The following is a 113,424-nucleotide window of genomic DNA, read 5'->3' as shown; positions in this document are numbered from 1 at the left end:
GTGCAGAACCCCCGCGGTGCGCTGGACCCGCTGCGGAGCATCGGTCGCCAGATCGCCCAGACCAACCGACGTCACCGCGGCGTCTCGCGCTCGACCGCGCGGCGCAATGCCGTGCAGGCACTGCGCGACGTCGGGATCCCCGATGCCGCGCGACGCTCCAAGTCCTATGCGCACCAGCTCAGCGGAGGCATGGCGCAACGCGTGCTGATCGCCCTCGCGATGATCAACGAGCCGCGCCTCATCATCGCTGACGAGCCGACGACGGGCCTTGACCTCACCGTGCAGGCCCAGATCCTCGACCTCGTGCGCGCCCGGGTCGACGAGACCGGGTCCGCGGTGCTGCTGATCACCCACGACCTCGGCGTAGTGGCCCACTACTGCGATCGCGTCGCCGTGATGTTCGCTGGCCGCATCGTCGAGGAAGGCACCGTCGCACAGGTCTTCGGTGATCCTCGGCATCCCTACACCCGTGCACTCGTGGCGGCCAGCAGCGAGTCCCTGGACGAGCAGCTGACCGAGGAGGAGGACAGGTCCGACCCGCCGAACCTGGTGGATCTCCCGGACGGATGCCACTACCGGCCACGGTGCCCCTTCGCCGAGGAGAGCTGCGCCGCACCGGTGCCGAACGTGCCGCTGGGCGAGGGGCACCTCGCGCTGTGCCACTTCCCGTCCGCCCTGACCGCGATCGAGCGCGGGACGCACGACGACCAGGCCGGTCCGCGTGCGGAGCCTGTCGGAGAGGTGTCGCGATGACTGCCCACGTGGAGGCGAGAGGCCTGGTCAAGACCTTCCCGGTGCGGGGTTCCAGGTCACCGGTCCGCGCGGTCAACGGGGTCGACATCGTGATCCCCCGTGGCCGGACCCTGGGTCTGGTCGGAGAGAGCGGCTCGGGCAAGAGCACCGTGGGGCGCTGCCTGCTGCGGCTGCTCGAGCCCACCGAGGGCACCGTCCGCCACGGGGACCACGACGTGCTCGCGATGCGGGCAGACCAGCTCCGCCGCCACCGCGCCCGCTCCGCGATGGTCTTCCAGGACCCCTACGAGTCCCTCAACCCCCGGATGCGGATCCGCTCCATCGTCGAGGAGCCGCTGATGTTGCACACCGACCTCGACGGCCGGGGACGGCGCCAGCGCGCGGCCGAGCTGATGCGGATGGTGCGCCTGGAGGAGGTGCATCTCGAACGGTTCCCGCACGAGCTCAGCGGTGGTCAGCTGCAGCGCATCGGGATCGCCCGCGCTCTGGCGACCGACCCGGACTTCCTGGTGCTCGACGAGCCGACGTCGTCGCTGGACCTCTCGGTCCGGGCCGGTGTGCTGCGGCTGCTCAAGCGCCTGCAACGAGAGCTCGACATCACGTTCCTGTTCATCTCCCACGACCTGACGACGGTCGCCGCGATGTCGGACGACGTCGCGGTCATGTACCTGGGCACGGTGGTCGAGCAGGGCCCGGCCTCCGAGGTGCTGGAGAACCCCCAGCACCCGTACTCCCAGGCCCTGCTGTCGGCCGCGCTCCCCGTGACGACCGGCGCGCGGCCGGTGCGGCACGTCCTGGAGGGCGAGACCCCCAGCCCGGTGGACCTGCCGCCCGGTTGCCCCTTCGCCCCCCGGTGCCCACTGCGTCGCGACGACTGCGTCACGGGCATGCCCGCGCCGCACGCGGTCACCGAGCAGCACCTGGCGCACTGCGTCCGTGTGCCCGAGGGCACCCACATCCTCCCGGCGAGGGCGCCGGGTGACCACGTCCCCGCAATCTCAGGAGCCACCACCCGATGACGCACCCCTACGGTCACCTGTTCGAGCCGATCACGATCGGGCCCAAGGAGGCGAAGAACCGGATCTGGATGACGGCGCACAGCACGCAGCTGGTGAAGGATCACAACTTCACCGACCGCCACGTGGCCTACTACGCCGAGCGGGCCAAGGGTGGCGTCGGCGTCATCACGATGGAGGCGATGGCGACCCACCCGACCACGCAGCCCTACGAGGGCAAGATCTTCGCATTCGACCGGGCTGTGGTCCCGAACTACCAGAAGCTGAGCGCGGCCGTCCACGAGCACGGGGCCCTGCTCCTGGCGCAGCCGTGGCACCGCGGACGCGAGACCAACGGCGTCGTGAACCGCCTGCCGGTGTGGGCACCTTCGAGCATCCCCTGCACGGTCTACCGCGAGATGCCGCACGTGATGGACGAGTCAAACATCGCCGAGATCGTCGAGGGCTACACGTTGGCGGCGCGGTACGCCGCCGAGGGCGGCCTCGACGGTGTGGAGGTGCACGGTCTGGCCCACGGCTACCTGCTGGGCCAGTTCCTCTCTCCCGCGACGAACCACCGCACCGACCAGTACGGGGGATCGGACGAGAACCGCTTGCGCCTCGTGCTCGAGATCATCGAGCGCACCCGCTACGAGGTGGGGTCCGACCTGATCGTCGGCGTCCGGATCAACGGCGACGACGGCGAGGTGGAGAGCGGGCTGCGCACCGAGCACTGGGCACAGATCGCCCGCAGCATCGCCGACACCGGCCTGATCGACTACGTGTCGGTCTCGCAGGGCACTTACCAGAATCGGATGCTGATCTATCCCACGACGCCGCGGGAGCAGGGCTACCAGGTCGACGCCACGCGCCAGATCAAGCAGATGGTCCCCGAGCTGCCCGTCGTGGTGGCAGGCCGGATGACCTCGCCCGAGAAGGCCGAGCACGCGATCGCCAGCGGCGCGGCCGACATGGTGGGCATGGCACGCACGCTCATCGCAGATCCCGAGTGGCCGCGCAAGGCGCAGGAGCAACGCGAGCGCGACATCCGCCCGTGCGTGGGTGCCAACCACTGCATGGCGTCGATCGTGAGCGCACCGCTGGCCTGCATCCACAACCCGGCCGTCGGCCGCGAGGCCGAGATGGGCACGGGCACGCTCGAGCAGGTCGTGACGCCGCGCTCGGTCGCCGTCGTGGGGGGCGGTCCCGGTGGCATGCGAGCCGCACTGACGCTCGCGCAGCGCGGCCACGAGGTCACGCTGTTCGAGCGTGGCACCGAGCTCGGCGGCCAGGTCAACTGGATTGCCCGCTCGGAGAGCTACAGCGAGTGGGGCAGCATCGCCGGCTGGCTGATCACGCAGCTCCAGGACACCAGCGTGAAGATTGAGCTGGGCGTGGAGGCGACCGTCGAATCGCTGGCTGCGGGGGGCTACGACAGCGTCGTCGTGGCCACCGGCTCGAGCCCGCTGCGGCACGGCTGGAGCATGAACCACCCGGCGCGCTGGGGGTCCGGTGACCAGCTGCCGGGTGTCGACCAGTTCAACGTGGTGACCATGCAGGAGGCTCTGCAGGACCACACGCAGCTGGGTCCCCAGGTCATGGTCTTCGACGACCTGGGCACCCGGCACGCGGTCGTGGTGGCCGAGCACCTTCAGAAGAACCGCCACCAGGTCGAGCTGGTCACCTCGCTCAGCTCGGTGGCCCCGGAGCTGGCGGGCACGCGGGACGTCGGCTGGGTGCACAAGCGGCTGCGCACGGCCGGGGTGGTCTTCACCCCGAACCGCGAGGTGGCCGGGGTCGACGAGGACGTCGTCACCCTGCGCGACGTCCACACCGACGAGACCGAGCAGCGCGAGCCCGTCGACTCCCTGGTTCTCGTCACAGGGAGCAAGGCCGAGGACGCGCTCCTGCACGGCCTGCTGCAGGCCGGGGTCGAGGTGCGCGCAATCGGTGACTGCGTGTCCCCGCGCCGGGTTTTCAACGCCATCTGGGAGGCCGAGCTGGCCGCCCGTGAGATCTGAGGAGACGACATGTCCAAGGTGAGCTATGAGTGGACCTACGACGACGCGGGCCGCGAGGCCCTCGAGGAGGTGCGGGCCCGCCGCGGGTTCACGCTGCCGGTGCACGAGGTCATGGCCTCCGTCGACCCCGAGATCTTGCGGGCCTACAACTCGCTGGCCGGCAACCTGATCTTCGGTCCGGAGCCGCGGCACCTCGACCTGAAGACCCGCTTCCTGGTGCTGGTGGGCATCACCACCGCTGTCAAGGGCGACCGTGAAGGGGTCGAGTGGGCGACCCGCAACGCCATGAAGTACGGGGCCAGCGAGCAGGAGGTGCTGGAGGCGATCCTCCTCTCGGGACTGCCCGGCGGGATGCCCACCGTGGAGGCGGCGACGATCGCGTTCGCCGAGATGCTCCAGGGCAAGGGCTGGGTAGAGCAGGGCGCACCCGCCCCTCAGGACGGCGCCGACGAGGGGACGGCCTCCTGATGCCCTTCACCCTCGAGGCCGACGTGGTGGCGGTCGACGGCTCCACGCAGGCCCGTTCCTTCCCGGTCGCGCGCATGTACAACCTCGGCTCCGCCACGCGCGACGCCCAGGTGGCGGTGCACCACCAGGAAGAGGTGGCCGCGGCGGGCGTGCGCATCGCCTTCGACGTACCGGCGCCTCGTATCTATCCGATCGCCCCGCACGCGCTGACGACCTCCGACGCGGTGGAGGTGCACGGGGACCGGACCTCCGGTGAGGTCGAGATCGTGCTCGTCGTGGCCGAGGACGACGTCTACGTCGGGGTGGGATCCGACCACACCGACCGCGACCTCGAGCGGGTCAGCATCGTGTACAGCAAGCAGACCTGCCCCAACGTGCTCGCGCCGCGCCTGTGGCGTCTCTCCGACGTCGTGGACCACTGGGACGACTGCGTGCTGGAGTCATGGGTGGACGGCCGCCCTTACCAGCGCACCCCTACAGGGACCTTCCTCTCGCCCGAGGACCTGTTGGCGGTGCTGCGGGAGCGGGCCAACCCGCCCGACCACGGGTTCGTGCTCTACGCCGGCACCATCGTCGCCCTGGACGGTCGACTCGACTACGGGTCCACGTGGTCGTTCCGTCTGCACGACCCCGTGCTGGACCGCGAGATCACTCACAGCTACGAGCTCACCGGCCTCATGACCGAGATGGCCGAGGGCTTCCGCGTCCCACTCACCGTCGACGGCGGGTGAGGGCGATGTACGGAGACCTCGCCCGGATCGGTCTGGTCGTGCCCTCGACCAACTCCGTGGTCGAGCCCGAGCTCACCGCCCACGCACCGCCGGGGGTGGCGTTCTACGCCACCCGGGTGCCGGTGGTCGAGGTGGAGCGCCAGGAGGACAAGGTCGCCAGCATCGTCGCGATGCGGGACCGGGTGCCCGCGGCTGCGGCGGAGCTCGGTTCCCTCCAGCCCTCCGCCGTGATCTTCGCCTGCACCTCGGCCAGCTTCCTGGACGGCAGGGACGTCGATGCCGACACCTGCGCCGATCTGAGCGTCGCGGCGAACGCCCCCGCCTGCACCACGTCGACCGCGGTCGTGACCGCTCTGCAGGCGCTCGGCGTCGAGCGTCTGGCAGTGGTCACGCCCTACGTCGCGCCTGTCGGTGACGGCGCCGTGCGCTACCTCGAGCAGAGCGGTTTCACCGTCACGGCACGACGCGACCTGGGGCTGCTGAGCAACCTGGCGAAGGGTGAGCTGCCGGTCGACGCGAGCGAGCGGTTGGCACGCGAGGTCGACCTCACCGGTGCCGACGCCGTGCTGATCAGCTGCACCAACTGGCGGTCTCTCGACCGGCTGGCGAGCCTCGAGCGCGACCTGGGCCTCCCGGTGGTCTCGAGCAACCTGGCGTCCCTGTGGGCGGGACTGCGCTTGGCGGGCGTGCACGCCGGTGGTCCCGACGTGGCGCTCATGGAGCGACCCGGGACCACGCTCCTCGAGCGGCTAGGTCCGGTCGGTGCGGAGGCCCCCGCATGAGCGACCAGCTGCCCCCGGTGCGGCCCCACGTCGTCGAGACGACCGCGGGCCCGGTGCACGTGCGCGTGGCCGGGCACCCAGCCCGCGACGACGCGGGCACCCCCTGGGTTCTCCTGCACCAGTCCCCGCTGTCGTCGCGGCGGTTCACGTCCCTGCTGGGCCACCTGGCGCGCGACGGAGCAGCGCTCGCTCCCGACACGCCCGGCTACGGCGAGTCGCCGGCTCCGGCGGGTGAGACCTCGGTCGAGCAGCTGGCCGAGACGCTCTGGCAGGGCGTGGACGCCGTCACCGGCGGTCGCCCCATCCGGTTGCTGGGGCGCGCGACGGGGTCGGTGATCGCCCTGCAGATGGCAGCCACTCGGGTCGCCGACGTCGAGCACCTGGTGCTGCACGGCCTGCCGGTGTACACGCCGGACGAGGCCACGGAACGGATGGCTGGCTTCGCGCCCCCCTACGAGCCGGACTCCGACGGCGGGCACCTGACCCGGATCTGGCAGCGCGTCCAGGGTGAGTACCCGTGGGCCCCACCGGACCTCGTCACCTCGATGGTCGCCGACTACCTCGCCGCCGGACCGGACTTCGCCACGGCCTACCGGGCGATCTGGCGCTTCGACCTGACTGACGCCGTCGGCGCGGTTCGTGGGGCCGGACTGCCTGTGACCCTCGTCGGCGGGGGGCAGGACCGCATCCGTCACATGCACGAGCGAGCCCGGCGTGTTCTCCCGGAGGCCGCCGAGGTGTGGCTGCCGGAGGCCACGGACTTCGTCGCTGAACAGGACGCTGCTGGCTTCGCCGCGGTGCTAGCAGCCGCCGCCTCGGGTGGCGGGGCACCGGTCACCTCCGATGCGCCGACTGCGGATCCGGCCGAGCCGACCCAGCACGGCCCGCTCACCGGGCTGCGGGTCATAGACGTCTCGACCATCCTCGCAGGACCTCTGGCCTGTCAGCTGCTGGGCGACTTCGGTGCCGACGTGATCAAGGTCGAGCACCCCACGGCGGGGGACAGCATGCGCGGTCACGGTGAGTCCAGGGACGGCGTCCCCTTGTGGTGGAAGGAGATCTCGCGCAACAAGCGCACGGTCGGCCTGAGCCTCTCGGACCCGGACGGTGCTGCTGCCTTCCGTGCCCTCGCATCGACGGCGGACGTCGTTGTCGAGAACTTCCGGCCGGGCACCCTCGAGAAGTGGGGGTTGGGACCCGACGTCCTGCTGGCGGAGAATCCAGGACTCGTCCTGGTGCGGGTGACCGGCTTCGGACAGCAGGGCCCCTACGCCGGTCGCGCCGGTTTCGGCACCCTCGCCGAGGCCATGAGCGGCTTTGCCCACCTGACCGGTGAGGAGTCCGGCCCACCGACGCTGCCGGCATTCGGCCTGGCCGACAGCATCTGCGGGATCGCCGTGTCGTCGGCCGTGTCGATGGCGCTGCTCGCCCGCGAGCGCAACGGCGGTCACGGACAGGTCATCGACGCCGACCTGCTGATGCCGATCATGACTGCGGTGGGGCCTGGGGCCACCTACTACCAGCAGAACGGCAGCGTCGGGCAGCGGCACGGCAACCGGTCCACCAACAACGCGCCGCGCAACACCTATCGCACTGCCGACGGCTCATGGGTGGCCGTCTCCACCAGTGCCCAACGCATCGCCGAGAGGGTCATGCGCCTGGTGGGCCGTCCCGAGATCGTGCAGGAGCCGTGGTTCAGCTCAGGTCACACCCGGGCGCAGCACGCTGACGAGCTCGACGGCTACGTGGGCGGCTGGATCGCCACCCGGTCGCGTGACGAGGTGCTGGCGGAGTTCACGGCGGCGGGAGCGGCAGTGGCTGCCGTCTACGACGCTCGTGACCTGGCGGAGGACGAGCACGTCCGCGCCACCGGCATGCTGCGCACGGTTCCCGACGACGAGCTCGGTGACGTCCTGATGCACGACGTCATGTGGCGCATGTCCGGGACGCCCGGCGCGATCCGGTTCACCGGCCGCCCTCTCGGCGCCGACACCGACGCCGTCCTGATCGACGAGGTCGGCCTCGACGCCGCCCATGTGGCCGATCTGCGCCGACGGCAGGTGGTCGCATGAGAGTCCCGAGGCCGGTCGGCGCTTCCTGACCGGCAGCAGTGCACCTGGCGTCGTCGGCGACGCACCCCGAGACCAGAAGGAACAACGACGTGACCACCCTCAGGCCGGCCGGCACCCCGGCACGCAGTGCGGCCTCCCCCCTGCTCGACGTGCTGGCCGCCGGCATCGAGGTCTTCGACCTCGGTCGTCCGCTGACCGTCGGCATGCCCCAGTCCCCGAACCACCCCGCCTACTGGCACTCCCTGCCGCGGCGCCACGGAGACATGGTCCGCAGCGACGGCGGCTCGGCGGCCAACGACATGATCAGCATGGGCACCCACGTGGGCACCCACATCGACGCGCTCGCGCACGTCTCGCACGAGGGCAAGCTGTTCGGCGACGTGTCGGCCGCCGGAGCCCTCAGCGGCGGCCGCTACGCCGAGCTCGGCGCGCACACCATCGACCCGATGGTCTGTCGCGGAGTGCTGCTCGACGTCCCGGCCGCGCTCGGGTCGCCAGCTGGCCTCGACGCCGGGTACGAGATCACCCGCGCCGACCTGGAGACCACGGTCGAGGTCCAGGGCACCCGTCCCGTGGCTGGGGACGTGGTGCTCGTGCGCAGCGGGTGGGGCCGGCGCTTCGACGAGGGAGCCCCGTACGTGGGCGGTGAGTCCGGAGTCCCCGGCGTCGGTGAGGACGGTGCGCGCTGGATCGCCGAGCACGAGGTGCGCGCCACCGGTGCTGACACCATCGCCTTCGAGCGGCTCGCCCCGGGCGCGGGACACAGCGTGCTCCCGGCACACCGGGTGCTGCTGGTCGAGAACGGCATCTACATCGTGGAGGCCCTCGACCTGGAGGAGTTGGCCGCCGCTCGCCAGCACGAGTTCCTCTTCGTCCTCTCCTCTCTCGCCCTCTACGGTGCCACCGGATCACCGGTGCGCCCGCTGGCGGTGGTCTCCCGTGGCTGAGCACGCGCAGGAGCACACCCTGGCCCAGCAGCTGGCCCGGTTCGCCGTGGTCAGCGCCCGCGACGGTGTGCCCGACGAGGTCAGTCACAGCGTCGTGCAGCGCGTGGTCGACGTACTCGGGCTCTGCCTCGCAGCACGTCCCCTGGCCACGAGCATCGCCGTGACCGAGCACGCCTTGGAGGCCGGAGGTGCCGAGCACGCTCACGCCGTCGGTGAGGGCGTGCGCCTGCCGGCACCCGCGGCAGCGTTCGTGAACGGCGTCCTCGCCCACTCGCTCGACTACGACGACACCCACCTGCCGTCGGTGCTGCACCCCAGCGCCAACGTGGTGCCGGCGGTGCTGGCGGCCGCCGAGCACGCGGGCGCCACGGGGGAGCAGGTCGTCCGCGCCGTGGCCGTCGGGCTCGAGGTGGCGGTGCGGCTGGGCATGGCCGGCTACGACGAGGAGCTCGGGAACTCCGTCTACTTCGAGCACGGTCAGCACGCCACGTCCATCTGCGGGGCCATGGGCGCGGCGATCGCCGCCGGCATGGTCCTCGGCCTGGCTGAGGACGAGCTCGTGCACGCTCTCGGCCTGGCGGCGTCCAAGGCCTCGGGGATCCTCGAGGCCAATCGCACCGGGGGGACGGTCAAGCGGCTGCACTGCGGTTGGGCCGCGGAGTCCGGGGTGGTCGCCGCCCAGCTGGTGGCCCGGGGCTTCACCGGTCCTCCCTCGGTGCTCGAGGGACGGTTCGGCTTCTTCGAGTCCTGGTTGCATGGCGACAAGATCGACCTCGACGCCGTCGACCGAGACCTCGGAAGGGTGTGGTCGGTGCCAGGCATCTTCTTCAAGCCCTACCCGGCCAACCACTTCACGCACGCGGCCGTCGACGCCGGCATCGTGCTCCGGGAGCGCGGCGTGCGACCCGACGACGTGCGACGTCTCGTGCTGGGCGTCGCGTCGGCCCCGCTGCGCACCATCGGACAACCACTGTCGGTCAAGCAGGCGCCGGGCACCGGCTACCAGGCCCAGTTCAGCGGTCCCTACGCGCTCGTCGTGGGAATGCTGGGCGGAGCAGGCCTGGGTGCCGGCCTGGCCGACTACACCGACGAGCTGGCCGTGGATCCCGTGCGCCGTGCCCTGATGGCGAAGGTCGAGGTCGTCGCCGACGAGCAGTGCGATCGCATCTTCCCGCAGCAGTTCCCCGCCGTCGTCACCGCCGACCTGCGCGACGGCACCAGCCAGCGCGTGGAGGTCCTGGTCAACCGCGGTGGACCGGACCGGCCGCTCAGCGACGAGGAGCTCGCCGTCAAGTTCCGGGAGAACGCCGCGGCGACGCTCGCCCCCGCCCAGCTGGCCGCCGTGGAGCAGCGCCTCGCGCGCCTGCGCACCGGAGGTCCCGTGCACGACCTGATGGCGATGCTGGCACCGACCGCCGTCGCCGTGGCCTGACCGGCCCGTCCAGTCCCGACCCGCTTCCAGACACGAAAGAGGCACCGCACATGGATCTGCTGATCAGGAACGTCCGCGCCGTCACGCCCGACCACGACGAGCCGATCGACGTCGACATCGAGGTGGCGGACGGTCGCATCGTCCGCCTCGCCCCCGGCATCGAGGTCGCAGCCGACGTCGAGGTCGTCGACGGCGATGGACGGCTGGCCTTCCCCGGGGTGGTCGATGCCCACCAGCACTGGGGCATCTACAACCCCCTCGCCGAGGACGCCGTGACCGAGAGCCGCGCCTGTGCCCAGGGTGGCGTCACCACGGGCATCACGTACATGCGCACCGGCCAGTACTACCTGAACAAGGGCGGTGAGTACGCGGAGTTCTTCCCGGAGGTGCTCGACACCGTGCGCGGACGGGCCCACGTGGACTACGCGTTCCATCTGGCGCCGATGATGGGCAAGCACATCGAGGAGATCCCCGATCTGGTCGGGCAGCACGGCGTCACGTCGTTCAAGGTCTTCATGTTCTACGGCAGTCACGGCCTGCACGGCCGGTCCGCGGACCAGAACTCCTTCCTGATGATCCCCGAGGGGGAGCGCTACGACTACGCGCACTTCGAGTTCGTGATGCGCGGCATCCAGCGGGCCCGCGAGCAGTTCCCCGACCTGGCGGACGAGATCTCGCTGTCGCTCCACTGCGAGACGGCGGAGATCATGGCCGCCTACACCAAGCTGGTGGAGGACGCAGGCGAGCTGAGCGGCCTCGAGGCGTACCACGAGAGCCGTCCGCCGCATTCCGAGGGACTCGCCATCAGCATCGCGTCCTACCTCGCCCACGAGACCGGGCTGCCCACCATCAACCTGCTGCACCTGACTTCCCGCAAGGCCGTCGACGCCGCGCTGCGGATGGCGCAGGCCTTCCCCCACATCGACTTCCGCCGCGAGGTGACCATCGGGCACCTGCTCGCGGACATCCACTCGGCGCCCGACAACGGGGCCAAGGTCAACCCGCCGATCCGTCCTCGCGAGGACGTCGAGGCGCTGTGGGAGTACGTGCTTGACGGGACCATCGACTGGGTGGTGTCCGACCACGCATGCTGCAAGGACGAGATGAAGTTCGGGGATGACCGCGACGACGTGTTCGTCGCCAAGTCCGGGTTCGGCGGCACCGAGTACCTGCTGGCCGGACTCGTCACCGAGGGGACGAAGCGGGGACTGCCGCTGCGTCGGGTAGCCGACCTCTTGGCGGCCAACCCTGCTCGCCGATTCGGGCTGCGCACCAAGGGTTCGCTGGCGCCGGGGTTCGACGCGGACATCGCCCTGGTCGACCCGCACGCCTCCTGGACCGTGCGCGCCGCGGAGTCGGAGTCGACCCAGGAGTACACGCCGTTCGAGGGCTTCGACATGACGGCTCGGGTGACCGACACCTTCCTGCGCGGGCGACACGTGCTGCGCGACGGCCAGGTCGTGGGAGAACCCCGGGGTGAGTACCTCTCGCGTCCGACCACGCGTGGCTGAGTCGGTGCTGCGCCCGGCGCGGAGCTACCTGTACGTGCCCGGTGACCGCCCCGACCGCTTCTCGTCGGCTGCCGCCAGCGGTGCGGACGCGGTCGTGCTCGACCTGGAGGACGGAGTCGGCCCGGCGGGCAAGAAACTCGCGCACGAGGCCGTGCGGGACCACCAGCGGGTCGCGGGGTGCCAGTGGTGGGTCCGTGTGGACAGTGCGTGTCTGGAGGACGGCGTCCGGTCGGCCGTCCGCCCCGGTACCCATGGAGTCCTGCTGCCCGGGGCGGAACCGGATCTCCTGACCGAGCTCGACGAGCTCTTGGGCGATGCCGAGACGTCCGCGGGTGTTCCGCCACTGGCAGTCGTGGGACTGCTGGAGACCCCGCTGGGCGTCGCGGAGGCGCGTGCGGTCGCCCGGTCGCGCCGCGTGCACCGCCTGGGCATCGGCGAGGCCGACCTGTCCGCGGCGCTCGGCATGGTGCCGTCGGGTGACCGGCACGAGCTCTGGGCCATTCGCAGTGACGTCGTGGTGGCCTCTGCCCTTGCGGCGATCGCTCCTCCGGTCGGTCCTGTGCAGACCGACCTGGACGACGAGCAGCTGCTGCGCAGCTCGACCGAGCAGCTGGTGCGCCAGGGCTTCGCCGCCCGCACGCTCATCCACCCCCGTCAGGTGGGCCCCGTCCACGAGGCGTTGGCGCCGACGCCGCGCCAGGTCGACGAGGCGCGCAGCGTGATCGCCAGCTTCGAGGAGGCCGGGTCGGCGGGAGCCGGTGTCGCTGTCGACCCCCGGGGACGGTTGGTCGACCTGGCCGTCGTCCGCTCTGCCCGAGCTGTGCTTCGCAGGGCCGGAGAGGGCTGAGGCCGCGCTACGTCGCTCCGCCTACGCTGCCGTTCATGTGTCCCTGCGCAGCGGGTCGTGCGGAGTGAACCGCCACCAGGCAGTCCTCACCGGCGAGGCGGCCCGGCTGGTGGCCTGGCTCGAGCAGCGCGGTCTGGTGGTGCGTACCCACCCGGCGCTGCTGGAGGGCACGCCGGTGCTGGTGGTGCGGGCGGCGGTGCCGGGGCTGGGAGAGGCTGGCCTGGCTCGTGACGAGCTGTGGTGGCCGGTGTCGCCAGAGGGCGACCAGGTGCTGCTGCACCCCGACGTGCACGAGGCGCAGGCGTGGTGGGTGGAGCGGGCGCTGGGCCGCGATCCCGTGCGGGCCACGCCACCGGCCGACGTCACCGATCGTCCGCAGCCACCCGCCGAGGTCTCTCCACGGCGCTGGCGGCGCGCTGAGCAGGAGGTCGGGCACGTGGGGCCGCCGGCACGACGTCCTCGGGGCGCGCTGTGGCGGTTCGTGGCCGTGATGGCGGGCGTGGCGATCTGCCTGGCCCTGCTGATCCCGCTCCTGCGCACGGTGCGGGACGTCCGCAGCGAGGGCCGAGCCGAGGAGGCGGCGTCGCTGCTGGCGCCGGCGGTGGCGGGGGAGCTGGCGGCCGGTGGCGAGGCGGACGAGGGGCGGGCCGCGCAGCTGCTGCGTGAGGTCGTGCCACCGGAGACCCGCGAGATGCGTGGGCGCTATGCCCGCGGGGACCTGCAGGTGGGCTGGGTGGTCCGGGACCCCACCGTCAGCGACCCCGGACAGGCGGCGCTGTGCGTCGAGATGCGGTCGCTCCCGGGCGACGACGTGTACGCCGCTGCCTGGGCGGTCGGGAGCGAGGTCACGCGTAGCCAGCGAGGCGTCGGGTGCGGCGCCACACCGCAGGACTGGGAGGAGGCGTCGGCGCGGGCCGGCGACTGATTCCTCCCAGGGGCCCGACTCGTCCTGCAACGGGAGAGTGAGACGACGACGGGCCCGACCCCCGCAGGGATCGGACCCGTCGAGCGCGTCCGCGCGTCAGGCGCGGGGAGCGCGAGGTGCCACCGAGGTCACTCGGCGGTGGCGCACTCCGTGAGGTCCTCGGTGAGGATGTCCTGCAGCGCTGCTTCGTCCTCGTCGCTGCCCTCGTAGCTCTCGTCGCCGTCGACGAGGGACTGCAGCGCGTCGTCGGAGAGGTCGGAGGCCTCGAACGCCTCGGCGACGCAGGAGATCTGCTCCTCCGTCAGCGTGTCGGCGACCTGCTCGCCGACTGGGTTGTCGGTGTCGTTGAGGGCGCTCTCGATCTCGGAGGCCGAGGGTCGGCCACCGCCACCACCGCAGGCGCTCAGGGTCAGGGCCACGACGGCCACGGCCGCTGCGAGTCGCTTCATGTCTGGTTTCCCACTTTCACCGATGGGGGCCGTCGCGGCGTGGGTGCCACAACGGTTGGGTGAGCTCACCCTAGTGGCGTCCTTCCCCCCGGGTGACGGCGGCAAACCGGCGCGGCCGCCTCGCGGTCAGTGCCCGCCTGACCTCTCGAAGACCATGTCGTCCAGGTGCCAGTAGCCGCGCAGGTTCGTGAGCTTGCCGCGGGCGTCGGTGCGGTAGCAGAACACCCCGCGCACCGTGCTGGTGAGCCCGTCGTCGAAGCGGCTGGTCAACGTGAGGATGTGCGCGACCTCGGAGGGGTCGCTGGAGCGGAAGGTCTCCTCGCAGGCGACGCTGAGCCGGTTGGGCCCGATGTTGGTGTCGTAGAAGGCCTCGACGGCCTCCTTGCCGCGTACCCCGTGCCCGTCGGGATTGGTGATCGTCTTCCCGATGGGGTCCTCGATGACCACGTCGTCGGCCATCAGTCCCAGCCAGCCCTGCTTGTCGTGGGTCTGCACGCACTCCCACGACCGGTGGGAGGCCCACAGTGCGGGGAGGGCCTGACGGTCGACGGTGCCGGGGTCGGGCTGCTGCGAGGAGGTCACGGCCGCAGCCTGCCACCAACGCGACGAGGCCTCAACGACTCCGGGCGGGCGACCCGTCCGGCGCCAGGGGCAGGTCGAAGACGAACTCGGTGCCCGGCCCGTCGGGACGCGCCCGGCAGGCGATGGCGCCGCCGTGGCGGGTGACGATGGTCCGGCAGATCGAGAGCCCCAACCCGCTGCCCCCGTAGCGGTCGTCGCCGGCATGGGCGCGGTGGAATCGTTCGAAGATCCGGTCGCGCTCGGCCTCGGGGACGCCGATGCCGTGGTCGGCCACGACCACCTCGAGCCGGTCGCCGCGGCGGCTGCCGTGCACCTCCACCCGGGCGCGTTCGCCCGGCGTCACGTACTTGACGGCGTTGCCCACCAGGTTCACGAGCAGCTGGCGGATCAGCTCGGGGTCGGCCAGCACCGGCGGCAGGTCGCCGACGCGGAGGTCGAGGTCCTGCTCCAGGTCGTCCTCGAGGTCCAGGGCGACGGCGCGCAACAGGCCGTCCTGCCCGTCGAGCACGAGCGGCTGCAGGTTCAGCTCCCCACCCTCTGCCGTGGCCTGGTCGAGCAGGTCGCTCACCAGGTCCCGCAACCGGTCGGTGGAGGAGCGGGCCCGCTGCAGGGCGACGGCGGCGCGGGTGACGGCGGCGTCGTCGGGGTCCTCCTCGAGCATGGTCAGGGCCAGGTCGAGCCAGCCGCGCAGCGCCGTCAGCGGGTTGCGCAGGTCGTGCGCGGCTACTCCGGCGAACTCGGCCAGGCGCTGGACGGCGCGCCGGTGCTCGGTCACGTCGCGGTAGACCACCAGCGAGCCGCGCCGCTCACCCAGCTCCTGGCCACCGCTCAACGAGGCCGCGGTCACCGCGAGGATCCGCTGCTCGCCGTCGGGGCGCTCCAGGGCGAGGTCCTGGGCGGCGAGCCTGCCCTCGGCCAGCACGCGTCGCGCCGGGTGGTCGCCATCGGCGACGACGCCGCCGGAGAGGTGGTGCAGCGCCACCTCCGCGGTGTGCTGGGCGCCCAGGCGCGGAGCGTGGCCCACCAGCGTGCGGGCGGCTGCGTTGCTGCGCACCACGGCACCGTCGGCGTCGCTGACGACGAGGGCCTCGGCCATCGACTCGGTCATGGTGTCGAGCAGCTCGGCGCGGGCGGTGGTCTGCGCGTGCAGGTGGTCGAGGTCGGCGGTGAGCGCGTCCCGCCGGTCGCGACCCGTGGCCACCGCGAGCACCGTCAGCAGGAGCAGCAGCAGGAACATCTCGGTGACCAGGGCAGCCAGGTCGGCGTCCCCGACGTTGCTGAACGGTCCGTCGCCCGCGCGGGTGAGGGCGATCGCGACCATCCCCAGCACGGTGGTGTGCGTGACGGCCGCCAGCGTCGAGAAGCGGGTGGCGGCCCAGACGCCGAGGCTGATCAGAACCCAGGCCATCGGGACCGTCTGCTGGGTGAACGCCAGGGTGTAGGCGACCACGGAGACGGTGACGAGGGCGACGGCCTCGACGGGTCCAGCGCGCACGACGGCCGCCGGCGGCCGCTCGCCCCGGCGACGCTGGTCGAGCCGCTCCCAGACCAGGTGACCGAGGATCCCGACCAGCACCAGACCCGTGAGGTTGCGACCCCACCACACGAGCGACTCGACGGCGCCCGGCCGCTCGCCGAGCGCCACCGCCAGGCCGAGGCCGAGCAGGGCGGCCGCGCCCGTGCCCAGCACGACCGCGCAGATGCCGCGCACCAGCGCGGCCGGCGCGTGCAGGCTGCCGACGCCTCCGGTGCCGAGGACGCCGGGAACCCAGCGCCGCACCAGCAGGACGCAGGCGAGCGACTGCGTCGTGGTGGTGACCACCAGCGGTACCGCCAGCGTGGTGGGGGTCTCCGCGACGGCGAGGGCGCACGCCTGCACGAGCATGACGACGCCCAGGCACGCGCTCATGGCCGGCACGGTCGGAGGACTGGAGAGCAGCCACAGGAACGCCACCCCGGCCGCGGCCACCACCAGGCCGAACGTGCCTCCCTCGGGCACGGACGCCCGGTTGACGAGCACCAGCAGACCGAAGCTCGTGGCCCACGCGACGCCGACGAGCAGACGCCGCGGCAGCGGCGCGCCGTCGTCGGTCGTCGCCGGCGCCTCGGCTGTCGAGGCGCCCACGGGCTCGGCCGTCACGACGGCGCCCGCCGCCCCGGGTGCGGGCCCGTGGCCCGTCCCCTCCTGCTGTACCACCACGCCGGCTCCCCCCTGTGACGTCGGCACCCACCGCTCAGGCGGGAGCCGCCCCGTGGCCGCCACGCGGACCGCCGTGGTCTGGTTGCTGTGCTGTCTCTCGCGCCGCCTCGCGTGCCGGGCTCAGCTGGTCGACGAGCGCACGCACCCGGGTCAACCGCTCGGTGGCGGCGTCGTGGTCACCGGTGCGCAGGTGGGCACCCAGCCCGGCGAGCGCGGCGTCCAGGCGGTCCCAGCCGTCGCCGCGCCAGCCGACGGCGGCCGCCTCCTCGGGCGGGGCGGGAGCCGGCGCCTCCGACGCGCCGGCGGGCGAGGCGGCGGGCGAGGCGGCGGCCACCCAGCGGTAGCCGATGCCGGACTCGGTGCGCACGTAGGTCGGCCGTGCCGCGTCGTCGTCGAGCTTGCCGCGCAGCGTGCGCACGTGCTGGCGCAGCGTGGCCTGCGTCTCGGCGCCGTGGTTGGCGTCCCACACCTGGCTGACCAGCCAGCGGTGCGTGAGCAACCGCCCGGGCTGGCGGGTCAGCGCCTCCAGCAGGCGCCACTCGATCGAGGTCAGTCGCACCTCGACTCCGCCGACCAGCAGCTGGTGCAGGGCGGTGTCGAGCGTCACCTCCCCGAAGTGGCGGCGGGGGGAGGCGGCGTCGTCGTGGCCCGTGCTGCGCCGCGAGACCGCGCGCAGGCGGGCCGCGAGGTCCCCGGCGTCGAAGGGCTTGTGCAGGAAGTCGTCCGCGCCGGCGTCGAGCGCGTCGACGCCGACGCCGCGGCGGGAGGTGCCCGAGAGCACCAGCACGGGCACCTCGGTCCAGTCCCGCAGGCGCCGGATCACCTCGAGGCCGGTCATGTCGGGCAGCCCGAGGTCGAGCACCACCAGGTCGGGGTCCTCGCTCGCCACCAGGTCGAGGCCCGCGCCACCCGTGCGAGCGCCCAGGGAGTCGTAGCCGAACCGTTGCAGGAAGGCGTGCAGGACGTCGGTGGTCTCCTGCTCGTCCTCGATCACCAGCACGGTCGCCACGGCGCCACGGTAGTGCCGAGAGCGGGGCTCGCGAGGGATTGCTTCACAACCTCTTCACACCTCACCGTCCACAAACCTTGGACGCGAGGCGCCGACGACCGAGACTCAGGGGGTGACCCACGTGCTGGTGGCCGACGACGAGGCCGACATCCGCGACCTGGTCACGTTTGCCCTCGAGGCGGTCGGCTTCCGGGTCACCGCGGTGGCCGACGGCGCCGCGGCGCTCGAGCTGCTGCAGGGCGGCGGCATCGACGCCGTCGTGCTCGACAACTCGATGCCGGTGATGACCGGGCTCGAGGTGCTCGAGGCGATGGACGACCTGCCTGCCGAGGGTCGTCCGGCGCTGCTGATGATCTCGGCCATGGCGGCGCGCGCCGACGTCGACCGCGCCCGTCGCGCCGGCGCCGACGACTTCCTCTCCAAGCCGTTCGAGATGCGGGTGCTCTCGCGCCGGGTGCGCGAGCTCGTCGCCGACCGCGCGGCGGGCGGGCCCGCCCCCGTCTGACCAGCCGTCTGACCAGGGGTCCGACACGATGGAGCGGTGAGCCCCTCCTCCCCCCGCGCCCGCGACGCCGTCGTCGTCGGCTCCGGCCCCAACGGCCTGGCCGCCGCCGTCACCCTCGCGCAGGCCGGGCACCGCGTCACCGTGCTGGAGGCGGCGGACGAGATCGGCGGTGGCACCCGGACCGCCGAGCTGACCCTGCCCGGTCTGCCGCACGACGTCTGCTCGGCGGTGCACCCGCTCGGCGTGGGCTCGCCGTTCTTCTCCTCCCTGCCGCTGGCCGAGCACGGCCTGGTGTGGCGCTGGCCGGAGGTCGACATGGCACACCCGCTCGACGACGGCTCGTGCCCGGTGCTGCTGCGCGACCTGAAGCGCACCTGCGCCGGCCTGGGCGAGGACGCGACGGCGTGGCGGCAGGTCTTCGGCCCGGTAGCGCGCAGCTTCGACGCCGTCGCGGCCGAGGTGCTGGGACCGATGCTGCACGTGCCCCGCCACCCGCTGGCGCTCGCCCGCTTCGGGCTGCGGGCGGGCCTGCCGGCCACCGTGCTGGCGCGCCGCTTCCGCACCCCGCAGGCGCGCGCCCTCTTCGCCGGGTCGGCCGCCCACGCCTACCAGCCGCTCAGCGGGCTGGCCACCGCCGCCGTCGGCGTGGTGCTGACCGCCGCGGGCCATGCGCGGGGGTGGCCGGTGGCCGAGGGCGGCTCGGCCGCGATCAGCCGCGCCCTCGCCTCGCTGCTCACCTCTCTCGGCGGCACGGTGGTGACCGGCCACCGCGTGCGCTCGCGCGCGGACCTGCCGGCCGCCGACGTCACGCTGCTCGACACGGGGCCGGGGGCCGCGGCCGAGATCCTGGGCGACGCCCTGCCCTCGGGCACCCGCAAGGCCTACCGGCGGTTCCGCTACGGCGCCGCGGCCTACAAGGTCGACCTGGCCGTGCGCGGCGGTGTGCCGTGGAGCGCGCCCGAGGCGCGGCGCGCCGGCACGGTGCACGTGGGCGGCACGCTCGAGCAGGTGGCCGCCGCCGAGGCCGACGCCGCCGCCGGGCGGATGCCGGAGCGACCGTTCGTGCTGGTGGCGCAGCAGTCGGTGGCCGACCCCACGCGCGTGCGCGACGACGTGCACCCGGTGTGGGCCTACGCGCACGTCCCGAACGGCTACGACGGTGACGGGTCGCCCGACCCGGTGCTCGACCAGATGGAGCGCCTGGCCCCCGGGCTGCGCGAGCGCGTCGTCGGCGTCTCGGTGCGCACGGCCACCCAGCTGGAGGCCGACAACGCCAACTACGTGGGCGGCGACATCGCCGGCGGCAACAGCGACCTGCGCCAGCTGCTGGCCCGGCCGCGGGTCTCGCCGGACCCGTATGCCACCGGCGTCCCCGGCGTCTACCTGTGCTCGGCCTCCACCCCGCCCGGCGCCGGCGTGCACGGCATGTGCGGCTACCGCGCCGCCACCAGCGCCCTGCGCCACCTCGCCGGCTGAAAAACCACCTGACGCCCGCGCGGCCCGGCTGGGAGGGTGCGCGGGTGCTCGAGGACTGGTGGCCCCTGTTCGGACTCGTCCTGCGCACCCCGCGCGTCGAGCTGCGCCTGCCGCGCGAGCCCGAGGTGGTCGCCTTGGCGGAGCTGGCGGCCGACGGCGTGCACGCCCCCGGTGAGCGGCCCTTCCTCACCCCGTGGACCGAGGCCGGTCCCCTCGCCCGGGCCCGCGAGGTGCTGGGCGGGCACTGGGAGCGGATGGCGGACTGGCAGCCCGAGGTGTGGCGGCTGGGTCTCGGGGTGTTCGGCGTCGACGACGGGGAGCCGCGGGGGATGGTCACCCTGCGGGCCACGGAGTTCGCCAGCCGGCGCGAGGTCAGCACCTCCTCGTGGCTCGGCCTCGCGCACCACCGGCGCGGGTACGGCACCCAGGCCCGCGTCGCGCTGCTGACCCTCGCCTTCGACCACCTGGGCGCGGCGTGCGCCACCACCGAGGTCTTCCCGGACAACGCCGCCTCCCAGGGGGTCTCGCGTGCCCTCGGCTACGAGCACGACGGCATCTCGCGCGACGTGCGCGAGGGCGAGGTGCTCGTCTCCGACCGGCTGCGGCTGTGGCGCACCACGTGGGACGAGCCCGACCGCCGCGCCACCCGCCCCGCCGTACAGGTGCTCGGCCTCCAGCCCTGCCGGGAGCTGTTCGGCCTCGCCGACCCGTCGTGAGTGCGCACGGCTCACCCGTCGACCCGTCGTGAGTGCGCACGGCTCACCCGCTGACCCGTCCCTTCTGCGCACAGGTCGGCGACCCACCCGTCCCTTCTGCGCACAGGTCGGCGACCCACCCGTCCGCCCGCGCGCCGGGTCAGCGGATGGTCAGGGGCAGCGAGGTACGGGGCTGAAAGGCGAAGGCGGCGCCGCCGCTGAAGCGCGTGACGGCGACGGCGGGGTGCTCGGGGGCGGGGTCGGAGCGGCGGACCACGGTGGCGGTCCACTCCTCGGGGTCGCCCTGCAGCTCGACGTCGAGACGGGGGTCGACGGCGCGCACGATCGCCCGCAGCGGCTCGGGGGAGTGCGGCCCCGTCAGGGCGAGCCAGCCGCCGTCCTCGTGGGCGGGCGAGGCCGCGACGCGCACGGTTGCGCCGTCGCGCTCGAGCGCCACGTAGGCGGCCGGGTTCAGCGCGGGGTGGAGCGCGAGCACCCGGGCGGCGTCCTCGGTCGAGCGACCCAGGTCGAGCAGCGGCGCGAGCGCGCGGTGCAGCCGCTCGGCGGTGAGACCGGCGTGGCCCACGAGCTGCTGGAGCACCACGTGGCGGCGCTGGTCCGCGGTGGCGCGCTCGGCCACCGCGGCGTGGAAGGCCAGGTTGAGCAGGTGCATCTGCAGCACCACCTCGTCGGCGATGCGCGCCAGCGCGGAGGCCGAGAAGGTGGCGAAGTCGACGTCGGCCACCAGGGGGCCGGAGTAGTCGGCCGCGCCGTCGTCGGGTCCGCGGCTCGGGTCGATCGGGTCGAGCTCGAGCGTCGCCGCCCGGGTGCGCGCGTTGACGGCGAGCAGGGGCGTCGGCTGCGCGGGCTCGGCGTCGTCGTCGATCCGCACGGTCCAGGCGCAGTGCGGCGCACGGTCGGCGGGGGTGCGGGGCGGCCGGTGGACCGGCCGGACCTGGGCGTGCGGGTTGGTGGCGACCGCGGTGGCGTCGAAGGTGGGGTCCTCGATCTCGTGGCACATGCGGCGCACGTAGTCCTCGCCCATCGGCTCGACGTCGAGCAGGGCGCCGCAGTGGTCGAGGTGGAACTCGCCGTGGGTCTCGTCGTGCACGGTGTAGCGGAAGTCCATGAACTGCGGCGGGGCGCCGATCTCGAGCTGCATGCCCTTGAAGATGGTCGTGACGCCGGTGCCCTCGAAGCGCAGCGCCCGCTGCATGCGCTGCGTGTAGATGGGACTGGCGGCCGCCCACTCCTCGATGGCGACCTCGGTCATCCCGTCCGGGCCGAGGGCGGCGATGCAGTGCGCCATGCCGGAGCGGTCGATCAGGTGACCGGTGAGCAGCAGCTCGGGCACCAGCACCGCGAGCTGCGCGCGGGTGAGGTCGGCGTAGCGGCTCGACATCGGACCTCCGGTAGAACAGGTTCCACTGACACGCCAGTTATAGACACCTGTCCAGCCACTTGTCCATCGCGGTCGCCGAGGTGGCGCCGGCGCGGCGCGGTGCGAGCATGGCGCCGTGAGCTCCGAGGCCCTGCCCACCCGCACGGGCGCGACCGCGCCGCCGGACCGCGCCGCCCTGCAGCGGCGCACCCTGGCGACGGTGGCGCTCAGCCAGGTGCTCGGCGGCGCCGGCATCGCGGCGGGCATCACCGTGGGGGCGCTGCTGGCCGAGCAGCTGCTGGGCAGCGGCGGGCTGGCCGGTGTGCCGACGGCGCTCTTCACGCTCGGCTCCGCGCTGAGCGCCTACCTGGTGGGCCGCCTGACCCAGGTGCGCGGACGACGGCTGGGGCTCGGCCTGGGCTTCGCGGCCGGCGCGCTGGGGGCGGCCGGCGTCGTGGTGGCGGCCGTGCTCGGCTCGGTGGCGCTGCTGCTGCCCGCCCTGTTCGTCTACGGCGCGGGCACCGCCACCAACCTGCAGGCCCGCTACGCCGGTACCGACCTGGCGCTGCCCGAGGAGCGCGGCACCGCCGTCAGCACCGCCCTGGTCTTCACGACGCTCGGTGCCGTGGCCGGCCCGAACCTGGTGGGTCCGCTGGGGCGGCTCGCGGAGTCGGTGGGGCTGCCCGCGCTCTCGGGGCCCTTCGTGCTGGCCTCGGTGGCCTACGGCGCGGCCGGCCTGGTGATCTGGGTCCGGCTGCGACCCGACCCGTTCCTGGTCGCGCGCGAGCTGGACGCCGTCGCGGAGCCCACGGCCGGTGTCGGGGCTCCCGAGCTGCCCGCCTCCGGGGTCCCGGACGACACGCTTCCCCGCGGTGTGATCGTGGGCGGCACGGTCATGGTGCTCACCCAGGTCGCGATGGTGGCGATCATGACGATGACGCCGGTGCACATGCGCGACCACGGCCACGGCCTGCCCGCCGTCGGTCTGGTGATCAGCCTGCACGTGGCCGCGATGTTCCTGCCCTCGCTGGTCACCGGTCGCCTGGTCGACCGGGTGGGGCGGGTGCCGATGGCCATCGCCTCCGGCGTCGTGCTGCTGCTCGCGGGCGTGACGGCGGCGCTGGCGCCGGGTGACTCGCTGGCCATGCTGGTGCTCGCGCTGGTGCTGCTGGGCCTGGGCTGGAACATCGGCCTGATCGCCGGCACCACGCTGGTCGTGGACGCCACCCACCCGGGCAACCGCGGTCGCGTGCAGGGCAGCCTCGACGTGCTGGTGGCGCTGGGCGGTGCGGGTGGCGGCGCGGCCTCGGGCGTCGTGGTGGCCGGCACCGGGTTCAGCACCCTGGCGCTCGCCGGCGGCGTGCTCGCGCTGCTGCTGGTGCCCGTGGTGCTGTGGTCGCGCCAGGAGGCGTCCGCGCGCTCCTGAGGAGCTGCCGTGAGGTGACACACGCTCGCCTCCGACGGCGGTCGCGGAGCCGGTCACGGGGTACCTGTCGTGTGCCACAGAACGTGGACACCACGACCGAGACACCACCGATCAGGGAGGAACTCCGTGACGACCACGGTCCCCGCACTGTCCGTCAAGTCCGCCGACGACACCTTCAAGGCCGTCCACCTCGAGCGGCGCGACCTGCGCCCGGACGACGTGCGCATCGACATCAGCTACGCCGGCATCTGCCACTCCGACATCCACACCAAGCGCGAGGAGTGGGGCCGCGCCCGCTTCCCGCTGACCCCCGGCCACGAGATCGTCGGCACCGTCGCCGAGGTCGGCGACCAGGTGACCGGCTTCTCCGTGGGCGACACGGTCGGCGTCGGCTGCTTCGTCGACTCCTGCATGGAGTGCGCCGCGTGCAAGGACGGCGAGGAGATGTTCTGCGAGCAGGGCGTCATCCAGACCTACGGCGCGAAGGACCGCCACGGCGAGATCACCTACGGCGGCTACAGCCAGCAGGTCGTCGTGCGCGACCACTTCGTCGTGCGCGTGCCCGACAGCCTCGACGCCGCCGCGGCCACGCCGCTGCTGTGCGCCGGCATCACCACCTACAGCCCGCTCAAGCGCCACGGCGTCACGCAGGGCACCAAGGTCGGCGTCGTCGGCCTGGGCGGCCTGGGCCACGTGGCCGTCAAGATCGCCGCCGCGATGGGTGCCGAGGTCACGGTGCTCAGCCGCACCGACGCCAAGGCCGAGGACGGCAAGAAGTTCGGGGCCACGCGCTACGTCGCCACCGCCGAGGAGGGGGCGCTGGACGAGCTGGCCGGCAGCCTCGACCTGATCCTCAACACCGTCGGCTCCGCCGTCGACCTCGACTCCTTCCTGGGTCTGCTGACGCGTGGCGGCACCATGGTCAACCTCGGTGCCCCCGAGGAGGCGCTCGAGGTGGGCGCGTTCTCGCTGCTCACAATGCGTCGCGCGGTCGAGGGCTCGATGGTCGGCGGCCTGCCCGAGACCCAGGAGATGCTGGACTTCTGCGCCGAGCACGGCATCACGGCCACCGTCGAGGTCATCAACGCCGACCAGGTCGACGAGTACTACGACAAGGTCGTCGAGGGCGACGTGCGCTACCGCGCCGTCATCGACGTCAGCACGATCCAGGCCTGACGGCGGCCGCCGGCACGTGCGGCGGCAGGTCCGGTAGCAACGGGCGGGGTGCCAGACAGTACTGAAAGACGTACTCTGGTACTCCGCCCGTTCTCGTCGTCCGCCGGAGGTTCCTCATGCCCGCACGCCGCACCCTGGCCAGCCAGGAGCACGCCGACCTGCTCACCCTCGTGCGTGAGATCTGCCGCGACGAGCTGGCGCCCCGCGCCGCGGAGGCCGAGGCCGAGGCGGTCTTCCCCCGCGAGGTGTTCCGGCTGCTCGGCAAGACCGGTCTGCTCGGGCTGCCCTACTCCGAGGAGGAGGGCGGGGGCGGGGTGCCCTACGAGGTGTACCTGCAGGTGCTCGAGGAGATCGCCGCGGTCTGGGCCTCGGTCGGAGTCGGCGTCAGCGTGCACGCGCTCTCGTGCTTCGGCCTCTCCACGCGCGGCACCGCCGAGCAGAAGCAGCGCTGGCTGCCCGAGATGCTCGCCGGCGACCTGCTCGGCGCCTACTGCCTGAGCGAGGCGCACGCCGGCTCCGACCCCGCCGCCATGCGGACCACGGCGCGCCGTGAGGGTGACGAGTACGTGATCGACGGCGCCAAGGCCTGGACGACGCACGGTGGCGAGGCCGACTTCTATAAGGTCATGGCGCGCACGTCACAGGAGCGCAACGGCATCTCGTGCTTCCTGGTGCCGGCCGACGCCCCGGGCCTGCGCGCCGACAACCCCGAGCGCAAGATGGGCCTCACCGGCTCGACCACCGCCACCATGCTCTTCGAGGGCGTGCGCGTGCCCGCCGAGCGACGCCTGGGGGAGGAGGGCGACGGGCTCAAGATCGCGCTGGCGGGCCTCGACGCCGGCCGCCTCGGCATCGCCGCCTGTGCCGTCGGGCTGGCGCAGGGGGCGCTCGACGCAGCCCTGGCCTACGCCCAGCAGCGCGAGGCGTTCGGGCAGCGGATCATCGACCACCAGGGCCTCTCCTTCGTGCTCGCCGACATGGAGGCCGCCGTCGCCTCCGCGCGCGCGACGACCCTGCACGCCGCGCGGCTCAAGGACGCCGGCCTGCCGTTCGGCCGCGAGGCCTCGATCGCCAAGCTGGTGGCCACCGACCACGCGATGAAGGTGACCACCGACGCCGTCCAGGTGCTCGGCGGCGTCGGGTACACCCGCGACTTCCCCGTGGAGCGCTACATGCGCGAGGCGAAGGTGATGCAGATCTTCGAGGGCACCAACCAGATCCAGCGGATGGTGATCGGCCGCCACCTCGACCGCGACAACACCGGCACCATCGCCCAGGCTGCGCCGTCGGTGTGAGCCGCGGCGTGGCTCCGACGGGGGTGTCGAGGTCGCCCCGGCACGCGGAGCTGGTGGAGCAGCTGGCCGAGCTGTTCCTGGCCGAGGGCTTCGCTGCGTTCGGCGTCGGCGACCTGGCAGCGCGGCTGCGCTGCTCGCGCAGCACGCTCTATCTCGTGGCGCCCAGCAAGGAGCAGCTGGTGCAGGTGGTGCTGCGCGCGTGGTTCCGCGGTGCCGCCGAGCGGATCGAGGCGCGCGTGGCCCGCGCCGGCGGACCGGCCGCGGCCCTGCGCACCTACCTGAACGCCGTCGCCGAGGAGCTCGCCCCGGCCTCGCCGGCGTTCTACGCCGACCTGGCGGCCCACCCCCCGGCCGCCGCCGTCTACGCGGAGAACACCGAGCACGCAGCGCGACGGGTGCAGGAGCTGGTGCGTGACGGCGTGCGCGCCGGCGAGCTGCGGCGCGTGGACGCCGCCTTCGTCGGGGCGGCGGTAGCCCAGCTGATGCACGCCATCCAGCGCGGCGCCATCGGCGAGGCCACCGGGCTCGACGACGCGCGCGCCTACCGCCGCCTGGCCGACCTGGTGCTCGACGGGCTCCGGGTGCGGTCGGGCTGACCGGCGCCGACCCCTATCCTGGGGGCATGCCCGCGCCGTCGTCCTCCTCCCCGATCCGCGTCGCGGTGGTGAACGACTACGAGCTGGTGGTGGCCGGTGTCGCCGCCGTGCTCGCGCGGCACGCCGAGCAGGTGCGCGTCGTCGAGCTCGACAGCCGCCTGCCGGTGGCCTCCGACGTCGACGTGGTGCTCTACGACTCCTTCGGCCAGCCGCAGGGCGAGATGATCGACGTCCCGGGGCTCGTCTCGAGCCCCGACGCCCGGGTGCTGATCTTCAGCTGGAACGTGCAGCCCGAGCTGGTCGAGGCCTCGCTGAAGGCCGGTGCGGCCGGCTACGTCTCCAAGAGCGCCGACGGCGAGGCGCTGGTCGACGCCATCCAGCGCGTGCACCGGGGTGAGACCGTGCGCCCCGCCGACGAGCCGGTGGAGCAGCCGGTCGTGGGTCGCTGGCCCGGCGAGGAGCAGGGGCTGAGCCCGCGCGAGGCCGAGGTGCTGGCGCTGATCTGCCAGGGGCTCAGCAACCAGGAGATCACCGAACGCGCCTACATCGGGCTCAACACCGTCAAGACCTACATCCGCAGCCTCTACGCCAAGATCGGCGTCGAGAGCCGCACCCAGGCCGTGCTGTGGGGCGTCGACCACGGGTTCCGACCCGACCGGTCGCGTCGTCTGCTGCACGACGCCGACAACGGCTGAGGTCGGGACGCCGCAGGTCCCACGCGCCCCACCCGTCACTGCTTTACCCGGTTGGCCGGTGATGGTGCGACTTGTCGGCCTGAATATTGGCCGACAAGCGTGGAGGTACCCGGCCGACCGGGTAGATCCCCGCTAAGCGCCGGACGCCCCCGGCACCGCAGCCGGCCGGTAGTGCGCGACGACACCGCGGGGGAAGGTGCGCACCTCCTGCAACGCCAACCCCAGGCGCGCGGCGTCGGGTCCGAGCGCGTCGACCTGCGCCTCGGTGCCCAGCTGCAGCAGCACCGAGCCACCGGGCAGCAGCGCCCCTGCGGCCACCTGCAGGCACACCACCGCGACGTCGAGGCCGGCCGGGCCGCCGTCGATGGCTCGCAGGGGGTCGCGGGGGTGCTGGCCGGTGAGGTCGGAGGGCACCCACGGCGGGTCGGCCTGCACCAGCGCGAACCGCTCGCGCGGCGTCAGCGCCTCCTCCAGCGGGCTGCAGCGCACCTCCACCCGGCCGTCGCCGCCGCGGGCGGCGGCGTTGGTGCGCGCCCAGGCGCACGCGACAGGGTCGGCGTCGACCATCACCAGCGCGCGGCCCGCGCCGAGGGCGGTGAGCAGACCGATCTGGCCGGCGCCGGCGCAGAGCTCCAGCACGTCGCCGCGGGGCCCGGCGGTCAGCAGGGCGGCGCCCCACTCGGCCTGGGCGGTCGTCCACGGACGCGGCTCGAGCACGCGGTCGTCCCAGCCGATGCGCAGCGGACCGAACTCGGTGGAGCGAGGGGCGCCGGGGCGGGGGGCGGCCGGACGCGGTGGTCCGGGCAGGGGGGCGGTGGGCTGGGCGTCCATCGTTCCACCCTGCCCGGGTGGCCGCACCTGCCACACCGCCCGAAAGGGCGAGTGGGAGGTCGGGTCGCCGCTCACCCGTGCGGGTGGGTGCGGGACGTGGCCGGAGGGGGACTGGCCCGCCATGCGATGCCCCACTGCCCGGGGTCGGCTCTCGAGCGCGGTGCGCGAGGCACTGCTGGCCGACCGCCCCCTCGACGCCGATCCGGACCACCGCCTCGACCCCGGCCCCACCGCCGACGACGAGGGCGACCGGCAGCTCGCGCTGTGGATGCTCTTCGAGCTGCACCACCGGGGGTTCGAGGACGTGCCCGACGACGCCGAGTGGCGCCCGGACCTGCTGGCCCTGCGGCGCGACCTCGAGCGCGACCTCGAGGCCCGCTGGCGCGAGCTCGCGGCGCCGCTGCTGGCCGAGCACGCCGCGCAGGCCACCGGCGACCTCGCGACCGACTTCTTCGCGCTGTGCGAGGCCGACACCGGCCCCTCGGTCGCCGAGTTCGTGCGCCGCCGCGCCACCACCGAGCAGCTGCACGCGGTGCTGCGGCAGCGGTCGGTCTACCACGGCAAGGAGCAGGACGCGGCCATGTGGGCCGTGCCCCGCCTGGACGACGAGCCGACCGCGCACCTGCTCGCCGTCGCCTACGACGAGTACGGCAACGGCTCACCCGACCAGGTGCACAGCCGTCTGTGGGCGGGCGGCCTGCGTGCCGCCGGTGTCGACGACGCCTACGGCGCCCACGTGGGCGAGGCGGTGCCGGAGGTGCTGGAGCAGAACAACCTGATGGCGATGCTCGGCCTGCAGCGCCGGCTGCTGCCCGCGTCGCTGGGCCACCTCGCCGCGTTCGAGGTGACCAGCGCCCTGCCCTCGCAGCAGTGGGTGCGCGGGCTCGAGCGCCTCCGCGCGCCCGAGGAGCTGACCGGCTACTTCCGCGAGCACGTGCTGGCCGACTCGGTGCACGAGCAGGTGGCCGTGCGCCAGCTGCTCGGCAGCTACCTGGGGGGGGCGCCCGACCGGCGCGACGACGTGTTCTGGGGTGGCGCGGTGTGCCTGCTGGCCGAGGGGCGCGCCGGTGCTGCGGTGCTGCGGGCCGTCGGTGCGGACGAGCACGAGGTGGCGGCGTGAGCGCCCCGCGCTGCGCGGTGCTGCTGTGCGCGGACGGACCGCTGGTGGTGCGCGGTCCGGTCACGGTGGAGGACGAGCAGGGCGCGGTGCACACCAGCGAGCGCTCGGTGGTGGCGCTGTGCCGCTGCGGGCTCTCCGCGCAGCGCCCCTGGTGCGACGGCACCCACAAGCGCGCCGGTGCCTCGGGCGGCTGACCGGCTGGGCAGCGGGCGGCCATGATGGGGGCGTGACGACGCCCAGCGACCCGGCCGGCCCCCGCCTCCTCGACGGCGGCCTCTCGACGGCCCTGGAGCAGCGCGGCCACGACCTCTCCTCGCGCCTGTGGACCGCGCGGCTGCTGCTGGAGCAGCCGGCCGAGGTGGCCGCCGTGCACGAGGCCTACTACCGCGCGGGTGCCGACGTCGCCACGACCGCCTCCTACCAGGCCAGCGTGCCCGGGCTGGTGGCTGCGGGCGTCGGCGAGCGCGAGGCGCGGGAGGTGGTGCGCAGCGCGGTGCGGGTCGCCGTCGAGGTGCGCGACCGGCTCGCGGCCGAGCTCGGCCGTCCGCTGCTGGTGGCCGCCTCGGTGGGCCCCTACGGCGCGCACCTGGGCGACGGGTCGGAGTACCGCGGCCGCTACGGCGTCGGCGCCGCGGCGCTGCGCGACTTCCACGGCCCGCGCCTGGAGCTTCTGGCCGCCGAGCAGCCCGACCTGGTCGCCGTCGAGACCGTGCCGGACGCCGAGGAGGCCGAGGTGCTCGTGCCGCTGCTCGCCGAGCTGGGCCTGCCGGCCTGGTTCGGCTACTCGGTGGCCGGGGGCGCCACGCGGGCCGGTCAGCCGCTCGAGGAGGCGTACGCGGTGCTCGCGGGCTGTCCCGCGCTGGTGGCGGCTGGTGCCAACTGCTCGGCCCCGCGCGAGGTGGGTGAGGCGCTCGCCGTCGCGGCACGCGTGACGGGGCTGCCCGGTGTCGGCTACCCCAACCGCGGCGAGACCTGGGACGCCGAGGCCAAGCAGTGGCGCGGCGACGGCGGCTTCGACGTCGCCACGGTCGCGAGCTGGGCCGCTGGGGAGGACGCGGCCGCGTTCGTCGGTGGCTGCTGCCAGGTGGGCCCGGCCGACATCGCCGACCTGCGGGTCGCCCTGTCCGCGGAGCGTGGTCGACCCCTGGCAGGCTGACCAGGTGCGCGCCTGGGTGTTCGAGGAGTTCGGTGGTCCGCTCGAGCTGCGCGAGGTGGCCGACCCCGGCTGCCCCGCGGACGGCGTCGTGGTGCGGGTGGAGGCCACGGGCCTGTGCCGCAGCGACTGGCACGCGTGGTCGGGGCACGACGACGGCGTCGCGCTGCCGCACGTGCCGGGCCACGAGCTCGCGGGCGTCGTCGTCGAGGTGGGCGCGCAGGTGCGTCGGCACCGGGTCGGCGACCGGGTGACCACGCCGTTCGTGCTGGCCTGCGGTGCCTGCGAGCCGTGCGCACGCGGCGAGGGTCAGGTGTGCGCGGCGCAGGAGCAACCCGGGTTCACCCGCTGGGGCTCCTACGCCGAGCTGGTCGCGCTGCCCCGCGCCGACGTCAACCTGGTGCCGCTGCCCGCCGAGCTCGGGTTCACCGAGGCCGCCCTGCTGGGCTGCCGGGTGGCCACCGCCCACCGCGCCGTCGTCGCCGTCGGCGGGGTGCGGGCCGGCGAGCAGGTGGTGGTGCACGGCTGCGGCGGCGTCGGTCTGTCGGCCGTGGCCGTCGCGGTGGGCCGGGGTGCGCAGGTGCTGGCGGTCGACCCGGCGCCGGCCTCGCGCGCGCTGGCCGAGCGGCTCGGGGCGCGCACCGCGCTGCCCGGCGAGGTGCCGCCCGCCGCCGCCGACCTCTCCCTCGACACCTTCGGCAGCCGCGCCACCGTCACCGCCTCGCTCGCCTGCCTTCGCCCGCGCGGCCGCCACGTCCAGGTGGGCCTGCTCGGCGGCGAGGACGCCGGCACCGGCGCGGACCTGGGCCAGGTGGTCGCGCGCGAGCTGCAGGTGCTGGGCAGTCACGGCATGGCGGCCGCCGACTACCCCGGCCTGCTCGCGGAGGTCGCGGCGGGCACGCTCGACGTCGCCGGACTGGTGCGGGCGCAGGTGCCCCTGGTCGACGCCGGACCGCTCCTGACGGCGCTGGGGGAGCCCGGCGCGGGCGCCGGCGGCATGACCGTGGTGCTGCCCCAGACCTGATCGGGACCCGGCCCACGGCCCGGTCGGGCGTGGGCGGGTCCCCGCGGTGGCGCCGGGGATGGTATGACCATCCTCATTCCCCGACCCCGACGAAGGTGGCAACCGATGGTCGACGTGGCGAAGGTCCTCGACGAGGCAGGCGTCAACAACCCGCACGTGCGTGAGTACGTGACCTACTGGGCCGGCATCACCGAGCCCGCGGCGATCGAGGTGGTCAACACCTCCGACGACGCCCGCCTGGTGGCGGAGGCGCTCGAGGCCGGGGAGCTCTTCCCGGCCGGTGAGGGCCGCTACTACTCGCGCAGCTACTTCAAGGACACGGCGCGCTCGGAGGAGCGCACGATCGTGGCCACCAGCGACGAGGGCGACCGCGGCACCTACAACAACTGGCGCGACGCGCAGGAGATGACCCAGGCGCAGACCGACCGCATGCGCGGGCAGTCGCGCGGCAAGACGATGTACGTCGTCCCTTACCTGATGGCGCCTCCCGGGTCGCCGCTGGAGCCCTACGCCGCCGGCGTGGAGCTCACCGACAACCGCCCCGTCGTGCTGCACATGATCCGGATGGCGCGCGTCGACGTCGCGCACCTGGAGAACCTCGAGGACCCCGCCACGTTCGTGCGCGCCGTGCACGTGACCGGCGACCTGGAGAACCTCGGCCAGGGCACGCCCGAGGACCAGCGCTACTTCGTGACGGTGGCCGACCAGCGCACGATCCTCCACTTCGGCTCCTCCTACGGCGGCAACGCGCTGCTGGGCAAGATCGCCCACGGGCTGCGCCAGGCCTGCTACGACGGCCGCGCCTCGGGTCGCTTCCTGGCCGAGCAGTTCATGCTGCTCGGCATCGTCGACAAGCAGACCGGCGCCAAGTACCACATCTGCGGCGGCTTCCCGAGCGCCTCGGGCAAGACCAACCTGGCGATGACGCTGGCACCCGACGCGCTCGGCGACCGCTACCACGTGGAGTTCTACGGCGACGACATCGCGTGGCTGTGGGTGGCCGACGACGGCCGCGTGCGCGCGATCAACCCGGAGTTCGGGGTGTTCGGCGTCGCCAAGGACACCAACGCCGCCACCAACCCCGGCGCGCTGGACTCCATCCAGCCCGGCAGCGGCGCGATCTTCACCAACGTGGCCTACAACCCGCAGACCGAGGAGGTCTGGTGGGAGGGCATGACGCCGGAGCCGCCCGCCGACGTTACCGGCTGGCAGGACTGGAAGGGCGAGCCGATCGCCGACCGCGCCGAGCGCGACGACTCGCCGTGGGCCCACCCCAACAGCCGGTTCACCACCACGCTGGCCAACGTGCCGAACGTGGCCGAGGACTTCGAGGCGCCGCAGGGCGTGCCGATCGACGCCATCATCTTCGGCGGCCGCACCCGCGACCGCGAGCCGCTGGTGCGGGCCATCACCGACCTCGCCGAGGGCGTCTACGACGGCCTGACCCTCGGCGCGGAGGCGACCTTCGCCGCCGACGGCCTCGACGGCCAGCTGCGCTACGACCCCATGTCGATGCGGCCCTTCATGGCCTACGCGGAGGCCGACTACGCCGCCCACTGGCTGAGGATCATCGGACAGGCCACGGACCAGCCGGTCTTCGCGCACGTCAACTGGTTCCAGCGTGACGCCGAGGACGGCCACTTCCTGTGGCCCGGCTACCGCGAGAACCTGCGCCCGCTGCTGTGGCTGATGCAGTTCCGCGCCGGCGAGGTCAGCGGCCGCCCGACCCCGGTCGGCGTCGTCCCCACCGAGGAGGAGCTCGACCTCACCGGGCTCGACCTGCCGCGCGAGGACCTCGACCGCCTGCTCGGCATCGACCTCGAGCGCTGGCGCCAGGAGATGGGGTTCCGCGAGGAGCACCTGCGCCAGTTCGAGGGGCTGCCCGAGGAGATCTGGGAGGCCCACCGCCGGGTCGCTGCCGCGCTGGAGGCCGCCGAGTAGGCGGCTCGATCCAGGCTCAGCGGGGTGGCGCGCAGTCCCGGGTCCGGGTGGCCTGCGGCGTGCCGCCGAGCCCGCCGCAGTGCGTCAGCGCGTCGTCGACGTCCTGCGGCGCCGGTCGCCCTCCGTCGTCGGCGAGCACGTCGTCGCGGATGGTGAGCGCCGCGAGCAGCCCGCCGAGCACCAGCACCACCGCGGAGACCACCACCGCGGTGCCGAAGCCGGCGTCGAAGGCGGGCGGGTCGTCGTAGACCCGGCCGGTGAGCCCGGCGAGCGCGGGCACGGCGGCCACCGCGACGAGCCCGGCGGTGCGGGCGACGGCGTTGTTGACGCCGGAGGCCAACCCGGCGTGCTCGGCCGGGGCGGCGGCCAGCGCCGTCGCGGTGAGCGGGGAGACCATGATCGCGAGCCCGAGCCCGAAGACGAGCACCGCGGGCAGCACCTCGGTGAGGTACGCGGCGTCCGTGCCGACGCGCAGCATCAGCAGCGCGCCGACGGCGCAGACCACCGGCCCGGCCGTCATCTGGCGCCGTGGGCCGATCCGGGCCGCGAGGGCGCCCGAGCGGGCGGAGAGCAGCAGCATGACCACCGTGATCGGCAACGTGGCGACGCCGGCGGCGAGCGCGGTGTAGCCGCCCACCACCTGCAGCTGGATCACCAGGAGGAAGAACAGGGCCCCGAAGCCGCCGTAGACGACGAACGTGACGGCGTTGGCGGCCGAGAACTGCACGGAGCGGAACACCGAGAACGGCAGCATCGGCGCAGCGACCCGGCGCTCCACGGCCACGAACAGCGCCGCGGCCACCAGGCCGACAGCGGCCGCGGCGAGCACCCCCGTGCCCAGCCCCGTCTCGCCGGCCGAGGTGAGGGCGTAGGTGAGCCCGCCGAGCGTGAGGGCGCCGAGCAGCGCGCCGGCGACGTCGACGCCCCCGGTGGCCTCGGGGTCCCGGGTCTCGGGCACGTGCCGCCACGCCACCCAGACCACCAGGACCGCGAGCGGCGCGTTGATCAGGAACACCCAGCGCCACGAGACGACGTCGACGAGCCAGCCGCCGAGGAACGGCCCGGCCGCCGTCGCGACGCCGCCCAGCCCGGACCACGCGCCGATCGCGCGGGCCCTGTCCTCGGCCACGAACGACGCCTGGATCATCGCCAGGCTGCCGGGTGTGAGCAGTGCTCCGCCCACGCCCTGCAGTGCCCGAGCGGCCACCAGCACCTCGGCGGTGGGCGCGAGCCCGCACGCCAGCGAGGCGAGCGCGAACCACACGACGCCCACCACGAAGACGCGCCGCCGACCGAACCGGTCACCCAGCACCCCGCCCACCAGGATGAACGAGGCCAGGGTGAGGGCGTAGGCCGTGACCGTCCACTGCAGCGTGGTGAAGTCGGCGTCGAGGTCCTCGCCGATCGCCGGCAGCGCCACGTTGACGACGGTCGCGTCGATGCCGGCCATCGCCGAGCCCAGGATGGTCGCCAGCATCAGCCAGCGCCCGGCGGGGGAGCGGTAGGCGAGCGTGCTCATGGCAACCTCCTGGTGCGCCGGCCGACGGGCTGGACCGCCGTGCCCCGACCCGGGAGCACCGGGCAGCTCCGGATTGTTCCCGACGCGCGGGTCAGCGCACCAGCGTCGCCGGCAGCTGCTCCCACCCGCGCAGGATCCGGGTCGGCCGGCGGGCGGCGCCACGAGCGAGGGCGAGGTCGGGGAACCGGTCCCAGATCGCGCGCAGACCCACCTCGCCCTCCATCCGGGCGAGCGCTGCGCCGAGGCAGTAGTGCCGGCCGGAGGAGAAGGCCACGTGGTCGCCGGCGTTGGCCCGGGCGACGTCGAAGCTGTGCGGGTCGGTGAAGACCTCGGGGTCGCGGTTGGCGCCCGCCAGCAGGGTCGTGATCATCGACCCGCGGCGCACCGTGTGGCCGGCCACCTCGGTGTCGCGCTCGACGGTGCGGCCGGTGAGCAGCACGGGTGGGTCGAAGCGCAACACCTCGTCGACGGCGTTGGGCCACAGGCCGGGCTCGTCGAGGAGGCGCTGACGCTGCGCGGGGTGCTCGGCGAGCAGGGCGATGCCATTGCTGAGCAGGTTGACCGTGGTCTCGAATCCGGCCGCGAGCACGAGTCCGGCGGTGGCCTTGAGCTCGGCGTCGGTGAGCAGCGCGCCGTCGTCGTCCTGGGCGGTGACGAGCTGGCTCAGCAGGTCCTCGCCGGGGTCGCGGCGCACGGCGGCGATGTGCGTGGTGAGCCACTCCTCGAACTCGCGCAGGGCGCCCTCCACCTGGTGGAAGGTGCCCCGGGTGAGTCCCAGGTCGAGGCTCGGGGCGGCGGCGGTGCCGAATCGCAGCACTCGCTCGCGCTCGGCGGTGGGCACGCCGAGGATCTCCGCGATCACCGTGACCGGCAGCAGCGCGCAGTACTCGGCGACCAGGTCGACCGGCGTGTGCGGCGAGCGTCGGGCGCGGGCCTCGAGGTCGTCGAGCAGCTCGGTGGCGATCTGCTCGGTGCGGTCGCGCAGCCCCTGGACGGCGCGCACGCTGAAGACGCGGGTGACCAGCTTGCGGTAGCGGGTGTGGTCGGGCGGCTCGGTGACCAGCAGCGAGGGCGGGGTGAGCGGGCCGATCGGGGTGGAGGAGAACGCCCAGCGCGCCGCGCGCGACCACAGGCCCGAGTCGGGGGTGAACTCGACGCCGGAGCGCACGTCGTTGCTGGTGAGCACCTCCTTGACCACCGGCAGCGAGGTGGTCACGTAGGCGAACCGGGACTTGTGCAGCGCGCCCTGGGCGCGGATCTCCTCGATCAGGCGCCAGGTCTCGGCGTCGTCGGTGGCGGCGATGAACCGGCCGTGCAGGTCGCCGCTGCGCGCCGAGCTCTGCACGCCCATCCGGGGGAGCGCGTGGCCGAGCAGCCAGCGGGTCTCGCCGGCGGCCCGCTGCTCGAGCCGGTGCAGCACCGAGGGCAGGGCCGAGGGGAGGGCCGAGCGTCGCGGGGTCGGTGCCGCGGGGGTGGTGCGGGTCGTGAGCGTGGCCATGCCGGGCTCCTCGGGGGCTGCGGGTGGTGGCGACTACTCGATACCGAACGGTATCGAACCTGTTCCGTACTGTACGTCGCGATGGAGACCAACGGAAGTGGCGCCCGCCGTCGGCCCACCCGCGAGGAGGTCCGCGCCGCCCTGCTCGAGGCCGCCGCCCGCGTGTTCGCGCGCCAGGGCATCGACGGCGCCAGCGTCGACGACGTCGCGGCCGCCGCCGGGTTCACCAAGGGCGCGGTCTACTCCAACTTCGGCAGCAAGGACGGCCTCGTGGCGGCGCTGCTCGACGCCAAGGTCTCCACCTACCTGGTGCAGGGGCTCGACGCCGTGGCCGACACCGAGCGGCCGCTCGCCGAGCGTGCCCGCGCACTGGGCGACCGGCTCACCGCCGTCGACCAGGAGCAGGAGGACTGGACGCTGCTCTTCCTCGAGCTGTGGCAGCGCGCCGTGCGTTCCCCCGGCGGCCAGGAGGCCTTCCGACGACGCCGCCGCGAGCTGCACGCCGCCGTGACCCAGGCCGTCGTCGAGCACACCGACGGCGCCGGCATCCCCGCCACCCTGAGCCCCGACGAGCTGGCCACGCTGCTGATGGCGCTCACCAACGGCCTCGCGCTCGAGCGGCTGGGCGACCCCGCAGCAGTGCCCGACGACCTGCTGGGCCGGGTGCTGGCTCTGGTCATCGGGCGGGCTGAGCCGCCGCGACCGTGAGCGGCAGGCGCACGGTGAAGGTGCTGCCGCGTCCGAGCTCGCTGTCGGCGGCGATGGTGCCGCCGTGCAGCTGGACGAGGTAGCTGCTCAGCACCAGCCCCAGTCCGGTCCCGCCCGCGGACTGCACCTGCGCGCGCTCGGAGCGGAAGAACGTGGTGAACAGGCGGTCCAGGTCCTCGGCGTCCATCCCGATGCCCTCGTCGCGGACCGTGAACACCGACTGCTCGCCCTCGGTCTCCGCGCGCACCCGCACGCACGCGCCCTCGGCGCTGTACTTCTGAGCGTTCGAGACCAGGTTGGCCAGCACCTGCTCGAGACGGCGCGGGTCGGCGGGCAGCTCCAGAGGGCGGGGCACCTCCACCAGCAGGGTCTGACGCCGGCGTTCCAGCACGGGTCGCAGCACGTCGGCGATCTCGGCCAGCACCGTCGCGGCGTCGACCGTCCGGTACTCCAGCCGCACCTGGCCGGCGTCGAGCCGGGCGACGTCGAGCAGGTCGCCGACGAGGACGTCCAGCCGCCGGGCGTTGGCGCCGACGACGGCGAGCATCTGCTGGCGCTCGGCCGGTTCCAGGTCACCCTCGGCGTCCTGCATGAGCTCGGTGTAGCCCAGGATCGAGCTCAGCGGCGTGCGCAGCTCGTGGCTGACCAGCCGAACGAACTGGCTGGTCAGGCGCTGCTGCTGCTCGGCGAGGTCGAGCCGCGACCGGCGCTGCTCGGCGTCGGCGCTGGTCGTGAGCAGCAGACCGGTGCGGGTCGTGACCACCCCGCGCGCCTGCACGAACACCGTGACCAGGCCCACCAGTGCCACCAGGCCCCCGCCCAGGTCGACCCAGGTCATCAGCTCGGGGTCCAGGCCCGAGCGACGGTCCAGCACCCCGTGGGAGACCATCGCCAGCACGGCCACCGCGAGCCCGGCCGCGGCGACGGTCCGGCTGGTGCGCTCGTCCAGGAACTGCATGCTGAAGACCACGGGCAGCAGGGTCGCGACCACCACGGTGACGACCTGCTCCGGCAGGAGGACGGCGATCACGGCCAGCACGAGGAGCACGTTGGTCGCGAACAGCGCCATGCCGACCTGCACGCGGCCGCGAGCCACCAGTGCCGCGCACCCCAGGTCGACCAGGCCGCCCGCCACGGCCAGGGCCGCGATCCACGCCAGCAGGGCCGACCCGCTGAGGACCGCACCCGCGAGCTGCACGGCCGCGTAGACCAGGGAGAGGCCGGCCAGCCCCACGCACACGCGCAGACCGCGACGCCGCAGGTCCAGCTCGAGCCGGGTCACCGCCGGCGGTGGCCCGGGCTCGTCTCGTCGCCCCATGCATCCGCCTCTCTCCGAGCAACCGAGGTGATCCTATGGCGCGCGACCGATCGGTGCAGGCGACCAGCCCCGGTGCACCCGCCGCCGGGTGCGAGGATGGGCCGCATGGCGCTGCGACAGGTGAGCCCGGCCGTCCTCGACCCACGGCAGCGGGTGGGGGCGCTTCCCGCGCCCCCGCAGTCCGTCACGGTGGCGGGCCGGGCGCTGCGGCCGGTCGGCGCGGCGCGGGTCTACGTCTGCGGCATCACCCCCTACGACGTCACCCACCTCGGCCACGCCGCCACCTTCGTGTGGGCCGACGTGCTCGCCGCGGTGCTCGAGAGCACCGGCGTCGGCGTCGTCAGCAGCCGCAACATCACCGACGTCGACGACGTGCTCACCCGCGCCGCCCGCGAGCGCGGCTCCTACTTCGACGAGCTCGCGCTGCGCCAGGAGTCGCTCTTCGAGCGCAGCATGGGCGCGCTGCGCGTGGCCACCCCGGCCCACCAGCCGCGCGCCCGGCACCACGTGGCCGCCGTCCAGCAGCTGGCACAGGCGTTGCTGGAGTCCGGTGCCGCCTACGAGCGCGACGGCACCGTGTGGTTCCGCGGCGCGGGTGTCCTCGAGCGGTCGGGGCTGGCGCGGGAGGAGGCGCTGCGGCTGGCCGCCGACTACGGCGACGCCCCCGAGGACCCCGCCAAGGACGACCCGTTCGACGTCCCGGTGTGGCGCAGCTCCGACGACGACCACCCCGCCTGGGCCTCGCCGTGGGGCTGGGGACGCCCCGGCTGGCACGCCGAGTGCGCGGCGATGGCCCTGGCCGTGCACGGCTCGAGCGTCGACGTCCTCGTGGGCGGCGTCGACCTGGCGTTCCCGCACCACGCCTACCAGGCCGCGATGGCCGCGGCCGCCGTCGAGGACCCCACCGGGGGCTTCGCGCGGAGCACCCTGCACGTGGGCGAGGTGCGCATCGACGGCGTCAAGATGGCCAAGAGCACGGGCAACCTGGTGCTGGTCGACGACGTGCTGGCCGACGCCGCCCCGGCCGCGCTGCGACTGCTGCTGATCGACCGCCCCTGGCGCGAGGCGTGGAGCTACGAGCCCGGCCTGCTGACCGGCGCCCAGCAGCGGCTCGAGCGCCTCTACGCCGCTGCCGGCCGCCCCGGGGAGCCCGGGTCCGGGGCCGACGACGCGCTCGCACCGCTGCGTGCGGGCCTCGACGTGCCGGCCGCCCTCGACCTCGCCGAGCAGCTCGGTGGCGAGGCCGCTCGGCGACTGATCACGGTGCTGCGCCTGGGCTGAGCCGTGTGCCGGACCGGCCGCGCAGAGCCGCCCAGGCGCCGGTGCACCACAGCGCCCACGCCACCAGCAGCGGCTGGAAGAACAGCCGGGTCAGGCGGGCGCCGTCGGTGTCGAGCCCGAAGGCGTCGTTGCCGGCCAGCCACTGGTGCACGTTGCCCGGGAAGACGGCCACGAACAGCGCCGCCACCGCCCAGCCGACCGCCGGCCGCCACGCGCGCGGCGCCAGCAGCACCGCCAGCCCGGCGGCGATCTCCACCACGCCGCTGACCACCACGACGGCGTCGATGCTCACCGGGAGCGCGTCCACCACCCAGTCCGGCACCTGTGCGGGGAACTCCTCGCGCAGCCAGGTGAGGTGGGCGGTGCCCGCGAGCACCAGGAAGCCGCCGAGCACCAGGCGGGCGAGGGTCCGGATCACGTGCCCAGCCTGCCCGACGGCGCCAGCCGGGTGCGCCGCACCGTCAGCGCGGCAGCCGGTCCGCACGGGCAGCGACGACGTCCGCGGGCGCGGTGAGCCGCCAGGCCTCGAAGACCAGCTCGGCCAGCTCGTCACGCTCGACGCCGGCCAGGTGCACCACCACCCAGCCGAACGCGCCGGCGGTGAACTGCACCTCGAAGACCTCGGGGCGCTCGGCCACCAGGGCCAGCTGCTCGGCCAGCGGCTGCTTGAGCCCGACCGTGGCGGTGCGCTGCCACACGTAGCCGAAGGTCTGCCCGGCCACCTGCCAGCGGTCGTAGGTGCTGCGCGGCTGGGCGACGGCGCCGGGCAGCTGCCCGAGCAGGGCGACGGCGTCGGCGAGGGTGCAGGGCACGGTCGCGCGCCGCGTCAGCTGCTCAGCGCAGGGAGAGCGAGCCGGAGAGCTCCGGCTTGACCTCGAGACCGGCGTGCTCCGCCACGCGGGCGTCGAGCTGCTCGGCCACCTCTGCGGGCCAGGGCGTGGTGCGGCGGGACTCCATGTCGACGCAGAGGAAGACCTCCTCCATCACGCAGCTGATCTGCTCGTGGGTCTCGTCGACCAGGTAGACCACCACGTGCGCGGCGCGCTCGGAGCGACCCAGCAGCACCACGCGCACCGAGAGCCGGTCGCCGGTGCGCAGCTCGTGCAGGTAGGTGAGGTGGTGCTCGGCGCTGAAGACGGCCTTGCCGCCGACGCGCGGCCAGTTCTGCGGGATGCCCACCTCCTGCAGCATCTCGTCGAGGCCCTCGCTGGCGATGCCGACGTAGTGGCGCACGTTGAGGTGGCCGTTGAGGTCCTCGAAGGCACCGGGCACGACCTGGGGCATGTAGGAGGGCAGCGACGCGAGCTGCTCGTAGGTGGGGTGGGGCATGGGCGGATTGTGGCAGCCCGAGCGGCCGGACGCCCACCCGGCCGCACGAGATGGACGCCGACCAGGCCCCGCACGGCCCTCAGCGAGCCCCGGCGGGGTCGGCCGCGGGGTCGGCTGAGGGGTCGGCTGAGGGGTCGGCCGCGACGGCGTCGGCGAGCACCGCGGTGGCCGTCGGCGCGTCGCGGCCGCGCAGCGTCACCTCCTCGTGGGCACGCCAGTGCGCGGCCTCCTCCTCGCCGGCCGACTCCACCGAGGCCGCCGCCACCAGCACCCCGCCGGGGGCCTCCTTGGCGAGGTCGGTCAGCCGGGCGGCGGAGTTCACGGCGTCGCCGATGACGGTGTACTCGAAGCGCTGCTGGTGCCCCACGTTGCCGGCCACGGCGTCACCCGTGGCCACCCCGATGCCGGCGCCCACCTCGGGCACCTCCTGCGCCAGGCGGCGGGCCATCGCCCGGGCGGCACCGAGTGCGGCACCGGCGTGGTCGGGCAGGTCCACGGGCGCGCCGAAGACGGCCAGCACGGCGTCGCCGATGAACTTGTTGACCAGGCCCTTGCGCTGGTCGACCTCGTCGACGACGACGCCGAAGAAGCGGTTGAGCACCTCCACCACCTGCGCCGGGTCGTGCTCGGTGGCGTAGGTGGTGGACCCCACCAGGTCGACGAAGAGCACCGACACCTCCCGGGTCTCGCCGCCCAGCTCGATGTCGCCGATCGAAGCGGCCGCCTCGGCCACCTCGCGGCCCACGTGGCGACCGAAGAGGTCGCGCAGGTGCTCGCGGTCGCGCAGCCCGCCGACCATCCGGTTGAAGCCGGACTGCAGCAGCCCGAGCTCGGTGCCGTCGAAGACGACGAGGTCCCGGTCCAGGTCGCCCTGCTCGACGTCGAGGAGCGCCTCGTGCACCGAGAGCACCGGCGCCACCACGGCACGGGCGTTGAGCACGGTGATGAACAGCCCGAAGACCAGCACCACCCCGCACACCACCAGCGTGATGACGGCGAGCCGGGTGCGGGTGACGTCGTCGCTGTAGTCGACGAGCGTGAGCAGCGCGGCCACGCCCAGTCCGATCACCGGCGCGCCGGTGCCCAGCAGCCAGAAGATCACCATCCGGTCGCCCACACCGGCACCCCGGGGTCGCTGCACCACGGGGGTGTCGGCCAGGGCGCGGGCGGCCACGGGGCGCAGCACGAACTCGGCGAGCAGGAAGGAGATGACGCAGATGACGACGCCCGCGATGAGGATCGTGAGACCGGTGCTGAGTGCCCGCTCGGGCTGCACGACGACCGCGAGCGTGGTGAAGGTGACCGTGGCACCCAGCCACAGCGCGGCCTGCATCTGGGTCAGGCGCAGCGGCACCCGCAGCGCCACCCGGCGCTCCTCGTCGTCGGGGTCGCGCTCGGAGGTGGCCCACCGCAGGGCCCGCAGGCTCAGCCGGGTGCCGGTCACGGCACCGACGAGGACGGCGACCAGCACGTAGCTGGGGACCCCGATCGCCAGCGAGACCAGGGTGGCGGCGGTCGCGGTCGGGGCGGGCACCACGAAGTAGGAGATGACGAAGACCAGCACCGCACCGATCACGTTGGTGGTGACCAGGGTGAGGGTCAGCAGCAGCTGCACCCGCACCCGCAGCGCGCGCGCCGACTGGTCGGCGCGTCCGAGGATGCGCGCGCCGAAGGGCGCCGAGCGCCGGGGGGCGCGCCGTGAACGGGGGTGCACGAGAGTGACGGTAGTGCCCCGTAGGCGCGCGCGTGGTGAGACGATGACGTCACCATGCTCCCCCCCGGCACCTCCCCCCAGCCCCGCACCCGACCCGCTGCCCTGCTGCTCGCCCTCGTCGTGGCGGTCACGACCGTGCTGACCACGGGCGCGCTCTCCTCGGCGTCCGCGGCCGCACCCGCCGCTGCACCGGCTGCTGGGCCGGCTGCTGGGCCTGCCGCCCGCGCCAACCCGGGGCTCCCCCTGCCCGAGCGGTGCCTGGTGCGCCCGGGCAAGTGCGAGATCGGCCCGCAGAAGGCCGGTGCGCCGACCCTGGTGCTGTGGGGTGACTCCCACGCCTGGCAGCACCTGCGCGGCATCCAGCAGGCCACCGCCGCCCCGCGCCGTCACGTGAACCTGGTGGTCTTCCTCTACGGCGGCTGCCCCCCGATGGACCAGAAGCTGACGCCGGCCCAGGTGCGCACCGCCGGACCGTGCGCCCAGACCAACCACCGGGCGCTGGCCTACGTGCAGCGGCTGCACCGCCAGCAGCGCCCCTACCGGGTGCTGCTGGGCTCGGGGTGGGAGATCTTCCGCTACGCGCTCTCACCGCTGCCCGACGGCGCTGCGGGCTGGCGCCAACCCACGTCCGACAGCGTCGCCAACGCCGCACGCCTGGGCCGCACCGGCACGCCGGCGCTCTTCCGCACCCTGGGCCGGATGGGTGCGCCCGTCGACGTCATCGGACAGATGGTCACCGTGCCCACCAACGCCCCCGCCTGCGCTGCGGGCTTCAACCCCTACCGGTGCACGCTGCCGCGCAGCGCGGCGCTCGCGCACTTCGCCGAGAACATGCGGCAGATCCGGCAGCTGCGCGGGATGCTCACCCGCCCCTCGCTGCTGGTGCAGCCCAGCCGGCTGCTCTGCGACACCCGACGCTGCCGCTCCACGATGGACGGCCGCAGCGTGTACGCCAACCCCGCCCACATCACCAAGCCCGTCGCCGGCCGCCTCCAGCGCTACTTCGCCCCCACCGTCGGCCGCCTCCTGGGCTGACCTGTCGCGGCAGCGCACGGGTGGGGCACCGACCTGGCGCGAGTGCGCACGAGTCGAGCACCGACCCGGCCCGAGTGCGCACGGGTGGGGCGCCGACCTGGCGCGAGTGCGCACGGGTGGGGCGCCGACCCGGCCCGAGTGCGCACAGGTCGAGCACCGACCCGTGCGCACTCGCGCCAGGTCAGCGACGAAGCCAGGAGCGGACGCGGGGCTCGCGGGTGGTGGTGGCGTGACGACGGGCCGCGACGACGGCCGCGAGCCGGGTGAACCCGGCCTCGTCGAAGCCGGGAAAGTGCTCGCGCCCGCAGGTGCTGCGCGGGACCCGGGCGGGGGAGGCCGGGCCACGACGGGCCAGGGCGTCGCGCACGAGCGCCCGGGCGACGGCATCGCCCAGCACCTGCGCGTGGCCGACGCCGAAGCGCGCGGCACGGCCGGGGCACACGGCGTCGATCGAGACCGGGCGCACCCCCCGCTGCCTGTTGGCGCCGGGCTGCGGGGTGACGGTGCGGTCCAGGGGCGTGGAGACGGCCGTGTAGGAGATCCCGCGCGGCAGCGGGTGCCGCGTGACCGCGCGCAGGAACGCCGACCCGGTGGCCACCTGGTGGAGCGCCGGGACGCAGGGGTCGGCCGCGCACTGCGCGGCGATGGCGCGCGAGCCGCGGTCCATGACACCGGCCAGCCCGACGACGTCGTCGACCTGGCGGGCGACGTCGGGCCAGACCCGCAGCGCCAGCAGGGTCTCCGTCATGCCCTTGCTCAGGGCGACCACCGAGACGTCGCGGTCGCCGGCCTTGCCCTGCAGGTGGCGCAGCGCGTGCACCACGTACTGCGCGTTGTCCTGCACGTCGCCGGTGCCGAAGCGTGGCAGGTCGACGACGCACACGGCCCGTCCCTCGGCGCGCAACGACTGCTGCCAGCCCAGGCGCCACGTCTCCTTGCCGGTGGTGCCGGTGCCGTGCACCAGCAGCACCGGGGTGCGACCGCGCCGGGCCTTGCCGGAGCAGCTGACGGCCCGTCGCAGCGCAGCCGCCGGCACGCTCAGGCGTGGCCCGGCCTCGGCGCGTGACGCCGTCGCCCCGGGCCCGGAGGCAGCCGCGGCAGCAGGACCGGCTGCGAGCGAGCCCGCCGGCGCCAGTCCGACGACGAGCGCCGCCGTCAGCCAGCCGAGCGCGAGCCGCCCGCGCACCTCAGCGCCGCCGGTTCTTGGCGCGGCTGAGCAGCTTGGTGACGGTCGGGGCGAACATGCCCGCCATCCGCTCGGTGGTGGTCTGGCTCAGGTGGTAGTGGTCGAACCAGGTGTAGACGCCCCACGCCTGGTGCGGCCGGCAGACGGCGGCGTCGCAGAGCTGGCTCTGGTAGTCGAGGTAGCGCGCGCCGGCCGGCAGGTCGCGGACGCGCTGGCGCACCCACTGGTCGACGTAGGCCTCCTTGTAGAGCGAGATGCGCCGGTCGATCGGGCAGTCGTAGGGCGTGGGCCCGGGCTGGCAGTCGGGGTTCGGCGGCACGACGACGGGGCTCATGGCCAGCACGTCGGTGCGGATGTCGCGCTTGCCGAGCCACGTGAACAGCGGCACGGTGTAGCGCAGGACGTACTGGCGTCGGTCGGCGTGGGTCTTCTTCTCGCCCTCGTTGCGGTAGTAGTACACCTGGTCGAGGTTGGCGCCCCAGTAGGCGCCCATGACGACGCGCACGTCGCGGTCGCGCTTGGCCAGGCCGTCCAGGAACTTGATGGCGCGGGCGCTGGTCTCAGCGCACGGCTGGCCCCTCCAGATCCGCATGTCCGGCTTGGCAGGCACGCACCCGCCGAAGATGAAGGCCACCAGGTTGACCTTCTTGCCCTGGATGGCCTTGCGGACGGCGGGGAGGAACTGCCAGGCGTGCGAGTCGCCCCACAGCACCACGGTGGGCCGCTTCTCGTTGGTCCAGCGGATCTTGCAGGTGGTGGGCGTCAGCGGCACCTTCTGCCGGAACGTCGCGCAGCGCTGCGGCATCCGCGGGTAGTCCAGGCTGCGCGGGTCGACCTCCTCGCGGGAGGCCCCGCCGCGCTGGCCCGAGCCGGCCGGCTCTCCTGGCAGGTCGCCCGGCAGGTAGGCCGTCCCGCCGGTCGCGGGCCCGCGCGCCGGCGTCCGGTCAGCCGTGCGGTCCGCGGCGGGCACCGGTGCGGCACCGGAGGTCGCGGGCACGAGCGTGACGACGAGGGCCATCAGCACGGTGCTGACCAGCAGGCGCGGCAGGTGGCGGGTGCGATCGCGTCGCACGGTGGTGGCGGGGTCTCCGAGGGGCACGAGGTGACTTCCAGGATCGACGACGGGCGGGGCCCGGGGACCTTGGGCCAACGAGCACGAGCCCCTCGAGGCTACGTCAGCCTCGACGTCGCTCCCCGCTCGAAGCCCGACCAGCTCCCCTCAGCGGGCCAGCTTGCGCACGCTGGGCAGGTAGAACCGGCCCAGCCCGGCGGTGGTGGAGGCGCTGAGGTGGTAGGGGTCGAACCAGGTGTGGGCGCCACTGGGCTGCACGGCGGGGCACACGGCCGGCCGGCAGACGCCGCTGTGGAAGTTGATCAGCCGTGAGCCGCGGGGCAGCCGCTTGACGTTGCGCTTGAGGAAGCCGGTGACCTCCGCGTCGCGGAAGAGCGCCTTGCTCCGGGCGATGTCGCACTGGAACGGGGTCGGGCCGGGGCGGCAGTTCGGCGCCGGCGGCACGGCGGCCGGGCCCTGGACCTGGACGTCGGTGGGGATGCGCTGCTTGGCCAGCCACCCGAACAGGGGGCGGGTGTACTTCATGACGTACGCGCGGCGGTCGGCCAGCTGACGGCGCTGCGTGGCGCTCTCGTAGAAGGCGAGCCGGTTGAGGTGGGCGCCCCAGAACGCACCGAGGATGACGCGGACGTCGCGGCCCTGGCGCTTGGCGGCCTCGAGGTAGCGCAGCGCCACCTGCTGGGTCTCCATGCAGGGGTTGCCCGCGTAGATGCGCATGTCGGGCATGGCCGGGGGGCAGCTGCCGAACAGGAAGGCCACCAGGCCCATCTTCTGACCCTTCATCGCGGCCTTGACGGCGGGCAGCATCTGCCACATGTGGGAGTCGCCCCACATGACCAGCACCGGCTGGCGTGCCCCCGAGCGCTTGATGACGCACTTGCGGGGCGCGGCCGGCACCTGGCCGTCGACCAGCAGCCCGCAGCTCTTGGGCAGGCGCGGGTAGTCGCGCGAGAGCGCCGCCTCGTCGATCTGCTCGGACTGCGACGGGGGCTGGGGCGAGGGGAACAGCGGCAGACCCTGCTGGGTGGACTCCCGGGCGGGCGTCGGCTCCTGCGCGCCCGCGCCGCTGGCCAGCCCGGGCAGCAGCGCCAGCAGCAGACCCGCGACCAGGCCGGCCACCGCCAGCGGGGCCGAGGTGGAGCGGAGGGAGCGGGTCGCACGCGGGCGTGCAGCGGGCTCGACGGGCTGTGCCGGCATGGGGGTCTCTCGGCTTCTTCCGGGTGCGGGGGGCGTGTGCAGGCTAGACGACGTGCGTCGCGGGCGGGGTGCGATTCTGCGAGCCGGAGCGCCCGGTGAGACGATGCGCCCACCATGAGCGAGATCAACCAGCCGCCCGTCGAGCAGCCCGCCGAGGCGAACGAGCCGGGGGCGGCCGGCCGGCCCGGCGTCCGACGTCGGATGCTCACCGGCGACCGACCCACCGGGAAGCTGCACCTGGGGCACTACGTGGGTTCGATCAGCAACCGCGTCAAGCTGCAGCACGACTACGAGTGCTTCTTCATCATCGCCGACCTGCACATGCTCACCACCAAGTCCTCGCGGGAGGCGATCGAGCAGATCGGGCCGAACGCGCGCGACGCCGTGCTCGACATGATCAGCGCCGGCATCGACCCCGAGCAGGCGACCTTCTACCTGCAGTCGGGGCTCGGTGGCGCGATCCACGAGCTGTACACGCTCTTCCAGAGCCTGATCACCGTCCCGCACCTGCAGCGCCTGCCCAGCCTCAAGGACATGGCCCGGGGCGCCGGCAAGGCCGAGATGCCCTTCGCGCTGCTCGGCTACCCGATCCTGCAGGCCGCCGACATCCTGTGCGTGCGCTCCCAGATGGTGCCGGTGGGCAAGGACAACCTCGCCCACGTCGAGATCACCCGCGAGATCGCCCGCCGCTTCAACCACGAGTACGGCGAGACCCTGCCGGTCCCCGAGGCGCTGGTGGGCGAGGTGCCCACCCTGGTGGGCACCGACGGCAACGGCAAGGCGAGCAAGAGCCTGGGCAACGCCATCCTGCTCAGCGACGACGCCGCGACGGTGCGCCGCAAGGTCAAGGGCATGTTCACCGACCCCAACCGGGTGCGCGCCGACGTGCCGGGCGAGACCGAGACCAATCCGGTCTTCGTCTACCACCGAACCTTCAACGACCGGCCCGAGGAGGTCGCCGACCTCACGGCGCGCTACCAGGCTGGCACGGTCGGCGACGTGGAGGTCAAGCAATCGCTCATCGAGGCGCTGGAGCGGTTCCTGGCTCCCATCCGCGAGAGGCGCGCGGAGTTCGAGTCGCGCCCGGGCTACGTCGAGCAGCTGATCGTCGAGGGCACCGAGCGCACCCGCCACGAGGCGGAGCTGACCCTGCGCGAGGTGCGCAAGGCGATGGGGTTGGCGAGCAGCTGGAACCGGCTGCGCCGCAAGGCGGAGCGGCACCGTGGCTGAGGCCAGCACGGGCCGTCACGGGGCCGGATCGGGGGCTTCGGCACACGGGAGGCACCGCCACCCTGCATACTGACGGCGGGGGCGCGATCAGGCGTGCCGGCGTGAGGGCCGGCGAACGAGCAGCATCGGAGGTGTCGTAGGCGTGGGGACCCCCTCGACGACGATGCCGCGCCCCGATCCGGCCCGCCCTGACGACGGGGGCCCCGCGGGCGGCGAGCTGCCGGCCAACCGGCCGACCCGCCTGAACTACCGCCCCGACATCGACGGCATCCGCGGCACCGCCGCGATCATGGTGATGGGCTTCCACGCCAAGGTCCCGGGCTTCGAGGGCTCCTACATCGGCCTGGACCTGTTCTTCGTGGTCTCGGGCTTCGTGATCACCAACCTCCTGCTCGGCGAGTACGCGCGCCGCGGTGGCATCAACTGGTGGAACTTCTACGCCCGGCGCGCCCGCCGCCTGATCCCGGCGAAGGCCACGATGCTGCTCGGCGTCCTGCTGCTGAGCTTCGTGGTGCTGACGCCGGTGGGCTCCCAGCAGGAGACCGCCCAGTCGGCCGCGGCCGCGGCGGCGTTCGTCTCCAACTTCTTCTTCTGGCAGAGCGACACCGTCAGCTACTTCGGCCACACGCCGGGCACCGGGGTGCTGCTGCACACCTGGTCGCTCTCGGTGGAGGAGCAGTTCTACCTCGCGATGCCGCTGCTGATCGTGCTGGCCTGGCTGCTCGCCAAGCTGCTGCGCATCGAGCTGCGCGGCGTCGCGCTCATCCTCACCGTGGTGCTCTTCATCGCCTCGCTGTGGCTGGCCATCCAGTGGGCCGAGCCCTTCCCGGAGGCCGCCTACTACCTGCCGATCACCCGTGCGTTCGAGTTCCTGATGGGCGTCGCGCTGTCGTTGATCGTCGCCAAGGTCTCCGCGCCGCACGCGGTGCGCGAGGTCATGGGCCTGGTGGGTGCGGCGCTGGTGGTCTACGCGATCGTCGACCCGATGCCGACCGCCGGCTACCCCAGCTACTGGGCGCTGATCCCCTGCTTCGGCGCCCTGTTCCTCACCTGGGCCGGCACCGGCTCGCGCACGCTCGTGACCCGCTTCCTCTCCTTCCGGCTCTTCGTGTGGCTGGGCCTCCTCAGCTACGGCTGGTACCTGTGGCACTGGCCGCTGCTGGTCTTCGGCGAGTCGGTCAATCTCGCGCCGCCGCCGCTGTGGATGCGCATCGCGCTGATCATGGCCGCGCTCGGCTGCGCCTACCTGTCGTGGCGCTACGTCGAGGGCATCTTCTACAACCGCTCGGGCGAGAAGCCCCGCGGCGTCAACGGCGCGTGGGGCTCCAAGCGCGTCGTCATGACCGGCATCTCCTCGATGATGGTCGTCGCCTCGCTGGCCGCCTTCACCCTCCTGGTGGCCGACGACCAGGCCGAGAGCTCGCGGTGGACCGCCGTCACCGAGCAGCTGGCCGACTACCCCGACCTGCCCGAGGAGTGCGTCCCGGAGGGCGCGATCATCCAGCCCCGACCGGTGCTGTGCCGTCTCAACGAGGCCGAGCCCGGCCGCGGCACCGTGGTGCTCTGGGGCGACTCCCACGCCTGGATGTACATCCCCGGGCTGGAGGCCGCCGCCGAGGACGCCGACGTCAACCTGGTCGCGTTCAACCAGGGCAGCTGCCCGCCGTTCGACGCCACGGGCATGGCCGAGAACAACTGCGTGCGCGGCAACCAGATGGCGCTCTCCTTCATCGAGGACCAGGCCGAGCGCGGCCGCCCGCTCAAGGTGATCCTGGGCGCGAGCTGGGAGGTCTACTTCCCCGGCGAGCGGCTCAACCTGCTCGTGGCCCGCGGCGGCAACGAGGCGCACCAGTCCTACGTCGACGCCATCTCCCCGCTGTTCCGCGAGGGCGCACCGACGCTCTTCGACGACCTGGGTGAGCTCGGCGTCTCGGTCGACGTGATCGCGCCGGTCGCCGAGGTGCCGCGCAACGCGCCGCTGTGCGAGGCGCGGCTGCGCCTCTACGACTGCGACGTCGCGGAGGCGGTCAGCCGCCAGGCCGACCAGTACGCCGTCGACTGGCTCGAGGAGCAGATGGAGAAGCTGGCGGGCGAGCCGCGGCTCATCGACGTCAACTCCGCCTTCTGCGACGGCGACTTCTGCCGCGCCGAGGTCGACGGCACGCTCACCTACTTCGACAACAACCACCTCAGCGCCAGCTTCTCCGCCACGCTGGGGCGCTTCTTCGAGGACAGCATCGCCGACGTCGAGGAGGACGCCGCCCAGGTGGAGGAGCTGCGCGAGCAGCGCCGGGAGCGGCGTGGCGAGTCCGCGGAGTCGGTCGACTCCTCGGAGGCGACCGGACTGGACGGGCTGGACGGGCTCGACACCGATTCCGACACCGAGGCCGGGAGCCCCGACCTGGTGCTCGGCGCCACCCGCTGACTCCTCGCCGGACTGGGCCGGTCGAGGTGATTCGGCTGACCGCGGTGGCTCGCTCCTGAGACGATGAGCGCGCCATGGACTCCCCCCACCGCCGCCTGGTGCGCCTCGTCGTCGAGAGCGTCGCCGGCGTGCTCGCCGCCGGCCTGCTGACCACGACCGGCCCGCTGGGCGCCTCGCCGGTGAGTGGGCCGGACACCCCGGACGCCGCCGGCGGGCCGGGCTCGGTGGCCACCGCGTCCGCGCCGGCCGACGCGCTCGCGGCGGCCCTGGCCGAGCCGGAGCTGCCGCCGGTGCGTCCGCTGCCGCGGACCTCCGACGTCGTCGCGCTGCCCGAGACCTGCGCGACGCGCACCGAGCGGGTGCCGCAGCAGGCGATGATCTGCTACCTCACGCCCTTCCTGGAGGACCGCCCCACCGTGTTCCTGTGGGGTGACTCCCACGCCTGGATGCTCGTGCCCGCGCTGCGTGCCGCGGCGACGGGGCGCGACGTCAACCTGGTGCTCTCCACGTTCGGCGGCTGCCCGGCCATGGACCCTGGGCTCACGCCCGACGACCTCACCCGGCTGGGCCGCTGCGGCCTGAACGCCTACCTGGGCCTGCGCTTCGTCGACCGGATGCGCCAGGGCACCCAGCCGCTCAAGGTGGTGATCGCCGGCAACTGGGAGATGTACCAGCGCGCCATCGGTCTCATCGACCTCGGCCGCGAGCCGGGGGAGGGGCGCGCGTCGTACGCCTTCGCGCAGGCGGCGATCCTGCGCGAGGGCGGTCCGGCCCTGGCCCGGCAGCTCGCCGCGTGGGACGTCGACGTCGACGTGGTGGGCCAGGTGGCCCGCCCGCCGGCCCGGCCCGGCCCGTGCGCGCAGGGGCGCGACCCCTTCCGCTGCGCGTTCCCGCGCGGCGAGGCGTTCTTCTTCGAGCGGGCCACGGTGGACTGGCTGGGCGAGATGTTCGCGCCGCTCGCCGCGCAGGGCGGGCTGCGCTACATCGACCTCAACGAGTCGCTGTGCTCGCCCTACCTGTGCCGCGGCGTCGTCGACGGCATCGCCACCTACCTCGACAACAGCCACCTCACCGCGGCCCTGACGCGGCACCTGGGCTGGTACCTGGTGCCCTCGGTGGCCGACGTGGCAGCGCCCGGGCCGGTGCGGACCGGCCCGGGCGCCCCGGGTACTTCTGGTGGGTGCGAGCCCGCCGTCACCTGCTGACGGCGCGCTGCCGCCGAGCGGCGGACCCGACGGTGCGGGTCAGACGGTGGCGAGCTCCCCGCCCTCGGCGCTCTCGAGGGCACGCGAGCGGCGCTCCTGGCGCACGGCCCACACGATGCCCGAGATCCACAGCACGGCGATGACGCCGGCGATGGCGCCGACCGTGCCGCCGGTCGCGCCGAGCGACTCGGAGATGGTCTTGGAGTTGGTGAGGATGATCAGGCCGCCGGCCGCGACGCCGAGCACGCGGGCGGCGAGCTTCTTGACGAGGTAGGCGGCGATGGGGGCGGCGACGACGCCACCGACCAGCAGGGCCAGCGCGTAGCCCCACAGGATGCCCTGCGAGCCGAGGCCGATCAGGAAGCCCAGCGAGCCGCCGACCGCGACGACGAACTCGGAGGTGTCGATCGAGCCGACGACCTTGCGGGGCTCCAGGCGGCCCGAGGAGAGCAGCGTGGTGGTGCCGACCGGACCCCAGCCGCCGCCACCGATGGCGTCGAGCGAGCCGCCGACCAGGCCCATGGGCACCAGGAACTTGGCGCCGGGGCGGCCCTTGAAGGTGGGCCGGCGGCCGCCGAGCACCAGGAAGCGGTAGACGACGTAGATGCCGAGGGCCAGCAGGATGCCGGCGACCCAGGGCTTGGCGGTGTCGGCGGGCAGGCTGACCAGGAAGGTCGCGCCCACGAAGGCGCCGATGAAGCCGGGGCCGGCGAGGATCAGGACGGTCTTCCAGTCCACGTTGCCGAGCTTGTGGTGGGAGAACCCGGAGACCAGCGAGGTGCCGATCTCGGAGAAGTGCACCGCGGCCGAGGCGGCGGCCGGCGCGACGCCGGCGGCCAGCAGCAGGGTGGAGGACGTGACGCCGTAGGCCATGCCCAGGGATCCGTCGATGAGCTGGGCCAGGAATCCGACGAATCCCAGCACGATGAGCTGACGCATGGCTGTACCTCTTTCGGCTGTTCGGCCCGCGCACCACGGCCCGACATAGTCGCTGTGCTCACACAACTGTAGTGAACTAGGCGAGATTATGTGCTCACCTGTCTCGGGTGTGCAAGTCGACGGCGCCTCCCCGGCGTGTCGCCCGCGTCACCCCGCGCCCCGTGCGCCCTAGGCTCGGCGCGTGGCAGGGGTCCTGGGACGCGGCGTCGCGGGGGTCGCGTGGATCCTGCACGCGGCGTTCATCGGCTTCCTGGTCCTCGGCGGCTTCCTGGCCTGGGCGTGGCCGCTGCTGCTCGTGGTGCACGTGGGCGTCGCCGCGTGGGGGCTCTGGATCGTCCGCACCCGCCGGCCGTGCCCCCTGACCAGCCTGGAGAACGCCGGGCGGCGTCGGGCGGGGCTGCCGCAGCTGCCGCCGGAGGGCTTCATCCCGCACTACCTCGAGGGACGGCTCTACCCCCGCACCTGGACCCGCGGGGTCGAGGCGGCGGTCGGCGCGGTCGTGGTCGTCTCCTGGGTCGGCGCCGGCGTGCTGCTGCTGTGACCCGGATCGCCTACGCTGCGCGCGTGCGATCCCGGGTCCTCTCCGAGCTGCTGGTGTGCGGCCTGCTGGTGGGCCTCGTCGGCTGCTCCGACGACCAGGCGCCGTCGGGCGACGCCGCGGGCGTGTGCGCCCTGCACGAGGAGAGCCTGACCCGAGCCGAGCGTGGCGGCCTGACGGCGTCGCCGGCCTCGGTGGTGGCGGGGGAGTCGGTGGTGCTCACCCCGGAGCGCGGACGTCTCTTCCTGCTCCCGGTGCAGGTGCTGGCCGGACCGGAGGGCGACTGCACCAGCTACCAGGCCGAGCGCGCCGAGCTGGGCGGTGGCTGGACCGAGGGGACCGGCACCTCGTTCTGGGCGTCCGAGGTCGAGATGGCACCCGAGCTGCGTCTGCGGGTGCCCGACGACGTCGCGCCCGGGGCCTACCTCGCCTGTCCGGCGGGGCGCGAGCTGTGCGTGACGTTCGAGGTCGCCGACCCGGCGTGAGTGCGCACGGGTCGAGCGCCGACCCGGCGTGAGTGCGCACGGGTCGAGCGCCGACCCGGCGTGAGTGCGCACGGGTGGGACGCCGACCCGTCCTGAGTGCGCACGGGTGGGACGCCGACCCGGCGTGAGTGCGCACGGGTGGGACGCCGACCCGGCGTGAGTGCGCACGGCTGGGACACCGACCCGTCCAGAGTGCGCACGGGTCGAGCACGGAGTCGTCCCGTCCCGCGCCGGGTCAGCGGGGCGGGGTGACCTCGAGGGTGACGCCGTCGGCGAGCCGGTAGGGGCCGGTGGCCACCAGGGCGCCGACGACGCGACGCAGCCGGGAGACCTCGGCGCGCGCGGTGACGACGTGGGCGGCGTCGCCGTAGAGGTGCGTGGAGAGTGCGGCCGCCGTCAGGCCGGTGGGGCCGGCCTCCCCGAGCAGCGTCAGCACCTGGGCGTGACGAGGGGTGAGGGTGGTGCGCCAGGGCTCCTCGGTGGCGTGGACCTCCAGCACCGGGGCGGAGCCGAGCACGAGCCGGGCGCTGATGGTCTGCTCACCGCGCTCCGCCAGCTGCGGTCGCACCAGCCATCCCTCGTCGAGCCGCTCGGGCAGGCACAGCCCCATGCCGGGCACGGCCAGGGCGCGTTGGGCGTGAGGCACCTCGATCCGGTCGCGGTGGGCGATGCCGGAGGTGTGCGCCACCCAGCCGTGGTCGTCGACGACGAGCAGCGGCCCGCTGACGCCGCTCACCACCGGCTCGGCGCGGGTGCGCAGGCGCTGCAGGCGCTGCTCGTGGTGGCGCCACAGGGTGCCCTCGGCGAGCCGGACGGCGCTCTCGACCAGCGCGGTGAGCGCGGGGTGCAGGGTCAGGGCCGGCCCGCTCACGTCGACGACGCCGAGCAGCTCGCCGGTGCGCGGGTCGTGCAGCGGCGCGGCGGTGCAGTACCAGGGGTGCTGCTTGCTCTCGAAGTGCTCGGCCGAAAACAGCTGCACGGGCGCGGCCTCGGCGAGCGCGGTGCCGATCGCGTTGGTGCCCACCACCTGCTCGGTCCAGGTGGCGCCCTCGCAGAAGCCCAGGCGGTCGGCCTGCAGTCGCACCGAGGCGGCGCCCTCGCGCCAGAGGATGACGCCGTCGGCGTCGCAGACCACCACCAGGAAGCGCGAGGCGTCGGCGACGCTGGTGAGCACGGCCCGCAGCTCGTCGATGACCAGCGAGAGCGGTGAGGCCCGACGTCGGGCGGCGAGCGCGCCCGCGCCCAGGGGCTGGCGCGCGTTCTCGCCGTCGGGGTCCAGGCCCAGGCTCATCACCCGCGCCCAGGAGCGCGCCACCAGGGCGCGCGGACGCTGCGGGGGCCGGGCGCCGCCGAGGACGGCGTCGTGCACGCGCTGCAGCTCACGGGCGTACCGGGAGAGGTCGGTACCCGGTGCGATCGCCCCGAACCCTGCGGCCATGCGCCACCTCCCCGACGGCTCCCCACCGACGATACGGCGCGGCTGTGAGCGGCGCCACATGCAACCGGCTGCAACGCTTCCGCGCGCGGCGCGCACACGGTGGTGTGGGCCCCATGACCCAGACCCTCGATCACCCCACCAGCACCACCGACCCGCAGCAGCGGGCCCAGGCGTGGTTCGCCTCCTTCGAGGCCGCGCTGCGCGCCCGCGACGTCGCCGCGGCGGCCGGTCACTTCGCCACCGAGAGCTACTGGCGTGACCTGGTGGCCTTCACCTGGAACCTGAAGACCGTCGAGGGCCGCGACGGCGTCAGCGACCTGCTGGCCGAGACGCTGGACCGCGTCGACCCCGGCGGGTTCGAGGTCGCCGAGCCGCCCGAGGAGGCCGACGGCGTCGTCACGGCCTGGTTCGAGTTCGAGACCGGCGTGGGTCGCGGGCGCGGCCTGGTGCGGCTGGTGCCGGCCGAGGAGGGTGACGACGGCACCTCCGGCACCGGCGACCGCGCCTGGACCTTCCTCACCACGATGCACGAGCTCAAGGGCCACGAGGAGCCGCGCGGCGCCCGTCGCCCGCCGGGCGCGGAGCATGGCGCCGACAAGCACCGCACCACCTGGCTGGAGCACCGCCAGCAGGAGGCGGAGTCGCTCGGCTCCACCGAGCAGCCCTACGTGCTGGTGATCGGCGGCGGGCAGGGCGGCATCGCGCTCGGGGCCCGGCTGCGTCAGCTGGGCGTGCCGGCGCTCGTCATCGACAAGCACGCGCGCCCCGGCGACCAGTGGCGCAACCGCTACAAGAGCCTGTGCCTGCACGACCCGGTCTGGTACGACCACCTGCCGTACCTGAAGTTCCCCGACAACTGGCCGGTGTTCGCGCCCAAGGACAAGATCGGCGACTGGCTGGAGTTCTACACCCGCGTCATGGAGGTGCCCTACTGGTCGAGCACGGTGGCCACCTCCGCCTCCTGGTCGGAGGAGAAGGGCGAGTGGACCGTCGAGATCGAGCGGGAGGGCCGCCCGCTCACGCTGCGCCCCCAGCAGCTGGTGCTCGCCACCGGCATGAGCGGCAAGCCCAACCTGCCCCAGCTGCCGGGCCAGGACGTCTTCCGCGGCGACCAGCACCACTCCTCGGCGCACCCCGGCCCGGACGCGTACGCCGGCAAGAAGTGCGTCGTCATCGGCTCCAACAACTCCGCCTTCGACATCTGCGGTGCGCTGTGGGAGCACGACGCCGACGTGACGATGGTGCAGCGCTCCTCCACCCACATCGTCAAGAGCGACAGCCTGATGGAGTACGGCCTCGGCGACCTCTACTCCGAGCGCGCGCTGGCGGCCGGCGTCACGACCGAGAAGGCCGACCTCATCTTCGCCTCGCTGCCCTACCGGATCCTGCACACCTTCCAGATCCCCGCCTACGAGGCGATGGCCGAGAAGGACGCCGACTTCTACGAGCGGCTGGAGCGGGCGGGCTTCCGGCACGACTGGGGCGACGACGGCTCGGGCCTGTTCATGAAGTACCTGCGCCGCGGGTCGGGCTACTACATCGACGTCGGCGCGGCCGAGCTCGTCGCCGACGGCGAGGTGAAGCTGGCCCACGGGCAGGTGACGCACCTGACCGAGGACTCCGTCGTCCTCGACGACGGCACGGAGCTGCCGGCCGACCTGGTCGTCTACGCCACCGGCTACGGCTCGATGAACGGCTGGGCCGCGGACCTGATCAGCCAGGAGGTCGCCGACACCGTGGGCAAGTGCTGGGGCCTGGGGTCGGACACCACCAAGGACCCTGGCCCCTGGGAGGGCGAGCAGCGCAACATGTGGAAGCCCACCCAGCAGGAGGCGCTGTGGTTCCACGGCGGCAACCTGCACCAGTCGCGGCACTACTCGCTCTACCTGGCGCTGCAGCTCAAGGCGCGGCTCGAGGGCATCCCGACGCCCGTGTACGGGCTGCAGGAGGTGCACCACCTCGGCTGAGTCGCTCGTCGCTGGGTCACCGACGAGACGCACGAGGGCCCCGGAGCAGCGCTCCGGGGCCCTCGTCGTGGTGCGGTCGGGTGACGCTCAGGCGGTGGCCGTGGCGCTGCCCGGGCAGATGATGGGCAGCGGCAGGATGCCGCAGACCTGTCCGAGCGGGAGCTGGTTGACGAGCAGGAACAGGGCGTCGAGACCGGGAACGTCGGCGATCCCTGGGAACTCCGGGACACCGGGCACCTGGGGGATGGGCAGCGAGCCCGGGGTGACGACGCCGGCGGCGAGGTCGCAGATGCCCTGCGGCAGGCCCGCCGTGCAGAGCGGCTGGATGGCGCTCGTGCCGCCCGCGCCCGGCGCGCCGGTGGCGGCGTCGCAGACGGCCTGCGGCAGGCCGGCGTCGCACAGGGCCTGGATCGGGCTGGCGCCGCCGCTGCCACCCGGGTTCGGCAGCGCGCCGAGCGCGTCGCAGATAGGCAGCGGCAGGTTGTCACAGATGGGGTCCAGCGGACCGGTCGGGTCCGTGGGGTCGGTCGGGTCCGTGGGGTCCGTCGGGTCCGTGGGGTCGGTCGGGTCGGGGTTGTCGTTCATGCAGGTGTTGTAGGCGCGGACGGCGACCAGCGCCTCGCGGAAGGCGGCCTTCTTGGCGGTCTTCGCGCGCTTCTGCGCGGCCACGGCCTTGCGTACCTTGGCCTGGGCCTTGGCCTTCGCCTTGCGGCCCTCCGCACGCTTGACGGCCTTGCGCGCCTTCGAGGTCTTCTTCTGGGCGGCCTGCAGGGTGGCGAGGGCACCGCGGGCCTGCGCGATGGCGGCACCGGCGCGGGCCTCCTCGGCGTCGCAGGCACCGGCGGCGGCGCGACCGGGCGCGGCGGAGGCCGCGCCGGGTGCGGCGCTGGCGGTGCTCAGGGCCGGCGCCATCACGGCGACGACGGCCAGCGCGACGACGGCGCTGGCCAGCGTGGCGAGCAGTGCACGGGCGTGCTCGCGGGCGTGTCGGATCATGCGGGTTCCCTCCCCATCGGGCCCCTGGGGCGAGGCCGGTCCTGCGACGGTGACACGGGTCACGTGCGGGCGGGCACGATCGCGCGGAATCGCAGCCGTTCGGCGCGAGATTTCACCCGACCGGTCCAGAGCACTGACCCGACCGGACTACGTGCGGCAGCTGGCGACAGTGGCTCAGCGGTGGCTCAGCACTCCCTGCACTGGTTGGATCGCCTGATGGCGAGCACCGGACCCTGGTCGACGTCGGAGATCACCGAGGCCTACGCGGCCCTGCACCGCGACGTGCAGGGGTACGCCGACTCGGGGGACTGGCACGGCTTCGCCGACCACTTCACCACCGACGCCACCTACGTGGAGCACGCCTACGGCACCTTCCGCGGCCGGGAGGAGATCCGCGCCTGGTCGGTGGCCACCATGACGTCGTTCCCGGGGTCGGTGATGACCAGCTTCCCGCTCGCCTGGCAGGTGGTCGACGAGGAGGCGGCCCGGCTGGTGTGCGAGGTGCGCAACCTGATGCCCGACCCGGGCGACGGTTCCCTGCACGAGGCCTCCAACCTCACGATCATGACCTACGCCGGCGACGGGTTGTTCTCCCGCGAGGAGGACGTCTACAACCCGCTGCGCTTCCACTCCATGACGCTGCGCTGGGCGCGGGTCGCCGCCGAGCACGGCCGTCTGGACGACGAGGGGCGCGCGTACCTGGACCAGCACGGGTGACGCCACGCCACGCTCGTCACTGCTGGTGCGGACAGGTGTTGGCGACGTCTGACAGCATCGGGGCATGAAGGGAGCCGCCAAGCGCGTCGCACTCGAGGTGCTCGGTTGGACCCTCGTGGTCGGCGGAATCGCCGCGCTGATCCTTCCCGGCCCGGGCCTGCTGATGCTCTTCGGGGGCCTGGCGGTGCTCTCCCAGCAGTACGAGTGGGCCGAGAAGCGCCTGGACCCGGTGAAGTTCCGCGCCCTCAAGGGCGCCGCGGAGAGCGTCGAGACGCCGCTGCGCATCGCGATCTCGCTGGGCGGCGTCGTGCTGCTGGTGGCCGCCGGGGTGCTGTGGGCGATGAGCCCGCCGGTGCCCGGCTGGTGGCCGCTGGCCGAGTCCTGGTGGCTCCCGGGAGGCGCCGCCACGGCGGCCACCCAGTTCGCCTCCGCGGTGATCGCCCTGGCCCTGATCATCTACTCCTACCGCCGCTTCCACGGCCGGCCCGAGGCGGTCGAGAAGCTCGAGAGCGACTACCGCGAGGCCGTCGAGCGCCGGGCCCAGGTGGCCAGCGAGCGCGCCTGATCCACCGATCCTGCTCGCCCACCCGTCGCCGGGTGTGACGGCTGAGCGGTCGACCCGGTCCTTGTTGTGACGGGTGGGTGGTCGACCCGGCTCTCGTTGTGACGGGTGGGTGGTCGACCCGGCTCTCGTTGTGACGGGTGGGTGGTCGACCCGGCTCTTGTTGTGACGGGTGGGTGGTCGACCCGGTTCTTGTTGTGACGGGTGGGTGGTCGACCCGGCGCACCCGACGAGGGGTCGGTGCGATCGGGCGGTGGACCCGAGGCGGCCTCAGGCGAGGACGGGGCGCTGGCGTCGTGCGACGACGACCAGGGTGCCGCCGCTGCCCACGAGGCCGAGGCCGAGCAGCAGCAGCCAGAAGTCGGGCCCGCCGGTGTCGGGCAGCAGCCCGCCGGGGCCCTGGTCCTGGTCGTCGCGCTGGTCGTCGTCGGGCAGCGCGCCGCGGCTCACCTGCAGCGCGGCGGTGTCCTGGCAGCCTCGGAAGACCGAGTCCTCGGTGGGGCTGAAGGTCAGGCGCGCGGTGTAGTCGCCCACCTCGGTGAGCGGGCGGCCGCGCAGCGTGAGGCTGCCGCCGCGGTAGTCGGCGACGAGGGAGTAGACCGGGCCTGCGCCGTCGCGCGAGACGGTCAGCTGCACCTCGCCGGATGGGCGCTCGGTGCTGTTGGCGTCCACGGTGACGGTCGCGCGGAAGGCGTTGCCCACGCGCACCACGTCGGGGGTGGCGATGCTGCAGCGGGTGGCGGTGCCGGCCACGTAGTCGTCCGCGGCAGCGGCGACGGGTAGCCCGAGAAGGGCCGCGAGCAGGCTCACGACGATGGCCAGACGCTGGGTCACGGGCGCTCCTGGGTCGGGGGGTTGTCCGGGCAACGAGGCAGCGGGGGCTGCGTCACGTGCTCACCGCAGCCGGTCTGGACCGGTGACGGTCATGCTGCCGGCACCTTGGGCACGGTCTCGACCAGGCGCCCGAAGGTGACGCTGCGGTTGTCGGTGTGGAAGATCTCCGAGCAGGTGAGCAGCGTGATCAGCCGGTCCTGCGGACCGGTCAGCGGAGCCGTGACGCCGGTGGGGTCGGGGTTGACGGGTCGGGGGTCGAGCACCCAGTCGGCGGTGAAGTCCACGATCAGCTCGCTGCCGCCGTTGGTCAGCTCGTAGAGGTGCACGGCGTCGCGGGTCTCGACCTCCACGAGGTCGCCCTCGCGCAGCGTCGGGAAGTCGGCGAACGGCTCGCCGTTGGTGACGCGGTGGCCGGCCAGCACGTAGTTGCCCACCTCGCCCGCGTCGGCGGTCTCCTCCAGGTGCCCGACGCCGGCGGCCAGCACGTCGTCGCTGCTGCCGGCCAGCACGGGCACCACGTAGTCCTCGCCGAAGCGGGGGATCCGCAGCAGTGCCTCCACGGTGCCCCAGTCGGTGCTCGACGTCGTCGATCCCTGACCCCAGCTCTCCTCGACGGCGGCGACCGCCTCGGCCTGGCGGCCCTTCGAGAGCCAGTTGGTGCCCAGGAACTGCCACAGCACGACGCCGAGCAGCACCAGCCCGACCGTGACCATCACCCCGCCGCCGCCCAGCAGCGCCCGGCGTCGCCGGCGGTGGGCCGTGCTCTCCCGCCGACGCACCTCGCGGCGCACGTGACGGCGCGGCTCGGCCGCCGGGGGTGCAACCGGCGCCGGGGTGGGGGAGGGAGTGGGGGGCTCCCGCAGGTCGGTCATCGCAGCACTCAACGCGCCAGGCCACCGGGAGGTCACGCGGCGACGTCGGGCGGTGTCGGCGGCGGCCACTAGGGTCGCCGCGATGACCCTGCACCTGCACCGCGCCGCGCGCACCGACCGGCTCGCCGTGGCCCTCGGCGAGCTGCTCGCGGTGCCGCTGGCCGACCCCTTCGCGGAGGAGGTCGTGGTGGTGCCAGCGCGCGGGGTGGAGCGGTGGCTGACCCAGCAGCTCGCGCACCGGCTGGGTGTCGGCCCCCGCGGCGGCGACGGTGTCTGCGCGGGCGTCCGGTTCCTCAACCCGGCCTCGTTGGTGCAGCTGCTGCTGGGTCGAGATCGCGACGACCCCTGGCACCGCGACCAGCTGGTGTGGCCGCTGCTGGCCACGCTCGACGAGGTGCTCGACGAGCCCTGGGCCATGCCACTGGCCCGGCACCTGGGTCACGGCCGGCAGGGCGGGGACGGCGGGGTCGGCGCGGACGAGGAGACGGCGCAGCTGCGCCGCGGTCGGCGCTACTCGGTGGCGCTGCGCCTGGCCGGGCACCTGGCGCAGTACGCCGTGCAGCGCCCGCAGCTGGTCACCGACTGGCGCGAGGGCCGCGACACCGACGGCGCCGGCGGCGCGCTCGCCCCCGACCTGGCGTGGCAGCCCGAGCTGTGGCGCCGGCTGCTCGCCGCGGTGCCGCACGACCCGCCCGACGTCCGGCACGCCCGCACCCTGGAGCGTCTCGCCGCGGGCGGCGCCGAGACCGAGGCCCTCGACCTCCCCGCGCGGCTCTCGCTGTTCGGCCACACCCGACTGGCGCGCACCGAGGTGCAGCTGCTGCAGGCGCTCGGTCGGCACCGCGAGGTGCACCTGTGGCTGCCCCAGCCCTCGGGGGCGCTGTGGCGGGCGCTGCTCCCCGAGGTGGCCGCCGGTGTGGTGGCGCGTGAATCGGACACCAGCGCCCAGGCGGTGGCCCACCCGCTGCTGGCCTCGCTGGGCCGCGACACGCGCGAGCTGCGCCGCTCGCTGGCCGGGGCCGTCCCGGCCGAGCACGACACCGACCTCGACGCCGACCTCGACGCCGGCCTCGACGCCGGGTCACCGGGCACGCTGCTGGGCTGGCTGCAGGCCGACCTGCGCGCAGACCGGGTGCCCGACGCCGCGCGGCGGGCGGCCCGCGTGCCGCGACCCGGCGACCGGTCGCTGCAGGTGCACGCCTGCCACGGTCAGGCCCGCCAGGTGGAGGTGCTGCGGGAGGTGCTGGTGGGGCTGCTCGCCGACGACGAGACGCTCGAGCCCCGCGACATCCTGGTGATGTGCCCCGACATCGAGACCTTCGCACCGCTGGTCTCGGCCGGGTTCGGGCTGGGCGAGACCGCCCCGGGTGCGTCGTCGGGTGAGGCGGGCGAGGCCACGCACCCGGCGCACCGGTTGCGGGTGCGACTGGCCGACCGGGCCCTGTCCAGCACCAACCCGCTGCTCGCGGTCGCGGTGCGCCTGGTCGAGCTGGCCGGCGGACGGGTCACCGCCTCCGAGGTGCTCGACCTGATCGGTACACCGGCGGTGCGCCGGCGCTTCGGGTTCGGCGACGACGACCTCGACCGGATCGCGCGCTGGATCGCGGAGGCGGGCGTGCGCTGGGGTCTCGACGCCCCCAGCCGGGCCCGGTTCTCGATGAGCGACTTCCCCCAGAACACCTGGCGCGTGGGCTTGGACCGGGTGCTGCTCGGCGTCGCCATGAGCGGTGAGGACCACCGCACGCTCGGCGTCGGGCTGCCGCTCGACGACGTGGGCAGCAACGAGATCGACCTCGCCGGCCGGCTGGCCGAGCTGCTGCACCGCCTCGGCGCCACCCTCGAGGCGCTCGGCAGTGCCGAGGCCGCGGGCACGTGGATGCGGGTCCTCGGCGAGGGCGTGCTGGGCCTGGTCGAGGTCGAGGGCGACGACGCCTGGCAGGTGCCGCAGCTGGAGCGCGAGCTGGCCCGGGTGGCCGCGGCCGGGGCCGAGCGGGAGGTGCCGCTGCGGCTGGCCGACGTGCGCGCGCTGCTGGAGTCCCGCCTGGCCGGGCGGCCCACCCGCGCGAACTTCCGCACCGGCACCCTCACCGTCTGCACGATGACGCCCATGCGCTCGGTGCCGCACCGCGTGGTGTGCCTGGTGGGCCTCGACGACGGCGTGTTCCCGCGCCAGGTCAGCCTCGACGGCGACGACGTGTTGGCGCGCCGCCCGCTCACCGGTGAGCGCGACGCGCGCAGCGAGGACCGGCAGCTGCTGCTCGACGCCCTGCTGGCCGCCACCGAGCACGTGGTCATCACCTACACCGGAGCCAACGAGCACTCCGGGGCGCCGCGGCCTCCTGCGGTGCCGCTGGGCGAGGTGCTCGACGCCGTCGACCGCACCTGCGCGACCCCGGTCCGCGACCGGGTGCTGGTGCGTCACCCGCTGCAGCCGCACGACGCGCGCAACCTCGTGCCCGGCGGCGTGTGGCCGCCCGAGGTCGACGACCGGCCGTTCACCTTCGACGCCGCTGCCCTGGCCGGTGCTCGCGCCGCCGCGCGCGAGCGGGTTCCGGCGCCGCCGCTGCTGGTCGACCCGCTCCCACCCCTGCCCGCGGCCGACGTCTCGCTGGCCGACCTCAAGGCGTTCCTGCTCCACCCGGTCCGCACCTTCCTGCGCCAGCGCCTCGAGGTCGCCACCCCGCTCGCCCCCGACGAGGTGGGCGACGCGATGCCGGTCGAGCTCGACGGACTCGGCGGCTGGCAGGTCGGCCAGCACCTGCTCACCGAGCTGCTCGCGGGGCAGGACGCCCAGGCGGTGCTGCTGGCCGAGCAGCTGCGCGGCACGCTGCCGCCGGGCCAGCTCGGCATCGGGGCCCTGGGCGGGGTGGTGCAGCAGTGCCAGCGGGTGCTCGCCAGCACCGCCGCGCTGCGCGAGCACCCGGCGCGCGCCGTCGACGTCGACGTGCTGCTCGGCGACGGCCGCCGTCTCACCGGGACCGTGGCGGGTGTGCACGGCGCCAAGCTGGTCACGCTGGGCTACTCCCGGCTCAAGCCCCGCCAGCGGCTCGGCACCTGGGTCGACCTGCTCGCGCTGAGCGCCGGTCACCCCGACCAGAGCTTCACCGGGCACGCCGTGGGCCGCGAGCGGGCCGGGCCCAAGCGTGCCCTCAGCGGACCGCTCGACCACCGCGCCACCGGGTGGCTCGAGGAGCTGGTGGCGCTGCGCGACCGCGGGCTGCGCGAGCCGCTGCCCCTGCCCCTGGCCACCGCCTGTGCCTGGGCGGAGGCCGAGCACCGGCAGCAGCACGGCGACGACGTCGACCCGGTGGCCCTGGCGCGTCGCGAGTGGACCACCGACCCCCACAACTCCTTCGGCATCGAGGGCGAGGACGCCGACGCCCACCACCGGCGCTGGCTGGGCGAGTCCGCGCCGCTCGAGGCGTTGCTCGAGGCCGGCCTGCCCGAGCTCGCGCGCGCCGTGTGGGGCCCGCTGCTCGCCGGCGCCGAGCGGGTGGGTCCGCTGTGAGCCCCTTCTCGATCCGCGACCCGTTGCCCGAGCCCGGCACCACCACCCTGCTCGAGGCCAGCGCGGGCACCGGCAAGACCTGGACCATCGGGGCACTGGTGGCCCGCTGGGTGGCCGAGGGCGTGGCCGGTCTCGGCGACATGCTGGTGATCACCTTCGGCCGCGCCGCCAGCCAGGAGCTGCGCGAGCGGGTGCGCGAGCAGCTGGTGGAGGCCGAGCGTGCCCTCGACCCGGCGCCCGCCGCGCCGTCCGCCGCCGATCTGGAGCCCGAGCCCTCCGAGCTGGTCGCGCTGCTGCTCGACTGCCCGCCGGCAGAGCGGGCAGCCCGCCACACCCGCGTGCTGGCGGCGCTGGCCGACTTCGACGCCGCCACCATCGCCACCACCCACCAGTTCTGCTCGCTGGTGCTCGACTCGCTCGGAGTGGCTGGCGACACCGACCCCCGCGCCCGGCTGGTGGAGCAGCTCGACGACCTGGTGGGCGAGGTGGTCGACGACCTCTACCTGCGCGCCTTCGCGCACGCCGACGCGGCCCCGGAGTTCGGTCACGGCGAGGCGCTGGCGATCGCGCGCGCCGTGGTGGGCGACCCGCAGGCGGTGGTGCAGCCGGTCGGCGAGGACCCCTCCACGCCGGCCGGGCGGCGGGTCGCCTTCGCCGAGGCCGTGCGCCGCGAGGTCGACCTGCGCAAGCGGCGCCTGGGCCTGCTCTCCTACGACGACCTGCTCTCCCAGCTGGCCGGGGCGCTCGAGCCCGCGGACTCTCCCGCGCGGGTGCGCATGCGCGAGCGGTGGCGCATCGTGCTCGTCGACGAGTTCCAGGACACCGACCCGGTGCAGTGGTCGGTGCTCGACCGCGCCTTCTCCGGGGTCGCCACCATGGTGCTGATCGGCGACCCCAAGCAGGCCATCTACGCCTTCCGCGGAGGTGACGTCACCACCTACCTGCGTGCCGCCGCGGAAGCCACCACCGAGAAGACGCTGGCGCTCAGCTGGCGCAGCGACGCCGCGCTGCTGGCCGCCACCCAGCAGCTGCTCGAGGGCGCCGAGCTGGGCGACCCCCGCATCGTGGTGCGCCCCGTCGAGGCCCACCACGCAGGCCCGCGGCTGCAGGGCGCGCCGGTGGCAGCGCCGCTGCGGCTGCGCGCCGTGCGCCGCAGCGACCTCGGCCGGCGCGGCAGCGCCCCGCTGCCCGTCGGCGACGTGCGGCGTCACGTGGCGCTCGACCTCGCCCGCGACGTGCGCCGCCTGCTCGGCTCCGGTGCCACCTTCGCCGGGCGGCCGCTGGAGCCTGCCGACGTCGCGGTGATCTGCTACCGCAACAACGACCTCGCCGCCGCCCAGCAGGCCCTGGCCGCCGAGGGCATCCCCGCCGTCATGGCCGGCGGCGGCAGCGTCTTCGCCACTCCCGCCGCCGTCGAGTGGCTCACGCTGCTCGAGGCGCTCGAGCAGCCGCACCGGAGCCCCCGCGTGCGCGCCGCCGCGCTCACCGCCTTCCTGGGTCTCGACGCCGCCACCCTCGACGCCGGCGGCGACCGGCTCACCGACGAGCTCGCCGACCGGCTGCGCGGCTGGGTCGACCTCGTGGCCCGCCGCGGCGTCGCCGCCGTCCTGGAGTCCGCGGGCACCGGCGGACTCTCGGCGCGGGTGCTGGCCCAGGTGGGTGGCGACCGTCGCCTCACCGACCTGCGGCACGTGGGCGAGGTGCTGCACGAGGTGGCCCTGCGCGAGCGGCTCGGCGTCGTCGCGCTGCTGGCCTGGCTGCGCGAGCAGGTGCGCGAGGCGCAGGCGGGCCGCGGCGCGGAGCGCACCCGACGGCTCGACTCGGACGCCGCGGCGGTGCAGCTGGTCACCATCCACGCGAGCAAGGGTCTGCAGTACCCGGTGGTCTACCTGCCCTCGCTGGCCGACCGCTTCGTCGGCAAGCCCGTGCGACCGCTGCTGCACGACGCCGAGGGCGAGCGCTGCCTCGACGTCGGCGGCCCCGGCGGCAGCCGGTGGAGCGAGCACGTGCGCCGGGCCGCCGACGAGGAGGCGGGGGAGTGGCTGCGGCTGCTCTACGTCGCGATCACCCGCGCGCAGGCGCAGGTGGTGCTGTGGTGGGCACCCACCCGCAACGCGATCGCCTCACCGCTGCACCGGCTGCTCGCCCGCGAGGCCGGCTCCGAGGTGCCCGAGACGCCGAGCCTGCCCTCCGACGACGACCTGGTCGCGCTGCTCACCCGCTGGCGCGACCGCGGCGGCCCCGCACCCGAGGTGGCCCGGCCCGCCGACCCCGGCGCGGCACCCGCCGTGCCAGCGGCGGCCGAGCTGCACCACCGCACCTTCGCGCGCCCGGTCGACACCGACTGGCGACGCACCTCCTACAGCGCGCTCAGTGCCGCCGTCGAGGTGGCGGCCGGCGCTGCCGGTGCAGGCGGGCCGGCGGTCGGGAGCGAGCCGGAGTCGACGCCGCGCGAGGACGAGCCACGCGACGGCGTCCAGGCCGTGCCGACCCCCGTGCCGGCCCCCGCGAGCGGGCCCCTCGACGCCGGTGCGGGCGACTCGCTGGTGTCCCCGATGGCCGACCTGCCGGTGGGCGCCACCTTCGGCTCCCTGGTGCACGCGGTGCTGGAGCACGCCGACCCTGCGGCCGACGACCTGCACGCCCACCTGCTCGGGCTGGTCGAGGAGCACCTGGGCTGGTGGCCGGTGCCCGACCTGGACCGCCGGGCGCTGGCCACGGCACTGGTGGCCGTGCACGACAGCCCCCTGGGACCGCTGGCGCACGACGCGACCCTGCGCCGGATCGCGCGGAGCGACCGGCTGCGCGAGATGGACTTCGAGCTGCCGCTGGCCGGCGGCGAATCCGCGCGGGGGCCGGTGGCGCGCCCGCTGCGCCTGGGCGACCTCGCGCCGCTGCTCGAGCAGCACCTGCCACCCGACGACCCCGTCCGGGGCTACACCGCGCAGCTGGCCGGCCCGCTCGGCGACCAGCCGCTGCGCGGCTACCTCACCGGCTCGGTCGACGTCGTCCTGCGGGTCCCCGAGCCGGACGGGTCCGGGGTGCGCTACCTGGTGGTCGACTACAAGACCAACTGGCTGGGCCCCCGCGAGCTGCGACCCACGGCGCACAGCTACGCGCCCGCGGCGCTCGAGGCGGCCATGACCCATTCGGACTACCCGCTGCAGGCGCTGCTCTACGCCACGGTGCTGCACCGGTTCCTGCGGTGGCGTCAGCCCGGCTACGACCCCGAGCGGCACCTGGGCGGCGTGCTCTACCTCTACCTGCGAGGGATGTGCGGCCCCGAGACGCCCGTGCTCGACGGTCACCCCTGCGGCGTCTTCTCCTGGCGACCGCCGGCCGCGCTCGTCGTCGCGCTCTCCGACCTGCTCGACGGCGCCCCGCCGAGCCCGCCGGACCCGAGCGGGGGCGGCCCCCGATGACCGAGCTCTTCGAGCCCGCCGACGCCCGCGACTGGCGCCTCACCACCGCCGGCCCCGACCTGCTGACCCGGGCCAACGCGGCCGGGCTGCTGACCTCCTCCGACGTGCACGTGGCCACCCGGGTGGGTGCGTTGGGCGGCGAGACCGACCCCGCCGTCCTGCTGGCTCTCGCGCTGGCGGTGCGGGCCGTGCGGCGCGGGTCGGTGTGCGTGCGCCTGGCCGAGGCGCAGGCGTCGGCGGGCCTGCCCGAGGAGGCGGGGCTGGCCTGGCCCGAGCCCGCGGCGTGGGAGGCCGCCGTGGCCGCCTCGCCGCTCACCCTCGCCGGGGTGCTGCGCAGCGAGCACGGCCTGCTCTACCTCGACCGCTACCACCGGCTCGAGCGCGGCGTGTGCCGGGACCTGCTGACCCGCCTGGACGAGCCGGTGCCCGAGATCGACGGCGTGGCACTCGAGGTCACGCTGCCGCTGATCCGCGACGAGCACCTCTCACCGGAGCAGGAAATGGCGGTGCGCGGTGCGCTGGGCCGCACCACCACCGTGCTCACCGGTGGGCCCGGCACGGGCAAGACCACCACCGTGGCGCGAGCGCTCGTGCTGCTCGCCGCGCAGGCCGGCGCACGCGGCGAGCGGGTCTCGGTCGCCCTCGCCGCCCCCACCGGCAAGGCGGCGACCCGGTTGCAGGAGGCGGTGGCCGGCGAGCTGGCCGGCATCGCCGCCCAGGGTCCCGCGGCGGCGGCCGCCGTCGAGCGGGTCGGTCAGCCGCAGGGCGTCACCCTGCACCGGCTGCTCGGCTGGCGGCCCGACAACAGCACGCGGTTCCGGCACGACCGCACCAACCGGCTCAAGCACGACGTCGTGGTGGTCGACGAGTGCTCGATGGTCGAGCTGACGCTGATGAGCCGGCTCCTGGAGGCGGTGCGGCCCGAGGCGCGGCTGATCCTGGCCGGCGACCCCCAGCAGCTCACCTCGGTGGGCGCCGGCGCGGTGCTGAAGGACCTCGTCGACGGCCTCGAGCAGCACCCGGCGGCCCCGGTGGCCGGGCTGACCCGCAACTTCCGCAGCGAGGAGGACATCAAGGCCCTCGCCACCGCACTGCGGGTCGGCGACGCCGACGCCGTGCTCGACGTCCTGCGGTCGGGGTCCACCCAGGTGCAGCTGGTCGAGGCGGCCACGCCCGAGGAGGTGGAGGCGGCGCTCCGCGAGGTCGCCCTGGCGCCCGCACTCGCGGTGCGGGCCGCGGCGCTGGAGGGCCGGGCGGGCGACGCCGTCGCGCAGCTGGACCTGCACCGGCTGCTGTGCGCCCACCGCGAGGGACCTTTCGGGGTGCGGCACTGGAACCAGCGGGTCGAGGGCTGGCTGGCCGAGGACCCCGCCGCGGCGCTCGACCTGCGCGGCCCCTGGTACGCCGGCCGCCCACTGCTGGTCACGCGCAACGACTACGCCCTCGACGTCTACAACGGCGAGGTGGGCGTGGTCGTGCGCGACGGCACCCGCCTGCGGGCGCACATCGCGGGGTCCGGCGGGTTGCAGGAGTTCGCTCCCGGGCGCCTCGACACCGTCGAGACCATGCACGCCTCCACCATCCACAAGGCCCAGGGCAGCCAGGCCTCGCAGGTCACGGTCCTCCTGCCCGACGCCGACTCCCAGCTGCTCACCCGCGAGCTCTTCTACACCGCCGTCACGCGCGCGCAGCACCACGTGCGCGTCGTCGGCACCGAGGCCGCGGTACGGGCCGCCGTGGCCACCCGCGCGGTGCGGGCCACCGGCCTGACCGCCCGCCTGGCCGCAGGGGCCCGTCACACGGACGACATCAGCGGTGCGGACAGTGGGCGATCCGCGCAACGCGGATGATCTAGCGTGACGCCGTGCCCTACCTGCTGCGCGTCGAGCTGCCCGACATCCCCGGATCGCTGGGCCGCGTGGCGACCGCGATCGGTGAGGCGGGCGGCGACATCGAGGCCATCGAGATCGTCGAGAAGCGCGACGACGGCACCGCGCTGGACGACGTGCTCCTCGAGACCGACCCCGGCACCATGCCCGACTCGATCGTCTCGGCGTGCAACGCGCTGCCCGGCGTGCGGGTGGTGTGGATCAGTCGCTACGCCGCGGGCGGCAACCTGACCCTCGACCTCGAGGCCGCCGAGGAGCTCACGGTCGAGCCCGCGCGGGCCCTCGACCGCCTCGTGGACCTGCTGCCCGACACCTTCCGCGTGGACTGGGGGGCGCGGGTGCACCGGGCGCAGGGCATCGTGCACGCCACCGGCGCCGCGCCCGACCACCTCGACTTCGTCGACCTCGACGCGCCCACCCGCCTCGAGCCGCCCACCCCCGACGACGTCACCCTCTTCGCGGCCTGCCGGCTGGGCGGCAACGAGATCGTGGTGGTCGGACGGCGTGGCGGCCCCGAGTTCCTCGACTCCGAGCTGGCCCGGCTCGGGTTCCTCGCCGGTCTGGCGCTGACCATCCACCCCGTGTGAGTCCCGCCCGACACTCCCGAGCCGGCCGACACGCCGCCCGGGAATGGTCGGCGGCCGTGCTGGGTTCCTGACTCACATGGCACTGGAAGGCGAGTACGAGCCCAGCCCCGAGCAGTGGGTGCGCGAGCAGGTCGAGACCTACGAGGCCACCGGCGGCCGGGAGGCCAACACCCTCCCCGACCACCCCGAGTGGCCGATCGTCGTCATCACCTCGCGGGGCGCGAAGTCCGGCAAGCTGCGCAAGAACCCGGTGATGCGCGTCGAGCACGAGGGCGTCTACGCGGCGGTGGCCTCCAAGGGCGGCGCGCCCGAGCACCCCGCCTGGTACGCCAACTTCAAGGAGCACCCGCACGTGGTGCTGCAGGACGGCGCCGAGCCGCACGACTACTTGGCCCGCGAGATCACCGACCCCACCGAGCGGGCCCAGTGGTGGGCGCGCGCCGTCGAGGTGTACTCCCCGTACGCCGAGTACCAGGAGAAGACCGACCGGCTCATCCCGGTGTTCCTCCTGGAGCGCACGGACGGCTGAGGCGTGAGCGACGCCGACCCTGGCGCGCCGTCGTCGCGCTGGCGGCGGATCGCCCAGGAGGCGCACGGCGAGGACTACGCGGCCGCCTACGCGGAGCGGTTCGCCGCGATGGCGGCGGCGGGTGAGGACGTGCACGGCGAGGCCGCTCTGGTCGCGCGGCTCGTCCAGCCGCCGGCGCGCGTGCTCGACGCCGGTTGCGGCACCGGGCGGATCGCCGTCCGGCTGGCCGAGCTGGGGCACCCGGTCGTGGGCGTCGACGTCGACGAGCCGATGCTCGAGCAGGCGCGCGCGGCCGCTCCGCACCTGCGCTGGGAGCTCGGCGACCTGTCCGTGCTGGACCTCGGCGAGCGCTTCGACCTCGTGCTGGTGGCCGGCAACACGATCCCGCTCCTCGAGGCCGGCACCCTGGCGCAGACCGCCGAGCGCCTGGCCGCCCACCTCGCGCCCGGCGGGCTGCTGGTGTGCGGCTTCGGCCTCGACGCCGACCACCTGCCCGACGGCTGCCCCGTGACCCCGCTGGCCGACGTCGACGCCGCCTTCGCCGCCGCCGGCCTCGAGCCGGTGGACCGCCTCGCCGGCTGGGACGGCACCCCCCTGCCCCCCGACGCCGATCCCGCCGCCACCGACCGGCCGGACCGGCCCGGCTACGTCGTCACGCTCGACCGGCTGCCCTCACCCCGATAGTCCGCAGCAATGTGGTCGTGGCACCCGCTCGGTAACGACCACTTTGCTGCGGACTATCGCTCGCCTAGCATCCGGTGGTGCGCATCGTGGTGCTGACGGGGGCGGGGATCTCCGCGGAGAGCGGGGTGCCGACCTTCCGCGACGCCGACGGGCTCTGGGAGGGGCACAGGGTCGAGGAGGTCGCGACCCCCGAGGCGTTCGTGGCCGACCCCGCGCTGGTGCAGTCCTTCTACGACGCCCGCCGGGCGGCGTTGGCCGGCGTCGAGCCCAACCCGGCGCACCACGCTCTCGCGCGCCTCGAGCGGGCGCTGGGCGAGGACCTGCTGCTGGTGACCCAGAACATCGACGACCTGCACGAGCGCGGCGGCTCCACGGGGGTGCTGCACATGCACGGCGAGCTGCTCTCGGCCCTGTGCGCCGGCTGCGCGGCCCGCTCGCGCTGGGAGGGGCCGCTGGCCGAGGCCCCCGACTGCCCGGGATGCGGCGAGGCGGCGCTGCGGCCCGACGTCGTGTGGTTCGGCGAGGTGCCCTACCAGATGGAGCGGATCTTCGGGGCCCTCGACGCCGCCGACCTGTTCGTCTCCATCGGCACCTCCGGCGCGGTCTACCCCGCGGCCGGCTTCGTGCAGTACGCCCGACGACGCGGCGCCCGCGCGCTGGAGCTCAACCTGCAGCCCAGCGACGGCACGCTGTGGTTCAACGAGGCCCGCCACGGTCCGGCGAGCGAGCTGGTGCCCGCCTGGGTCGACGAGGTGCTGGTCTCCGCCGGCTGACCGGACCAGTCGGCCGCTCGGACGAGGTTTGCGGGCCACGGGTCCGCGCGACCTGCGAGGATGCGCCCATGATGCGCACCCGCTCCACCACCCGGACCCCCCTCGCCACCGCGGCCGTCGCCGCGGTCGCCGCGCTCGCGCTAACCGGTTGCAGCGGCGGGTCGGACTTCGCCGACTCCTCGGCCGAGGACATCATCACCGCCGCCAGCGAGGACATGCAGGCGTTGGAGTCGGTGCACATCGACGCCGACATCACCACCGACGGCCAGCAGATCACCCTCGACATCTCCCTCGACACCGACGGCGCCTGCACCGGCACCGTGGGCCTGGGCGAGGGCACCGCCGAGATCGTCTCGGTCGACGGCCAGAGCTGGTTCAAGGCCGACCAGGCGCTCTACGAGGCGCTGGTGGGCGAGCAGGCCGAGCAGATCACCGCCGTCGTCGGCGACAACTGGGTGGCCGACGAGCAGGGCCAGTTCGGCAGCTTCTGCGACCTCGACAGCCTGCTGGAGGACATCGGCGACCCCGAGGCCGGGAACGCGGAGAAGGACGGCACCGAGGAGGTCGACGGCGAGGAGGCCGTCCGGCTGGTCAGCGAGGACGAGGGCGACACCACCACGGCGTTCGTGGCCGTGGACGAGCCGCACCACATCCTGCGCGTCGAGGTCGAGGGCGACAACGCCGGCGAGGCCACGTTCTCGGAGTTCGACGAGACCGTCGAGGCCGAGGCTCCCGCCGAGGACGAGATCGTGGAGCTGCCCGGCGCCTGAGGCCGGACCACCGGACCAGCCCGACCGGGCCGGCCGGGTCAGTCCCCGGCCGGCACGCCGGTCAGCACGCCCAGCAGCACGCCCGCGTGCGGCGGCAGCTCGGCCACGCCGTCGCGCACCTGCCCGCCGGCCGGTGTCGCGTACAGCACCGGCCGGTCGCCGACGTCGAGCGCCGCGGGCTGCTCGCCCAGGTTGAGGGCCACCAGCAGGTCGCCGCGCGCCATCGTGAAGGTGCGCGCCTCCTCGTCGACCGTGCAGCGGGTGCGACGGAAGTCGGGGTCGGTGAGGTCGGCGTGCTCGCGGCGCAGCCGCGCCAGCGCCCGGTAGGTCTCGAGCATCCGGGCGCCGCGGCCCTGCTCGGCCTCGGACCAGTCGAGCTTGGAGCGCTGGAAGGTCTCGGGGTCCTGCGGGTCGGGCACGACGGCGGGGTCCCAGCCCATCTGCTCGAACTCCGCGATCCGCCCCTCGGCGGTGGCGACGCCGAGCTCGGGCTCGGGGTGGGAGGTGAAGAACTGGAAGGGGGTGGCTGCCGCCCACTCCTCGCCCTGGAAGAGCATCGGGGTGAACGGGCCGGCCAGCGTGAGCAGCGCGGCGCAGGCCAGCTGGTCGTCGTCGAGGTGCTCGGTGATCCGGTCGCCGACGGCGCGGTTGCCGATCTGGTCGTGGTTCTGGCTGCACACGACCAGGCGCCAGGTGGGCATGGCGTCGGTGTCGATCGGCACGCCGTGGTCGCGGTCGCGGAACGAGCTGAAGGTGCCGTCGTGGAAGAACCCGCGCTCGCACACCTTGGCCAGCGCCGTGAGGGGCGCGAAGTCGGCGTAGTAGCCCTCGGTCTCGCCGGTGAGCGCCACGTGCACGGCGTGGTGGAAATCGTCGCTCCACTGCGCGTCGAGGCCGTAGCCGCCGGCCTCGCGCGGGGTGACCAGCCGGGGGTCGTTGAGGTCGGACTCCGCGATCAGCGTGAGCGGCCGCCGCTGGTGGGCGGAGAGGGCGGCGACCTCGATCGCCATCTCCTCGAGCAGGTGGGTCGCGGAGGTGTCGGCGAGCGCGTGCACGGCGTCGAGCCGCAGCGCGTCCACGTGGTAGTCCTCCAGCCACATCCGCACGTTGTCGAGGATGTAGCGGCGCACGTGCGCGGCGCCCTCGCCGTCGAGGTTGACCAGGTCGCCCCAGGTGTTGCGGCCCTGCTTGAGGTAGGGCCCGAACTGCGGGAGGTAGTTGCCCGAGGGGCCGAGGTGGTTGTAGACGACGTCCTGGACGACGCCGAGCCCGGCGGCGTGGCAGCCGTCCACGAACCGCTGGTAGGCCTCCGGGCCGCCGTAGGTCTCGTCGACGGCGAACCAGTCGACGCCGTCGTAGCCCCAGTTGTGGGTGCCGTTGAAGGAGTTGACGGGCAGCAGCTCCACGAGGTCGACGCCGATCGAGCGCAGGTGCTCGAGCCGTCCCAGCGCGGCGTCGAGGGTGCCCTCGGGCGTGAACGTGCCCAGGTGCAGCTCGTAGACCACCGCGCCGGCCAGCTGGCGGCCGGTCCAGGCGTGGTCGGTCCACGCGAAGGCCTCGGCCCGGAAGGTGCGCGAGCGGCCGTGGACGCCGTCGGGCTGGCGCCGCGAGCGCGGGTCCGGCACCGGGGTCTCGGCGTCGTCGAGGAGGTACCCGTAGTCCACCGGGGCCGCCTCGGGCGCCGCCTCGGGGAGCTGCTCGGTGGGCGTCCACCAGCCGTCGCCGCGCGGCTGCATGGCCACCTCGCGGTCGCCGATCGAGAGCCGCACGCGCTGGGGCAGGGGCGCCCAGACGTCGAACAGGGGCGGGTAGGGGGTCATCGGTCCTCCTCCCGGACCAGCAGGGCCACCGGTCCGTGGGCGAGCAGGTCGGCCAGGCGCGGCGGCGCCGCCACCTGGGCCTCGAGGGTGGTGTCGGCCAGCAGGTTGCGCCAGCTGCCCGCGGGCAGCCCGAGCGTGGTGTCTCCCCAGCCGCCGCGGGCGGCCAGGCCCACGGGCAGCCGCGTGGCCACGGCGACGACGCCGCCGCGGTCGAAGGCGACGGCGTGGGCCGCGGCCTCCCCCTCGGCCGGCACCGCCGCGTAGCCGGTGAACAGCTCGGGCCGGTCGCGGCGCAGGCGCAGGGCGGCGGCGGTGAGGTCGAGCTTCGCGCGCCGCGGGTGCGCCAGCTGCGGGTCGGCCAGCAGTCGCTGCCGCAGCGCGACGTCGAAGGGACGCCGGTTGTCGGGATCGACCAGCGAGTCCTCCACCAGCTCCGAGCCGCCGTAGACGTCGGGGACGCCGGGCAGCATCAGCGCGAGCAGCTTGGCGCTCAGGCTGTTGCTCCAGCCGGGCGCCTCGACGGCGTCGAGCAGGCGACGCAGCACCTGCTGGACGCGCTCGTCCTCGAAGGCGGCGTCCACGGCGCGGTGCACCTGGGCCTCGAAGTCCTCGTCCGGGGCCGTCCACGTGGTGTCGTCGCCGGCCTCACGCATCGCCTTCTCGGCGTAGGCGTGCAGGCGGGCCCGCAGGTCGGGGTCCTCGTCGGTCCACGCCCCGACGACGGCCTGCCACAGCAGGCAGGCGAACGCCTCGCTGGGCACGGGGGCCAGCTGCTGGAGCGTGGCCAGGCTCTCGGTCCACAGGTCGGGCACCTCGGCGAGCACGGTGATCCGGGCCCGCACGTCCTCGCCGCGCTTGGTGTCGTGCGTCGAGGTGGTGGTCATGGCGTCGGGCCAGCTGCGCTGCCGCTCGGCCAGCGCGTCGTGGAAGGCCGCGGGCGCGACGGCGAAGATGCTGGGGTCACCGCCCACCTCGGTGAGCGATCCCAGCCGGTTGTAGCGGTAGAAGGCGCAGTCCTCGACGCCCTTGGCCATCACCATGCCGCTGGTCTGCTGGAAGCGCAGGGCCGCCGGCTGCCCGGGGTCGCCGAGCACCGGTGCCAGCGCCGAGAGCGGTGCTCCGAGATCAGGACGGTGCTCTCCAGCGAGGTCGAAGGCCTGCTGCAGGTGCTCGCGGCCCTCGGGCAGGTAGGAGCGGTAGACGGGGAAGCACGCCAGCAGCTCGGCGACGGCGTCCTCGAGCTGCTCGACGCCGGTCTCGAGCGGCGGCAGCTCCCGCACGATCCGCCGGACCTCGGAGTGCAGGATGCCGTCGGCGACGGCCCGCTTGGTGGTGTGGATCATCGCGTGCCAGTCGAGCGAGGCGAGCGGCAGCCGCTGCTCGCCCTCGGGGTCGGTCAGCACCCGGTCGACGAGCGCGAGCGCGTCGTACCCGGTGGTGCCCTCGGTGGCCCACGAGGTGGGCAGCTCCTCGCCGGGCTCGAGGATCTTCTCCACGAGCACGTAGGCGCCCTCGGTCAGGCCGGCGAGGTCGTCCAGGTAGCCGCGGGGGTCGCGGACGCCGTCGGGGTGGTCGACGCGCAGGCCGTCCACCAGGCCCTCGCGGAACCAGCGACCGATCTCGGCGTGCGTGGCGTCGAAGACCGCCGGGTCCTCGACCCGCACGGCGGCCAGGGTGTTGACGGCGAAGAAGCGCCGGTAGTTGAGCTGGTCGTCGGCCGCGCGCCACGAGACGAGCTCGTAGTGCTGCTCGTCGTGGGTGGAGGTGCCGGGAGCCAGCGGGAACTCGTGCTCGTGGTACCGCAGCACTCCCGCCTCGGGGTCCGGCGTGATGGCGCCCTCGTCGCCGTCGCCCACCACGGGCACCCGGAGCCGGCCGCCGCCGAAGGCCCAGTCGACGTCGAAGTACCCCGCGAACGGGGACTCCTGGCCGTGCTGGAGGAGGCTCCACCACCAGGCGTTCTCGCGCGGGGTGGCCACGCCCACGTGGTTGGGCACCACGTCGACCAGCACGCCCAGGCGCAGGCGCCTCGCCTCGGCGGAGACGGCGGCCAGCCCGGCCGCACCGCCGCGGCTCTCGTCGATGCGCTCGTGGGAGACCACGTCGTAGCCGTGCCCGCTGCCGGGCTCGGCGGCCAGGATGGGGGAGAGGTAGACCCAGTCGGCGCCGAGCTGCTGCAGGTAGGGCAGCAGCCGGGCGCAGGCGTGCAGGTCGAGGTCGGCGGTGACCTGCAGCCGGTAGGTGCTCGCCGGCACCCGGGCCGGGCGACGGCGTGCGCGCTCGACCACGGCTCAGCCCCGCTTCGCGGCGGTCGCGGCGGCCACGGTCGCGGCCACCGAGGCGGCGACGGAGTGGTCGGGCTCGGCCTCGGGCTCGGCGTGCTCGCGCAGCACCAGCACGCTGTGCGACGCCATCTCGAGCGAGCCGCCGGCCTGGACCGTGCCGTCGTCGTCCGCGGAGCCGCCGGTGTCGACCACCACGTCCCACGCCGCCGAGAACTCCTCGGGGGGCAGGGTCACCGTGGCCGGGCCGTCGGCGTTGAAGTAGAGCAGGAAGTGGTCGTCGGTGATGGTGCCGCCGCGGGCGTCCAGGCCGGCGATGCCGCGACCGTTGAGGTACATGCCCAGGCCCTTCGCAGCGCCCTCGCCGTGCCAGTCGTCGTCCTCCATCGGTCGCCCGTCCAGGTGCAGCCAGACGATGTCGTTGAGGCGGTCGCCCTCGCCACCGTCGGGCACGCGCACCGAGTCGCCGGTGAAGAACCGCTTGCGGCGGAAGGTGGGGTGGTCGTGGCGCAGCTTGATGAGCGCGGCGGTGAAGTCCAGCAGCGGCTGGTCGACGTCGTCCCAGTGCATCCAGGCGATCTCGCTGTCCTGGGCGTAGGTGTTGTTGTTGCCGCCCTGCGTGCGGCCCAGCTCGTCGCCGTGCAGCAGCATGGGCACGCCCTGGCTCAGCAGCAGCGTGGCCAGGATGTTGCGCTGGGCGCGCGAGCGCAGCGCCAGGATCTCCGGGTCGTCGGTCGGGCCCTCGGCGCCGCGGTTCCACGAGCGGTTGTGGTCCTCGCCGTCGTTGCCGTCCTCGCCGTTGGCCTCGTTGTGCTTCTCGTTGTAGGAGACCAGGTCGCGCAGGGTGAAGCCGTCGTGGGCGGTGACGAAGTTGATGCTCGCGAACGGGCGACGCCCGGACTGCTCGTAGAGGTCGCTGGAGCCCGAGAGGCGCGAGGCGAAGTCGCCGAGCGAGGGCTCGCCGCGCCAGAAGTCGCGCACGGTGTCGCGGTACTTGCCGTTCCACTCGGTCCACTGCGGCGGGAAGCCACCGACCTGGTAGCCGCCGGGGCCGACGTCCCACGGCTCGGCGATCAGCTTGACCTGGCTGACCACCGGGTCCTGCTGCACGAGCTCGAAGAAGGTGGCCAGCCGGTCGACGTCGTAGAACTCGCGCGCCAGCGTGGAGGCGAGGTCGAAGCGGAAGCCGTCGACGTGCATCTCGGTGACCCAGTAGCGCAGCGAGTCCATGATCAGCTGCAGCGAGTGGGGGTGGCGCACGTTGAGGCTGTTGCCGGTGCCCGTGTAGTCCATGTAGTAGCGCTGGTCGTCCTCGACCAGGCGGTAGTAGGCCGGGTTGTCGATGCCGCGCATGCTCAGCGTGGGGCCGAGGTGGTTGCCCTCGGCGGTGTGGTTGTAGACGACGTCGAGGATGACCTCGATGCCGGCGGCGTGCATGGTCTTGACCATCGCCTTGAACTCCTGGACCTGCTGGCCGAGCTGGCCGGAGTCCCCGCCGGTGGCGGCGTACTCCGCGTGCGGCGCGAAGAACCCGAGCGTGTTGTAGCCCCAGTAGTTGCGCAGCCCCTTCTCGAGCAGCGTGGAGTCCTGGATGAACTGGTGCACCGGCATCAGCTCGATGGCGGTGACGCCGAGACGCTGCAGGTGCTCGGTGACCGCGGGGTGCGAGAGACCGGCGTAGGTGCCGCGGATGTCCTCGGGCACCTCGGGGTGCAGCTGGGTGAGGCCCTTGACGTGCGCCTCGTAGATGACCGACTCGTTGAACGGGATGTCGAGGCGGCGGTCGCCCTCCCAGTCGAAGAACGGGTTGATGACGACGCCCAGGGTCATGTGCGCGGCCGAGTCGTCGTCGTTGCGCGAGTCCTCCTCGCCGAAGTGGTAGCCGAAGAGGCTCTCGTCCCAGTCGATCTCGCCGGCGGTGGCCTTGGCGTAGGGGTCGAGGAGCAGCTTGCTCGGGTTGCAGCGCAGGCCGTTCTCGGGGTCCCAGGGGCCGTGGACGCGGTAGCCGTAGCGCTGGCCGGGCTGCACGCGGGGCAGGTAGGCGTGCCACACGAACGCGTCGACCTCCGTGAGCTCCACCCGGGTCTCGGTGAGCTGGTCGCCGCCGTCCTCGGGGTCGGTGAACAGGCACAGCTCGACGCGGTCGGCCACCTCGCTGAACAGCGCGAAGTTGGTGCCGCTGCCGTCGAAGGTGGCCCCGAGGGGATAGGGGCGGCCGGGCCAGATCTCCATGCGCGTGCTCCTGCTTCGTCTCGCTCGCCGGGGCGAGGTGCCGTGCGAATTGGATCGATCAAAGCACAGTCAACCGCTCGGTACCCCGGGCTGCGCCCGAGCACCCCACCCGGCGGGGTGACCCAGCCCGCAGGCGGGCCGCGGCGGTGACGGTGCCGACCCGCGACAGCAGGGCCTACCCGCCGGTAGCATGCGGGCATGAAGCGCGACATCTACGACGAGGACCACGAGGCTTTCCGAGGATCGGCGCGGGAGTTCCTGGAGCGGAGCGTCATCCCGCACGTGGAGCAGCACGCCCACGACAAGGCCATCCCGCGGGAGTTCTGGACCGAGGCCGGCAAGCAGGGCTTCCTCGGCCTGGAGATCCCCGAGGAGTACGGCGGCGCCGGCGCGGGCGACTACCGCTTCAACGCCGTCTTCGCCGAGGAGCTCAGCAAGGTCAACGCGGCGCTCGGCTCCTGCTGGGGCATCCACGCCGACATCTGCGCGCCCTACATCGTCGAGCTCGGCACCGAGGAGCAGAAGCAGCGCTGGCTGCCCGGCGTCGCCTCGGGCGAGATCCTGCTCGCCATCGGCATGACCGAGCCCTCCGGCGGCTCCGACCTCGCCGCGCTCAAGACCACCGCCGTGCGCGACGGCGAGCACTGGGTGATCAACGGCTCCAAGACCTTCATCACCAACGGCTACTCCGCCGACCTGGTGATCACCGCCGTGCGCACCAGCCCCGAGAAGAAGGCGCGCGGCATCACGCTGTTCGCGATCCCCGCCGACGCCCCCGGCTACAGCCGCGGCCGCAAGCTCGACAAGGTCGGCCAGGACGAGTCCGACACCGCCGAGCTCTTCTTCGAGAACGTGCGCCTCACCGACGAGGACATCATCGGCGAGCTCGACCAGGGCTTCATCCACATGATGCAGAAGCTGCCGCAGGAGCGGCTGGGCTGCGCGATCTCCAACGTGGCGCACGCCAAGCAGATCCTCGAGGAGACCATCGCCTACACGAAGGAGCGCCAGGCCTTCGGCGCCCCGATCGGCTCCTTCCAGCACAACAAGTTCCTGATCGCCGAGCTGGTCACCCAGATCGAGGTCGCCGAGGCCTACATCGACAAGTGCACCGTCGCCCACGACAAGGGCGAGCTGACCCCGGTCGACGCCGCGAAGGCCAAGTGGTGGTCCAGCGAGATCCAGAACCAGGTGCTCGACCACTGCGTGCAGCTGCACGGCGGCTACGGCTTCATGAACGAGTACCGCGTGGCCCGCGCCTGGCGCGACGCCCGCGTCTCCAAGATCTGGGCCGGCTCCAACGAGATCATGAAGGAGCTCATCGGCCGCGACGTCGGCCTGTGAGCCCGCCGGTGACCTGCCGATGACCCGCCGATGACCGTGCCGGGCGTCGGCCCGCACCCGGACGAGCCGCACGCCCAGGGCGTGCAGGGACGGCTCAACTGGCTGCGGGCCGGCGTGCTCGGCGCCAACGACGGCATCGTGTCCACCGCCGGCATCGTGATGGGCGTCGCGGGTGCCACCTCCGACTCCACCGCGATCCTGGTGGCGGGCGTGGCCGGGCTCACCGCCGGCGCGCTGAGCATGGCCGCGGGCGAGTACGTCTCGGTCAGCACCCAGCGCGACTCCGAGCTGGCGCTGCTCGAGAAGGAGCGGCGCGAGCTGCGCGAGGAGCCCGAGGAGGAGCTCGCCGAGCTGGCGGACCTCTACGTGCGCAAGGGCCTGGACCCGGCCCTCGCGCAACAGGTGGCCGAGCAGCTGACGGAGCGTGACGCGCTCGGGGCGCACGCGGAGGCCGAGCTGGGCATCGACCCCGACGAGCTCACGAGCCCGGTGGCCGCCGCCCTGGCCAGCATGCTCGCCTTCACCGTCGGGGCGCTGCTGCCGCTGCTGACGATCACCGTCAGCCCCGCCGGCGCCCGGGTGCCGGTCACAGTGGTGGCCGTCGTCGTCGCGCTGGCGCTGACCGGGTGGAGCAGCGCACGGTTGGGCTACGGACCGCCCGGCCGGGCGGTGGTGCGCAACGTGGTGGGCGGTCTGCTCGCGATGGCGGTCACCTACGCCGTCGGCGCGCTGGTGGGCACCGGGCTCTGAGGCCGGCCGGAATGCGGTTGCGCGGGCGCACCGCCCCCACCCAGCATGGCCGGCGATGCACCGCCTCTTCGTCGCCCTCCGCCCACCCGAGGAGGCCGCGCAGCACCTCGACGACTTCCTCGAGGTGCGCCGCGCCGCCGCCCCCTTCCGCTGGACGCCCGCCGACCAGCTGCACCTCACGCTCGCGTTCTGCCCGCAGGTGCCCGACCACCTGCTCGACGACCTGCTCGAGCGCCTCGCCGTGGCTGCGAGCCGTCGGCGTCCGCCGGACCTGGCGGTCGCCGGCGGCGGCGCCTTCCCCGACCCGGACCGCGGTCGGGTGCTGTGGGCAGGGCTGCGCACCGACCCCGGCGGCGAGGCCGAGCTCGCGGCCCTCGCCACCGGGGCCCGCAACGCCGCGGTGGCGGCCGGCGTCGTCGTCGACGGCCAGCGCTTCCGCCCGCACCTCACCGTCGCGCGATGCGGTCGACCCACCCAGCTGACCTCGTGGGTGCGCCTGCTCGACGCCTACGACGGCCCGGCGTGGCGCGCCGAGCACCTCGAGCTGGTGGCCTCGCACCTCGGCGAGGGCCCCCGACGCCGTCCGCGCCACGAGGTGCTGGCCGAGCTCCCGCTCGGTGGGTGACCCTCCCGGGCGGCGAGGTCAGGCGCGCACGGGCAGCGCCGCGACGATCGCCTCGACCTGGTCCTTGGCGTCGCCGAACAGCATCTGGGTGTTCTCGCGGAAGAACAGCGGGTTCTGCACGCCGGCGTAGCCGGTGGCCATCGAGCGCTTGAAGACGACGACGTCGCGGGCGTGCCACACCTCGAGCACCGGCATGCCGGCGATCGGGGAGCCGGGCTCGTCCTGCGCGGCCGGGTTGACGGTGTCGTTGGCGCCGATCACGAGCACGACGTCGGTCTGAGCGAGGTCCTCGTTGATCTCGTCCATCTCGAGCACGATGTCGTAGGGCACCTTGGCCTCGGCGAGCAGCACGTTCATGTGGCCGGGCAGCCGACCGGCGACCGGGTGGATGCCGAAGCGCACCTCGACCCCCGCGGCGCGCAGGCGGCGGGTCAGCTCGGCCACCGGGTACTGCGCCTGGGCCACGGCCATGCCGTAGCCGGGCGTGATGACGACGGAGGAGGCCCCGGCCAGCAGCTCGGCGGTCTCGGCGGCCTGGATCTCGCGGTGCTCGCCGTAGTCGCGGGCCTCGCCGGTGACGGTGCCGTCGGAGCCGAAGCCGCCGGCGATCACCGAGACGAACGAGCGGTTCATGGCCTGGCACATGATGTAGCTGAGGATCGCACCCGAGGAGCCGACGAGCGCGCCGGTGATGATGAGCAGGTCGTTGCCGAGGGTGAAGCCGGCGGCGGCCGCGGCCCAGCCCGAGTAGCTGTTGAGCATCGAGACGACGACCGGCATGTCGCCGCCGCCGATCGCGGCCACGAGGTGGAACCCGAGGAACAGCGCGAGCGCCAGCATCAGCAGCAGCGGGAAGATGGCGATCCGCAACGAGGAGTCGCCGAAGGTGGCGTCGCTGCCGGCGAACCACAGCAGCAGCACGAACGAGACGACGATGATCGCCAGGTTGAGCAGGTGCCGGGCGGGCAGCACCAGCGGGGAGGACTTCATCTTCGCGCTGAGCTTGAGGTTGGCCACGATCGAGCCGGTGAAGGTGACCGCGCCGATGAACACCCCGAGGAAGATCTCCACGTTGGCGACGCCGTCGGCGAAGGGCCCGTACTCCACGAAGGCGTTGATGCCGACGAGCACCGCGGCGAGGCCGACGAAGCTGTGCAGCAGTGCGATCAGCTCGGGCATGCCGGTCATCTCGACGCTGCGCGCGCGGCGGGCGCCGATGACGCCGCCGATCGCCATCGGGACGAGAGCCAGCACCAGGGTGAGCGCCACACCGCGGCCGTAGCCGGCCTCGGCGTTCTGGGCGGCCAGCACGAGGGTGGAGAGCAGGGCGATGCCCATGCCCACCATGCCGGCGATGTTGCCGCGCTTGGCGGTCTCGTGCTTGGAGAGCCCGGCCAGGGCGGCGATGAACAGCACCGCGGCGATCACGTAGCCGGCCTGCACCAGGCCGGTCAGCTCCTCGGAGAGCAGGAGGTCGGTCATCGGCTCAGCCCTTCCGGAACATCTGGAGCATGCGCAGCGTCACGAGGAAGCCGCCGAAGATGTTGATGCTCGCCACCAGCACCGCGACCACCGCCAGCAGCGAGACCGCGATGTTCTCGTTGCCCACCTGCAGGATGCCGCCGACCAGGATGATCCCGGAGATCGCGTTGGTCTCGGCCATCAGCGGCGTGTGCAGGGCGTGCGCCACGTTGGAGATCACGTAGTAGCCCACGAAGACCGCGAGCACGAACACGGTGATGTGCGCCAGGAAGTCCGGTGGCGCGTAGGCCGCGGCGAGCGCGAAGAGCACTGCTCCGAGGCCGGCGGCGTAGTACTTGCGGCGCGGGTCGGGTGGCGGCTTGGGTGCGGCCGGCTCCGGCGCCGCGGTGGCAGCGGGCTCGGGTGTGGCCGCCGGCGCGGCCGAGACCTGCACGGGCGGCGGGGGCCACATCACCTCGCCGGCGCGGACGACGGTCAGGCCGCGCTGCACGACGTCGTCGAGGTCGAGGCGCAGCTCGCCGTCCTTCTCGGGGGTGAGCAGCGTCATCAGGTTGACGATGTTGGTGCCGTAGAGCTGCGAGGTCTGGGCGGCCAGGCGGCCGGCGAGGTCGGTGTAGCCGAGGATCGTGACGAGGTTGTCGGTGACGACGCGCTGGTCGCGCTGCGTCAGCTCGCAGTTGCCGCCGTTGGCGGCGGCCATGTCGACGATCACCGAGCCGTTCTTCATCCCGGCCACGGTCTCGGCACGCACGAGCACGGGAGCCGGACGGCCGGGGATCAGCGCGGTGGTGATGACGATGTCGGCGTTGCGCGCCTCCTCGTCGTACATCGCGGCGGTGGCGGCCTCCTGCTCGGCGGTCATCTCCTTGGCGTAGCCGTCGGAGGAGACCTCCTGCTCCATCTCGACGCGCACGAACTCCGCGCCCATCGACTCGACCTGCTCGGCCACCTCGGGGCGCACGTCGAACGCGCGCACGATCGCGCCCATGCTGTTGGCGGCGCCGATGGCGGCCAGCCCGGCCACGCCGGCACCGACGACGAAGACCCGGGCGGGCGGGATCTTGCCGGCCGCGGTGACCTGGCCGGTGAACTGGCGGCCGAACGCGTGCGCGGCCTCGACCACGGCGCGGTAGCCGGCCACGTTGGCCATCGAGGAGAGCACGTCCATCGACTGGGCGCGCGAGATGCGCGGCACGGCATCCATGGCCAGCGCCGTCACCCTGGCGTCGGAGAGGCGCTGGACGAGCTCGGGGCTGCGCGCCGGGGCGAGCATGCCCACCACGGTGGCGCCGGGGCGCAGCTGCGCGATCTCCGCCTCGGTGGGGGCGTCGACCTTGACGACGACGTCGCTGGCCCACACCTCCTCGGCCTCGCCGACCCGCACGCCCTCGGCGGTGTAGGCGGCGTCGGGCACGTCGGCGCCCTCACCGGCGCCGCGCTCGACGACGACGTCGTAGCCCAGCTTCTGCAGCCGGGCGGCGGTGGTGGCGGTGGCGGCGACCAGGGTCTGGCCGCTCGCCGACTCGCGCGGGACGCCGATGCGCATCGGTGCCTCCAAGCAGGGTGTCGGGAACTCGCGTCAACCTAGCGGCACCGGGCCCTGCGTGGGCGTGACCTACGTCTCCCGGTGCTGCGGCCCGTGGCTCCGCGGCGGCCGGTGGCTACTCCGCCAGGCCGTAGAGCCGGTCGCCGGCGTCGCCGAGGCCGGGCACGATGTAGCCCTTCTCGTCGAGCCGCTCGTCCATGGCGGCGGTCACCACCGTCACCGGCACCTCGAGGTCCTGGAGGAGCTCCTCGAGGCGCGCGCACCCCTCGGGTGCGGTGAGCAGGCAGACGGCGGTGATGTGGTCGGCGCCGCGGTCGACCAGGAAGCGGATGGCGGCGGCCAGGGTGCCGCCCGTGGCGAGCATCGGGTCGAGCACGTAGCACTGGCGGCCGGAGAGGTCCTCGGGCAGCCGCTCGGCGTAGGTGGAGGCCTGCAGCGTCTCCTCGTTGCGCACCATGCCCAGGAAGCCCACCTCGGCGGTGGGCAGCAGGCGCATCATGCCGTCGAGCATGCCCAGACCGGCGCGCAGGATCGGCACCACCAGCGGGCGGGGGCGCGCCAGGCGCACGCCGGTCGTCGCGGCCACGGGGGTGCGGATCTCCTGCGGCTCCACGCGCACGTCGCGGGTGGCCTCGTAGGCCAGCAGCGTGACCAGCTCGTCGGTGAGGTTGCGGAACGTGGGCGAGTCGGTGCGCTCGTCGCGCAGCGTCGTCAGCTTGTGGGCCACGAGCGGGTGGTCGACGACGTGGGTGCGCATGGGCGGCAGCCTATCGATGCCGGACCCGGCGTCGATCCCGCTGGCCCCCGGGGCCCCCGCGTGCCACTCTGGGCACGTGGACACCCCCGGCACGGACGCGGAGTCCGACGACGAGCTCGACGTGGCCGTCGTCGCCTACCGGCGCGCCGGGGAGTGGCAGGTCGACGACCTGGTCACCGAGCTCCTCGACGACGTCGGTGCGATCGCGGCCGGCCTGCGCCGGGTGCCCTCCGACGACGGCGTCGCGCTGGCGCTGATCTCGGTCGAGGAGGACTTCCTCGTGCTGGTGCGGGTGGTCGGCGACAGCACCCGGGTGCTGCTCTCCGACGTCACCGCCGCCGAGGAGTGGGACGTCGCGGAGTCGGCGCTCACGCTGCTCGGCCTCACCGAGCTCGCCCTGGACGCCGAGGACGAGGAGGAGCCGGTGCCCGCGGGCGACCTGGCGATCCTGGCCGACCTCGGCGTCAGCGCCGAGGACCTCACCGACCTGCTCGAGGACGACGAGCTGCTGCCCGAGGAGGTGCTCTCCGAGATCGCCGACCAGCTCGGCTTCGGAGAGCTCTTCGACGACTGGGTGGGGCTCGCGCCGGTCTGATGAGCGGCGGCGGGACCGAGGGGAGGCCCGGGCAGCCCGGGCAACACGTCCGCTGGGAGGCCCCCATGCGCGCCGCCCTGGTGCAGGCGCGCGCCGCGGAGGCCGACGGTGACGTGCCGATCGGCGCGGTGGTGGTCGACGACGCCGGCCGGGTGCTGGGTGCGGGCCGCAACGTGCGGGAGGCGCAGGCCGACCCGACCGGTCACGCCGAGGTGGTGGCGCTGCGGGCCGCGGCGCTCGAGCGCGGGGAGTGGCGGCTGGAGGGCTGCACGCTCGTGGTGACCCTCGAGCCCTGCACCATGTGCGCCGGCGCCGCGGTGCTGAGCCGGGTGGAGCGCGTCGTCATCGGCGCCTGGGACCCCAAGGCGGGTGCCGTGGGCAGCCTGTGGGACGTGGTGCGCGACCGGCGGCTCAACCACCGGCCCGACGTCGTCGGCGGGGTGCTGGAGCGCGAGTGCGCCGCGCTGCTGGAGGAGTTCTTCAGCCGGCGGCGATGACGGGCGCGCTGTTCTTGGCGCACGGCATCAGGCCCTCGGCCCGCGCCACCACGACGGCGCACGCGATGGTGAGCCCGGCGGCCAGGAAGTTCAGCGTCGGAGCCGAGATGCTCTGCACGAGCACGTAGGTGTCGATCGAGCTGGCGTTGAGCACCCAGAACATGCCCACCGACTTGCCCAGGCACAGCGCGGCCCACGAGACGGTCAGCCAGTGGAACAGGCGGCGCACCCGCGGGCGGAGCGAGACCTCGTGGTCCATCGGGTAGAAGTCGCCGGCCAGGCGGGCGACCATCGGGCGGGCGCTCACCAGGGAGAGCAGGAAGGCCAGCCCCACCACGGAGTCGCTGATGATCGGCTGCAGGAAGTAGAGGAACGCGCTGTCGGCGAGGAGCGCGACGACGGTGCGGCCGGTGAGGATGATCGCCGTCAGCACCAGCAGGCCCGAGGTGCGGCGGCCGGTGAGGTGGCGCCACGCGATGGCGCCGTAGGCCCAGCCGAGCGCCGCCGCCATGGCGAGCTCGAAGCCGGCGAGCGAGAACACGCCGTAGAACAGCGACACCGGCATCACGCACGCGACCACGAGGGTGCTGCCGACGCGGCGCAGGATCGCGCCCACCGTGGGCGGCGTCACCGCTGCGGTCTCGGCGGTCACCGCCGGGACGAGTGTTCCCGAGTCCTGCTGCGTCACCGTGCACCCTCCCAGCTGCTCGACGGCCGACGCCGACGGTACGTCAGTCGCGCGCGATCGGCACCATCCGTTCGGCCAGCGGTGGATAGCCCGCGGTGAGTGGTCGGGCTCGCCCGGGGGTGGCGGTGCCTCGGTGACCGTGTGACGGCGGAGTTCGGTGGCTGCGGTACCCCGGCCGCCGGGTGGCGGTGCGTCAGTGACCGTTCGACGGCGCGGTTCGGTCACCCACGCACCGCTACCCCCGGGCGGCGCCGCCCGGAGCGGCGACCTCAGCGCAGCGCGGCCGCCTCGCGGGCCAGCGTCTCGACGCGGCCCCAGTCCTCGGCGGCCAGCACGTCGGCGGGGGTGAGCCAGGAGCCGCCGACGCAACCCACGTTGGGCAGCGCCAGGTAGGCGGGCGCGGACGCCGCCGTGATCCCGCCCGTGGGGCAGAAGCGCGCCGTGGGCACCGGCGAGGCGAGGGACTTCAGGTAGGGCGCGCCGCCGGAGGCCTCGGCGGGGAAGAACTTCATCTCGGTGACGCCGGCCTCGAGCACGGCGAGCACCTCCGAGACGGTGGCGGTGCCGGGCAGGAACGGCAGCCCGGTGTCGAGCATCCCGGCCAGCAGCGCCGGCGTGGCGCCCGGCGAGACCAGGAACCGGGCACCGGCGTCGCGGGCCTCCTGCGCCTGGGCGGGCGAGAGGATGGTGCCGGCGCCGACGAGGATCTCGGGCACCTCGGTGGCGATGGCGCGCAGCGCCTCGAGCGCCACCTCGGTGCGCAGCGTCAGCTCGATGGCGGGCAGGCCGCCGGCCACGAGCGCCCGGGCCACCGGCACGGCGTGCTCGAGGCGCTCGAGCACGACCACCGGCATCACGGGGACGACGTCGAGCACGGAACCCTGGTGCGGGACGGGGCGGACGGGCGCCTCAGACGGACTGGACAACGGGGACCTCCTGGGCGGGGGCGGCGTAGCCGGGGAAGACGCTGGCGCCGGCGTCGGCCGGGCCCACGGTGGCGCGGAAGGCGGCGAAGAGCTCGCGGCCGGTGCCGGCCCACTCCTCGCCCTGGGGGGCGCGGCCGGTGGCCTCGCGCCCGTGGAGCACGGCCGGGTCCTCGAGGGTGAGGACGCCGCGCTCCGCGTCGACGGTGACCAGGTCGCCGTCGCGCACGCGGGCGAGCGGCCCGCCGCACGCGGCCTCGGGGGTCACGTGGATGGCGGCGGGCACCTTGCCGGAGGCCCCCGACATGCGCCCGTCGGTGACGATGGCGACCTTCTGGCCGCGGTCCTGCAGCACGCCGAGGGCCGGAGTGAGCTTGTGCAGCTCGGGCATGCCGTTGGCGGCCGGGCCCTGGTAGCGGATGACGGCGACCAGGTCGCGGCCCTCCAGCTCACCCGCGGCGAACGCGGCGAGGAAGTCGGCCTGGTCGTCGAAGACGAGCGCCGGGGCGGTGACCACGCGGTGCTCCGGCTTGACCGCGGAGGTCTTGATGACGGCGGTGCCGAGCGGGCCGCGCAGCACCTTGAGGCCGCCGTCGGCCGAGAACGGCTGCTCGACGGGCCGCAGCACCTCGGTGTCGAGGCTGCGGGTGGGCCCCTCCTCCCAGGTGAGGTGGTCGCCGCGCAGGACGGGCTCCTTGGTGTAGTGCGCGGCCAGGCCGCGGCCCATCACGGTCATCACGTCGTCGTGCAGCAGCCCGCCGCCCACGAGGGTGCGGATCAGGTAGCCGACGCCGCCCGCTGCGTGGAAGTGGTTCACGTCGGCCTGGCCGTTGGGGTAGACCCGGGCCAGCAGCGGCACCACGGCCGAGAGGTCGGAGAGGTCCTCCCAGGTCAGGACGACGCCGGCGGCGCGCGCCATCGCCACCAGGTGCAGGGTGTGGTTGGTGGAGCCGCCGGAGGCCAGCAGCGCCACGCACGCGTTGACGATCACGCGCTCGTCGACCAGCTCGCCGATCGGCGTCGGCTCCCCGCCGGCGCGGGTGATGGCGACGACGCGCTCGGCGGCGGCGCGGGTGAGGGCGTCGCGCAGCGGGGTGTCGGGGTTGACGAAGGAGGAGCCCGGCAGGTGCAGGCCCATGACCTCCATCAGCAGCTGGTTGGAGTTGGCGGTGCCGTAGAAGGTGCAGGTGCCCTTGGAGTGGTAGCTCGCCGACTCGGCCTCGAGCAGCTCCTCGCGGCCGACCTTGCCCTCGGCGAAGAGCTGGCGGACCTTGGCCTTCTCGCCGTTCGGCAGGCCCGAGGCCATCGGGCCGGCGGGCACGAAGACCGTGGGCAGGTGGCCGAAGGAGAGGGCGCCGATGAACAGGCCCGGCACGATCTTGTCGCAGACGCCGAGCATGAGGGCGCCGTCGAACATGTCGTGGCTCAGCGCGATGCCGGCCGACATGGCGATCACGTCGCGGCTGAACAGGCTCAGCTGCATGCCGTCGCGGCCCTGGGTGATGCCGTCGCACATGGCGGGCACGCCGCCGGCGACCTGGGCGATGCCGCCGGCGCGGACGACGGCCTTCTTCAGCACCGGCGGGTAGGCGCCGTAGGGCTGGTGCGCGGAGAGCATGTCGTTGTAGCTGGTCACGATCGCCACGTTGGGCTTGGCGGTCGGGACGGTGCGGCGCAGCGCCTGCTTCTCGCCGGGCTCGGAGGCGGCGAAGCCGTGCGCCAGGTTGGCGCAGCCCAGCTTGCCGCGGGCGGGGCCGCGCTCGGCGGCGGCGCGGATGCGGGCCAGGTAGGAGGCGCGGGTGGTGGTGCTGCGCTCGACGATGCGCGCGGTCACCTCGGCGACGACGGGGTGCATGCTGGCTCGGCTCGTGGGTCGGGTCACTGGTCGGTCTCCTGCCAGGTTCGGCCGTCACGCTCGAGGAGCATGGCGGCGGCGGTCGGGCCGCTGGTGCCGGCGGTGTAGCGCTTGGGCAGCTGGCCGTCGCCGGCCCACCGCTGCAGGATCGGCTCGATCCAGGTCCAGGCGGCCTCCACCTCGTCGCGACGCATGAACAGCGTCGGGTTGCCGCGCATCACGTCCATGAGCAGCCGCTCGTAGGCGTCGGGACTGCGCTGGTCGAAGGTGGTGGCGTAGCTGAGGTCGAGGCTCACCGGGCGCAGGCGGATGCCGCCGGGGCCGGGCTCCTTGGCCGTCAGGTGCAGCCGCATGCCCTCGTCGGGCTGGATGTGGATGTGCAGCCGGTTGGCGGCGGTGCCGCCCTCGCTGTGCGGGAACATCGCGTGCGGCGGCTCCTTGAAGACCACCACGATCTCCGAGGAGCGGGAGTCCATCCGCTTGCCGGTGCGCAGGTAGAACGGGACGCCGGCCCAGCGCCAGTTGCGCACCTCGGTCTTGAGCGCCACGAAGGTCTCGGTGCGGCTGGGTGCCTCGTCGGGCGCCAGCCCCAGGTCGGTGGCGTAGGAGGTGACCTTCTCGCCGCCCACGAGGCCCTCGACGTAGCGCCCGCGCACGGTGTCGCGGTCCACGTCCTCGGCGGCCATCGGCTTGAGGGCCTGGAGCACCTTGACCTTCTCGTCGCGCACGGTCTCGCGGCCCACGTAGGTGGGCGGCTCCATGGCCACCAGGCACAGCAGCTGCAGCAGGTGGTTCTGCACCATGTCGCGCAGCGCGCCGGAGGTGTCGTAGTAGCTGCCGCGCTCGCCGACGCCGAGCGTCTCGGCCACGGTGATCTGCACGTGGTCGACCCAGCGCGAGTTCCACAGCGGCTCGAGGAAGGTGTTGGCGAAGCGCGTGACCAGCAGGTTCTGCACGCTCTCCTTGCCCAGGTAGTGGTCGATGCGGAAGATCTGCTGCTCGGCGAAGACCTCGCCGACGGCGTCGTTGATGGCGCGCGCGGACTCCAGGTCGCGGCCCAGCGGCTTCTCCAGCACCACGCGGGCGTCGTCGTCGACGACGCCGATCTCGCCGAGGCGCTCGGAGATGGGGCCGAAGAGGCTGGGCGAGACGGCCAGGTAGAACACCTTGACGGCGGCCTCGGTGCGCGTGTCCGGGGTCTGCTTGAGCAGCCCGTGCAGCAGGTGCCAGTCGTCGGGCTGGGCGGCGTCGAGCGCCAGGTAGTGCACGCGCTCGAGCAGCCGCTCGACGACGGCGGGGTCAGGCGCGGCGACGTGCTCGGCCAGGCCGGCGGCCACCCGCTCGCGGTAGCCGGCGTCGTCGAGCTCGGAGCGGGAGACGCCGATGACGCGGGTGCCGGCGGGCAGCTGGCCCTCGAGCTCGCGCTGGTAGAGCGCGGGCAGCAGCTTGCGCAGGGCGAGGTCGCCGGTGCCGCCGAAGACGACGACGTCGCAGACGGGGAGCGTGGCGACGTGTTCGGTGATGGGGAGGGTCACGACGTCCACGGTAGGCCCGAAGCATGCCTTCAGCAAGCAGGACTTACGTTTTTTCGAGATCAAAGTAGGATGTTCACATGGCTGTCACCGCAGGGGACCTGCTCGCGCTGGTCCGCACCGGCCGCGCCCACACGCGCTCGGACCTGCGCCGGCTCACCGGGCTCTCCCGCACCGCGGTCGTCAGCCGGGTCTCCGCGCTGGCCGAGGCGGGGCTGCTCCTGCTCGGCGAGGAGCTCTCCTCCACCGGCGGGCGGCCCCCCGGCAGCCTGGTCTTCAACACCGGCGCCGGCGTGGTGCTCGCCGCCGCGATCGGGCGCTCCCGCTCGCAGGTGGGGGTCTTCGACCTGGCCGGCACCGAGCTGGCCGCCGACTCCCTGGACCACGAGATCGGAGCCGGGCCCGACGCCGTCCTCGACCCGGTGGTGCGCCGGCTCGGCGAGCTGATGGCCGGCCTCGACCAGCCGGCGCTGCTCGGCATCGGCGTCAGCCTGCCCGGCACGGTCGACCCGGTGCGCGGCGTCAGCGTCGACTCTCCGGTGATGGGCGGCTGGGACGGCGTCGACCTGGTGCCGCACCTGGCCCCGCTGGGCGCGGGCACCCCTGTGTTCGTGGCCAACGATGCCGACGTGCTGGCGCGCTCCGAGCAGCTGGGTCACGGCGCCGCCTACGACGACCTGATCGTCGTCAAGGCCTCGACAGGGCTGGGGCTGGGCATCGTGGCCGACGGCCGGGTGGTGGCCGGTCACCTGGGTGCCGCCGGCGAGATCGGGCACACCAAGGTCGCCGAGGCGCAGGGCCGGCGCTGCCGCTGCGGCGACACCGGCTGCCTGGAGACCGTGGCCGCCGGCTGGGCGCTGGTGCCGCAGCTGGCCGAGACGGGCCGCGAGGTCGGCCACGTGCGCGAGCTGACGGGGTTGGCGCTGGCCGGGGACGCCGAGGCGCGCGCCCTGCTGCGCGAGAGCGGACGCCGCCTGGGCGAGGTGCTCGCCGTCGCCATCAACCTGCTCAACCCACAGGCGGTCGTGATCGGCGGCGACATGGCCGCCGCGTTCGACACCTACGCCGCGGGCGTGCGCGAGAGCGTCTACGCCCGTGCCTCCGCGCTGGCCACCCGCGACCTGCAGGTGCTGCCCGCCACCTTCGGCGACCGCGCCGGGCTGGTGGGCTGCGCCGCGATGGCGCTCGAGGCGGTGCTCAGCCCCGACGCCGTCGACGCCCGCCTGCTCGAGGGCGCCGGCCAGGCTCAGCCCTCGGTCTCGTAGGCGGCCTCCGCCTCGGCCTGCGCGGCCACGCAGAACTCGTTGCCCTGCGGGTCGGCGAACGTGACCCAGGCGAAGTGCTCGTCGCCGCGCCGGCCCACCACGGTGGCGCCGGCGGCCTCGAGCGCGGCCACCTCGGCCTCGAGGTCGGGGGCGGAGAAGTCCAGGTGGATGCGCTGGCCGACCGCAAGCTCCTCCACGCGCTGGAAGGCGAGCGAGACCGCGCCCAGCGTGCCGCCGTGCACGAACAGGAAGTCCGGGCCGAACGTGTCGGCCACACCCCCGCCCAGTCGCTCGGCCCACCAGCCGGCGAGGGCCGCGGGGTCGGTGGAGTTGATGGTGATCTGACCGGGGATGAGTGCCATGGCGCGACGCTAGACGCGACCACCGACAACCGCAGCCCCTCGCCGGTCGAGTGGGCCGGTGGCGTGCGCGGCCCACTGCTCCCTGCCGCAGGCACGTCGCCGGATCTCGGTACGCGTCGCCCCTCGTGCCTCGGGGCGGCGCTACTCGATCAGCGGGAGCGGTGCCGCTGCTCGACCGGCGAGGCGGGGACTGACTCACCCCGACCGCCGCCGTCATGGGGGGACGGGCGGCGGCCGGGGTGGCTGGGGGTGGGCCGACCGGCTCGGGTCAGAGCGTCCCGGCGGCCAGCTGGTCGGCGATGTACTCGGCCTGCCGGATCGCCAGCGCCACGATGGTGAGCGTGGGGTTGGCGGCGGCGCCCGTCGTCATGGCCGAGCCGTCGCTGATGAACAGCCGCGGCACGTCGTGGGCCTGGCCCCAGCCGTCGGCGACGCCGTCCTCGGGCCGCGCCGAGAGCCGGCAGGTGCCCAGGTTGTGGGTGGCCGGGTAGGGCGGGGTGTGGTGCGTGCCGGTGGCGCCGACGGCCTCGTAGAGCAGGTCCGCGCGCTGGTAGCCGTGCTCGCGCATGGCGACGTCGTTGGGGTGGTCGGCGAAGTGCACGTCGGGTGAGGGCAGGCCCCACTGGTCCTGCAGGCCGCTGTTGAGGGTGACCCGGTTGGTCTCCTGCGGCATGTCCTCACCGACGACCCACATGCCCGCTGTGCGCTGGTAGGCGGCCATGATCTCGGTGAACTCCGGGCCCCACGAGCCTGGCTCGGCGAAGGCGGCGAGGAACGGGACGCCCAGCGAGAGGGTTTCCATGTAGTAGCCGCCGGCGAAGCCGCGCGAGGTGTCGTGACGGGCCTCGTCGGCGATGATGCCGGCCATCGTCTCGCCGCGGTACATGTTCACCGACTCGTCGAAGCGGGCGTAGACCGAGCCGGTGGTGTGGCGCATGTAGTTGCGGCCCACCTGGCCCGAGGAGTTGGCCAGGCCGTCGGGGTGCAGCGAGCTGGCGCTCATCAGCAGCAGGCGCGGCGTCTCGATGGAGTTGCCGGCCACGCAGACGACGCGGGCGGCCTGACGGTGCAGGTTGCCCTCGGCGTCGAGGTAGAGCACGGCGTTGGCGCGACCCTGGGCGTCGTGGGTGACCTGCACGGCCTGGCTCTGCGGACGCAGGTCGCACTTGCCGGTGGCGATGGCGCGCGGGATCTCGCGCACCGCGGTGCTCCACTTCGAGCCGTGCTTGTCGCCCTGGAAGTTGAAGCCGTCCTGCACCGAGGCGGGGCGGCCGTCGTAGGGCTCGGCGTTCGTGCCGTAGGGGCCGGTGGCGTAGAACTTGTAGCCCACCTTCTCGGCGCCGTTGGCGAGGACCTTGTAGTTGTTGTTGGCCGGCAGCGGCGGGCGGCCGTGGCGGTGGGTGGAGCCGATGGCGATCTCGGCGCGGTCGTAGTAGGGCGCGAGGTCCTCGAGGCCGATCGGCCAGTCGAGCAGGTTGGCGCCCTCGACGCTCGAGTAGTAGGTGCGCGTCTTGAACTCGTGCGCCTTGAAGCGCGGCGTCGCGCCCGACCAGTGGGTCGTGGAGCCGCCGACCGCCTTGACGATCCACGCCGGCAGGTTCGGGAAGTCGGTGGCGACGCGGTAGGGGCCCGAGGCGGTGCGGTTGTCGAGCCACGCCATCTGGTTGAAGGCGGCCCACTCGTCGTTCTCGTAGTCCTCGCCGGTGAGGTACCTGCCGGCCTCGAGCACCACGCAGGGGATGCCCTTCGCGGTGAGCTCGTAGGCCAGGGTGCCGCCGCCCGCGCCGGAGCCGATGATCACCACGGCCTCCTGGTCGAGCGGGATGCGTGCGGACTCGGGGGTGGTCGGTGCGCTCATCGGGTGGCTCCCGTCTGGCTGGTCTGGCTGGCTGTGTGGGCGGGCTCGTCGTCGGGGGCGACCTCGACCAGCTGGTCGGGGCCGTCGTACTCCTCGATCCGCGGGTCGGGCAGCCACTGCAGGTCGTCGAAGCCGCGGTGCAGGTAGCCGCCGTGCTCGTAGGAGGAGCCCTCGTAGCCCAGCAGCGCCCACACCTCGTGGTCGTCGTAGAGCGTGGTGACGGCGACGCCGCGCACGAAGCGGAAGAACTCCGCGTCCTCGATGCCGCGCAGCAGCTTCAGCGCCTGCTCGTCGTCGAGGCTGGCGAACGCCGCTTCGCCGGCCTGCTCGGCCAGGGCGTCGAGCGAGTCGAGCCCCTGCTCGAGGGCGAGCTTGTGCCAGAGGGACTCCTCGGTCTGCGCCAGGATCTTCTCCGCACAGCGCTCGTAGGGCCCGTCCGGGAAGTCCGCGTGCGGGTAGGCCGCGCGCAGCAGGCGGACGAGGTTGGTCTTGGGTTGTGCCATGGCCCCTCCAGGGTTCGTGTGACTGCGGTCACGCTAGGAAGGGCCGGCGTGCGCCGGGAAGGGTCGTTATCGCTCGGCGATAAAGCCGCGCGGAGCAGCCTCAGCGGCCACTGCTGAGCGCGGTGCTGCCCGATCGGTAGAACCGGCTGACCCGGGAGGCGGTGCGTCGCAGCACCTGCTCGACGTCGTCGCGGCCGGTGGCGAACCGGGCGTCGGGCGCCGAGACGGCGACCGACCCGAGCAGGGCGCCGGACCCGCCGCGCACCGCGGCCGCTGCGCACGTGGCGCCCGCCTGGAACTCGCCGAACTCCCAGGCGACGCCGCGGGCGCCGACGTCGCGCAGCTGCGCGTCCAGCTCGGCGTAGGAGGTGATGGTGCCGGGGCCGTAGCTCGGCATCGGCTCTTGGTCGAGCACGCGGGCGCGCTCCTCGTCGTCCATGCCGGCCAGCAGGATCTTGCCGAGCGCGTGCGCGTGGGGCGCCTCGTGGAAGCCGAAGTCGAGCGGGCTCAGCCGCGGGCATGCGGGGGAGTCGACGGCGAAGACGACGACGATCTGCGAGCCGCGGTGCACGGCGAAGTAGGCCGCGACGCCCAGCTCCTGGTGCAGGGCGGTGACCTCGGCGCGCACCTCGCGCGGGACGCCGATCTGCTGGTGGAGCGAGACGCCCAGCTGGTGCAGCTTGTAGCCGAGCTCGAAGCGCTTCTCCTCGCGGATGTGCACCAGGTAGTCGCCGTCGAGCAGCTCGCGCACGAGCCGGTAGACGGTGGGTAGCGGCAGCCCAGTGACCTCCGCGACCTCGCGCGCGGAGGCGCCGCCCTGGGCGGCGACGACCTCGAGGATCTCCAGGGTGCGGTGCACCGAGCCGGCACGCGTCTCCACGACTCGGAGGGTAGCGCGCCACGGAAGCGACGGGTCGTTATCGCTGGGCGAGAAGCAGCGGTGGCCGTCGTCACCCCGCCTCTGGCAGGGTCGGGCCATGATCTTCATCTGTGTGAAGTGGAAGGTGAAGCCCGAGCACGCCGACCAGTGGGTCGAGCTGACGAAGGACTTCACCGAGGCCACGCGAGCCGAGCCCGGCAACATCTTCTTCCAGTGGTCGCGCAGCGTCGACGACCCGAACGAGTACGTGCTCATCGAGGCGTTCCGAGACGACGCCGCCGAGGCGCACGTGACCTCCGACCACTTCAAGCAGGCCCAGGTTGACCTGCCGCAGTACGTGCAGGAGACCCCCAAGGTGCGCAACGTGCTGATGGAGGGCGACCACTGGGACGAGCTGGGGGAGTTCACGATCGGCTGACCCGGGTCGTCGGGGATCTTCCCGGTCGACCGGGTACTCCCGAGCTTGTCCCCCAACGCGTTGGCCGACAAGCTGCACAACGGGCCGACAAGTCCGGTGTCGGGGAAGGCCGCACCCGCGCCACTCGATTCGGCACCGCTCCTGGGCCTCCGGTATGTTCTCCCGCGGTGGCGTGTCCGAGCGGCCTAAGGAGAACGCCTCGAAAGCGTTTGTGGGCGCAAGTCCACCGAGGGTTCAAATCCCTCCGCCACCGCCAGCTGCATCAAGCGAGAACCCCCGTCGGCATCGCGCCCGACGGGGGTTCTCGGCGCTCCGGGACGGATCAGGTGCTCACGGCGCCGGGGGACCGGGGCGCCCCAGCCGCAGGTGCTCGGCGTGGAAGATCGCCTGCTCGATGAGCTCGGCGACGTGGTCGTCGAAGAGGCTGTAGACGATGTGGCGGCCGCGGCGCTCGGTGGCGACCAGGCCGAGGTTGCGCAGCAGCCTGAGCTGGTGGGAGACCGCGGACTGCTCCATGCCGACGGCCTCGACCAGCTCGCCCACGGTCTGCTCGCCGTCGGTGAGCGACTGCAGGATCAGCAGCCGGCTGGGGGTGGCGAGAGCCTGCAGGGTGGCGGCCACCGACTTGGCGGTCTCGGCGTCCAGCGCCTGGCGCAGCGCGCGTCCCTCGGTGCCGTGACCCACACGGGCAGCCTATCCGACGCCTAGATGAACATGTCATCATGTGTTGGTGACATCAGGCGGCGAGCACGACGACCACCACCACGACGGCCACGACCACATCCACCACCACCCGGCGGGCGTCCTGCCGCGCCTGCGGGAGGCGCTCTGGGGTCACAGCCACGACCACGCGGACTCGGTGGACGACGCGCTGAGCGCCAGCGCGGAGGGCATCCGCGCGGTGAAGACCAGCCTGGTGGTCCTGCTCGTCACCGCCCTGCTGCAGGCGGCCCTGGTGGCCGTCACCGGCTCGGTGGCGCTCCTGGCCGACACCATCCACAACTTCTCCGACGCCTTCACCTCGGTGCCGCTGTGGATCGCGTTCGTGCTGGGCCGCCGAGCCACGACGCGCGCCTACACCTACGGCTACGGCCGGGCCGAGGACCTGGCGGGCGTCTTCATCGTGGTGATGATCGCCGTCTCGGCGGTCGTGGCGGGGGTCGAGTCGTTCCGACGCCTGCTCGACCCCCAGCCGCTCAGCCACCCGTGGGTCGTGGCCGCCGCCGGTGTCATCGGCTTCCTCGGCAACGAGCTGGTGGCCTCCTACCGGATCCGGGTCGGTGGGCGCATCGGGTCCGCGGCGCTGGTCGCCGACGGTCGGCATGCCCGCACCGACGGGTTCACCTCGCTGGCGGTCGTGGCCGGAGCGGGTGGCGCACTGCTGGGAGTGCCGCTGGCCGACCCGATCGTCGGTCTGCTGATCACCGCGGCCATCCTCGTGGTGCTGCGCGGCGCCGCCACCGAGGTCTACCGACGCCTGATGGACGCCGTCGACCCGGCCCTGACCGAGCGAGCCGAGGCTGCGGCCAGCCGCGTCCCCGGCGTCCACGCCGTCGCCGACCTGCGGCTGCGGTGGATCGGGCACCGGCTGCACGGGGAGCTCAGCGTGACCGCCGACCCGGAACTCGACCTGGCGGCGGCCCACGCCGTCGCCCACGCCGTCGAGGCCGAGGTGGGGGCGGCCCTCCCGAAGCTGGGCGACGCCACCGTGCACGTGGGTCCCGCGGGGAGCGGGTCCGTACCGCCGGGGACGCTCAGGCGTCGACCACCACGGGGATGATCAGGGGGCTGCGGCGGAACGCCCGCTGGGCCCAGCGGCCGACCTCGCGACCGATCATCGACTCTAGCTGCGAGGCGTCGCCGATGCCCTCGGAGGCCGCCCGGGCCAGGGCCTTCTCGACCACGGTGACGGCGGGGTCGAAGGCCGTCGGCTCGTGCACGAACCCGCGCACCAGGAAGTCGGGGCGGTCGGCCAGCTTGCCGGTGTCGGCGTCGACGATGGCCAGCACGGTGACGACGCCCTCCTCGGCCAGCGTGCGACGGTCCTTGAGGACGGCGTCGGTGACGCCGCCCACGGTCTGGGCGTCCACGTACACGTTGCCGGCCGGCACCTTGCCGGTGATGGAGGCCCGGCCCTTGACCAGGTCGACCACCACGCCGTCCTCGGCGATCACCACGCGGTCGGGGTCGACACCGGTCTTGATGGCCAGGTCGGCGTTGGCGCGCAGGTGGCGCCACTCGCCGTGCACCGGCATGACGTTCTTCGGCTTGATCAGGTTGTAGCAGTAGACGAGCTCGCCGGCGCTGGCGTGCCCGGAGACGTGCACCGTGGCGTTGCCCTTGTGCACCACGTGGGCACCCCACCGGGTGAGGCCGTTGATGACGTTGGAGATGGCGTTCTCGTTGCCCGGGATCACCGAGCTGGCCATCAGCACGGTGTCGCCCTCGCCGATGCGGATCTTGTGCTCACGGCTGGCCATGCGCGAGAGCGCGGCCAGCGGCTCGCCCTGCGAGCCGGTGCAGATCAGGGCGACCTTGTTGGCGGGCAGGCGCTGCAGCTGCTCGAGGGGGACGATCAGCCCCTCCGGCACGGTCAGGTAGCCCAGGTCCTGGGCGACACCCATGTTGCGCACCATCGAGCGCCCCACCAGCGCCACCTTGCGTCCGCTCTCGTGGGCGGCGTCGAGCACCTGCTGGATCCGGTGCACGTGGCTGGCGAAGCTGGAGACGATGATGCGGCGCGGAGCCGTGCGGAAGACCTGGGTGATCGCCGGGGTCAGGGCCTGCTCGGACGGGACGAAGCCCGGCACCTCGGCGTTGGTGGAGTCGACCAGGAACAGGTCGACGCCCTCGTCGGCCAGCCGGGCGAACCCGCGCAGGTCGGTGATCCGGTCGTCCAGCGGGAACTGGTCCATCTTGAAGTCGCCGGTGTGCAGCACCATGCCCGCGCCGGTGCGGATCGCCACCGCGAGACCGTCGGGGATCGAGTGGTTGACCGCCAGGAACTCGGTGTCGAACGCGCCGACGTCGATGCGATCGCCCTCGCGCACCTCGCGCAGCTGCGGCCGGATCCGGTGCTCCTTGAGCTTCTCCTTGATCAGGGCCAGGGTCAGCCTGGAGCCGATCAGCGGGATGTCGGCGCGCTCGCGCAGCAGGTAGGGGACGCCGCCGATGTGGTCCTCGTGGCCGTGGGTCAGCACGATGCCGGCGATCTTGTCGAGCCGGTCCCGGATCCAGGTGAAGTCGGGCAGGATCACGTCGACGCCGGGCTGGTGCTCCTCGGGGAACAGCACGCCGCAGTCCACGACCAGGAGCGAGCCCTGGTACTCGAAGACGGTCATGTTGCGGCCGATCTCGCCCAGGCCGCCAAGGGCGACGACGCGCAGGCCGTCGCGGGGCAGCTTCTTGGGGGACTTCAGCTCGGGGTGTGGATGGCTCATCGTGGTTCCGCTCAGGTGTGTGGGGGCAGCCGTCGACGGCGTCCGGTGGGGCGGTGCGACTGCGAGAGGAGCCAGCCTACGGACACCGACGACGACGCCCGCGCCCCGGTGCCGGGCCGGTGACGATGTGCTCCCCCTCGCGAGGGTGCGAGGCTGTCGGCATGTCCCCGGCGCCCGACCACTCACCCGCCGCCGCAGCAGCCGCGCGCGCCGCACTCGTCGTCGCGGCGGCCCGGCGATCGACCCTGACCCACGCCGAGCTGGCCCGGGCGCTCGACCTCGACGGCGAGGGACCGCCGGCCGAGCGCGTGCAGGCGGTGCTGGACGCCGTCGCGGCGGACTGCACCCGACGCGGGGAGCCCCGACTCGACGCGCTCGTGGTCGACGGCGAGTCGGGTCGCCCGGGGCGGGGGTGGGGTGCCGACGAGCACACCTGGCCGCGCGAGGTGGTGCGCTGCCACCGCTGGTGGGCCGAGCGCTGACACCACGGCCGGCTAGGCAGCAGTGACCAGTCGCTCGTAGAACCGCAGGTGCGCGGCAGCCGCGGCGTCCCAGGTGAAGGCCTGCGCCCGGGCCCGGCCGGCGGCCGGATCGGGTGGCGAGGCGATCACCGCCGCGAGCGCGTCCGCCATCGCGACGGGGTCGGCGGCGTAGGCGACGGCCTCGCCCAGCACCTCGCGCAGCACGGGCAGGTCCCTGGCCACCACGGGCGTCCCGGCGGCCAGGGCCTCCAGCGGCGCCAGGCCGAACCCCTCCTGCGTGGAGACGAAGCCCAGCGCCGCAGCCTCGGCCACCAGGGCGGGAAGCTCGTCGTGGGCGACGACGCCGAGCAGCTCGGGCTGGACGTCCAGCTCGGCAGCACGGCGGTCGAAGGTGCCGCGGTAGCCGCGGTAGTCGAAGAGGGTCTCGCCGCCGGCCAGCACCAGCCGCAGCCCGCGGCCGACGTCGGGGTGGCGCGCGCGCAGGAGCGCGAACGCCTCCAGCAGGTCGGTCGTGCCCTTGCGGGGCTCGATCCCGCCGACCGCCAACACGTAGCGCCCCAGCCGGCCACGCCAGCGCTCGCGGCCGACGTCGTCGCGAGCACCCGCGGCGAAGCGATGCGCCTCCACCCCGTTGGCGATCACGGTGGGCTCCAGGCCCCATCCCCGGCGCACCTCCCCGGCCACGGCGGCAGAGACGCAGATGCGGGCGACGGGCTCGACGACCGCGCGCTCGTGGCAGGCCGCGAGCTCGGGCGTGGTGAAGGTGTCGAGGTGGTGGATGGTGCGCACGCACGGGCCCGAGGCCATGGCGGCGTTGGCGCTGATGCAGTCCTGGGCGTGCACCACGTCGTAGTGCTCGCGTCGCGCTGCGAACGCAGCCGCCAGCACGGAGATGGACCGCACGATCCGCGGCCCGACGGCGTCGCCGACGTCCGGGAACGGCACCGCGTGCACGCGCACCGCAGGCTCCACCTGGCGGAAGAAGGCCGTGTCGCCCCCGCGGCCGAGCGTCCACAGGTCCACCTCCACGCCGCGCCGGGCCAGCGACTCGGCCAGGGCGAGGGTGTGCACCACGCCGCCGCGCGGCTTGGTGGAGTAGGTCAGCAGCGCCACCCTCACGACTGCGTCCCCCAGGCGTACGCGGGGCGCGAGAGCTCGTCGAGGTGGTGCAGCGTGCGCCGGGCGCGGGCGATCTCGACGTCGACGTCGATGCTGGTGACCGCCAGCCCGCCCTTGCTCGAGGTGCGGCACAGCACGTCGCCGCCGGGCCCCACCACCTTGGCCTGCCCCAGGAAGCGCAGCCCGCCGCTCACGCCGGTCTGGTTGGACGACACCCACACCACCTGGTTCTCCGCGGCCCGGGCACAGTCGTAGAGGTCGAAGAGCCGGGCCTGCCTGTCCTGCGGCAGCCGGTCGGCGCGGTCGGTCACCGAGGCCGGCCATGCCGAGAGGCACGCCAGCACGCGAGCGCCGTCCAGCGCCAGCGAGCGCGCGGCCTCGGGGAAGGTCTTGTCGTAGTCGATCAGCATGCCCAGCCGGCCGACCGGGGTGTCGAAGGCCCCGAACCGGTCGCCCGGGGTGTAGACGCGTGACTCACCTGCGGGCAGGTGCACCTTGCGGTGGTGGCCGAGCACCCCGTCGCCGGTCACGCACACCGCGGCGTTGTGGACGACGTCGCCCACCGCCTCCGCGTAGCCCAGGCAGACCACCATCGGGCCGGCCATCCGCGCCACCTCGCGCAGCTCGGGTGCGTCCGCGGCCAGGGACGGCGGCGCGGCCGTGGGCTCGCGCAGGTCGTCGAGGTAGCCGCCCAGCACGGCGTCGGGCAGCACCAGCAGGTCGCACCCGGCCTCGCGGGCGCCGGCCACGATGCCCTCGACCTTGGCCAGCGCGCGGGGGAGGTCGCGGCCGAAGTGGGCGGCGACGGCGCCGATGGTGACGGCCACGTGCGGCTCAGCCGGCCCGCCGGACCGCCGGCAGCGAGCGGGTGATGACGCCGGCGACGTGCTCGGCGTCGCGGGCGATGCCGTGGAAGCGACCGGAGCCCCACGTGTGCAGCCACGGCAGCCCGAGGAACGAGAGCCCCGGTACGGCGGTCACGCCGCGCTCGTGGGTGGGCCGGCCGGCACCGTCGAAGACCCCGACCCCGACCCAGCGGTAGTCGGGTCGGTAGCCGATCGCCCAGACGACCGTGCTGATGCCGGCCGCGGCCAGGTCGAGCTCGAGGGGGTCCGCCGTCGGTGCCCAGACCGGCTCGTAGCGGGACGGCGGTGGTGCGGTGACGCCGGCCTGCTCGATGTAGCGGTCGACGTCGGCGCAGATGGAGTTGTACGTGGCGTCGGCGGAGTCGAGGGCCGCGGTGAGCGTGGCGAGGAAGCGCAGGGTGGAGCCGCCGGGCGCCGCCAGGCCCTCGAGCATCCCGTGGAGGCCCATGCCCTCGCGGGCGAACTGACGCAGGTCGATGTCGCGGCCGCCGTCGCGGCCGGTGACGTAGTGGTTGGTCTTCTCGCGCGCGGCGAGCCCGCCCGGGTAGGTGGCCACCGGGGTGTCGTAGAGACCCATCTCGGCCAGCCACGTCATGGTGTCGCGGCCCCGGTAGGTGCGCGCCACCCGCGGTGCGTCGCCGACGGCGAGGTGCACCTTCCGGCCCGCGAGGTGCAGGTCCTCGGCGATCTGCGCGCCGGACTGGCCGCTGCCCACCACCAGCACCGCGCCGTCGGGGAGGTCGGACTCGCGGCGGTAGTGCGCCGACTCGAGCTGGGTGATCGCCGGGTCCAGCGCCGCGGCCCAGGGGGGCACGATCGGCACGTGGTAGCCGCCGGTGGCCACCACCACGTGCTCGGCCTCCCAGGTGACCGGCCCGTCGGGAGCAGTGCTCTCGAGGGTGAAGCCACCGCCGTCGCGCTGGCGCAGGGCGGTCACCCGGGTGTGCTCGTGCAGGGGTGGGTCGAAGGTGCCCGGGTAGCCCGCCAGCCACGCCACCACCTCGTCGCGGGTCATGAACCCGTCGGGGTCAGGCCCCTCGTAGGCGTAGCCGGGCAGGCGGCAGTGCCAGTTGGGCGTCACCAGGGTGAAGTTGTCCCAGCGGGTGTCGGCCCACTCGTGCGCGGCGGTGCCGGCCTCGAGCACCACGTGGTCGACGCCGTCGCGGGTGAGGAACCAGCTGGTCGAGAGGCCCGCCTGGCCGCCGCCCACCACGGCGACGGTCGTGCGCCGGGTGGTCACGACGCCGCGCCCCGGGCCGAGGCGGGCAGCGCGGGCCACATGCGCAGCACCTCGACGACGTCGTCCGCCCCGAACCCGGCCGCGGCGCGCGAGATCTGCTCGGTGGTGGCGGCGGCGGAGGAGCACGCGAACCCGTACTTCGCGCGCACCCGCTCGCTGGCGATCGCGAGAGCGGCGGTCGAGCGCGCGGCGAAGTCGGCGACCGAGTACCGCTCGCCGGCGGCCAGGTGGTCGTGCAGCACCAGCGACGGCGAGTAGCACTCGTCGACCCGCCCGTCGGGCCACCGCACGGTCATCGTCATCTCAGGCATCGAGGGTCACCGGCTCCCGGTAGAGGTCGGGGCGGCGGTCGCCCAGGTGGAACATCGAGCGGCGCGCGGTGTGCAGCACCTCGCCGACGTCCACGCGGGCGTAGGCCACGCCCTCACCGGTGCCCGTGGCCGCCAGCACCTCGCCGCCGGGGCCGACCACCTTGGCCGAGCCGACGAACCGAAGCGACCCGAACGTGCCGGCCTGGTTGGCGGCCACCCACACCACCTGGTTCTCCAGGGCGCGGGCCTGGTCGAAGATGTCGAAGCGCTGCTTCCAGCGGTCCTGCGCGAGCTCGCCGGCGGTGGCCGTGCGCGAGGCCGGCCAGGCCGAGATGCACGCGATCACCTCGGCGCCGTCGAGCGCCAGGGCGCGGGCCGACTCGGGGAACGCCTTGTCGTAGCAGATCAGTGCTCCCAGCCGACCGACCGGCGTCTCGAAGGCCCGCATGGTCTCGCCTGCCTCGTAGTAGAGGTTCTCGCCCAGCGGCTGGTGCACCTTGCGGTGCACCCCGATCACGCCCTCGCCGGTGACCACGGCGGCGCTGTTGAAGCGGCGTCCGCCGTCGGCCTCGCAGAAGCCGACGACGAGTGTCATCTCACGAGCGATGGCGGCGACCCGGGCCAGCTCGACGCCGCCCACGTCGAGCACGGGTGGCAGCGAGTCCGGCCGGTCGCCGTGCGTGCCGTCGCGACCGGAGCCGAGCACGGAGAGGTAGCCGCCCAGGCACGCTTCGGGCAGGGCGAGCAGCGAGGTGCCGCGTGCCCGGGCGTCCTCCACGAGGTGGCCGATCCGGCGCAGGTTCTGCTCGAGGTCGCGGCCGAAGTTGGCGCTGACGGCGCCGAACGTCTGAGTGCTGTGCTGGTGCAGGGTCATGAGGGTCCCATCCCGGTGACGGTGGAGGTGACGGCCTCGGTGACGACGCCGTCGGGCCAGCGCAGGCCGACGCCGGCGCCGGTGGTGAGCTCGCCGCAGACCGACGAGGTGGTGAAGGCGGGCAGCGGGGCGCGAGCAGCGGACCGCTCGGCGCTGACCATCGCGAAGCCGGGGAAGCAGGTGAGCCAGTCGCCGGCGGTGGCGCCGGTGGGTGCGGGCACCGCCGCGACGTCGAGCACGGCGCGGCAACCCGAGGCCTCGGCGAGCATGCCCGTGGTGCCGACGAGCCCGCTCATGCTCACGTCCTTGGCTGCGGTGGGTCGCAGGGCGGGCACCACACCGGCCAGGGCACGCAGCTCCTCGCCGGTGCGGTGGCTGGAGGAGTCCCACTGGGCTCCGGTGTAGCGCGGACGCCAGCCGCCGCCCAGGTCGGCGGTGACGCGGAGCGACTCGCCGGGTGCGGCGCCGCCGCCGGGCACCGGGTGGCTGGTGCGGCCCAGGGCCGTCACCGACAGGGCAGCCGGCACGCCGAGCTGGGTGTGCCCGCCGATGACGGGGACGCCCCAGGCCTGGCTGGCCTCGGTGAGGCCGCGCAGCACCCGGCGGGCGAAGGAGCGGTCGCGGGCGCCGACGGCGTCGAGCAGGGCCACGGGGGTGGCGCCCATGGCGGAGAGGTCGTTGAGGTTGACCAGCACGGCGCACCAGCCGGCCCACTCGGGGTCGCGCTCCACCAGCGAGGGGAGGATCGCGTCGCACGCGGCCACCAGGTCCGAGCCGGGGACGGGGGCGCCGTCGTCACCGAGGAACCCGGCGGGCACGCCGTGCGCGAGCGGCTCGAGCAGGCCGCCCAGCGCCGCCTTGGTGGCGTCGACGAGGCGCTGCACCCGCGCGATCGGCCAGTCGAGCACCACGTGCGGTCGGCCGTGCAGGTGGGTGCGCTCGCGCGGCACCCAGCCCAGCCGCCTGAAGAGGCGCTCGTTCTGGGCCTGCACGGTGGCCTCGAAGCGCAGCGCGCCCTGGGCCTCCGCGGTGGCGCACGCGGCGCGGACCAGTGCCGCGCCGACGCCGAGCAGCAGCCGGGCGTCGCGGGCGACGGCGAGCCGGGAGCCCTGCCACCACCCCAGGTCACGATCGGCGGGAGCCGCCGGGTGGTGCGCCGGGTGCAGCCGGACCCCGCCCAGCACCTCGCCCTCGGGGGTGCGGGCCAGCAGCACGAGGGTGCGGGGGTCGTCGTCGACGTCGTCGAGGTCGGAGCCGGTGAACAGCCCCTGCTCGTGCACGAAGACCTCGCGGCGCAGCGCGCGGTAGGCGGCCAGGTCCGCCGGCGACTCGGCACGCACCACGACGAAGCCCTCGAGGCTGGGGGCGCTTCGGGAGTGACCCGCCAGCACGACGTCGTCGACCAGGTCGGCACGCAGTCGGCTCACGACGCCACCTCGGTGGGAGCGAGAGCAATGCTCGCGCCGCTGTCGCTGGGTCCACAGGATCCCAGCGCCGAGCAGGCCCCGCACGCGGCGCAGCCGGCGGCCTGGTCGCTGCCGAGCATGCCGGCGGCGCGCAGTGCCGCGGACACCCGACCGGTGATGTCGTACACCCGGCCCGGCGCGGGAGCGGTGGCGCCGTCCACGTCGGTGGCCAACGTGCCGGCCAGTGGCCGGAACGGCACCACGAACGGGTAGACGCCCATCGCGATCAGCTCCTCGGCGCCGGCGACGAGCTCGTCGGGGTCCTCACCCAGGCCCACCAGCAGGTAGGTCGAGACCTGGTTCCAGCCGAAGACCCGCACCGCCTCGGCCCAGGCGGCGCGGTACTCCGTCATGGGCACCGAGCCCTTGCCGGGCATCCAGCGGCGACGCACCTCGTCGTCCAGCGACTCCACGTGGATGCCGATCGAGCGGGCGCCGGCGTCGTACAGCTCCTGGATGGTGGCCAGGTCGCCCGGTGGCTCGCACTGCACCTGGATCGGCAGGTCGGGCAGCACCTCCCGCACCGCCCGCACGCAGCGCGCCAGGTGGGTGGCGCCGCGGTCGCGGCCGTTGCTGGTGCCGGTGGTCATCACCAGCTGGGTGATGCCGTCGAGCTCGTGGGCGGCCTGGGCCACCTCGGCGATCTGCGCGGGTGTCTTGACGGCGACCGTGGAGCCCTGCGCCAGTGACTCCTCGATGGCGCAGAACCGGCAGCGCTCGCTCTCGTCGTAGCGCACGCAGGTCTGCACGACGGTGGTGGCGAGCACGTTGGCGGCGTGCAGGCGGGCGATCTTCTCGTAGGGCACCCCGTCGGCGGTGACGAGGTCGTAGAAGCGGGGCCGCGCCACCGCCTCGACGCCCAGCCCGGTGTCGGCGCCGTCGAGCAGCAGCTTGCCGCCGCGCACCGTGTAGGGGCTGCGCGGGTTGAGCGGCACCGCGGCGCCGACGCCGTCGAGGAGCAGGTGGCCGTCGTCGCTGGGCCCGGCGCCGGCACGCCGGGCCACCGGCGCGTCGAGCAGCCGGATGCCCTGGATGGCGAGGTCGACCCGCGTGGAGGCAGGGGTGTCGGAGGCGGCCACCGGGTGCCCCTCAGAGGTTGTAGACGCTGTTGATGATGGCGCCCTTGTTGGCGAAGTGGATGACGGCGTCCTGCACGTCGAGCGGGTGGCAGGGGGTCACGCCCTCGATCAGGTCCTCCTCGCGGCAGCCGTGCAGCGCCATGCCGAAGCGGCAGCACAGCACCGTGCCGCCCTCCTTGACGAAGGTCTTGATGGAGTCGTTCATGTTCTGGTTGCCCGGGAAGGCGACGTCGCCGGTGGTGGGGAAGCCGCGGGTGTCCATGCACGCCAGCGCGCCGGGCCCGTAGAAGTAGAGGGTGGAGTCGAAGCCCTTGCGCAGCGCGCGGGTGGCCTGCAGGACGGCCACGAAGCTGACCGAGCTCTCGTGCGGGATGCCGTGCACCAGCGTGAGGTAGCTCTGGCCCTCGGAGGCCTGGTAGTCGGGGAAGATCTTGGTGGAGCCGTAGAGGTTGGTACCCGGGGCCTGGGAGGGGTGGGGCACCTCCGCCCGGGACTTCTCCATCGCGGCCAGGATCTCGTCGTCGAACACGGACATGGGTGTCTCCTCGGTTGGCGGTGCGGGTGTGGTGCGGGGTGAGTGCGGGTGGTCCTCAGCGCGCGTAGAGCGCGTCGAAGTTGTCGTGGAAGAACGCCTGGGCCAGGGCGCCGTCGCCGGCGGCCGCGGCCAGCCGGGCGTGCTCGCCGGCGAAGTCGCCCCAGGGGGCGTCGGTGGCGAACAGGACCCGGTCGTGGCCGACCCCGCGCCGCTCGATCTCGGCGGCCAGCCAGGCGGGGGCGAAGCCGATGGCCCAGCTGGTGTCGGTGTAGACCTGCTTGCCGGCCTCGATCCAGTCGAAGAACAGGCCGCCGATCAGCCTCAGGTGGCCGCTCATCCCACCGCCGAGGTGCACGAGATGGATGCGCGTGCTGTCGCCGTAGCGCTCCACCAGCGTGCTGATCCGGCTCAGGTCGGAGGCGGCGCCGGGCGAGGTGTGGACGTGCACCGTGAGGTCGAGCCGGGCGGCGGTGGCGAACAGCCGGTCCAGCTGCTCGCGGCACGCCTCGTCGTCCGGTGCGCCGCCGAGCAGGAAGCTGGTCTTCAGCGCGACGACGCCCTCCTCGGCGGCGAGCGCCAGCGCCGCGTCGTTGCGGGCGGCGTCGCTCTGCTTCGGCGAGACCCACAGCCCGCAGCGCACGCGGTCGTCCTGCTGCGCCGCCTCGAGCGCCAGGTGGTTCAGGCCGAAGGCGACGTCGGGGTCGGGCACGCCGTAGTTGGGCAGCACGAGCGCCCGCTCGGTGCCCTCGTCGTCGAGGGTGGCGAGCAGCTCGCGCACGGTGGCCACGGCGGTGGTGTCGGGGTTGACCGGCGGGCCGCCGTAGAAGCCGTACGCCGGCAGCCGCCCGATGTGGCGGTGCGCGTCCCGGTGGGCGCGTCGGCTGGTGTGCGGCATGGCGAGAAGCCAACGCCCGTGGTGTTGCCGACTGGTTTCGCGAGGAATTCCGTGTGTGACGCGCTTGGTAAGAAGTGCGTTACCGGCGCGAGCGCGCCCTGTCCACCAGCTGCTGCACGCGCGGGTGCGGGCCGGCTCCGGGGTCGGGTTGCACGCCGCGGCGCCCCCACCAGACCCACCACGCCATCGAGAGCGTCACCAGGCCGAAGCCGAACAGCAGGTCCTCCACCGGCGCGTGCAGGATGCGCGCGCCCCAGATGTCGCTCTCGCGGTAGCGGACGATCCCGCGGCCGGTGAGCCACCCGTTGGTGAGCAGCTGGAAGAACACGACGATCGCGTAGGAGGCCCAGAACGCCTTGCGGGTCAGCACCCGGGTGCGCAGCACCAGCAGGTCGAGCACGATCGTGACGACGACGCCGAGCAGCGCCGCCTCGGTGTAGCTCACCGCTCGCCCCGGCTGCTCGAGGGCGTGGTCGAGGGCGCGGGCGCGTCGTCCATGCCCCACCCGGTGAGGCGGCGCACCGACTCCAGCGTCAGCACCGAGGCGATCGGGATGACGACGAAGAACAGCACCTCCTCCAGCGGCAGGTCACCGGGCACGACGACGCCGAGGGTCTGGGTGAGGTCGAAGCTCCAGTGCCCGGCCGCGGTGGCGAGCAGGTCCCAGACCAGGAAGGGGGTGCCCGCGCACAGCACGGTGAGCGCGAGGCGCCGCCAGCGCGCGTAGACCCGCGCGCCCAGCAGCAGCTCGAGCGGCAGCGTCACCACCAGCACGAACGCGAGCATCGCCGCGTAGGCCAGCTCCCTCACGCCGACTCCGCCTCCACGGGCCGCCCAGCCGTCGAGGGGGCCGGCTCGGGCAGCGGTCCGGTGGAGCGGTCGCCGCGCAGCCGCTTGAGGATCAGCTCGGCACTGATCAGGCACATCGGGACGCCGATGCCGGGCACCGTGGAGGAGCCCGCGTAGTAGAGGCCCTCCACGTGCTTGGAGGTGTTTCCGGCGCGGAAGAACGCGCTCTGCCGCAGGGTGTGCGCGGGGCCCAGCGCACCGCCCGACCAGGCGTTGAGGTCGGTGACGAAGTCGCCCGGACCCACGGTGCGGCGCACGACGAGGCGCTCGGCGAGGTCGGGCACCCCGGCCCAGTCGGCCACCATCGCCACGGCACGGTCGGCGGCCGCTTCGATCGCGGGGTCGCCGGCGCCGTCGAGCCCGCCGTGGCCCAGGCCCGGGTCGGGCGGCACCGGCACCAGCACGAAGAGGTTCTCGTGGCCCGGGGGCGCCACCGTGGCGTCGGTGGCCGACGGCTTGCACACGTAGATCGACGCCGGGTCGGGCACCCGCGTGGGCTGCTCGAAGATCGCGTCGAAGTTGGCCTGCCAGTCGCGGGTGAAGAACAGCGAGTGGTGCGCCAGCTGCGGCAGCTCGCCGCGCACGCCCAGCATCACCAGCACCGCGCCCGGCCCCGAGACCGCCTTGTCCCACCACGACTGCGGGAAGGTGCGCAGGTGCTCGGGCAGCATCGTGGTCTCCACGTGGTGCAGGTCGGCGGCCGCCACCACCACGTCGGCGTCCAGGGTGTGGTGGACGCCGTCCGCGGTGCGGTAGGCGACGCCGCGCGCCACCGCCCGGCGGCGGCCGGGTAACGGCAATCCGCCCTTTGAGGATGGATCGGTGCGCACCTGCGTGACGGCGGCGCCGAGGTGGATGCGCACGCCGCGCTCGCGCGCCAGGTCGGCCATCGCCTCGACGAGCACCGTGAAGCCACCCTCGGGGTAGCGCACGCCGTCGGCCAGGTCGAGCCAGCTCATCAGGTGGTACATGGCGGGCGCGCGGTCGGGAGAGGAGCCCAGGAACACCGCGGGATAGCCCAGGACCTGCCGCAGCCGGCGGTCGGAGAACCGGGCCGCGACGAAGCTCTCGAGCGAGCGGGAGAGCAACCCCAGCAGGCGGGGGCCGTGCGCCAGCACCCGCCGCCCCGCGTAGGCCTGGGCGGAGTCGAAGCTCGTGTAGAGGAACTGCTGCACCGCGAGGTCGTAGACCTCCTGGGCGGACTCGAGGTACTCCTCCAGCGCCTGGCCCGCCCCGGGCTCCACCCGCTCGAACAGCGCACGGTTGCCGGCCCGGTCGGCGGCGACGTCGAGCGGCTCGTCGTCGCCCTCGAAGAAGACCCGGTATCCGGGGTCGAGCCGCCGCAGGGCCAGCTGCTCGGCGGTGCTGGTGCCGAGCAGGGCGAAGAAGTGGTCGAAGACGGCCGGCATCAGCCACCACGAGGGGCCGGTGTCGAAGCGGAAGCCGTCGGCCTCCCAGCTGCCCGCGCGCCCGCCCGGGGCGTCGTTCTTCTCCAGCAGGTCGACCTCGTGCCCCTCGGCCGCCAGCAGCGCGGCGGTGGCCAAGCCGGCCACCCCGCCACCGACGACGACGACGCGCCGCGGCGCCCGGGCCGTCATCGGGGCATCCCGCCGCGCAGCGCGGCCTCGGCCACCAGCCGCGCCTTGGCCGGCGCCGGTACGCGCACCCGCTGGGTGCGCAGCTGCGCGGCAGGCGTGCGGCGCAGCCGCCGGGAGAGCTCGGCGAACAGGTCGTGCGCCGCGCAGACCGCCAGCCGGCTGGACCGTGGCAGCTGCGGCACCACCTCGGCGGCCGCGGCGAGGTCGGCGTCGACCTCGTCGAGCCAGCGGTCGCGGCCCGCCGCGGTGGGCGCCTGCGGGTCGAGGCCGGGCAGGTAGCAGCGCCCCAGGTGGTCGGTGTCCTGGCCGAGGTCGCGCACGAAGTTCACCTTCTGGAAGGCCGCGCCGAGCCGCTGGGCACCGGGCGCCAGCTGTTCGTAGCGGGCGGCGGGGTCGGGCTCGTCGGCCACGAAGGCACGCAGGCACATCAGGCCCACCACCTCGGCGGAGCCGTACACGTAGGCGGCGAGGCTGGCCTCGTCGTGCGTCCGGCGTTCGAGGTCGGTGCGCATCGAGGCGAAGAACGGCGTCACCAGCCCGGGCTCGATCCCGCAGGCTCGGGCCGTGCGCGCGAAGGCGTGCACCACCAGGTTGCTGCTCGCGCCCGTCGCCAGGGCCGCCGTCGTCTCGCGCTCCAGGGTGTCGAGGGCGGCCGCCTGCTGGGCGGCGTCGAGCTCGGGACGGGGCGCGTCGACCAGCTCGTCGGCCACCCGCACCAGGGCGTAGACGTTGCGCACGTGCGGTCGCACGCGCGGACCGAGCAGGCGTGAGGCCAGGCCGAAGGAGGAGGAGTAGCGGTCGATCACCAGCGCGGCGCTCGCCTCGGCGACGTCGTCGTAGGTGCGGTGGGGCGCCGGGGTCGTGCCACCGACGCGACGCTGCAGCCGCGTGCTCACGCAGCGAAAGGTACCTGGCGGCTGGCTGTGCCCACCCGACTGGCAGCGTGGTGCCGTGATCCGACTCGACTGCCCCGCCGGCACCGTGACGGCCGCGCCCGACGAGGTCGACGGCCTCGCGGTGCTGCGCGCCCGCGGCATCCGCTACGCCCGTGCCGAGCGCTTCGCGCCGCCCGTGCCCGAGCCGGACGTCGAGCCGGCCGGTGAGTCCGGTGGGGCGCCGATCACCTCGGGGGAGCCCTCGCCGGCCTGCCCGCAGCCGGCCTCGGCTCTGCTGGAGGAGATGTTCGGCGGC

104 protein-coding genes and 1 tRNA gene (2 of these 105 running past the window's edge) are annotated in these 113,424 nt (G+C 73.9%); 55 read left to right on the top strand and 50 right to left on the bottom strand.

Going from position 1 to position 113,424, the window contains the following annotated elements:
- The 12 genes from ABD948_RS12960 to ABD948_RS12905 form a co-directional block, all read left to right on the top strand.
- Nucleotides 1-753: the 3' portion of an ABC transporter ATP-binding protein gene (locus ABD948_RS12960; protein ID WP_345266410.1), read on the top strand. Its footprint begins 285 nt before the window's first position; the window shows 753 of its 1,038 coding nt (coding positions 286-1,038); the start codon falls outside the window, past its left edge; the stop codon is at nt 751-753.
- Nucleotides 750-1,772 (top strand): ABC transporter ATP-binding protein, encoded by a 1,023-nt coding sequence (locus ABD948_RS12955; protein ID WP_345266408.1) that lies wholly within the window; start codon nt 750-752, stop codon nt 1,770-1,772. The genes ABD948_RS12960 and ABD948_RS12955 overlap by 4 nt, the downstream gene beginning before the upstream one ends.
- Nucleotides 1,769-3,769 (top strand): oxidoreductase, encoded by a 2,001-nt coding sequence (locus ABD948_RS12950; RefSeq protein ID WP_345266406.1) that lies wholly within the window; start codon nt 1,769-1,771, stop codon nt 3,767-3,769. The genes ABD948_RS12955 and ABD948_RS12950 overlap by 4 nt, the downstream gene beginning before the upstream one ends.
- A 9-nt stretch (nt 3,770-3,778) precedes the next feature.
- Nucleotides 3,779-4,237, top strand: coding sequence for a carboxymuconolactone decarboxylase family protein (locus ABD948_RS12945; RefSeq protein WP_345266404.1), 459 nt, complete (start codon nt 3,779-3,781; stop codon nt 4,235-4,237).
- Nucleotides 4,237-4,968: a DUF2848 family protein gene (locus ABD948_RS12940; RefSeq protein WP_345266402.1), complete on the top strand. Its 732-nt coding sequence runs from the start codon at nt 4,237-4,239 to the stop codon at nt 4,966-4,968. The genes ABD948_RS12945 and ABD948_RS12940 overlap by 1 nt, the downstream gene beginning before the upstream one ends.
- Nucleotides 4,969-4,973: 5 nt before the next feature.
- On the top strand, nt 4,974-5,750 hold the full coding sequence (locus tag ABD948_RS12935) for a maleate cis-trans isomerase family protein (protein WP_345266400.1): 777 nt from the start codon (nt 4,974-4,976) through the stop codon (nt 5,748-5,750).
- Nucleotides 5,747-7,822, top strand: a complete 2,076-nt coding sequence (locus tag ABD948_RS12930) for an alpha/beta fold hydrolase (RefSeq protein ID WP_345266398.1) — start codon at nt 5,747-5,749, stop codon at nt 7,820-7,822. The genes ABD948_RS12935 and ABD948_RS12930 overlap by 4 nt, the downstream gene beginning before the upstream one ends.
- Nucleotides 7,823-7,911: 89 nt before the next feature.
- Nucleotides 7,912-8,769 (top strand): cyclase family protein, encoded by an 858-nt coding sequence (locus tag ABD948_RS12925; protein ID WP_345266396.1) that lies wholly within the window; start codon nt 7,912-7,914, stop codon nt 8,767-8,769.
- Nucleotides 8,762-10,201: an MmgE/PrpD family protein gene (locus ABD948_RS12920; RefSeq protein WP_345266394.1), complete on the top strand. Its 1,440-nt coding sequence runs from the start codon at nt 8,762-8,764 to the stop codon at nt 10,199-10,201. The genes ABD948_RS12925 and ABD948_RS12920 overlap by 8 nt, the downstream gene beginning before the upstream one ends.
- A gap of 50 nt (nt 10,202-10,251) precedes the next feature.
- Entirely contained in the window at nt 10,252-11,712 is a 1,461-nt protein-coding gene (locus ABD948_RS12915) for a dihydroorotase (RefSeq protein WP_345266392.1), read from the top strand.
- Entirely contained in the window at nt 11,678-12,559 is an 882-nt protein-coding gene (locus tag ABD948_RS12910) for an HpcH/HpaI aldolase/citrate lyase family protein (protein WP_345266390.1), read from the top strand. Before ABD948_RS12915 ends, ABD948_RS12910 begins: the two co-directional genes overlap by 35 nt.
- A gap of 64 nt (nt 12,560-12,623) precedes the next feature.
- Nucleotides 12,624-13,484 (top strand): hypothetical protein, encoded by an 861-nt coding sequence (locus tag ABD948_RS12905; protein ID WP_345266388.1) that lies wholly within the window; start codon nt 12,624-12,626, stop codon nt 13,482-13,484.
- Between the two features lie 128 nt (nt 13,485-13,612).
- Here the strand turns inward: ABD948_RS12905 and ABD948_RS12900 are convergent, their stop codons facing one another.
- From ABD948_RS12900 to ABD948_RS12885, 4 genes are all read right to left on the bottom strand, one after another.
- Nucleotides 13,613-13,933, bottom strand: coding sequence for a hypothetical protein (locus ABD948_RS12900; protein ID WP_345266386.1), 321 nt, complete (start codon nt 13,931-13,933; stop codon nt 13,613-13,615).
- Between the two features lie 126 nt (nt 13,934-14,059).
- Nucleotides 14,060-14,515, bottom strand: a complete 456-nt coding sequence (locus ABD948_RS12895) for a nuclear transport factor 2 family protein (protein ID WP_345266384.1) — start codon at nt 14,513-14,515, stop codon at nt 14,060-14,062.
- A gap of 31 nt (nt 14,516-14,546) precedes the next feature.
- Nucleotides 14,547-16,715, bottom strand: a complete 2,169-nt coding sequence (locus ABD948_RS12890) for an ATP-binding protein (protein WP_345266382.1) — start codon at nt 16,713-16,715, stop codon at nt 14,547-14,549.
- Nucleotides 16,716-16,749: 34 nt separating this feature from the next.
- Complete coding sequence (locus tag ABD948_RS12885) at nt 16,750-17,724, bottom strand: response regulator (protein WP_345266380.1); 975 nt, start codon at nt 17,722-17,724, stop codon at nt 16,750-16,752.
- A gap of 112 nt (nt 17,725-17,836) precedes the next feature.
- Here ABD948_RS12885 and ABD948_RS12880 point away from each other — a divergent pair, with 112 nt between their 5' ends.
- From ABD948_RS12880 to ABD948_RS12870, 3 genes are read left to right on the top strand one after another with little or no spacing between them, the layout of a single operon-like run.
- Entirely contained in the window at nt 17,837-18,229 is a 393-nt protein-coding gene (locus ABD948_RS12880; protein WP_345266378.1) for a response regulator, read from the top strand.
- A gap of 36 nt (nt 18,230-18,265) precedes the next feature.
- Nucleotides 18,266-19,705 (top strand): phytoene desaturase family protein, encoded by a 1,440-nt coding sequence (locus tag ABD948_RS12875; protein WP_345266376.1) that lies wholly within the window; start codon nt 18,266-18,268, stop codon nt 19,703-19,705.
- 44 nt (nt 19,706-19,749) lie between these two features.
- On the top strand, nt 19,750-20,421 hold the full coding sequence (locus ABD948_RS12870; RefSeq protein WP_345266374.1) for a GNAT family N-acetyltransferase: 672 nt from the start codon (nt 19,750-19,752) through the stop codon (nt 20,419-20,421).
- Nucleotides 20,422-20,560: 139 nt separating this feature from the next.
- Here ABD948_RS12870 and ABD948_RS12865 read toward each other — a convergent pair whose 3' ends face one another.
- On the bottom strand, nt 20,561-21,802 hold the full coding sequence (locus ABD948_RS12865) for a hypothetical protein (protein ID WP_345266372.1): 1,242 nt from the start codon (nt 21,800-21,802) through the stop codon (nt 20,561-20,563).
- 115 nt (nt 21,803-21,917) lie between these two features.
- Here ABD948_RS12865 and ABD948_RS12860 point away from each other — a divergent pair, with 115 nt between their 5' ends.
- The 5 genes from ABD948_RS12860 (at nt 21,918) to ABD948_RS12840 (ending at nt 26,969) form a co-directional block, all read left to right on the top strand.
- Entirely contained in the window at nt 21,918-23,207 is a 1,290-nt protein-coding gene (locus ABD948_RS12860) for an MFS transporter (RefSeq protein WP_345266370.1), read from the top strand.
- A 126-nt stretch (nt 23,208-23,333) separates the two neighbouring features.
- On the top strand, nt 23,334-24,383 hold the full coding sequence (locus ABD948_RS12855) for an NAD(P)-dependent alcohol dehydrogenase (RefSeq protein WP_345266368.1): 1,050 nt from the start codon (nt 23,334-23,336) through the stop codon (nt 24,381-24,383).
- Between the two features lie 116 nt (nt 24,384-24,499).
- Nucleotides 24,500-25,678: an acyl-CoA dehydrogenase family protein gene (locus ABD948_RS12850; protein WP_345266366.1), complete on the top strand. Its 1,179-nt coding sequence runs from the start codon at nt 24,500-24,502 to the stop codon at nt 25,676-25,678.
- Nucleotides 25,679-25,701: 23 nt separating this feature from the next.
- Nucleotides 25,702-26,274 (top strand): TetR/AcrR family transcriptional regulator, encoded by a 573-nt coding sequence (locus tag ABD948_RS12845; protein WP_345266364.1) that lies wholly within the window; start codon nt 25,702-25,704, stop codon nt 26,272-26,274.
- Between the two features lie 26 nt (nt 26,275-26,300).
- Nucleotides 26,301-26,969, top strand: a complete 669-nt coding sequence (locus tag ABD948_RS12840) for a response regulator transcription factor (RefSeq protein ID WP_345266362.1) — start codon at nt 26,301-26,303, stop codon at nt 26,967-26,969.
- A gap of 132 nt (nt 26,970-27,101) precedes the next feature.
- Here ABD948_RS12840 and ABD948_RS12835 read toward each other — a convergent pair whose 3' ends face one another.
- Nucleotides 27,102-27,800 (bottom strand): methyltransferase, encoded by a 699-nt coding sequence (locus ABD948_RS12835; protein WP_345266360.1) that lies wholly within the window; start codon nt 27,798-27,800, stop codon nt 27,102-27,104.
- A gap of 121 nt (nt 27,801-27,921) precedes the next feature.
- On the opposite strand from ABD948_RS12835, the gene ABD948_RS12830 reads away from it, so the two are divergent.
- The 5 genes from ABD948_RS12830 to ABD948_RS12810 all read left to right on the top strand — a co-directional run bounded on the left by ABD948_RS12830 (nt 27,922) and on the right by ABD948_RS12810 (nt 33,038).
- Nucleotides 27,922-28,920 (top strand): iron-containing redox enzyme family protein, encoded by a 999-nt coding sequence (locus ABD948_RS12830; RefSeq protein ID WP_345266358.1) that lies wholly within the window; start codon nt 27,922-27,924, stop codon nt 28,918-28,920.
- Complete coding sequence (locus ABD948_RS12825) at nt 28,917-29,114, top strand: CDGSH iron-sulfur domain-containing protein (RefSeq protein ID WP_345266356.1); 198 nt, start codon at nt 28,917-28,919, stop codon at nt 29,112-29,114. Before ABD948_RS12830 ends, ABD948_RS12825 begins: the two co-directional genes overlap by 4 nt.
- Nucleotides 29,115-29,146: 32 nt before the next feature.
- Complete coding sequence (mmuM, locus tag ABD948_RS12820) at nt 29,147-30,076, top strand: homocysteine S-methyltransferase (RefSeq protein ID WP_345266353.1); 930 nt, start codon at nt 29,147-29,149, stop codon at nt 30,074-30,076.
- Nucleotides 30,077-30,080: 4 nt separating this feature from the next.
- Nucleotides 30,081-31,097 (top strand): alcohol dehydrogenase catalytic domain-containing protein, encoded by a 1,017-nt coding sequence (locus tag ABD948_RS12815; protein WP_345266351.1) that lies wholly within the window; start codon nt 30,081-30,083, stop codon nt 31,095-31,097.
- Between the two features lie 105 nt (nt 31,098-31,202).
- Nucleotides 31,203-33,038, top strand: coding sequence for a phosphoenolpyruvate carboxykinase (GTP) (locus ABD948_RS12810; protein WP_345266349.1), 1,836 nt, complete (start codon nt 31,203-31,205; stop codon nt 33,036-33,038).
- Nucleotides 33,039-33,054: 16 nt separating this feature from the next.
- On the opposite strand, the gene ABD948_RS12805 is transcribed toward ABD948_RS12810, so the two are convergent.
- Both ABD948_RS12805 and ABD948_RS12800 read right to left on the bottom strand, forming a co-directional pair.
- A complete protein-coding gene (locus ABD948_RS12805) occupies nt 33,055-34,557 on the bottom strand; it encodes an MFS transporter (RefSeq protein WP_345266347.1) in 1,503 nt (500 codons plus the stop codon).
- 91 nt (nt 34,558-34,648) lie between these two features.
- Complete coding sequence (locus tag ABD948_RS12800) at nt 34,649-36,055, bottom strand: cytochrome P450 (protein ID WP_345266345.1); 1,407 nt, start codon at nt 36,053-36,055, stop codon at nt 34,649-34,651.
- Nucleotides 36,056-36,136: 81 nt separating this feature from the next.
- Here ABD948_RS12800 and ABD948_RS12795 point away from each other — a divergent pair, with 81 nt between their 5' ends.
- A complete protein-coding gene (locus ABD948_RS12795; protein WP_345266343.1) occupies nt 36,137-36,763 on the top strand; it encodes a TetR family transcriptional regulator C-terminal domain-containing protein in 627 nt (208 codons plus the stop codon).
- On the opposite strand, the gene ABD948_RS12790 is transcribed toward ABD948_RS12795, so the two are convergent.
- Nucleotides 36,732-38,081 (bottom strand): sensor histidine kinase, encoded by a 1,350-nt coding sequence (locus ABD948_RS12790; protein WP_345266341.1) that lies wholly within the window; start codon nt 38,079-38,081, stop codon nt 36,732-36,734. The two genes, ABD948_RS12795 and ABD948_RS12790, sit on opposite strands and share 32 nt — an antisense overlap.
- Before the next feature lie 105 nt (nt 38,082-38,186).
- On the opposite strand from ABD948_RS12790, the gene ABD948_RS12785 reads away from it, so the two are divergent.
- The gene (locus ABD948_RS12785) at nt 38,187-39,362 is read left to right on the top strand and encodes a cysteine--tRNA ligase (protein ID WP_345266339.1); all 1,176 of its coding nucleotides are present in this window, start codon (nt 38,187-38,189) and stop codon (nt 39,360-39,362) included.
- Here ABD948_RS12785 and ABD948_RS12780 read toward each other — a convergent pair.
- The 4 genes from ABD948_RS12780 to ABD948_RS12765 form a co-directional block, all read right to left on the bottom strand.
- On the bottom strand, nt 39,340-39,780 hold the full coding sequence (locus ABD948_RS12780) for a DoxX family protein (RefSeq protein ID WP_345266337.1): 441 nt from the start codon (nt 39,778-39,780) through the stop codon (nt 39,340-39,342). The genes ABD948_RS12785 and ABD948_RS12780 overlap by 23 nt on opposite strands.
- A 43-nt stretch (nt 39,781-39,823) precedes the next feature.
- The gene (locus tag ABD948_RS12775) at nt 39,824-40,174 is read right to left on the bottom strand and encodes an MmcQ/YjbR family DNA-binding protein (protein WP_345266336.1); all 351 of its coding nucleotides are present in this window, start codon (nt 40,172-40,174) and stop codon (nt 39,824-39,826) included.
- A gap of 22 nt (nt 40,175-40,196) precedes the next feature.
- Nucleotides 40,197-40,691 carry a thioesterase family protein gene (locus ABD948_RS12770; RefSeq protein ID WP_345266334.1) on the bottom strand — a complete coding sequence of 165 codons (495 nt, stop codon included), beginning with the start codon at nt 40,689-40,691 and terminating at the stop codon, nt 40,197-40,199.
- 79 nt (nt 40,692-40,770) lie between these two features.
- A complete protein-coding gene (locus ABD948_RS12765; RefSeq protein WP_345266332.1) occupies nt 40,771-42,405 on the bottom strand; it encodes an adenylate/guanylate cyclase domain-containing protein in 1,635 nt (544 codons plus the stop codon).
- A gap of 54 nt (nt 42,406-42,459) precedes the next feature.
- Here ABD948_RS12765 and ABD948_RS12760 point away from each other — a divergent pair, with 54 nt between their 5' ends.
- A complete protein-coding gene (locus tag ABD948_RS12760; RefSeq protein WP_345266330.1) occupies nt 42,460-43,440 on the top strand; it encodes an SGNH hydrolase domain-containing protein in 981 nt (326 codons plus the stop codon).
- A 181-nt stretch (nt 43,441-43,621) separates the two neighbouring features.
- Here ABD948_RS12760 and ABD948_RS12755 read toward each other — a convergent pair whose 3' ends face one another.
- From ABD948_RS12755 to ABD948_RS12745, 3 genes are all read right to left on the bottom strand, one after another.
- Complete coding sequence (locus ABD948_RS12755) at nt 43,622-44,626, bottom strand: esterase/lipase family protein (RefSeq protein ID WP_345266328.1); 1,005 nt, start codon at nt 44,624-44,626, stop codon at nt 43,622-43,624.
- A gap of 1 nt (nt 44,627) precedes the next feature.
- Nucleotides 44,628-45,725: an SGNH hydrolase domain-containing protein gene (locus ABD948_RS12750; RefSeq protein WP_345266326.1), complete on the bottom strand. Its 1,098-nt coding sequence runs from the start codon at nt 45,723-45,725 to the stop codon at nt 44,628-44,630.
- A 120-nt stretch (nt 45,726-45,845) separates the two neighbouring features.
- A complete protein-coding gene (locus tag ABD948_RS12745) occupies nt 45,846-46,895 on the bottom strand; it encodes an SGNH hydrolase domain-containing protein (RefSeq protein WP_345266324.1) in 1,050 nt (349 codons plus the stop codon).
- Nucleotides 46,896-47,009: 114 nt separating this feature from the next.
- Here ABD948_RS12745 and trpS point away from each other — a divergent pair, with 114 nt between their 5' ends.
- From trpS to ABD948_RS12730, 3 genes are all read left to right on the top strand, one after another.
- Nucleotides 47,010-48,125: a tryptophan--tRNA ligase gene (trpS, locus tag ABD948_RS12740; RefSeq protein WP_345266321.1), complete on the top strand. Its 1,116-nt coding sequence runs from the start codon at nt 47,010-47,012 to the stop codon at nt 48,123-48,125.
- A 142-nt stretch (nt 48,126-48,267) separates the two neighbouring features.
- Nucleotides 48,268-50,550 (top strand): acyltransferase family protein, encoded by a 2,283-nt coding sequence (locus ABD948_RS12735; protein ID WP_345266319.1) that lies wholly within the window; start codon nt 48,268-48,270, stop codon nt 50,548-50,550.
- 74 nt (nt 50,551-50,624) lie between these two features.
- Nucleotides 50,625-51,755 (top strand): SGNH hydrolase domain-containing protein, encoded by a 1,131-nt coding sequence (locus tag ABD948_RS12730; RefSeq protein ID WP_345266317.1) that lies wholly within the window; start codon nt 50,625-50,627, stop codon nt 51,753-51,755.
- Nucleotides 51,756-51,794: 39 nt separating this feature from the next.
- Here ABD948_RS12730 and ABD948_RS12725 read toward each other — a convergent pair whose 3' ends face one another.
- On the bottom strand, nt 51,795-52,694 hold the full coding sequence (locus ABD948_RS12725) for a sulfite exporter TauE/SafE family protein (protein ID WP_345266315.1): 900 nt from the start codon (nt 52,692-52,694) through the stop codon (nt 51,795-51,797).
- 181 nt (nt 52,695-52,875) lie between these two features.
- Between ABD948_RS12725 and ABD948_RS12720 the strand changes: the two genes are divergently transcribed.
- Together ABD948_RS12720 and ABD948_RS12715 are read left to right on the top strand one after the other, a co-directional pair.
- A complete protein-coding gene (locus ABD948_RS12720; RefSeq protein WP_345266313.1) occupies nt 52,876-53,235 on the top strand; it encodes a DUF2784 domain-containing protein in 360 nt (119 codons plus the stop codon).
- Nucleotides 53,236-53,258: 23 nt separating this feature from the next.
- Nucleotides 53,259-53,717 carry a hypothetical protein gene (locus ABD948_RS12715; protein ID WP_345266311.1) on the top strand — a complete coding sequence of 153 codons (459 nt, stop codon included), beginning with the start codon at nt 53,259-53,261 and terminating at the stop codon, nt 53,715-53,717.
- A 235-nt stretch (nt 53,718-53,952) separates the two neighbouring features.
- On the opposite strand, the gene ABD948_RS12710 is transcribed toward ABD948_RS12715, so the two are convergent.
- Nucleotides 53,953-55,155, bottom strand: coding sequence for a GAF domain-containing protein (locus ABD948_RS12710; RefSeq protein ID WP_345266309.1), 1,203 nt, complete (start codon nt 55,153-55,155; stop codon nt 53,953-53,955).
- 113 nt (nt 55,156-55,268) lie between these two features.
- On the opposite strand from ABD948_RS12710, the gene ABD948_RS12705 reads away from it, so the two are divergent.
- Nucleotides 55,269-57,122, top strand: a complete 1,854-nt coding sequence (locus ABD948_RS12705) for an NAD(P)-binding domain-containing protein (RefSeq protein ID WP_345266307.1) — start codon at nt 55,269-55,271, stop codon at nt 57,120-57,122.
- An 87-nt stretch (nt 57,123-57,209) separates the two neighbouring features.
- Here the strand turns inward: ABD948_RS12705 and ABD948_RS12700 are convergent, their stop codons facing one another.
- Nucleotides 57,210-58,118 (bottom strand): hypothetical protein, encoded by a 909-nt coding sequence (locus ABD948_RS12700; RefSeq protein WP_345266305.1) that lies wholly within the window; start codon nt 58,116-58,118, stop codon nt 57,210-57,212.
- A gap of 216 nt (nt 58,119-58,334) precedes the next feature.
- Between ABD948_RS12700 and ABD948_RS12695 the strand changes: the two genes are divergently transcribed.
- Together ABD948_RS12695 and ABD948_RS12690 are read left to right on the top strand one after the other, a co-directional pair.
- Complete coding sequence (locus ABD948_RS12695; protein ID WP_345266303.1) at nt 58,335-58,835, top strand: nuclear transport factor 2 family protein; 501 nt, start codon at nt 58,335-58,337, stop codon at nt 58,833-58,835.
- A gap of 64 nt (nt 58,836-58,899) precedes the next feature.
- A complete protein-coding gene (locus ABD948_RS12690; RefSeq protein WP_345266301.1) occupies nt 58,900-59,400 on the top strand; it encodes a PGPGW domain-containing protein in 501 nt (166 codons plus the stop codon).
- 267 nt (nt 59,401-59,667) lie between these two features.
- Here ABD948_RS12690 and ABD948_RS12685 read toward each other — a convergent pair whose 3' ends face one another.
- Nucleotides 59,668-60,231 carry an LPXTG cell wall anchor domain-containing protein gene (locus ABD948_RS12685; RefSeq protein ID WP_345266299.1) on the bottom strand — a complete coding sequence of 188 codons (564 nt, stop codon included), beginning with the start codon at nt 60,229-60,231 and terminating at the stop codon, nt 59,668-59,670.
- A gap of 89 nt (nt 60,232-60,320) precedes the next feature.
- Complete coding sequence (locus ABD948_RS12680) at nt 60,321-61,103, bottom strand: sortase domain-containing protein (protein WP_345266297.1); 783 nt, start codon at nt 61,101-61,103, stop codon at nt 60,321-60,323.
- Nucleotides 61,104-61,185: 82 nt separating this feature from the next.
- Here ABD948_RS12680 and recC point away from each other — a divergent pair, with 82 nt between their 5' ends.
- The 8 genes from recC to ABD948_RS12640 all read left to right on the top strand — a co-directional run bounded on the left by recC (nt 61,186) and on the right by ABD948_RS12640 (nt 73,265).
- Complete coding sequence (gene recC / locus ABD948_RS12675) at nt 61,186-64,611, top strand: exodeoxyribonuclease V subunit gamma (RefSeq protein WP_345266295.1); 3,426 nt, start codon at nt 61,186-61,188, stop codon at nt 64,609-64,611.
- Nucleotides 64,608-68,033, top strand: coding sequence for a UvrD-helicase domain-containing protein (locus ABD948_RS12670; RefSeq protein ID WP_345266293.1), 3,426 nt, complete (start codon nt 64,608-64,610; stop codon nt 68,031-68,033). Before recC ends, ABD948_RS12670 begins: the two co-directional genes overlap by 4 nt.
- The gene (gene recD, locus ABD948_RS12665; RefSeq protein ID WP_345266291.1) at nt 68,030-69,883 is read left to right on the top strand and encodes an exodeoxyribonuclease V subunit alpha; all 1,854 of its coding nucleotides are present in this window, start codon (nt 68,030-68,032) and stop codon (nt 69,881-69,883) included. Before ABD948_RS12670 ends, recD begins: the two co-directional genes overlap by 4 nt.
- 14 nt (nt 69,884-69,897) lie before the next feature.
- Nucleotides 69,898-70,509 (top strand): ACT domain-containing protein, encoded by a 612-nt coding sequence (locus ABD948_RS12660; RefSeq protein WP_345266289.1) that lies wholly within the window; start codon nt 69,898-69,900, stop codon nt 70,507-70,509.
- A gap of 76 nt (nt 70,510-70,585) precedes the next feature.
- Nucleotides 70,586-71,038, top strand: a complete 453-nt coding sequence (locus tag ABD948_RS12655) for a nitroreductase family deazaflavin-dependent oxidoreductase (RefSeq protein WP_345266287.1) — start codon at nt 70,586-70,588, stop codon at nt 71,036-71,038.
- 3 nt (nt 71,039-71,041) lie between these two features.
- Nucleotides 71,042-71,722 (top strand): class I SAM-dependent methyltransferase, encoded by a 681-nt coding sequence (locus ABD948_RS12650; RefSeq protein WP_345266285.1) that lies wholly within the window; start codon nt 71,042-71,044, stop codon nt 71,720-71,722.
- A 77-nt stretch (nt 71,723-71,799) separates the two neighbouring features.
- Nucleotides 71,800-72,495 carry an NAD-dependent deacylase gene (locus tag ABD948_RS12645; protein ID WP_345266283.1) on the top strand — a complete coding sequence of 232 codons (696 nt, stop codon included), beginning with the start codon at nt 71,800-71,802 and terminating at the stop codon, nt 72,493-72,495.
- Nucleotides 72,496-72,563: 68 nt separating this feature from the next.
- Nucleotides 72,564-73,265 carry a LolA-like protein gene (locus ABD948_RS12640; protein ID WP_345266281.1) on the top strand — a complete coding sequence of 234 codons (702 nt, stop codon included), beginning with the start codon at nt 72,564-72,566 and terminating at the stop codon, nt 73,263-73,265.
- A 38-nt stretch (nt 73,266-73,303) separates the two neighbouring features.
- Here the strand turns inward: ABD948_RS12640 and treZ are convergent, their stop codons facing one another.
- From treZ to glgX, 3 genes are read right to left on the bottom strand one after another with little or no spacing between them, the layout of a single operon-like run.
- Complete coding sequence (gene treZ, locus ABD948_RS12635) at nt 73,304-75,085, bottom strand: malto-oligosyltrehalose trehalohydrolase (protein ID WP_345266279.1); 1,782 nt, start codon at nt 75,083-75,085, stop codon at nt 73,304-73,306.
- Nucleotides 75,082-77,373 (bottom strand): malto-oligosyltrehalose synthase, encoded by a 2,292-nt coding sequence (gene treY, locus ABD948_RS12630; protein ID WP_345266277.1) that lies wholly within the window; start codon nt 77,371-77,373, stop codon nt 75,082-75,084. Before treY ends, treZ begins: the two co-directional genes overlap by 4 nt.
- 3 nt (nt 77,374-77,376) lie before the next feature.
- A complete protein-coding gene (gene glgX / locus ABD948_RS12625) occupies nt 77,377-79,599 on the bottom strand; it encodes a glycogen debranching protein GlgX (RefSeq protein ID WP_345266275.1) in 2,223 nt (740 codons plus the stop codon).
- A 198-nt stretch (nt 79,600-79,797) separates the two neighbouring features.
- Between glgX and ABD948_RS12620 the strand changes: the two genes are divergently transcribed.
- The 3 genes from ABD948_RS12620 to thpR are packed head-to-tail and all read left to right on the top strand — an operon-like array spanning nt 79,798 to nt 82,318.
- Nucleotides 79,798-80,943, top strand: coding sequence for an acyl-CoA dehydrogenase family protein (locus ABD948_RS12620; protein WP_345266273.1), 1,146 nt, complete (start codon nt 79,798-79,800; stop codon nt 80,941-80,943).
- A 30-nt stretch (nt 80,944-80,973) separates the two neighbouring features.
- Entirely contained in the window at nt 80,974-81,693 is a 720-nt protein-coding gene (locus ABD948_RS12615; RefSeq protein WP_345266271.1) for a VIT1/CCC1 transporter family protein, read from the top strand.
- Between the two features lie 55 nt (nt 81,694-81,748).
- Complete coding sequence (thpR, locus tag ABD948_RS12610; protein WP_345266269.1) at nt 81,749-82,318, top strand: RNA 2',3'-cyclic phosphodiesterase; 570 nt, start codon at nt 81,749-81,751, stop codon at nt 82,316-82,318.
- 18 nt (nt 82,319-82,336) lie between these two features.
- On the opposite strand, the gene pntB is transcribed toward thpR, so the two are convergent.
- The 3 genes from pntB to upp form a co-directional block, all read right to left on the bottom strand.
- Nucleotides 82,337-83,800 carry a Re/Si-specific NAD(P)(+) transhydrogenase subunit beta gene (gene pntB, locus ABD948_RS12605; RefSeq protein WP_345266267.1) on the bottom strand — a complete coding sequence of 488 codons (1,464 nt, stop codon included), beginning with the start codon at nt 83,798-83,800 and terminating at the stop codon, nt 82,337-82,339.
- A gap of 4 nt (nt 83,801-83,804) precedes the next feature.
- On the bottom strand, nt 83,805-85,346 hold the full coding sequence (locus tag ABD948_RS12600) for a Re/Si-specific NAD(P)(+) transhydrogenase subunit alpha (protein ID WP_345266265.1): 1,542 nt from the start codon (nt 85,344-85,346) through the stop codon (nt 83,805-83,807).
- A gap of 115 nt (nt 85,347-85,461) precedes the next feature.
- A complete protein-coding gene (gene upp, locus ABD948_RS12595; protein WP_345266263.1) occupies nt 85,462-86,103 on the bottom strand; it encodes a uracil phosphoribosyltransferase in 642 nt (213 codons plus the stop codon).
- Between the two features lie 76 nt (nt 86,104-86,179).
- Here upp and ABD948_RS12590 point away from each other — a divergent pair, with 76 nt between their 5' ends.
- Together ABD948_RS12590 and tadA are read left to right on the top strand one after the other, a co-directional pair.
- The gene (locus ABD948_RS12590) at nt 86,180-86,698 is read left to right on the top strand and encodes a tRNA adenosine deaminase-associated protein (protein WP_345266261.1); all 519 of its coding nucleotides are present in this window, start codon (nt 86,180-86,182) and stop codon (nt 86,696-86,698) included.
- 65 nt (nt 86,699-86,763) lie between these two features.
- Entirely contained in the window at nt 86,764-87,195 is a 432-nt protein-coding gene (gene tadA, locus ABD948_RS12585) for a tRNA adenosine(34) deaminase TadA (protein ID WP_345266259.1), read from the top strand.
- Here the strand turns inward: tadA and ABD948_RS12580 are convergent.
- The 4 genes from ABD948_RS12580 to zwf all read right to left on the bottom strand — a co-directional run bounded on the left by ABD948_RS12580 (nt 87,179) and on the right by zwf (nt 92,196).
- Nucleotides 87,179-87,883, bottom strand: a complete 705-nt coding sequence (locus ABD948_RS12580; protein WP_345266257.1) for a VC0807 family protein — start codon at nt 87,881-87,883, stop codon at nt 87,179-87,181. The genes tadA and ABD948_RS12580 overlap by 17 nt on opposite strands.
- Before the next feature lie 269 nt (nt 87,884-88,152).
- A complete protein-coding gene (eda, locus tag ABD948_RS12575) occupies nt 88,153-88,758 on the bottom strand; it encodes a bifunctional 4-hydroxy-2-oxoglutarate aldolase/2-dehydro-3-deoxy-phosphogluconate aldolase (RefSeq protein WP_345266255.1) in 606 nt (201 codons plus the stop codon).
- 34 nt (nt 88,759-88,792) lie between these two features.
- On the bottom strand, nt 88,793-90,661 hold the full coding sequence (edd, locus tag ABD948_RS12570) for a phosphogluconate dehydratase (protein WP_345266253.1): 1,869 nt from the start codon (nt 90,659-90,661) through the stop codon (nt 88,793-88,795).
- 23 nt (nt 90,662-90,684) lie between these two features.
- Nucleotides 90,685-92,196 (bottom strand): glucose-6-phosphate dehydrogenase, encoded by a 1,512-nt coding sequence (zwf, locus tag ABD948_RS12565; protein WP_345266251.1) that lies wholly within the window; start codon nt 92,194-92,196, stop codon nt 90,685-90,687.
- 77 nt (nt 92,197-92,273) lie between these two features.
- On the opposite strand from zwf, the gene ABD948_RS12560 reads away from it, so the two are divergent.
- Nucleotides 92,274-93,458, top strand: a complete 1,185-nt coding sequence (locus ABD948_RS12560; RefSeq protein ID WP_345266249.1) for an ROK family protein — start codon at nt 92,274-92,276, stop codon at nt 93,456-93,458.
- On the opposite strand, the gene ABD948_RS12555 is transcribed toward ABD948_RS12560, so the two are convergent.
- From ABD948_RS12555 to ABD948_RS12540, 4 genes are all read right to left on the bottom strand, one after another.
- Nucleotides 93,440-93,820: a VOC family protein gene (locus ABD948_RS12555; protein ID WP_345266247.1), complete on the bottom strand. Its 381-nt coding sequence runs from the start codon at nt 93,818-93,820 to the stop codon at nt 93,440-93,442. The two genes, ABD948_RS12560 and ABD948_RS12555, sit on opposite strands and share 19 nt — an antisense overlap.
- A gap of 268 nt (nt 93,821-94,088) precedes the next feature.
- A complete protein-coding gene (locus ABD948_RS12550) occupies nt 94,089-95,678 on the bottom strand; it encodes a GMC family oxidoreductase (protein WP_345266245.1) in 1,590 nt (529 codons plus the stop codon).
- Complete coding sequence (locus ABD948_RS12545; RefSeq protein WP_345266243.1) at nt 95,675-96,181, bottom strand: hypothetical protein; 507 nt, start codon at nt 96,179-96,181, stop codon at nt 95,675-95,677. Before ABD948_RS12545 ends, ABD948_RS12550 begins: the two co-directional genes overlap by 4 nt.
- 100 nt (nt 96,182-96,281) lie before the next feature.
- A complete protein-coding gene (locus tag ABD948_RS12540; protein WP_345266241.1) occupies nt 96,282-97,061 on the bottom strand; it encodes an IclR family transcriptional regulator in 780 nt (259 codons plus the stop codon).
- A 97-nt stretch (nt 97,062-97,158) separates the two neighbouring features.
- Here ABD948_RS12540 and ABD948_RS12535 point away from each other — a divergent pair, with 97 nt between their 5' ends.
- Both ABD948_RS12535 and ABD948_RS12530 read left to right on the top strand, forming a co-directional pair.
- Nucleotides 97,159-97,479: a putative quinol monooxygenase gene (locus ABD948_RS12535; protein ID WP_345266239.1), complete on the top strand. Its 321-nt coding sequence runs from the start codon at nt 97,159-97,161 to the stop codon at nt 97,477-97,479.
- 166 nt (nt 97,480-97,645) lie between these two features.
- Nucleotides 97,646-97,735: transfer RNA gene (locus tag ABD948_RS12530), tRNA-Ser, on the top strand.
- Between the two features lie 74 nt (nt 97,736-97,809).
- Here the strand turns inward: ABD948_RS12530 and ABD948_RS12525 are convergent.
- Nucleotides 97,810-98,163, bottom strand: a complete 354-nt coding sequence (locus ABD948_RS12525; RefSeq protein WP_345266237.1) for an ArsR/SmtB family transcription factor — start codon at nt 98,161-98,163, stop codon at nt 97,810-97,812.
- Nucleotides 98,164-98,209: 46 nt separating this feature from the next.
- Between ABD948_RS12525 and ABD948_RS12520 the strand changes: the two genes are divergently transcribed.
- Nucleotides 98,210-99,259, top strand: a complete 1,050-nt coding sequence (locus tag ABD948_RS12520; RefSeq protein WP_345266235.1) for a cation diffusion facilitator family transporter — start codon at nt 98,210-98,212, stop codon at nt 99,257-99,259.
- Here ABD948_RS12520 and ABD948_RS12515 read toward each other — a convergent pair.
- The gene (locus ABD948_RS12515) at nt 99,234-100,919 is read right to left on the bottom strand and encodes a ribonuclease J (protein ID WP_345266233.1); all 1,686 of its coding nucleotides are present in this window, start codon (nt 100,917-100,919) and stop codon (nt 99,234-99,236) included. The genes ABD948_RS12520 and ABD948_RS12515 overlap by 26 nt on opposite strands.
- Before the next feature lie 161 nt (nt 100,920-101,080).
- Between ABD948_RS12515 and ABD948_RS12510 the strand changes: the two genes are divergently transcribed.
- On the top strand, nt 101,081-101,401 hold the full coding sequence (locus ABD948_RS12510) for a hypothetical protein (RefSeq protein WP_345266231.1): 321 nt from the start codon (nt 101,081-101,083) through the stop codon (nt 101,399-101,401).
- A gap of 12 nt (nt 101,402-101,413) precedes the next feature.
- Here ABD948_RS12510 and ABD948_RS12505 read toward each other — a convergent pair whose 3' ends face one another.
- From ABD948_RS12505 to ABD948_RS12445, 13 genes are all read right to left on the bottom strand, one after another.
- Nucleotides 101,414-102,520 (bottom strand): MSMEG_0565 family glycosyltransferase, encoded by a 1,107-nt coding sequence (locus ABD948_RS12505; RefSeq protein WP_345266229.1) that lies wholly within the window; start codon nt 102,518-102,520, stop codon nt 101,414-101,416.
- Nucleotides 102,517-103,347 carry a carbon-nitrogen hydrolase family protein gene (locus ABD948_RS12500; RefSeq protein WP_345266227.1) on the bottom strand — a complete coding sequence of 277 codons (831 nt, stop codon included), beginning with the start codon at nt 103,345-103,347 and terminating at the stop codon, nt 102,517-102,519. Before ABD948_RS12500 ends, ABD948_RS12505 begins: the two co-directional genes overlap by 4 nt.
- A gap of 7 nt (nt 103,348-103,354) precedes the next feature.
- The gene (locus tag ABD948_RS12495; RefSeq protein WP_345266225.1) at nt 103,355-104,626 is read right to left on the bottom strand and encodes an MSMEG_0569 family flavin-dependent oxidoreductase; all 1,272 of its coding nucleotides are present in this window, start codon (nt 104,624-104,626) and stop codon (nt 103,355-103,357) included.
- On the bottom strand, nt 104,623-104,937 hold the full coding sequence (locus ABD948_RS12490) for an MSMEG_0570 family nitrogen starvation response protein (protein WP_345266223.1): 315 nt from the start codon (nt 104,935-104,937) through the stop codon (nt 104,623-104,625). Before ABD948_RS12490 ends, ABD948_RS12495 begins: the two co-directional genes overlap by 4 nt.
- Entirely contained in the window at nt 104,930-105,811 is an 882-nt protein-coding gene (locus tag ABD948_RS12485) for a carbon-nitrogen hydrolase family protein (protein ID WP_345266221.1), read from the bottom strand. The genes ABD948_RS12490 and ABD948_RS12485 overlap by 8 nt, the downstream gene beginning before the upstream one ends.
- Entirely contained in the window at nt 105,808-107,238 is a 1,431-nt protein-coding gene (locus ABD948_RS12480; protein WP_345266219.1) for an MSMEG_0567/sll0787 family protein, read from the bottom strand. Before ABD948_RS12480 ends, ABD948_RS12485 begins: the two co-directional genes overlap by 4 nt.
- The gene (locus ABD948_RS12475) at nt 107,235-108,356 is read right to left on the bottom strand and encodes an MSMEG_0568 family radical SAM protein (protein ID WP_345266217.1); all 1,122 of its coding nucleotides are present in this window, start codon (nt 108,354-108,356) and stop codon (nt 107,235-107,237) included. Before ABD948_RS12475 ends, ABD948_RS12480 begins: the two co-directional genes overlap by 4 nt.
- Nucleotides 108,357-108,366: 10 nt before the next feature.
- Nucleotides 108,367-108,891 carry an MSMEG_0572/Sll0783 family nitrogen starvation response protein gene (locus tag ABD948_RS12470; RefSeq protein WP_345266215.1) on the bottom strand — a complete coding sequence of 175 codons (525 nt, stop codon included), beginning with the start codon at nt 108,889-108,891 and terminating at the stop codon, nt 108,367-108,369.
- 55 nt (nt 108,892-108,946) lie between these two features.
- Nucleotides 108,947-109,786 (bottom strand): amidohydrolase family protein, encoded by an 840-nt coding sequence (locus ABD948_RS12465; protein WP_345266213.1) that lies wholly within the window; start codon nt 109,784-109,786, stop codon nt 108,947-108,949.
- A gap of 79 nt (nt 109,787-109,865) precedes the next feature.
- Complete coding sequence (locus tag ABD948_RS12460; protein ID WP_345266211.1) at nt 109,866-110,231, bottom strand: lycopene cyclase domain-containing protein; 366 nt, start codon at nt 110,229-110,231, stop codon at nt 109,866-109,868.
- Nucleotides 110,228-110,596 carry a lycopene cyclase domain-containing protein gene (locus tag ABD948_RS12455; RefSeq protein ID WP_345266209.1) on the bottom strand — a complete coding sequence of 123 codons (369 nt, stop codon included), beginning with the start codon at nt 110,594-110,596 and terminating at the stop codon, nt 110,228-110,230. Before ABD948_RS12455 ends, ABD948_RS12460 begins: the two co-directional genes overlap by 4 nt.
- Nucleotides 110,593-112,233 carry a phytoene desaturase family protein gene (crtI, locus tag ABD948_RS12450; RefSeq protein ID WP_345266206.1) on the bottom strand — a complete coding sequence of 547 codons (1,641 nt, stop codon included), beginning with the start codon at nt 112,231-112,233 and terminating at the stop codon, nt 110,593-110,595. Before crtI ends, ABD948_RS12455 begins: the two co-directional genes overlap by 4 nt.
- A complete protein-coding gene (locus ABD948_RS12445; protein WP_345266204.1) occupies nt 112,230-113,129 on the bottom strand; it encodes a phytoene/squalene synthase family protein in 900 nt (299 codons plus the stop codon). Before ABD948_RS12445 ends, crtI begins: the two co-directional genes overlap by 4 nt.
- A 55-nt stretch (nt 113,130-113,184) precedes the next feature.
- Between ABD948_RS12445 and ABD948_RS12440 the strand changes: the two genes are divergently transcribed.
- A protein-coding gene (locus ABD948_RS12440; RefSeq protein ID WP_345266202.1) for a carboxylesterase family protein crosses the window boundary here: on the top strand, nt 113,185-113,424 show its start. Its footprint extends 1,212 nt past the window's final position; 240 of the gene's 1,452 nt are visible here — the first part of the coding sequence; the start codon lies at nt 113,185-113,187; its stop codon lies off the right edge, out of view.

The organism is Nocardioides nanhaiensis, from assembly GCF_039542785.1.
Lineage (GTDB): Bacteria > Actinomycetota > Actinomycetes > Propionibacteriales > Nocardioidaceae > Nocardioides > Nocardioides nanhaiensis.
This window is presented reverse-complemented; position numbering and strand designations above follow the sequence as displayed.

What these genes read in the sequence shown, in the direction of transcription:
- ABD948_RS12955 (WP_345266408.1), top strand. Translation starts at nt 750, where the DNA reads ATGACTGCCCACGTGGAGGCGAGAGGCCTGGTCAAGACCTTCCCGGTG.
- ABD948_RS12950 (WP_345266406.1), top strand. Translation starts at nt 1,769, where the DNA reads ATGACGCACCCCTACGGTCACCTGTTCGAGCCGATCACGATCGGGCCC.
- ABD948_RS12945 (WP_345266404.1), top strand. Translation starts at nt 3,779, where the DNA reads ATGTCCAAGGTGAGCTATGAGTGGACCTACGACGACGCGGGCCGCGAG.
- ABD948_RS12940 (WP_345266402.1), top strand. Translation starts at nt 4,237, where the DNA reads ATGCCCTTCACCCTCGAGGCCGACGTGGTGGCGGTCGACGGCTCCACG.
- ABD948_RS12935 (WP_345266400.1), top strand. Translation starts at nt 4,974, where the DNA reads ATGTACGGAGACCTCGCCCGGATCGGTCTGGTCGTGCCCTCGACCAAC.
- ABD948_RS12930 (WP_345266398.1), top strand. Translation starts at nt 5,747, where the DNA reads ATGAGCGACCAGCTGCCCCCGGTGCGGCCCCACGTCGTCGAGACGACC.
- ABD948_RS12915 (WP_345266392.1), top strand. Translation starts at nt 10,252, where the DNA reads ATGGATCTGCTGATCAGGAACGTCCGCGCCGTCACGCCCGACCACGAC.
- ABD948_RS12900 (WP_345266386.1), bottom strand. Translation starts at nt 13,933, where the DNA reads ATGAAGCGACTCGCAGCGGCCGTGGCCGTCGTGGCCCTGACCCTGAGC.
- ABD948_RS12865 (WP_345266372.1), bottom strand. Translation starts at nt 21,802, where the DNA reads ATGTCGAGCCGCTACGCCGACCTCACCCGCGCGCAGCTCGCGGTGCTG.
- ABD948_RS12850 (WP_345266366.1), top strand. Translation starts at nt 24,500, where the DNA reads ATGCCCGCACGCCGCACCCTGGCCAGCCAGGAGCACGCCGACCTGCTC.
- ABD948_RS12840 (WP_345266362.1), top strand. Translation starts at nt 26,301, where the DNA reads ATGCCCGCGCCGTCGTCCTCCTCCCCGATCCGCGTCGCGGTGGTGAAC.
- ABD948_RS12835 (WP_345266360.1), bottom strand. Translation starts at nt 27,800, where the DNA reads ATGGACGCCCAGCCCACCGCCCCCCTGCCCGGACCACCGCGTCCGGCC.
- ABD948_RS12830 (WP_345266358.1), top strand. Translation starts at nt 27,922, where the DNA reads ATGCGATGCCCCACTGCCCGGGGTCGGCTCTCGAGCGCGGTGCGCGAG.
- ABD948_RS12810 (WP_345266349.1), top strand. Translation starts at nt 31,203, where the DNA reads ATGGTCGACGTGGCGAAGGTCCTCGACGAGGCAGGCGTCAACAACCCG.
- ABD948_RS12805 (WP_345266347.1), bottom strand. Translation starts at nt 34,557, where the DNA reads ATGAGCACGCTCGCCTACCGCTCCCCCGCCGGGCGCTGGCTGATGCTG.
- ABD948_RS12800 (WP_345266345.1), bottom strand. Translation starts at nt 36,055, where the DNA reads ATGGCCACGCTCACGACCCGCACCACCCCCGCGGCACCGACCCCGCGA.
- ABD948_RS12795 (WP_345266343.1), top strand. Translation starts at nt 36,137, where the DNA reads ATGGAGACCAACGGAAGTGGCGCCCGCCGTCGGCCCACCCGCGAGGAG.
- ABD948_RS12790 (WP_345266341.1), bottom strand. Translation starts at nt 38,081, where the DNA reads ATGGGGCGACGAGACGAGCCCGGGCCACCGCCGGCGGTGACCCGGCTC.
- ABD948_RS12785 (WP_345266339.1), top strand. Translation starts at nt 38,187, where the DNA reads ATGGCGCTGCGACAGGTGAGCCCGGCCGTCCTCGACCCACGGCAGCGG.
- ABD948_RS12770 (WP_345266334.1), bottom strand. Translation starts at nt 40,691, where the DNA reads ATGCCCCACCCCACCTACGAGCAGCTCGCGTCGCTGCCCTCCTACATG.
- ABD948_RS12760 (WP_345266330.1), top strand. Translation starts at nt 42,460, where the DNA reads ATGCTCCCCCCCGGCACCTCCCCCCAGCCCCGCACCCGACCCGCTGCC.
- ABD948_RS12745 (WP_345266324.1), bottom strand. Translation starts at nt 46,895, where the DNA reads ATGCCGGCACAGCCCGTCGAGCCCGCTGCACGCCCGCGTGCGACCCGC.
- trpS (WP_345266321.1), top strand. Translation starts at nt 47,010, where the DNA reads ATGAGCGAGATCAACCAGCCGCCCGTCGAGCAGCCCGCCGAGGCGAAC.
- ABD948_RS12730 (WP_345266317.1), top strand. Translation starts at nt 50,625, where the DNA reads ATGGACTCCCCCCACCGCCGCCTGGTGCGCCTCGTCGTCGAGAGCGTC.
- ABD948_RS12725 (WP_345266315.1), bottom strand. Translation starts at nt 52,694, where the DNA reads ATGCGTCAGCTCATCGTGCTGGGATTCGTCGGATTCCTGGCCCAGCTC.
- ABD948_RS12710 (WP_345266309.1), bottom strand. Translation starts at nt 55,155, where the DNA reads ATGGCCGCAGGGTTCGGGGCGATCGCACCGGGTACCGACCTCTCCCGG.
- ABD948_RS12705 (WP_345266307.1), top strand. Translation starts at nt 55,269, where the DNA reads ATGACCCAGACCCTCGATCACCCCACCAGCACCACCGACCCGCAGCAG.
- ABD948_RS12700 (WP_345266305.1), bottom strand. Translation starts at nt 58,118, where the DNA reads ATGATCCGACACGCCCGCGAGCACGCCCGTGCACTGCTCGCCACGCTG.
- ABD948_RS12695 (WP_345266303.1), top strand. Translation starts at nt 58,335, where the DNA reads ATGGCGAGCACCGGACCCTGGTCGACGTCGGAGATCACCGAGGCCTAC.
- ABD948_RS12690 (WP_345266301.1), top strand. Translation starts at nt 58,900, where the DNA reads ATGAAGGGAGCCGCCAAGCGCGTCGCACTCGAGGTGCTCGGTTGGACC.
- ABD948_RS12680 (WP_345266297.1), bottom strand. Translation starts at nt 61,103, where the DNA reads ATGACCGACCTGCGGGAGCCCCCCACTCCCTCCCCCACCCCGGCGCCG.
- recC (WP_345266295.1), top strand. Translation starts at nt 61,186, where the DNA reads ATGACCCTGCACCTGCACCGCGCCGCGCGCACCGACCGGCTCGCCGTG.
- recD (WP_345266291.1), top strand. Translation starts at nt 68,030, where the DNA reads ATGACCGAGCTCTTCGAGCCCGCCGACGCCCGCGACTGGCGCCTCACC.
- ABD948_RS12655 (WP_345266287.1), top strand. Translation starts at nt 70,586, where the DNA reads ATGGCACTGGAAGGCGAGTACGAGCCCAGCCCCGAGCAGTGGGTGCGC.
- ABD948_RS12640 (WP_345266281.1), top strand. Translation starts at nt 72,564, where the DNA reads ATGATGCGCACCCGCTCCACCACCCGGACCCCCCTCGCCACCGCGGCC.
- treZ (WP_345266279.1), bottom strand. Translation starts at nt 75,085, where the DNA reads ATGACCCCCTACCCGCCCCTGTTCGACGTCTGGGCGCCCCTGCCCCAG.
- glgX (WP_345266275.1), bottom strand. Translation starts at nt 79,599, where the DNA reads ATGGAGATCTGGCCCGGCCGCCCCTATCCCCTCGGGGCCACCTTCGAC.
- ABD948_RS12620 (WP_345266273.1), top strand. Translation starts at nt 79,798, where the DNA reads ATGAAGCGCGACATCTACGACGAGGACCACGAGGCTTTCCGAGGATCG.
- ABD948_RS12615 (WP_345266271.1), top strand. Translation starts at nt 80,974, where the DNA reads ATGACCGTGCCGGGCGTCGGCCCGCACCCGGACGAGCCGCACGCCCAG.
- thpR (WP_345266269.1), top strand. Translation starts at nt 81,749, where the DNA reads ATGCACCGCCTCTTCGTCGCCCTCCGCCCACCCGAGGAGGCCGCGCAG.
- pntB (WP_345266267.1), bottom strand. Translation starts at nt 83,800, where the DNA reads ATGACCGACCTCCTGCTCTCCGAGGAGCTGACCGGCCTGGTGCAGGCC.
- ABD948_RS12600 (WP_345266265.1), bottom strand. Translation starts at nt 85,346, where the DNA reads ATGCGCATCGGCGTCCCGCGCGAGTCGGCGAGCGGCCAGACCCTGGTC.
- upp (WP_345266263.1), bottom strand. Translation starts at nt 86,103, where the DNA reads ATGCGCACCCACGTCGTCGACCACCCGCTCGTGGCCCACAAGCTGACG.
- tadA (WP_345266259.1), top strand. Translation starts at nt 86,764, where the DNA reads ATGCGCGCCGCCCTGGTGCAGGCGCGCGCCGCGGAGGCCGACGGTGAC.
- edd (WP_345266253.1), bottom strand. Translation starts at nt 90,661, where the DNA reads ATGCACCCCGTCGTCGCCGAGGTGACCGCGCGCATCGTCGAGCGCAGC.
- ABD948_RS12560 (WP_345266249.1), top strand. Translation starts at nt 92,274, where the DNA reads ATGGCTGTCACCGCAGGGGACCTGCTCGCGCTGGTCCGCACCGGCCGC.
- ABD948_RS12555 (WP_345266247.1), bottom strand. Translation starts at nt 93,820, where the DNA reads ATGGCACTCATCCCCGGTCAGATCACCATCAACTCCACCGACCCCGCG.
- ABD948_RS12550 (WP_345266245.1), bottom strand. Translation starts at nt 95,678, where the DNA reads ATGAGCGCACCGACCACCCCCGAGTCCGCACGCATCCCGCTCGACCAG.
- ABD948_RS12545 (WP_345266243.1), bottom strand. Translation starts at nt 96,181, where the DNA reads ATGGCACAACCCAAGACCAACCTCGTCCGCCTGCTGCGCGCGGCCTAC.
- ABD948_RS12535 (WP_345266239.1), top strand. Translation starts at nt 97,159, where the DNA reads ATGATCTTCATCTGTGTGAAGTGGAAGGTGAAGCCCGAGCACGCCGAC.
- ABD948_RS12515 (WP_345266233.1), bottom strand. Translation starts at nt 100,919, where the DNA reads ATGAGCCATCCACACCCCGAGCTGAAGTCCCCCAAGAAGCTGCCCCGC.
- ABD948_RS12510 (WP_345266231.1), top strand. Translation starts at nt 101,081, where the DNA reads ATGTCCCCGGCGCCCGACCACTCACCCGCCGCCGCAGCAGCCGCGCGC.
- ABD948_RS12490 (WP_345266223.1), bottom strand. Translation starts at nt 104,937, where the DNA reads ATGCCTGAGATGACGATGACCGTGCGGTGGCCCGACGGGCGGGTCGAC.
- ABD948_RS12485 (WP_345266221.1), bottom strand. Translation starts at nt 105,811, where the DNA reads ATGACCCTGCACCAGCACAGCACTCAGACGTTCGGCGCCGTCAGCGCC.
- ABD948_RS12470 (WP_345266215.1), bottom strand. Translation starts at nt 108,891, where the DNA reads ATGTCCGTGTTCGACGACGAGATCCTGGCCGCGATGGAGAAGTCCCGG.
- ABD948_RS12465 (WP_345266213.1), bottom strand. Translation starts at nt 109,786, where the DNA reads ATGCCGCACACCAGCCGACGCGCCCACCGGGACGCGCACCGCCACATC.
- crtI (WP_345266206.1), bottom strand. Translation starts at nt 112,233, where the DNA reads ATGACGGCCCGGGCGCCGCGGCGCGTCGTCGTCGTCGGTGGCGGGGTG.